This is a genomic window from Streptomyces sp. NPDC025806 (assembly GCF_055558275.1).
This window is the reverse complement of the sequence record NZ_JBVHMU010000006.1, coordinates 55596-166162: the sequence shown is the minus strand read 5'-3', so window position 1 is coordinate 166162 and position 110567 is coordinate 55596. Positions and strand designations below refer to the sequence as shown.

Annotated in this window: 112 protein-coding genes, 1 tRNA gene and 1 riboswitch (2 of these 114 cut by a window edge); of the genes, 49 read left to right on the top strand and 64 right to left on the bottom strand. The window is 71.9% G+C overall.

The annotated features are described in order from the left end of the window. A protein-coding gene (locus ACZ4E1_RS16220) for a heavy metal translocating P-type ATPase (RefSeq protein WP_467539746.1) crosses the window boundary here: on the bottom strand, positions 1-736 show its beginning. 1529 nt of this gene lie to the left of the window's left edge; only the first 736 of its 2265 coding nucleotides appear in the window; its start codon is at positions 734-736; the stop codon falls past the left edge of the window. A 194-nt stretch (positions 737-930) separates the two neighbouring features. Here ACZ4E1_RS16220 and ACZ4E1_RS16215 point away from each other — a divergent pair, with 194 nt between their 5' ends. The 3 genes from ACZ4E1_RS16215 (at position 931) to ACZ4E1_RS16205 (ending at position 5028) form a co-directional block, all read left to right on the top strand. After that, complete coding sequence (locus ACZ4E1_RS16215; protein ID WP_467539745.1) at positions 931-1854, top strand: hypothetical protein; 924 nt, start codon at positions 931-933, stop codon at positions 1852-1854. A 43-nt stretch (positions 1855-1897) separates the two neighbouring features. Beyond that, a complete protein-coding gene (locus ACZ4E1_RS16210; RefSeq protein ID WP_467539744.1) occupies positions 1898-2602 on the top strand; it encodes a copper homeostasis protein CutC in 705 nt (234 codons plus the stop codon). A gap of 455 nt (positions 2603-3057) precedes the next feature. Next, positions 3058-5028, top strand: coding sequence for a HelD family protein (locus tag ACZ4E1_RS16205; RefSeq protein ID WP_467539969.1), 1971 nt, complete (start codon positions 3058-3060; stop codon positions 5026-5028). 238 nt (positions 5029-5266) lie between these two features. Here ACZ4E1_RS16205 and ACZ4E1_RS16200 read toward each other — a convergent pair whose 3' ends face one another. After that, entirely contained in the window at positions 5267-6697 is a 1431-nt protein-coding gene (locus tag ACZ4E1_RS16200) for an MFS transporter (RefSeq protein ID WP_467539743.1), read from the bottom strand. Between the two features lie 132 nt (positions 6698-6829). Between ACZ4E1_RS16200 and ACZ4E1_RS16195 the strand changes: the two genes are divergently transcribed. Both ACZ4E1_RS16195 and ACZ4E1_RS16190 read left to right on the top strand, forming a co-directional pair. Next, entirely contained in the window at positions 6830-7486 is a 657-nt protein-coding gene (locus ACZ4E1_RS16195) for an HD domain-containing protein (protein ID WP_467539742.1), read from the top strand. A 50-nt stretch (positions 7487-7536) separates the two neighbouring features. Next, positions 7537-8040 (top strand): GNAT family N-acetyltransferase, encoded by a 504-nt coding sequence (locus tag ACZ4E1_RS16190; protein WP_467539741.1) that lies wholly within the window; start codon positions 7537-7539, stop codon positions 8038-8040. Positions 8041-8111: 71 nt separating this feature from the next. On the opposite strand, the gene ACZ4E1_RS16185 is transcribed toward ACZ4E1_RS16190, so the two are convergent. Together ACZ4E1_RS16185 and ACZ4E1_RS16180 are read right to left on the bottom strand one after the other, a co-directional pair. Beyond that, on the bottom strand, positions 8112-8378 hold the full coding sequence (locus tag ACZ4E1_RS16185; protein WP_467539740.1) for a DUF4031 domain-containing protein: 267 nt from the start codon (positions 8376-8378) through the stop codon (positions 8112-8114). Continuing rightward, entirely contained in the window at positions 8375-8758 is a 384-nt protein-coding gene (locus tag ACZ4E1_RS16180; protein ID WP_467539739.1) for a hypothetical protein, read from the bottom strand. The genes ACZ4E1_RS16185 and ACZ4E1_RS16180 overlap by 4 nt, the downstream gene beginning before the upstream one ends. A 67-nt stretch (positions 8759-8825) precedes the next feature. Here ACZ4E1_RS16180 and ACZ4E1_RS16175 point away from each other — a divergent pair, with 67 nt between their 5' ends. The 3 genes from ACZ4E1_RS16175 to ACZ4E1_RS16165 all read left to right on the top strand — a co-directional run bounded on the left by ACZ4E1_RS16175 (position 8826) and on the right by ACZ4E1_RS16165 (position 12552). After that, positions 8826-9746, top strand: a complete 921-nt coding sequence (locus ACZ4E1_RS16175) for a MurR/RpiR family transcriptional regulator (protein WP_467539738.1) — start codon at positions 8826-8828, stop codon at positions 9744-9746. Positions 9747-10012: 266 nt separating this feature from the next. Further along, positions 10013-10954, top strand: coding sequence for an N-acetylmuramic acid 6-phosphate etherase (gene murQ / locus ACZ4E1_RS16170; RefSeq protein ID WP_467539737.1), 942 nt, complete (start codon positions 10013-10015; stop codon positions 10952-10954). A gap of 47 nt (positions 10955-11001) precedes the next feature. Then, complete coding sequence (locus tag ACZ4E1_RS16165) at positions 11002-12552, top strand: PTS transporter subunit EIIC (RefSeq protein WP_467539736.1); 1551 nt, start codon at positions 11002-11004, stop codon at positions 12550-12552. A gap of 30 nt (positions 12553-12582) precedes the next feature. On the opposite strand, the gene ACZ4E1_RS16160 is transcribed toward ACZ4E1_RS16165, so the two are convergent. Continuing rightward, positions 12583-12804, bottom strand: coding sequence for a hypothetical protein (locus ACZ4E1_RS16160; protein WP_467539735.1), 222 nt, complete (start codon positions 12802-12804; stop codon positions 12583-12585). A 138-nt stretch (positions 12805-12942) separates the two neighbouring features. Between ACZ4E1_RS16160 and ACZ4E1_RS16155 the strand changes: the two genes are divergently transcribed. Continuing rightward, a complete protein-coding gene (locus tag ACZ4E1_RS16155; RefSeq protein WP_467539734.1) occupies positions 12943-16605 on the top strand; it encodes a protein kinase domain-containing protein in 3663 nt (1220 codons plus the stop codon). A 47-nt stretch (positions 16606-16652) separates the two neighbouring features. Next, positions 16653-16946, top strand: a complete 294-nt coding sequence (locus ACZ4E1_RS16150) for a hypothetical protein (RefSeq protein WP_467539733.1) — start codon at positions 16653-16655, stop codon at positions 16944-16946. A gap of 252 nt (positions 16947-17198) precedes the next feature. Here the strand turns inward: ACZ4E1_RS16150 and groL are convergent, their stop codons facing one another. The 4 genes from groL to thrC form a co-directional block, all read right to left on the bottom strand. Next, a complete protein-coding gene (groL, locus tag ACZ4E1_RS16145; protein WP_467539732.1) occupies positions 17199-18821 on the bottom strand; it encodes a chaperonin GroEL in 1623 nt (540 codons plus the stop codon). A gap of 323 nt (positions 18822-19144) precedes the next feature. Further along, a complete protein-coding gene (locus ACZ4E1_RS16140) occupies positions 19145-19351 on the bottom strand; it encodes a cold-shock protein (RefSeq protein WP_005486335.1) in 207 nt (68 codons plus the stop codon). A gap of 448 nt (positions 19352-19799) precedes the next feature. Next, on the bottom strand, positions 19800-20075 hold the full coding sequence (locus ACZ4E1_RS16135) for a MoaD/ThiS family protein (RefSeq protein ID WP_399130495.1): 276 nt from the start codon (positions 20073-20075) through the stop codon (positions 19800-19802). Positions 20076-20120: 45 nt separating this feature from the next. Then, on the bottom strand, positions 20121-21431 hold the full coding sequence (gene thrC / locus ACZ4E1_RS16130; RefSeq protein WP_467539731.1) for a threonine synthase: 1311 nt from the start codon (positions 21429-21431) through the stop codon (positions 20121-20123). 18 nt (positions 21432-21449) lie between these two features. Continuing rightward, a riboswitch (SAM riboswitch) is annotated at positions 21450-21605 on the bottom strand. 164 nt (positions 21606-21769) lie between these two features. On the opposite strand from thrC, the gene ACZ4E1_RS16125 reads away from it, so the two are divergent. Together ACZ4E1_RS16125 and ACZ4E1_RS16120 are read left to right on the top strand one after the other, a co-directional pair. Continuing rightward, positions 21770-22744 carry a glucosyl-3-phosphoglycerate synthase gene (locus tag ACZ4E1_RS16125; RefSeq protein ID WP_467539730.1) on the top strand — a complete coding sequence of 325 codons (975 nt, stop codon included), beginning with the start codon at positions 21770-21772 and terminating at the stop codon, positions 22742-22744. A 61-nt stretch (positions 22745-22805) separates the two neighbouring features. Further along, on the top strand, positions 22806-24188 hold the full coding sequence (locus ACZ4E1_RS16120; protein ID WP_467539729.1) for an alpha,alpha-trehalose-phosphate synthase (UDP-forming): 1383 nt from the start codon (positions 22806-22808) through the stop codon (positions 24186-24188). A 247-nt stretch (positions 24189-24435) separates the two neighbouring features. Here ACZ4E1_RS16120 and otsB read toward each other — a convergent pair whose 3' ends face one another. The 3 genes from otsB to ACZ4E1_RS16105 form a co-directional block, all read right to left on the bottom strand. Beyond that, positions 24436-25266 carry a trehalose-phosphatase gene (gene otsB, locus ACZ4E1_RS16115; RefSeq protein ID WP_467539728.1) on the bottom strand — a complete coding sequence of 277 codons (831 nt, stop codon included), beginning with the start codon at positions 25264-25266 and terminating at the stop codon, positions 24436-24438. A gap of 72 nt (positions 25267-25338) precedes the next feature. Further along, positions 25339-25575, bottom strand: a complete 237-nt coding sequence (locus tag ACZ4E1_RS16110) for a DUF3263 domain-containing protein (RefSeq protein ID WP_467539727.1) — start codon at positions 25573-25575, stop codon at positions 25339-25341. A 10-nt stretch (positions 25576-25585) separates the two neighbouring features. Beyond that, the gene (locus tag ACZ4E1_RS16105) at positions 25586-26854 is read right to left on the bottom strand and encodes an ABC transporter substrate-binding protein (protein WP_467539726.1); all 1269 of its coding nucleotides are present in this window, start codon (positions 26852-26854) and stop codon (positions 25586-25588) included. 296 nt (positions 26855-27150) lie between these two features. Here ACZ4E1_RS16105 and ACZ4E1_RS16100 point away from each other — a divergent pair, with 296 nt between their 5' ends. From ACZ4E1_RS16100 to ACZ4E1_RS16090, 3 genes are all read left to right on the top strand, one after another. Further along, entirely contained in the window at positions 27151-28128 is a 978-nt protein-coding gene (locus tag ACZ4E1_RS16100; protein ID WP_467539725.1) for an ROK family protein, read from the top strand. Next, the gene (nagA, locus tag ACZ4E1_RS16095; protein ID WP_467539724.1) at positions 28128-29273 is read left to right on the top strand and encodes an N-acetylglucosamine-6-phosphate deacetylase; all 1146 of its coding nucleotides are present in this window, start codon (positions 28128-28130) and stop codon (positions 29271-29273) included. Before ACZ4E1_RS16100 ends, nagA begins: the two co-directional genes overlap by 1 nt. A gap of 133 nt (positions 29274-29406) precedes the next feature. After that, positions 29407-30339, top strand: a complete 933-nt coding sequence (locus ACZ4E1_RS16090; protein WP_467539723.1) for a 1-phosphofructokinase family hexose kinase — start codon at positions 29407-29409, stop codon at positions 30337-30339. Positions 30340-30358: 19 nt separating this feature from the next. Here the strand turns inward: ACZ4E1_RS16090 and ACZ4E1_RS16085 are convergent, their stop codons facing one another. Beyond that, on the bottom strand, positions 30359-31312 hold the full coding sequence (locus ACZ4E1_RS16085) for a carbohydrate-binding protein (protein WP_467539722.1): 954 nt from the start codon (positions 31310-31312) through the stop codon (positions 30359-30361). A 109-nt stretch (positions 31313-31421) separates the two neighbouring features. Beyond that, complete coding sequence (cdgB, locus tag ACZ4E1_RS16080) at positions 31422-33107, bottom strand: diguanylate cyclase CdgB (RefSeq protein WP_467539721.1); 1686 nt, start codon at positions 33105-33107, stop codon at positions 31422-31424. Positions 33108-33434: 327 nt separating this feature from the next. On the opposite strand from cdgB, the gene ACZ4E1_RS16075 reads away from it, so the two are divergent. Continuing rightward, on the top strand, positions 33435-34019 hold the full coding sequence (locus ACZ4E1_RS16075; protein ID WP_467539968.1) for a flavin reductase family protein: 585 nt from the start codon (positions 33435-33437) through the stop codon (positions 34017-34019). Between the two features lie 249 nt (positions 34020-34268). On the opposite strand, the gene arfB is transcribed toward ACZ4E1_RS16075, so the two are convergent. Then, the gene (arfB, locus tag ACZ4E1_RS16070) at positions 34269-34694 is read right to left on the bottom strand and encodes an alternative ribosome rescue aminoacyl-tRNA hydrolase ArfB (protein WP_467539720.1); all 426 of its coding nucleotides are present in this window, start codon (positions 34692-34694) and stop codon (positions 34269-34271) included. Positions 34695-34864: 170 nt separating this feature from the next. Between arfB and ACZ4E1_RS16065 the strand changes: the two genes are divergently transcribed. Further along, the gene (locus tag ACZ4E1_RS16065; protein ID WP_399130507.1) at positions 34865-35440 is read left to right on the top strand and encodes a TerD family protein; all 576 of its coding nucleotides are present in this window, start codon (positions 34865-34867) and stop codon (positions 35438-35440) included. A 107-nt stretch (positions 35441-35547) separates the two neighbouring features. Here the strand turns inward: ACZ4E1_RS16065 and ACZ4E1_RS16060 are convergent, their stop codons facing one another. From ACZ4E1_RS16060 to ACZ4E1_RS16050, 3 genes are all read right to left on the bottom strand, one after another. Then, positions 35548-36780: an MFS transporter gene (locus tag ACZ4E1_RS16060; protein WP_467539719.1), complete on the bottom strand. Its 1233-nt coding sequence runs from the start codon at positions 36778-36780 to the stop codon at positions 35548-35550. Between the two features lie 16 nt (positions 36781-36796). Continuing rightward, the gene (locus ACZ4E1_RS16055; RefSeq protein WP_467539718.1) at positions 36797-37879 is read right to left on the bottom strand and encodes a DNA polymerase III subunit beta family protein; all 1083 of its coding nucleotides are present in this window, start codon (positions 37877-37879) and stop codon (positions 36797-36799) included. An 83-nt stretch (positions 37880-37962) separates the two neighbouring features. Next, positions 37963-38580 (bottom strand): LysE family transporter, encoded by a 618-nt coding sequence (locus ACZ4E1_RS16050; protein ID WP_467539717.1) that lies wholly within the window; start codon positions 38578-38580, stop codon positions 37963-37965. Positions 38581-39033: 453 nt separating this feature from the next. Here ACZ4E1_RS16050 and ACZ4E1_RS16045 point away from each other — a divergent pair, with 453 nt between their 5' ends. Further along, positions 39034-39768 carry a class I SAM-dependent methyltransferase gene (locus ACZ4E1_RS16045; RefSeq protein WP_467539967.1) on the top strand — a complete coding sequence of 245 codons (735 nt, stop codon included), beginning with the start codon at positions 39034-39036 and terminating at the stop codon, positions 39766-39768. Then, positions 39762-40274, top strand: coding sequence for a GNAT family N-acetyltransferase (locus ACZ4E1_RS16040; protein ID WP_467539716.1), 513 nt, complete (start codon positions 39762-39764; stop codon positions 40272-40274). The genes ACZ4E1_RS16045 and ACZ4E1_RS16040 overlap by 7 nt, the downstream gene beginning before the upstream one ends. Before the next feature lie 8 nt (positions 40275-40282). Here the strand turns inward: ACZ4E1_RS16040 and ACZ4E1_RS16035 are convergent, their stop codons facing one another. Together ACZ4E1_RS16035 and ACZ4E1_RS16030 are read right to left on the bottom strand one after the other, a co-directional pair. Further along, a complete protein-coding gene (locus tag ACZ4E1_RS16035) occupies positions 40283-40555 on the bottom strand; it encodes a DUF1876 domain-containing protein (RefSeq protein ID WP_467539715.1) in 273 nt (90 codons plus the stop codon). A gap of 90 nt (positions 40556-40645) precedes the next feature. Next, positions 40646-41431, bottom strand: coding sequence for a dienelactone hydrolase family protein (locus ACZ4E1_RS16030; RefSeq protein WP_467539714.1), 786 nt, complete (start codon positions 41429-41431; stop codon positions 40646-40648). Positions 41432-41749: 318 nt separating this feature from the next. On the opposite strand from ACZ4E1_RS16030, the gene ACZ4E1_RS16025 reads away from it, so the two are divergent. Then, on the top strand, positions 41750-43312 hold the full coding sequence (locus tag ACZ4E1_RS16025) for a M4 family metallopeptidase (RefSeq protein WP_467539966.1): 1563 nt from the start codon (positions 41750-41752) through the stop codon (positions 43310-43312). A 28-nt stretch (positions 43313-43340) separates the two neighbouring features. Here the strand turns inward: ACZ4E1_RS16025 and ACZ4E1_RS16020 are convergent, their stop codons facing one another. The 4 genes from ACZ4E1_RS16020 to ACZ4E1_RS16005 form a co-directional block, all read right to left on the bottom strand. Further along, positions 43341-44729 carry a M1 family metallopeptidase gene (locus ACZ4E1_RS16020; protein ID WP_467539713.1) on the bottom strand — a complete coding sequence of 463 codons (1389 nt, stop codon included), beginning with the start codon at positions 44727-44729 and terminating at the stop codon, positions 43341-43343. Positions 44730-44766: 37 nt separating this feature from the next. Beyond that, positions 44767-45975 carry a YncE family protein gene (locus ACZ4E1_RS16015; protein ID WP_467539712.1) on the bottom strand — a complete coding sequence of 403 codons (1209 nt, stop codon included), beginning with the start codon at positions 45973-45975 and terminating at the stop codon, positions 44767-44769. Continuing rightward, positions 45972-46568: an ankyrin repeat domain-containing protein gene (locus ACZ4E1_RS16010; protein ID WP_467539965.1), complete on the bottom strand. Its 597-nt coding sequence runs from the start codon at positions 46566-46568 to the stop codon at positions 45972-45974. The genes ACZ4E1_RS16015 and ACZ4E1_RS16010 overlap by 4 nt, the downstream gene beginning before the upstream one ends. A gap of 302 nt (positions 46569-46870) precedes the next feature. After that, a complete protein-coding gene (locus ACZ4E1_RS16005) occupies positions 46871-47440 on the bottom strand; it encodes a GlcG/HbpS family heme-binding protein (protein WP_467539711.1) in 570 nt (189 codons plus the stop codon). A 345-nt stretch (positions 47441-47785) separates the two neighbouring features. On the opposite strand from ACZ4E1_RS16005, the gene ACZ4E1_RS16000 reads away from it, so the two are divergent. The 3 genes from ACZ4E1_RS16000 to ACZ4E1_RS15990 all read left to right on the top strand — a co-directional run bounded on the left by ACZ4E1_RS16000 (position 47786) and on the right by ACZ4E1_RS15990 (position 50642). Continuing rightward, on the top strand, positions 47786-49072 hold the full coding sequence (locus ACZ4E1_RS16000; protein ID WP_467539710.1) for a sensor histidine kinase: 1287 nt from the start codon (positions 47786-47788) through the stop codon (positions 49070-49072). A 332-nt stretch (positions 49073-49404) separates the two neighbouring features. Continuing rightward, positions 49405-50037 carry a response regulator gene (locus ACZ4E1_RS15995; protein WP_467539709.1) on the top strand — a complete coding sequence of 211 codons (633 nt, stop codon included), beginning with the start codon at positions 49405-49407 and terminating at the stop codon, positions 50035-50037. 104 nt (positions 50038-50141) lie between these two features. Beyond that, entirely contained in the window at positions 50142-50642 is a 501-nt protein-coding gene (locus ACZ4E1_RS15990; RefSeq protein ID WP_467539708.1) for a hypothetical protein, read from the top strand. Positions 50643-50667: 25 nt separating this feature from the next. Here the strand turns inward: ACZ4E1_RS15990 and ACZ4E1_RS15985 are convergent, their stop codons facing one another. Beyond that, positions 50668-51369 carry a pentapeptide repeat-containing protein gene (locus ACZ4E1_RS15985; RefSeq protein ID WP_467539707.1) on the bottom strand — a complete coding sequence of 234 codons (702 nt, stop codon included), beginning with the start codon at positions 51367-51369 and terminating at the stop codon, positions 50668-50670. 166 nt (positions 51370-51535) lie between these two features. On the opposite strand from ACZ4E1_RS15985, the gene ACZ4E1_RS15980 reads away from it, so the two are divergent. Beyond that, positions 51536-52723, top strand: a complete 1188-nt coding sequence (locus tag ACZ4E1_RS15980; protein ID WP_467539706.1) for an NAD(P)-binding protein — start codon at positions 51536-51538, stop codon at positions 52721-52723. A 274-nt stretch (positions 52724-52997) separates the two neighbouring features. After that, positions 52998-54011: a zinc-binding dehydrogenase gene (locus ACZ4E1_RS15975; RefSeq protein ID WP_467539705.1), complete on the top strand. Its 1014-nt coding sequence runs from the start codon at positions 52998-53000 to the stop codon at positions 54009-54011. 9 nt (positions 54012-54020) lie between these two features. Here ACZ4E1_RS15975 and ACZ4E1_RS15970 read toward each other — a convergent pair whose 3' ends face one another. After that, complete coding sequence (locus tag ACZ4E1_RS15970; RefSeq protein ID WP_467539704.1) at positions 54021-54494, bottom strand: GNAT family N-acetyltransferase; 474 nt, start codon at positions 54492-54494, stop codon at positions 54021-54023. A 105-nt stretch (positions 54495-54599) separates the two neighbouring features. Here ACZ4E1_RS15970 and ACZ4E1_RS15965 point away from each other — a divergent pair, with 105 nt between their 5' ends. The 3 genes from ACZ4E1_RS15965 to ACZ4E1_RS15955 all read left to right on the top strand — a co-directional run bounded on the left by ACZ4E1_RS15965 (position 54600) and on the right by ACZ4E1_RS15955 (position 57190). Next, positions 54600-55265, top strand: a complete 666-nt coding sequence (locus ACZ4E1_RS15965) for a rhomboid-like protein (protein WP_467539703.1) — start codon at positions 54600-54602, stop codon at positions 55263-55265. An 11-nt stretch (positions 55266-55276) separates the two neighbouring features. Beyond that, positions 55277-56692 (top strand): NAD(P)/FAD-dependent oxidoreductase, encoded by a 1416-nt coding sequence (locus ACZ4E1_RS15960; RefSeq protein ID WP_467539702.1) that lies wholly within the window; start codon positions 55277-55279, stop codon positions 56690-56692. Between the two features lie 81 nt (positions 56693-56773). Beyond that, positions 56774-57190, top strand: a complete 417-nt coding sequence (locus ACZ4E1_RS15955; protein WP_467539701.1) for a nuclear transport factor 2 family protein — start codon at positions 56774-56776, stop codon at positions 57188-57190. A 52-nt stretch (positions 57191-57242) separates the two neighbouring features. Here ACZ4E1_RS15955 and ACZ4E1_RS15950 read toward each other — a convergent pair. Continuing rightward, positions 57243-57319 (bottom strand) — tRNA-Thr (locus ACZ4E1_RS15950). A 195-nt stretch (positions 57320-57514) separates the two neighbouring features. Here ACZ4E1_RS15950 and ACZ4E1_RS15945 point away from each other — a divergent pair. The 3 genes from ACZ4E1_RS15945 (at position 57515) to ACZ4E1_RS15935 (ending at position 60120) form a co-directional block, all read left to right on the top strand. After that, positions 57515-58654: an ABC transporter ATP-binding protein gene (locus ACZ4E1_RS15945; RefSeq protein WP_399130528.1), complete on the top strand. Its 1140-nt coding sequence runs from the start codon at positions 57515-57517 to the stop codon at positions 58652-58654. A gap of 186 nt (positions 58655-58840) precedes the next feature. After that, entirely contained in the window at positions 58841-59299 is a 459-nt protein-coding gene (locus ACZ4E1_RS15940; protein ID WP_467539700.1) for a hypothetical protein, read from the top strand. 62 nt (positions 59300-59361) lie between these two features. After that, the gene (locus ACZ4E1_RS15935; protein ID WP_467539699.1) at positions 59362-60120 is read left to right on the top strand and encodes a nucleotidyltransferase family protein; all 759 of its coding nucleotides are present in this window, start codon (positions 59362-59364) and stop codon (positions 60118-60120) included. Positions 60121-60207: 87 nt separating this feature from the next. Here ACZ4E1_RS15935 and ACZ4E1_RS15930 read toward each other — a convergent pair whose 3' ends face one another. From ACZ4E1_RS15930 to ACZ4E1_RS15905, 6 genes are all read right to left on the bottom strand, one after another. After that, positions 60208-61824, bottom strand: a complete 1617-nt coding sequence (locus ACZ4E1_RS15930) for a DoxX family protein (RefSeq protein ID WP_467539964.1) — start codon at positions 61822-61824, stop codon at positions 60208-60210. A gap of 120 nt (positions 61825-61944) precedes the next feature. After that, positions 61945-62895 carry a 23S rRNA (guanosine(2251)-2'-O)-methyltransferase RlmB gene (gene rlmB / locus ACZ4E1_RS15925; RefSeq protein WP_467539698.1) on the bottom strand — a complete coding sequence of 317 codons (951 nt, stop codon included), beginning with the start codon at positions 62893-62895 and terminating at the stop codon, positions 61945-61947. Positions 62896-62983: 88 nt separating this feature from the next. Beyond that, on the bottom strand, positions 62984-64381 hold the full coding sequence (cysS, locus tag ACZ4E1_RS15920; protein WP_467539697.1) for a cysteine--tRNA ligase: 1398 nt from the start codon (positions 64379-64381) through the stop codon (positions 62984-62986). Between the two features lie 246 nt (positions 64382-64627). Next, positions 64628-65131 (bottom strand): 2-C-methyl-D-erythritol 2,4-cyclodiphosphate synthase, encoded by a 504-nt coding sequence (gene ispF / locus ACZ4E1_RS15915; protein WP_467539696.1) that lies wholly within the window; start codon positions 65129-65131, stop codon positions 64628-64630. Next, positions 65121-65870 (bottom strand): 2-C-methyl-D-erythritol 4-phosphate cytidylyltransferase, encoded by a 750-nt coding sequence (gene ispD / locus ACZ4E1_RS15910; RefSeq protein ID WP_467539695.1) that lies wholly within the window; start codon positions 65868-65870, stop codon positions 65121-65123. The genes ispF and ispD overlap by 11 nt, the downstream gene beginning before the upstream one ends. A gap of 250 nt (positions 65871-66120) precedes the next feature. Next, positions 66121-66603: a CarD family transcriptional regulator gene (locus ACZ4E1_RS15905; RefSeq protein WP_003953493.1), complete on the bottom strand. Its 483-nt coding sequence runs from the start codon at positions 66601-66603 to the stop codon at positions 66121-66123. A gap of 657 nt (positions 66604-67260) precedes the next feature. On the opposite strand from ACZ4E1_RS15905, the gene ACZ4E1_RS15900 reads away from it, so the two are divergent. Beyond that, entirely contained in the window at positions 67261-67917 is a 657-nt protein-coding gene (locus ACZ4E1_RS15900; RefSeq protein WP_467539694.1) for a copper chaperone PCu(A)C domain-containing protein, read from the top strand. A gap of 88 nt (positions 67918-68005) precedes the next feature. On the opposite strand, the gene phoP is transcribed toward ACZ4E1_RS15900, so the two are convergent. Further along, entirely contained in the window at positions 68006-68677 is a 672-nt protein-coding gene (phoP, locus tag ACZ4E1_RS15895) for a two-component system response regulator PhoP (RefSeq protein WP_467539963.1), read from the bottom strand. Positions 68678-68682: 5 nt separating this feature from the next. Then, positions 68683-69957: a two-component system sensor histidine kinase PhoR gene (gene phoR, locus ACZ4E1_RS15890; protein WP_467539693.1), complete on the bottom strand. Its 1275-nt coding sequence runs from the start codon at positions 69955-69957 to the stop codon at positions 68683-68685. Positions 69958-70146: 189 nt separating this feature from the next. On the opposite strand from phoR, the gene phoU reads away from it, so the two are divergent. The 4 genes from phoU to ACZ4E1_RS15870 all read left to right on the top strand — a co-directional run bounded on the left by phoU (position 70147) and on the right by ACZ4E1_RS15870 (position 72820). Beyond that, on the top strand, positions 70147-70827 hold the full coding sequence (phoU, locus tag ACZ4E1_RS15885; RefSeq protein WP_467539692.1) for a phosphate signaling complex protein PhoU: 681 nt from the start codon (positions 70147-70149) through the stop codon (positions 70825-70827). Between the two features lie 124 nt (positions 70828-70951). Next, positions 70952-71107, top strand: a complete 156-nt coding sequence (locus tag ACZ4E1_RS15880; protein ID WP_467539691.1) for a hypothetical protein — start codon at positions 70952-70954, stop codon at positions 71105-71107. 271 nt (positions 71108-71378) lie between these two features. Next, positions 71379-72263, top strand: coding sequence for an ATP-grasp domain-containing protein (locus ACZ4E1_RS15875; protein ID WP_467539690.1), 885 nt, complete (start codon positions 71379-71381; stop codon positions 72261-72263). Continuing rightward, entirely contained in the window at positions 72260-72820 is a 561-nt protein-coding gene (locus ACZ4E1_RS15870; RefSeq protein ID WP_467539689.1) for a GNAT family N-acetyltransferase, read from the top strand. Before ACZ4E1_RS15875 ends, ACZ4E1_RS15870 begins: the two co-directional genes overlap by 4 nt. On the opposite strand, the gene ACZ4E1_RS15865 is transcribed toward ACZ4E1_RS15870, so the two are convergent. Beyond that, positions 72795-73268: a hypothetical protein gene (locus ACZ4E1_RS15865; RefSeq protein ID WP_467539688.1), complete on the bottom strand. Its 474-nt coding sequence runs from the start codon at positions 73266-73268 to the stop codon at positions 72795-72797. The genes ACZ4E1_RS15870 and ACZ4E1_RS15865 overlap by 26 nt on opposite strands. 108 nt (positions 73269-73376) lie before the next feature. Further along, positions 73377-74135 (bottom strand): phosphoglyceromutase, encoded by a 759-nt coding sequence (locus tag ACZ4E1_RS15860; RefSeq protein ID WP_467539687.1) that lies wholly within the window; start codon positions 74133-74135, stop codon positions 73377-73379. 135 nt (positions 74136-74270) lie between these two features. Here ACZ4E1_RS15860 and ACZ4E1_RS15855 point away from each other — a divergent pair, with 135 nt between their 5' ends. The 3 genes from ACZ4E1_RS15855 to ACZ4E1_RS15845 all read left to right on the top strand — a co-directional run bounded on the left by ACZ4E1_RS15855 (position 74271) and on the right by ACZ4E1_RS15845 (position 76138). Further along, complete coding sequence (locus ACZ4E1_RS15855; protein ID WP_467539686.1) at positions 74271-75551, top strand: MDR family MFS transporter; 1281 nt, start codon at positions 74271-74273, stop codon at positions 75549-75551. 45 nt (positions 75552-75596) lie between these two features. Continuing rightward, positions 75597-75878, top strand: a complete 282-nt coding sequence (locus tag ACZ4E1_RS15850) for a hypothetical protein (protein ID WP_467539685.1) — start codon at positions 75597-75599, stop codon at positions 75876-75878. Positions 75879-75946: 68 nt separating this feature from the next. After that, positions 75947-76138: a hypothetical protein gene (locus ACZ4E1_RS15845; RefSeq protein ID WP_467539962.1), complete on the top strand. Its 192-nt coding sequence runs from the start codon at positions 75947-75949 to the stop codon at positions 76136-76138. Positions 76139-76144: 6 nt separating this feature from the next. Here ACZ4E1_RS15845 and ACZ4E1_RS15840 read toward each other — a convergent pair whose 3' ends face one another. Together ACZ4E1_RS15840 and mshA are read right to left on the bottom strand one after the other, a co-directional pair. Further along, on the bottom strand, positions 76145-76663 hold the full coding sequence (locus ACZ4E1_RS15840) for a type III secretion system chaperone family protein (RefSeq protein ID WP_467539684.1): 519 nt from the start codon (positions 76661-76663) through the stop codon (positions 76145-76147). After that, on the bottom strand, positions 76656-77999 hold the full coding sequence (gene mshA / locus ACZ4E1_RS15835) for a D-inositol-3-phosphate glycosyltransferase (RefSeq protein ID WP_467539683.1): 1344 nt from the start codon (positions 77997-77999) through the stop codon (positions 76656-76658). Before mshA ends, ACZ4E1_RS15840 begins: the two co-directional genes overlap by 8 nt. 216 nt (positions 78000-78215) lie before the next feature. Here mshA and ACZ4E1_RS15830 point away from each other — a divergent pair, with 216 nt between their 5' ends. The 3 genes from ACZ4E1_RS15830 (at position 78216) to ACZ4E1_RS15820 (ending at position 82455) form a co-directional block, all read left to right on the top strand. Continuing rightward, entirely contained in the window at positions 78216-79022 is an 807-nt protein-coding gene (locus ACZ4E1_RS15830; protein ID WP_467539682.1) for a class I SAM-dependent methyltransferase, read from the top strand. 183 nt (positions 79023-79205) lie between these two features. Then, positions 79206-80291, top strand: a complete 1086-nt coding sequence (locus ACZ4E1_RS15825) for a C40 family peptidase (RefSeq protein WP_467539681.1) — start codon at positions 79206-79208, stop codon at positions 80289-80291. Between the two features lie 814 nt (positions 80292-81105). After that, positions 81106-82455 (top strand): PP2C family protein-serine/threonine phosphatase, encoded by a 1350-nt coding sequence (locus ACZ4E1_RS15820; protein ID WP_467539680.1) that lies wholly within the window; start codon positions 81106-81108, stop codon positions 82453-82455. Between the two features lie 77 nt (positions 82456-82532). On the opposite strand, the gene ACZ4E1_RS15815 is transcribed toward ACZ4E1_RS15820, so the two are convergent. The 3 genes from ACZ4E1_RS15815 to ACZ4E1_RS15805 form a co-directional block, all read right to left on the bottom strand. After that, positions 82533-82880 (bottom strand): DUF2516 family protein, encoded by a 348-nt coding sequence (locus tag ACZ4E1_RS15815; RefSeq protein ID WP_467539961.1) that lies wholly within the window; start codon positions 82878-82880, stop codon positions 82533-82535. 110 nt (positions 82881-82990) lie between these two features. Next, positions 82991-83602, bottom strand: a complete 612-nt coding sequence (locus tag ACZ4E1_RS15810; RefSeq protein WP_467539679.1) for a hypothetical protein — start codon at positions 83600-83602, stop codon at positions 82991-82993. 22 nt (positions 83603-83624) lie between these two features. Continuing rightward, complete coding sequence (locus ACZ4E1_RS15805) at positions 83625-84071, bottom strand: helix-turn-helix domain-containing protein (RefSeq protein WP_467539678.1); 447 nt, start codon at positions 84069-84071, stop codon at positions 83625-83627. 117 nt (positions 84072-84188) lie between these two features. Between ACZ4E1_RS15805 and ACZ4E1_RS15800 the strand changes: the two genes are divergently transcribed. Further along, positions 84189-84800, top strand: coding sequence for a hypothetical protein (locus tag ACZ4E1_RS15800; protein ID WP_467539677.1), 612 nt, complete (start codon positions 84189-84191; stop codon positions 84798-84800). On the opposite strand, the gene ACZ4E1_RS15795 is transcribed toward ACZ4E1_RS15800, so the two are convergent. Next, positions 84718-85611, bottom strand: a complete 894-nt coding sequence (locus tag ACZ4E1_RS15795; protein WP_467539676.1) for an RNA polymerase sigma-70 factor — start codon at positions 85609-85611, stop codon at positions 84718-84720. The two genes, ACZ4E1_RS15800 and ACZ4E1_RS15795, sit on opposite strands and share 83 nt — an antisense overlap. A gap of 192 nt (positions 85612-85803) precedes the next feature. Here ACZ4E1_RS15795 and ACZ4E1_RS15790 point away from each other — a divergent pair, with 192 nt between their 5' ends. Together ACZ4E1_RS15790 and ACZ4E1_RS15785 are read left to right on the top strand one after the other, a co-directional pair. Further along, complete coding sequence (locus tag ACZ4E1_RS15790) at positions 85804-86307, top strand: carboxymuconolactone decarboxylase family protein (RefSeq protein ID WP_467539675.1); 504 nt, start codon at positions 85804-85806, stop codon at positions 86305-86307. Positions 86308-86428: 121 nt separating this feature from the next. Further along, entirely contained in the window at positions 86429-88810 is a 2382-nt protein-coding gene (locus ACZ4E1_RS15785) for an ATP-binding cassette domain-containing protein (protein ID WP_467539674.1), read from the top strand. A gap of 364 nt (positions 88811-89174) precedes the next feature. Here ACZ4E1_RS15785 and ACZ4E1_RS15780 read toward each other — a convergent pair whose 3' ends face one another. The 4 genes from ACZ4E1_RS15780 to ACZ4E1_RS15765 form a co-directional block, all read right to left on the bottom strand. Further along, a complete protein-coding gene (locus tag ACZ4E1_RS15780) occupies positions 89175-91208 on the bottom strand; it encodes a HelD family protein (protein WP_467539673.1) in 2034 nt (677 codons plus the stop codon). A 97-nt stretch (positions 91209-91305) separates the two neighbouring features. Further along, positions 91306-91965: a TetR/AcrR family transcriptional regulator gene (locus ACZ4E1_RS15775; RefSeq protein ID WP_467539672.1), complete on the bottom strand. Its 660-nt coding sequence runs from the start codon at positions 91963-91965 to the stop codon at positions 91306-91308. Positions 91966-91993: 28 nt separating this feature from the next. Beyond that, positions 91994-92899 (bottom strand): hypothetical protein, encoded by a 906-nt coding sequence (locus tag ACZ4E1_RS15770; protein WP_467539671.1) that lies wholly within the window; start codon positions 92897-92899, stop codon positions 91994-91996. Between the two features lie 57 nt (positions 92900-92956). Continuing rightward, the gene (locus ACZ4E1_RS15765; protein WP_467539670.1) at positions 92957-94051 is read right to left on the bottom strand and encodes a phosphotransferase; all 1095 of its coding nucleotides are present in this window, start codon (positions 94049-94051) and stop codon (positions 92957-92959) included. Between the two features lie 212 nt (positions 94052-94263). Here ACZ4E1_RS15765 and ACZ4E1_RS15760 point away from each other — a divergent pair, with 212 nt between their 5' ends. Continuing rightward, positions 94264-94962, top strand: a complete 699-nt coding sequence (locus ACZ4E1_RS15760) for an HAD family hydrolase (RefSeq protein WP_467539669.1) — start codon at positions 94264-94266, stop codon at positions 94960-94962. A gap of 19 nt (positions 94963-94981) precedes the next feature. On the opposite strand, the gene ACZ4E1_RS15755 is transcribed toward ACZ4E1_RS15760, so the two are convergent. The 4 genes from ACZ4E1_RS15755 to ACZ4E1_RS15740 form a co-directional block, all read right to left on the bottom strand. After that, on the bottom strand, positions 94982-95809 hold the full coding sequence (locus tag ACZ4E1_RS15755) for a GntR family transcriptional regulator (protein ID WP_467539668.1): 828 nt from the start codon (positions 95807-95809) through the stop codon (positions 94982-94984). A gap of 229 nt (positions 95810-96038) precedes the next feature. Next, the gene (locus ACZ4E1_RS15750) at positions 96039-96920 is read right to left on the bottom strand and encodes a winged helix-turn-helix domain-containing protein (RefSeq protein WP_467539667.1); all 882 of its coding nucleotides are present in this window, start codon (positions 96918-96920) and stop codon (positions 96039-96041) included. A gap of 100 nt (positions 96921-97020) precedes the next feature. Next, a complete protein-coding gene (locus tag ACZ4E1_RS15745) occupies positions 97021-97866 on the bottom strand; it encodes an HAD family hydrolase (protein ID WP_467539666.1) in 846 nt (281 codons plus the stop codon). Further along, positions 97815-98735 carry a winged helix-turn-helix domain-containing protein gene (locus tag ACZ4E1_RS15740; protein ID WP_467539960.1) on the bottom strand — a complete coding sequence of 307 codons (921 nt, stop codon included), beginning with the start codon at positions 98733-98735 and terminating at the stop codon, positions 97815-97817. The genes ACZ4E1_RS15745 and ACZ4E1_RS15740 overlap by 52 nt, the downstream gene beginning before the upstream one ends. A gap of 207 nt (positions 98736-98942) precedes the next feature. Here ACZ4E1_RS15740 and ACZ4E1_RS15735 point away from each other — a divergent pair, with 207 nt between their 5' ends. Both ACZ4E1_RS15735 and ACZ4E1_RS15730 read left to right on the top strand, forming a co-directional pair. Continuing rightward, a complete protein-coding gene (locus ACZ4E1_RS15735) occupies positions 98943-99134 on the top strand; it encodes a hypothetical protein (protein WP_399130566.1) in 192 nt (63 codons plus the stop codon). 177 nt (positions 99135-99311) lie between these two features. Further along, entirely contained in the window at positions 99312-99497 is a 186-nt protein-coding gene (locus ACZ4E1_RS15730; protein WP_188337721.1) for a hypothetical protein, read from the top strand. A gap of 186 nt (positions 99498-99683) precedes the next feature. Here ACZ4E1_RS15730 and ACZ4E1_RS15725 read toward each other — a convergent pair whose 3' ends face one another. Further along, positions 99684-100949 carry a GNAT family N-acetyltransferase gene (locus ACZ4E1_RS15725; RefSeq protein WP_467539665.1) on the bottom strand — a complete coding sequence of 422 codons (1266 nt, stop codon included), beginning with the start codon at positions 100947-100949 and terminating at the stop codon, positions 99684-99686. Between the two features lie 230 nt (positions 100950-101179). Then, complete coding sequence (locus ACZ4E1_RS15720; RefSeq protein WP_467539664.1) at positions 101180-101746, bottom strand: RsiG family protein; 567 nt, start codon at positions 101744-101746, stop codon at positions 101180-101182. A gap of 193 nt (positions 101747-101939) precedes the next feature. On the opposite strand from ACZ4E1_RS15720, the gene dtd reads away from it, so the two are divergent. Further along, complete coding sequence (dtd, locus tag ACZ4E1_RS15715; RefSeq protein WP_467539663.1) at positions 101940-102365, top strand: D-aminoacyl-tRNA deacylase; 426 nt, start codon at positions 101940-101942, stop codon at positions 102363-102365. A 5-nt stretch (positions 102366-102370) separates the two neighbouring features. On the opposite strand, the gene ygfZ is transcribed toward dtd, so the two are convergent. The 11 genes from ygfZ to ACZ4E1_RS15660 all read right to left on the bottom strand — a co-directional run. Next, positions 102371-103351: a CAF17-like 4Fe-4S cluster assembly/insertion protein YgfZ gene (gene ygfZ / locus ACZ4E1_RS15710; RefSeq protein WP_467539662.1), complete on the bottom strand. Its 981-nt coding sequence runs from the start codon at positions 103349-103351 to the stop codon at positions 102371-102373. Between the two features lie 34 nt (positions 103352-103385). Beyond that, positions 103386-103838 carry a Fur family transcriptional regulator gene (locus ACZ4E1_RS15705; protein WP_467539661.1) on the bottom strand — a complete coding sequence of 151 codons (453 nt, stop codon included), beginning with the start codon at positions 103836-103838 and terminating at the stop codon, positions 103386-103388. 41 nt (positions 103839-103879) lie between these two features. Further along, positions 103880-104452: a heme-binding beta-barrel domain-containing protein gene (locus ACZ4E1_RS15700; protein WP_467539660.1), complete on the bottom strand. Its 573-nt coding sequence runs from the start codon at positions 104450-104452 to the stop codon at positions 103880-103882. Positions 104453-104689: 237 nt separating this feature from the next. Beyond that, the gene (locus tag ACZ4E1_RS15695) at positions 104690-105529 is read right to left on the bottom strand and encodes a hypothetical protein (protein WP_467539659.1); all 840 of its coding nucleotides are present in this window, start codon (positions 105527-105529) and stop codon (positions 104690-104692) included. Then, positions 105526-106308, bottom strand: coding sequence for a hypothetical protein (locus ACZ4E1_RS15690; RefSeq protein ID WP_467539658.1), 783 nt, complete (start codon positions 106306-106308; stop codon positions 105526-105528). Before ACZ4E1_RS15690 ends, ACZ4E1_RS15695 begins: the two co-directional genes overlap by 4 nt. Beyond that, positions 106305-107084, bottom strand: coding sequence for a hypothetical protein (locus ACZ4E1_RS15685; protein WP_467539657.1), 780 nt, complete (start codon positions 107082-107084; stop codon positions 106305-106307). The genes ACZ4E1_RS15690 and ACZ4E1_RS15685 overlap by 4 nt, the downstream gene beginning before the upstream one ends. 140 nt (positions 107085-107224) lie before the next feature. Then, the gene (locus ACZ4E1_RS15680; RefSeq protein ID WP_399130576.1) at positions 107225-107485 is read right to left on the bottom strand and encodes a DUF3099 domain-containing protein; all 261 of its coding nucleotides are present in this window, start codon (positions 107483-107485) and stop codon (positions 107225-107227) included. A 215-nt stretch (positions 107486-107700) separates the two neighbouring features. Further along, complete coding sequence (locus tag ACZ4E1_RS15675; RefSeq protein ID WP_030784848.1) at positions 107701-107988, bottom strand: DUF1416 domain-containing protein; 288 nt, start codon at positions 107986-107988, stop codon at positions 107701-107703. A gap of 31 nt (positions 107989-108019) precedes the next feature. Further along, on the bottom strand, positions 108020-108865 hold the full coding sequence (locus ACZ4E1_RS15670) for a sulfurtransferase (protein ID WP_467539656.1): 846 nt from the start codon (positions 108863-108865) through the stop codon (positions 108020-108022). Positions 108866-109315: 450 nt separating this feature from the next. Next, positions 109316-110044 carry an LmeA family phospholipid-binding protein gene (locus ACZ4E1_RS15665; protein WP_467539655.1) on the bottom strand — a complete coding sequence of 243 codons (729 nt, stop codon included), beginning with the start codon at positions 110042-110044 and terminating at the stop codon, positions 109316-109318. 177 nt (positions 110045-110221) lie between these two features. Next, on the bottom strand, positions 110222-110567 hold the 3' portion of the coding sequence (locus ACZ4E1_RS15660) for a hypothetical protein (RefSeq protein ID WP_467539654.1). It continues 851 nt past the right edge of the window; the window shows 346 of its 1197 coding nt (coding positions 852-1197); its start codon lies off the right edge, out of view — the gene reads right to left on this strand; the stop codon is at positions 110222-110224.

The window sequence follows — 110567 nt, the reverse complement described above, 5'->3', positions numbered from 1 at the left end:
TGGCGCCGAGTTCGAGCAGGGCCTTGAGCGCGGCGCCGGCCTTCCTCTTGGAGCGGGCCTCGAAGTAGCGCCCGGCGAGGATGAACGCGGTGACGCCGGCGGCGGCCTCCAGGTAGATGTTCCCGGCGCCGTCGCTGCGGGCGATGGTCAGCTCGAAGGGGTGGGTCATGCCGGGCTCGCCGGCGGTGCCGAAGAACAGCGCCCACAGGGACCAGACGAACGCGGCGGAGGTGCCGACCGAGATCAGCGTGTCCATCGTCGCGGCGCCGTGCCGGGCGTTGGTGAAGGCCGCCTTGTGGAAGGGCCAGGCGGCGTACGTGACGACGGGCGCGGCCAGGGTCAGCGAGAGCCACTGCCAGTACTCGAACTGGAGGGCCGGGACCATCGCCATGGCGATGACCGGCAGGGCCAGGGCGACGGCCGTGATCAGGCGCTGGCGCAGCGGGCGCAGCTCGTCGAACTCGGCCGCGGGGGTGCCTTCGCCGTCCTGGGCGGCGGCCGGCGGGGTGGGCTCGTGCGCGGTGTATCCGGTGGCCTCGACGGTGGCGATGAGGTCGGCGACCTCGATCCCGTCGGCGAAGCTGACCTTCGCCTTCTCGGTGGCGTAGTTGACGGTCGCCTCGACGCCGTCCATCCGGTTCAGCTTCTTCTCGATACGGGCGGCGCACGACGCGCAGGTCATGCCGCCGATGGCGAGTTCCACCTGGTCGGTCGGGGCGACGGTGTGCGCCGACATGGTGCCTCCTCGGTGACGGTGTCCCGGTCGTCCGGGCCGGTACCCGGGGCGGGTACCCCTCGTTGAGATCCATTTATACCCCTGGGGGGTATCGAGTGCAAGGGCCGGCCCGGCTTGACTTCATACCCCCCAGGGGTATCTTCGTAGCAGTAGGTCTCACGAGAGCCCGAGCAGCCACGGACCCAGGAGTCGTCATGCGCACCGGACTGAAGATCACGGCCTTCGCCGCCGCCGTCGCCGCCACGTTCGGCACGGCGTACGGGGTGGGCAGCGGGGTCGGCCCCGTGACCGCCGGGGAGAAGCCGGCCGCGCACGACGCGGAGCACGCGGGCGGCACGGAGAAGGGCGGGGAGGCAGGGAAGGAGGGCGCCGGTCACGGAGGCCACTCCGAAGGGGCGGCCGAACCGGCAGCCGCCGAGATCCCCGGTGGCCTCCAGGTCTCCGAGCGCGGGTACACGCTGGACCTCGCGCAGGACCGGCTGCCTGCGAAGAAGGGCGAGATCCGCTTCACCATCCGCAAGGACTCCACCGGCGAGCCCGTGACCTCGTACAAGAAGGAGCACGGCAAGGAGCTGCACCTCATCGTCGCCTCGCGGGACCTCACCGGGTACCGGCACCTTCATCCGGTACGGGCGGCGGACGGCACGTGGTCGACGCCGGTGTCACTGCCGAAGTCCGGCGACTACCGCGTCTTCGCCGACTTCACCCCGGCCGGCGAGAAGGAGGGGCTCACGCTCGGGTCGGGCCTCGGGGTCGCGGGGACGTACAAGCCGGAGAAGCTGCCGGAGCACGCGGCGACCGCGCGCGTCGCGGGCGGCTACGAGGTCCGCCTGGAGGGCGGGCTGAAGCCCGGGGCGGAGAGCGAGCTGACCCTGAACGTGTACCGGAACGGCAAGCCCGTCACGGACCTGGAGCCCTACCTCGGGGCGTACGGGCACCTGGTCGCGCTGCGCTCGGGCGACCTGGCCTATCTCCACGTTCACCCGCACGACGGCAAGCCCGGTCCCGGCGTCACGTTCACCGCGAGCGTGCCCAGCACCGGCACGTACCGGCTCTTCCTGGACTTCAAGCACGACGGGGAGGTCAGGACGGCTGCGTTCACCGTGCATGCGGCGTAGGCTGGTCCGCAATATTGGACTAGACCTGTCGGGAGCCGGCGTCATGAGCAAGCGTGCAGTCCTGGAGGTGATCGCCCTCGACGCGCAGGACGCGGTCGCGGCGCAGGCCGGGGGTGCGGACCGGCTGGAACTGGTCACCGACATGGCGGCGGACGGCCTCACGCCGTCCGTGGACACCTTCCGCTCGATCCGCGCCTCCGTGGACATCCCGCTGCGCGTGATGCTGCGCCTCGCGGACGGTTTCGCGGCGGGGGACGTCTCCGCACTCGTACGGGTGGCGGAGGCGCTGCGCTCCGCCGGGGCGGACGAGTTCGTGCTCGGCTTCCTCGACGCGCGCGGGGAGCCCGATCTCGCGGCGGTCGAGCAGGTGGTCCAGGCCCTGGACGGATGCCGCTGGACGTTCCACCGGGCGATCGACCGGGCCGCGGACCGGGGGGCGTTGCGGCGGGCCGTCGCGGGGCTGCCCGGGCTCGACACGTTCCTCACCGCGGGTGCGGCCGAGGGGGTCGACGCGGGGTACGACGTGCTCGTGGCCGAGGCGGGGCGGGCGGCTTCCGGCGAGCCCGGGTACGAGCCGCTGATCCTGGTCGGCGGGGGGCTCCGCCTGGAGCATGTTCCCGGTCTGCTCGGCGCGGGGATCTCCGGTTTCCACATCGGCGGCGCGGCGAGGCCCTCCGGGTGGACCGGGCCCGTCTCCCCCCGGTCCGTCGAGACGTGGCGCTCAGCCCTGGACGGCCAGGCGCCGTAGCTCCACCTCTCCGTTGCCGGGTGCGGGTGCGTGGGGGCTGGTCGCGCAGTTCCCCGCGCCCCTGAAATGCAGACGCTTCGCGTCGCATTTCCCCGATCCAGGTGCGGGGCGCCTTTTCATCTGGGGAAGGCGCGGCGAAGCCGCAGCCTTCCAGGGGCGCGGGGAACTGCGCGACCAGCCACGACGGCGGGAGAGCCGAAGATCAAGCCCCTCCGACGCTCGGGGCACCCATGGGTTGGCCCCGAGTAAAAACGGTTAGACCCAGCGGACGCGTTGCCGTAAGGTGCCGCGTCTGCCCGCCTCCGCACACAACCCGGAGCGCCGCCGACCGGACGGTAACCGGTCGGCTCCGTGATCACCCGTACCCGGAGCCGGAGGCCCTGCCCGTGACCCCGCACAACCCCCTGGACCGCGAGCGCAGCCACCTGCACGCGTCCCGCTCCGCCCTGCGCGCCATGCGCGAGGACGCCCAGGCACTCGACATCCGCGACGTCACCGCGAACTGGGTCAACGCGGCGGTGCTCCAGCGCCAGATCGACGACCGCATCAAGGCCCTGGCCGACCTCGCGGACACCCCCCTCTTCTTCGGCCGGCTCGACTACCTCCACGCCCCGGGCGCCGAGCAGGCGGAGGGCGCCGAGGGCGAGCAGTTCTACATCGGCCGCCGGCACGTCCACGACGCGGACGGCGACCCGATGGTCATCGACTGGCGCGCCCCCGTCTCCCAGCCGTTCTACCGGGCCTCCAAGAAGGACCCGATGGACGTGGCGCTGCGCCGCCGGTTCGGTTACACGGGCGGCGACCTCACCGCGTACGAGGACGAGCACCTGTCCGACCCCGCGGAGTCGGCGCGGACCAGCAAGCTGCTCCAGCAGGAGATCGAGCGCCCGCGCGTGGGTCCGATGCGCGACATCGTGGCGACGATCCAGCCCGAGCAGGACGAGATCGTCCGCAGCGGCCTGGCCGGTTCGGTGTGCGTGCAGGGCGGCCCCGGCACCGGAAAGACCGCCGTGGGCCTGCACCGCGTCGCGTACCTCCTCTACGCGCACCGGGACCGCCTCGCCCGCACGGGCACCCTGGTCATCGGCCCGAACCGTTCCTTCCTGCACTACATCGAGCAGGTCCTGCCCGCCCTCGGCGAGCTGGAGGTGCACCAGGCGACGGTCGACGACCTGGTCACCGCGCGCGGCGTCGAGATCCGCGGCACGGACGAGGCGCCCGCCGCGATCGTGAAGGGCGACGCCCGCATGGCCGAGGTGCTGCGCCGCGCGCTGCGCGCGCACATCACGATGCCCACGGAGGGCGCGGTCGTGGTGCGGGGCTCGCGCCGCTGGCGGGTGGCGCAGTACGAACTGGAAGAGATCGTGCGGGAGTTGACCTCCCGTGACATGCGGTACGGGGCGGCCCGCGAGGCTCTCCCGCAGCGCATCGCGCACGCCGTCCTGGTCCAGATGGAGCGGGCCGGCGAGGCCCCCGACGACCGAGTGCAGAACGCGGTCGCGCGCAACGCCGCGGTGAAGGCCGTCGTCAAGGACGTCTGGCCCGCGGTCGACCCGGCGAAGCTCGTGCTGCGGCTGCTGTCCGACGCGGAGTTCCTGGCGGAGCACGCGGCGGGGCTCCTCGACGAGGACGAGCAGAAGGCCGTGCTGTGGGTGAAGCCGGCGCGGAGCGTGAAGTCGGCGAAGTGGTCCGCGGCGGACGCGGTGCTCATCGACGAGGCCGCGGATCTGATCGAGCGCACGCACTCGCTGGGCCATGTCGTCCTCGACGAGGCGCAGGACCTCTCGCCCATGCAGTACCGGGCGGTGGGGCGGCGCGCGACGACGGGTTCGGTGACGGTGCTCGGGGACCTGGCGCAGGGCACGACGCCCTGGGCGACGGCGAGTTGGCCGGAGGCCCTGGGCCACCTGGGCAAACCGGACGCGGTGATCGAGGAGCTGACGGCCGGTTTCCGCGTCCCCACCGACGTCATCACCTACGCCTCCCGACTCCTCCCGGACATCGCGCCGGGGCTCACCCCGGTGGCGTCGGTGCGGGAGAACCCGGGTTCGTTCGCGGTGCGCGAGGCGTCCGGCGCCGACGACGTGGTCGCCGCCTGCCGCGAGGCCCTGCGACAGGAGGGCTCGATCGGCCTGATCGCGGCGGACCCGCGCTGCGCGGACCTGTCCGAGGCGCTCACCGCGGCGGGCCTGCCGTATCTCTCCCCCGGCGAGGAGACCACGGCCGACGCCCGCCTCACCCTGGTCCCCGCCTCCCTGGCGAAGGGCCTCGAGTACGACTACGTGGTCCTGGACGACCCGGCGGCGATCGTCGACGCGGAACCGGACGAACGCACCGGACTGCGCCGCCTCTACGTCGCCCTGACCCGAGCCGTCTCCGGCCTCCAGGTCCTCCACACGGCGCCCCTCCCGGAGCAACTCGTCTGACACCCTGCGGCGCACGCAGCGCGCCTTCAGGGGCACGGGGAACTGCGCCGCCTCTACGTCGCCCTGACCCGAGCCGTCTCCGCACCCTGCGGCGCACGCAGCGCGCCTTCAGGGGCACGGGGAACTGCGCGCCCAGCCACGACGCACCCGCACCCGGCAACAAGGAGGCGGAGCCACGGCGCGAGGCCCAGGGCGTGTTCCGCCCCGGGCCTCGCGCCGTGAAGGTACTCGGCCTCGGTCACACCCCGGCCTTCTCCGCAGCCGCCGGCGCCGCCGCATCCGCAGCGGTCGGCTCCCCGCGCATGACCAGCAGGGTCACCAGGCCCGCGAGCCCCGCGATCGCCCCGGCCCCGACGAACGCCGCGCTGAACCCGTCCGTCAGCGCCGGAAGGTCTCCCAGCCGGCCCGCGCCCTGCGACGTGGCGAGAGCGGTCAGCGCGGCCAGCCCCAGCGCCGAGCCCACCTGGTACGTCGTGTTGACGATGCCGGACGCGAGCCCGGCCTGCTCCTGCGGGGCGCCGGACATGGCCGCCATCATCGCGGGGATGTACGCGAGGGACATGCCGAGCGCCGCGACCAGCGAGGCCGGCAGCACGTCCACCAGGAACGACCCCGTGGGCCCGACCGCCGACAGCCAGAACAGCCCGGCGGCCAGCACGAGCAGCCCGCCCCCGATCAACGGCTTCGCCCCGAACCGGCCGAGCAGCCGCGCCGTCACCGCCGTCATGAACACCATCAGCAGCCCGGTCATGGGCAGCAGCGCCGCGCCGGACGCGAAGGCCCCGTAGCCGAGCACCTGCTGGAGGTAGAGGTTGAGGAAGTACCACATCGGGATCCAGGCCGCGCCGAGCAGCGCCATCGCCAGGTTCGAGGACCCGAGGCGCGGGATCCGCCACACGCTCAGCGGCATCAGCGGCGCCTTCACGACGCGCTGGACGACGAAGAACAGAGCCAGCAGCACGGCCGCGCCGACGAGTTGCAGCACCGTGCCGGTGGAGCCCCAGCCGGCCTCGGGCGCCCGGACGACGGCGTAGACGGCCAGCGCGAGACCCGCCGTGACGAACACGGCCCCGAGCACGTCCACCGCACCGCGGCGCGGAGCGACCGCCGGCAGCAGGCCCGTCGCGGCGAGGGTGGCGAGGCCGATGGGCACGTAGATGACGAAGACCCAGGGCCAGCTCAGCCACTCGGTGAAGACGCCGCCGAGGAAGACGCCCGCGGTGCCGCCGGCCGGTGCCGCGGCGCCGTAGAGAGCCATGGCCTTGCCGAGTTCCTTCGGGTTGTGCCCGAACAGCATCATCAGGAGCGTCATGGAGGCGGGCGCGATGAGCGCGCCGCCGACTCCCTGCACCGCGCGCCCGGCGATCTCGACCCAGGCGTTCTGCGCCGCCGCGGCGACGACGGATCCGGCGATCAGGACGCTCCAGCCGGCGACGAACACCTTGCGGGCGCCGAGCAGGTCGGACAGCCGGCCGCCGAGCAGCAGCAGTCCGCCGAAGGCGATGACGTACGCGTTGAAGACCCATTGCAGGTCGCCCTGCGAGAACCCGAGGTCCTTCTGCATCTCGGGGAGCGCGACCCCGATGATCGAGGTGTCCATGATGACCATGAACTGCGCGGTGGCGAGCACGAGCAGCGCCCACCAGCGCCGTGGATTGACGCCTTCCATGACTGTTCCCTCCCAGACCTGCCGGCCGACCGGCCGCCCATTGATACCCCCCTGGGGTATCTGACGCCGAGGAACGTAACATACCCCCTAGGGGTACACAAGAGACAGGGGCGGCAGGGCTAAGGTCGCCTCATGACGGACGACGACGTGAAGCACGACCTGATCCCGCGGTGGCGACGGGCGCTCCTGGCGGCGCTCGGCACGGACGACTGCGTCATCGACCCCGACCGGTACGGACTCGACCTGCTGAAGCGCTGGTCGGAGCCACAGCGCCGGTACCACACCACCGCCCACCTGAAGGCCGTCCTCGACCACCTCGACGCGCTGGCGGACCACGCGGCGGACCCCGAACTGGTGCGCCTGGCCGCCTGGTTCCACGACGCGGTGTACCTGCCGGACCGCTCCACCAACGAGGAGCGGTCGGCCCGCCTGGCCGAACGCGCCCTCACCGAAGTCGGCCTGACCGCCCCTCAGGTCGAGGAGGTCGCCCGCCTGGTCCGCCTCACCGTCACCCACGACCCCGCCGACGGCGACACGAACGGCGAGGCCCTGTGCGACGCCGACCTCGCGATCCTGGCCGCCCCGCCGGAGGCCTACGCGGCGTACACCCGGGCCGTGCGAGAGGAGTACGGCTTCGTGCCCGACGAGGCGTTCCGCGCGGGCCGCGCCGCCGTGCTGCGCCAGCTCCTGGACCTGCCCCGGCTGTTCCGCACCCCGCACGGCACGGCCGCCTGGGAGACACCGGCCCGCGAGAACCTCGGCACCGAACTGGCCCTGCTCACGCCCTGACCCGCCGTAATTCGATTGCCCGCGCCCACCGGCCCCCGCATGCTCACCGCATGGATCTGCACACCATCACCGCGACGCGGCTCACCCTGCACGAGATCTCCCGCGAGGCCGCGACCGACCTCAACTCCGGAGGCGGGGACGGCGGTTTCCGCTGGCTGGGCGGCACCCCGGGCGACGGCACCCGCGGCGGATCGGGCATCACCGCACGCGCCTGGGAGCGGGACGCGTACACGCCGGGCTGGGGCACGTACGTGATGGTGCGCGCCGCGGACGGGCACGCGCTCGGCGGCATCGGCTTCCACAGCGCGCCCGACCCGACCGGCCACGTGGAGATCGGCTACGACCTGGTCCCCGAGGCCCGCGGACAGGGCTACGCGACGGAGGCGGTCCGCGCGATCACCGCCTGGGCCCTGGCCCGCGACGGCGTCCACACGGTCGTCGCCCACACCGACCCGGACAACGCGGCCTCCCAACGGGTCCTGGAGCGGGCCGGGTTCAGCCGCACCGAGGCCGCGCAGGACCGCGACGAGCACCGGTTCGTCCACACCGGCTGAGTACGGCCGCGGCCAGCCGGCACGGAATCAGGCAGGCGGAATCAGACGGCACGGAATCAGGCGGGGCGGGATCAGGCGGGGCGGCCCTTGGGGCGGCGCAGCCCCGCGTCCGTGAGCCGGCGCACCAGTTCCTTCGAGCCGATCTCGACGGCTCCCGCGCGCACCGCGTCCTCGTACCGGTGCGAGGGGATGTCGTAGTGGTCGCGCTCGAAGGCCCGCGGCGGCGCCCCGATCCCCTCGGCGAACCGGTGCAGTTCGTCGAAGGACACATCGCTGACCAGGTGCGACCACATCCGGCCGTGGCCCGGCCAGTTCGGCGGATCTATGTAGACCGTCATCCGCCGGCCACCGAGCCGAGCGCCCCGAGCGGGGCCACGACGACACCGGCCTCCGCGCACACCCAGTGCGGGTCCTCGCCCAGCTCCGGCTCGATGTCGAGCGCGTGCGGCCCCTCGTGCCCCGAGCCGGGACCGCACACCATGCACAGCGGCCACCGCCCGTACCGCTCCAGCAGGCCGTCCTTCACGTCCTGAGCGACCAGACCCGTGACGTATGCGACACCCTCCGGCCACTGCTCGACCCACCAGCGGCGCGAGGTGATCGCTTCCTCGACCAGCGAGACCACGTCGGCGTCGGCGACGCCGATCGCCTTGAGGTCGGCGAGCACGAGCGCGCGGGCCGCGTGCAGGGCCTGCTCCAAGGGGCTGATGGTGTCCATTCCTCAATTGTGCGCCCGGGCCGAAGGGCCCTTGACCGCGAAGCCTTCCGAAAATATCTTTCAAAACGTGAGCAATGACGTGAAGGAAAGTTTCGCAAACGACGCGCCGCCGGCGCCCGCGGCCCTCGCGGCCAAGGTGCGCACCCTGGCGCCGTCGATGACCCGGTCCATGCAGCGGGTCGCCGAGGCCGTCGCCGGTGACCCGGCCGGCTGCGCGGCCCTCACCGTCACCGGCCTCGCCGAGCTCACCGGCACGAGCGAGGCGACGGTCGTCCGCACCGCCCGCATCCTCGGCTACCCGGGCTACCGCGACCTGCGCCTCGCCCTCGCCGGACTCGCCGCCCAGCAGCAGTCCGGCCGGGCCCCCGCCGTCACCGCCGACATCGCCGTCGACGACCCGATCGCCGACGTCGTCGCCAAGCTCGCCTACGACGAGCAGCAGACCCTCGCCGACACCGCCGCCGGGCTCGACACCGGGCAGCTCGGCGCCGCCGTGCACGCCCTGGCCGGCGCCCGCCGCGTCGACGTGTACGGGGTCGGCGCCTCCGGCCTCGTCGCCCAGGACCTCGCCCAGAAGCTGCTGCGCATCGGGCACATCGCCCACGCGCACAGCGACCCGCACCTCGCGATCACCAACGCGGTGACGCTCCGCTCGGGGGACGTGGCCGTGTCCATCACGCACTCCGGCGCGACCGGCGACGTCATCGAGCCGCTCCGGGTCGCCTTCGAGCACGGGGCCACGACCATCGCGATCACCGGGCGCCCCGACGGCCCGGTGTCCCAGTACGCCGACCACGTCCTCACCACCTCCATAGCGCGCGAGAGCGAGCTGCGGCCCGCCGCGATGTCCTCCCGGACCAGCCAGTTGCTCGTCGTGGACTGCCTGTTCGTGGGCGTCGCGCAACGCACGTACGAGACGGCTGCGCCGGCTCTGTCGGCGTCCTACGAGGCACTGGCCCATCGGCATGCGCCGCGAGGCCGGTCATGAGAGCTCGGGCCCTCTTGTCTCGTCGTTTCCCGCGGCCCGGTGGGGGCTGATCGCGCAGTTCCCCGCGCCCCTGAGATGCATGGCGCTTCGCGCCGCATCTCCCCGATGAAGGCGCCGGGCGCCTTTCATCGGGGGAAGGCGCGGCGAAGCCGCTGCCTTCCAGGGGCGCGGGGAACTGCGCGACCAGCCACGACGAGACCCGCACCCGGCGACAAGAGCCCGCCCCGCAGACGAGAATCCGCCCTCACAGAAAGCCCCGGCCCCCGATGACCACCCCGTACCAGGACCTCCGCGCCCAACTCGACACGCTCACGACGGAGGCGTTCCGCCCGGAACTCGCCGAGATCGACCAGCTCCCCACCCAGAAGATCGCCGAGCTGATGAACGCGGAGGACGCCTCCGTACCGGCCGCCGTGGCGGACCAGCTCCCTCAGATCGCCGCGGCGATCGACGGCACGGCGGCCCGGATGGCCAAGGGGGGCCGCCTGATCTACATGGGCGCCGGCACCGCGGGCCGCCTCGGCGTCCTGGACGCCTCCGAGTGCCCGCCCACCTTCAACACCTGGGACGGACAGGTCGTCGGCCTGATCGCGGGCGGCCCCGCCGCGATGGTGACGGCCGTCGAGGGCGCCGAGGACTCCAAGGAGCTGGCCGCCGCCGACCTGGACGCCCTGGACCTCACCGAGCACGACGTGGTCGTCGGCATCTCCGCCTCGGGCCGCACCCCGTACGCGATCGGCGCCGTCGAGCACGCCCGCTCCCGCTACGGCGCCCTCACCGTCGGCCTGTCCTGCAACGCGGGCAGCGCGCTGGCCGCCGCCGCGGACCACGGCATCGAGGTCGTCGTCGGCCCCGAGCTGCTCACCGGCTCGACCCGGCTGAAGTCGGGCACGGCGCAGAAGCTCGTCCTCAACATGCTGTCGACGATCACGATGATCCGGCTCGGCAAGACGTACGGGAACCTCATGGTCGACGTACGCGCCTCGAACGAGAAGCTGCGGGCCCGCTCCCGCCGCATCGTCTCCCTGGCCACCGGCGCCGAGGACGCCGTCATCGAGGCCGCGCTCGCCGCGACCGACGGCGAGGTCAAGAACGCGATCCTCGTCATCCTCGGCGAGGTCGACGGCCCCACCGCCGCCCGCCTCCTCACCGAGTCCGACGGCCACCTGCGCGGCGCCCTCGCCGCCGCCTCGGGCCTCACCCCGTAACACCCCGCACGAAGAACCACCCCCCGCACAGCAAGGCAGCACGCACCATGGCCGAGAACAAGAACCGCGACGTGGCGTCCGCGCTCCTGCCGCTCGTCGGCGGCGCCGCGAACGTCACCTCCGTGGCCCACTGCATGACCCGGCTCCGGCTGGGTCTCGCGGACCGCTCCCTGGTCCGGGACGAGGAACTGAAGGCACTGCCCGACGTGATGGGCGTGGTCGAGGACGACACGTACCAGATCGTCCTCGGCCCCGGGAAGGTCGCCCGGGTCACCCCCGAGTTCGAGGAGCTCGTCCGGGAGGGCCGGACGGCCGCTCCGGAGCCGCACCCGGTCACCGCCGACGAACTCGCCTCGCAGGGCGCCGAGTTGAAGGCGGCCCGCAAGGCGAAGAACGCGACCCCCTTCAAGCTCTTCCTGCGCCGGATCGCCAACATCTTCGTCCCCCTGATCCCGGCCCTGATCGGCTGCGGCATCATCGCCGGCCTCAACGGCCTGCTGATCAACCTGGAGTGGCTGCCGGGCATCACCCCGGCGCTCGCCGCCATCGCCTCCGGCTTCATGGCCCTCATCGCCGTGTTCGTCGGCTACAACACGGCGAAGGAGTTCGGCGGCACCCCGATCCTCGGGGGCGCCGTCGCGGCGATCATCGTCTTCCCGGGCGTCGCGAACATCGAGGCGTTCGGGCAGAAGCTGAGCCCCGGCCAGGGCGGCGTCCTCGGCGCACTCGGCGCCGCCGTCCTCGCCGTGTACGTCGAGAAGTGGTGCCGCAAGTGGGTCCCGGAGGCCGTCGACGTCCTCGTCACCCCGACCGTCACCGTCCTCGTCTCCGGCCTCGTCACGATCTTCGGCCTGATGTACGTCGCCGGTGAGATCTCCACCGGCATCGGCACCGCGGCCAACTGGCTCCTGGACAACACCGGCGCGTTCGCGGGCCTGGTCCTCGGCGGCCTGTTCCTCCCCCTGGTCATGCTCGGCCTGCACCAGGCCCTCATCCCCATCCACACCACCCTCATCGAGCAGCAGGGCTACACGGTCCTGCTCCCGATCCTCGCCATGGCGGGCGCCGGCCAGGTCGGCTGCGCCCTCGCCGTCTTCAAGCGCCTGAAGAAGAACAAGTCGATCCGTACGACCATCAAGTCGGCGCTCCCCGCAGGCTTCCTGGGCGTCGGCGAGCCCCTCATCTACGGCGTCTCGCTCCCCCTGGGCCGCCCGTTCGTCACCGCGTGCGTGGGCGGCGCGGCGGGCGGCGCCTTCGTCGGCCTGTTCTCGATGCTCGGCGACAAGGTCGGCTCGACCGCCATCGGCCCGTCCGGCTGGGCCCTCTTCCCGCTCCTCGACGGCAACAAGGGCCTCGGCACGACCGCCGCGATCTACGGCGGCGGCCTCCTGGTCGGCTACACCGTCGGCTTCCTGGCCACGTACTTCTTCGGCTTCAGCAAGCAGATGCTGCTCGACCTGAACGCGGACGTCGACGCGGGAGAGTCGGCCGCGGCCCGAGCCGAGGAGGGCCCGTCGGCGCCGGGCTCCGACCAGTCGCAGCAGCCGGCTCGGGTCCGACCCGGCCGCGCTGCACGCGACAGCCTGGTGGAGCCCTGACGCCCAGGGCGACACACGCCCCAGGGCCTCCTAGTAGTACACACCCGGCAGATACACGTCCGGCTTCGCGAACCCGGGCCCCGGCTCCATGATCCCGGCCGCCGCGGCCTGCTCGTTCGACATCAGCACGGTGTCGTCCACCGGCGGCACCGGCCCGGCGGCACTCGCGGCCCCGGCCGCCCCCAGCACCCCGGCGGCCCCCACCAGGGAGACCACCGCACCGCGCACGGCCCTGCCCACTCGCTCATTCATCGTCATGCCCCGCTCAACGAGAGGGCGGCGCGGGAGGTCACGTGGGAGAGGCCACCTGCTCTGTTCTCCGCGACGCCCGGGCCTTACGGTTCGCCTGGGGCAGACGGGCAGGGTGAACGACCCAGAGGGGGCGGGGAGTTGGCGACCGAACTCACTCCGGACGATCCGGAACGCATCGGCGGGTACTGGATCGCCGGGCGGCTCGGGGCGGGCGGGCAGGGTGTCGTGTACGAGGCGTACGACCGGGACGGCGCACGGGTCGCGGTCAAGGCGCTGCACCGGGACGCCGAACCGTTCGTCCGGGAACGGTTCGCGAAGGAGGCGCGGGCCGCGCGCGAGGTGGCGCCGTTCTGCACGGCCCGCGTGCTCGACGCGTCGGTCGCCGAGGTGGACGGCTCGGGCCCGCGCGGCGCCCTCCCGTACATCGTCAGCGAGTACATCCCGGGCCCCACCCTCGGCGCCCACGTCCACGCCGACGGGCCGCTCGCCCCGGACGCCCTGCTGCGGCTCGCCGTCGGCGCCGCGACCGCGCTCGCCGCGATCCACAGCGCGGGGGTCATCCACCGCGACCTCAAACCCGGCAACGTCCTGCTCGGCCCGGACGGCCCCCGCATCATCGACTTCGGCATCGCCCGCGCCCCCGACATGTCGCTGACCGCGACCGGCGCGCTCATGGGCACGCTCGGCTACATGGCACCCGAGGTGCTCGGCGGGCGGCGCGCCACCACCGCGTCCGACGTGTTCGCATGGGGTGCGGTGGTGCTGTTCGCGGCGAGCGGCGACGAGCCGTTCCGTGGCGCGCACATCGGCGAGGTCGCCCATCGCACGGCATGGGTCGACCCGGACCTCGGCGCGGTCCCCGTCCGGATCCGCCCGGTGGTCGCGGCAGCGCTCGCCAAGGAGCCCGAACTGCGGCCCTCCGCACACGAGTTGCTGACGGCTCTGATCGGCGGCGCCGCGGGCCGGCCGGCCGCGCTGCTCGAACAGGGTGCCCGCCGGGCCGGGCCGCCCGAGGACGCGCCCGCCCCGGACGGCGACGACGCCGAACCGCTCGGCGAGCGCGCCGAGGCCGCCTTCGCCGCCCTGCCGCCGTCCGCCCAACTCGCGGCGCAGGAAATGCTGTTACGGCTCGTCTCTCCCGGCGAGGCCGCCGACGGATCGCAGGACTCGGTGCGCACCGCGGACCACGACGAGCTGTACGCGGGCCGCCCCGACAGCGAGCGCCGCGACCTGCGCACGGCGGTCACCGCGCTCACCGCCGCCGGGATCCTCCTCACCGAGGCCGACGGCTCCGTACGCCCCGTCAGCGCGGCCCTCGTGCCCGCCTGGCGCCGGCTGCGCGACACGGTGGACGCCGACCGGGAACGGATCCTGGTCCACCGCGCGCTCGGCCGCGCGGCCCGCGCCTGGCACACCCACGGCGAACGCCCCGACGACCTGCCGCACGGCACCGCACTGGCCCGCTTCCTCGACTGGTCCACCGCCGCGACCTTCCACCTCCGCCCCAGCCCACCCGAACTCCACTTCCTGGACACGGCCCGCGAGGCGGCCACCCGCTCCCGCCGCCGCAGACGCCAACTCCTCGCCGGCACCGCCGTCCTGACCGTCCTGGCCCTCCTGACCGGCACGATCGCCTTCTACCAGTTCCGCGAGAGCGACCGGCGCGCCGCAGAGGCCACGGCCCGCTCCGTGGCCCAGGCCGCCGACAATCTGCGCGGCGACGAACCCGACACCGCGATGCTGCTCAGCCTGGCGGCCTGGCGCATCGCGCGGACCCCGGAATCCCGCTCGGCCCTGAACTCGGCCGGCACGCAGCGGGAGACGACGGTGATGCGAGTGCCGAGCCTCCGGTCCAGCCCGGAGAACCACGAGGTACTGCTGTCCGGCGGACAGCGGCTGCTGCAGTACAGCTCCGGCTCGGTGACGTTCTGGGACCTCACCAAGGGGCCGAGGGGCGCGGCCAAGCCGTACCTGACCCTGAAGCGCGACGCGTCGTCGAACCTCCTGGTCACCCCTCTGGTCAGCCAGGACGGCCGGCTCCTGCTCCTGCCGGGCAGCTCGGACAGCGCCCCGTACCGGATCGTCTCCACGCGTGACGGCAAGACGGTGGGGCGCCCGGCGCCGAACCGGTCCGACTTCACGCCGGACACACTGTCGAACCGCGGCCATGTGCTCTTCAGTCACCAGGAGACCGGCGTCGACGGCAACGACTACCTGCTCTACGCCCCGTCGGGGAAGCGGCTCGCTTCCTGGCACGAGCGCGGGTACATCGCGCTCTCCCCCGACGGCGGGCACTACGCGGCCTGCGCCGAGTCCGGCACCCCTGAGGTGTGGAAGGTCGGCCCCGACGGCGGCAGCAGGGTCTTCGACTCGGAGGTCGGCACCGGCTGCGGACGGGAGATGAGCTTCAGCGACGACGGAACCCGGGTGGCGCTGGCGGACGGCGTCGAGGCGACGTACGTCTGGGAGACCGCCACCGGCAAGCAGGTGGGCTCCGCCCGCTCCGAACGACTGACCACACCCGTACTGAGCGCCGACGGCCGCTTCGTCGTGGGCGCCACCGAGGAGAACCAGGTCCAGGTCTGGGGCCTCAACAACGCCGACACCCCGCTGTTCCGCTTCGCTCCCCGGCGCGTCGCGGACCTCGAGATCTCCTCGCTCGCCTACGACGCCGCACGCAAGACGCTGGTCTACGTGACCGACTCACCGCACCGGGTGCACCGCCTCGATGCGTCGACCGCGCTGTCCGGCCGTGCCGCCGGCGAGGACGTCGAGAGCGCCGCCGTCTCCGCGGACGGCCGCACGGCCGTGTTCCGCGACGGGATGCTGTCCGTCGACGGCAACGGCCCCGGCCGGGTCACCCAGCACCTGAAGGACCTGCGGACGGGGAAGGAGACCGGCGCCCCCGTCACCCAGCGACTGCAGATGGGCCAGGCGTCGTCGAACCGGATCAGCGCGCTGTCGGCCGACGGCCGCTACCTCGCGTTCAGCGATGCCGACGGCGAGGGTCGGAAGCTCTCCGTCGTCCTGTGGGACACGCGCTCCCGCACGAAGGTGTTCCGCGCCCCGGCGATCCCCGGCGACCACGAGATGTCCGGCATCACGGTCGCGCCCGACGGCCGCCACCTGGCCTACCTCTACGAACCCGCGGGCGTCCCCGGCCCCGAGGGTGCCACCGCCGAGATCTGGGACGTCCGGGCCCGCAAGCGCGTCCACGTCTTCGAGAAGGCCGACGCCTTCAGCCAGTTCAGCCGCGACGGCCGGCGCCTGGTCACCACGAACGGCGACGTCCTCGACCTCGCGACCGGCAGCGTCAGGCACACGGACCTGGGCCCGGACGGCGTCGCCGACCTGGTCTTCTCCCCCGACGGGGAACAGCTCGCCGTCGTGCAGAAGACCGGCTGGGTCGAACTGTGGGACAGCGCCGTCACCCGGCGTCTGGCCCGCATGCCCAGCAGCACCGTGCGCGGGGCCTCGCACGGCGGGGCCTTCATGGGTCATCCCGCCGTCTCACCGGACGGCACCCTGCTCGCCGCCTCCGTCGACGGGAATTCCATCCAGCTCTGGGACCTCTCCGCACGCCTGTCCCTCGGCGAGCCCCTCGAACTGATGGGGCGCGACATCGACGACCTGGCCTTCGACGACGGCGTCCTGCGCACCCTCGACGGCGACCGCGCCCAGTCCCTGGACCTCTCCCCCGACCGCCTCGCCCGCACCGTCTGCGCCAAGGCCGGCCGCGACATCACCCGGGAGGAATGGCGCACGTACGTCCCCGACGCCCCGTACCGCAGCCTGTGCTGACTCCCGTCCCGGCTGCGGGACGGGCCGCGCGGGCGCATCCTGGCCACATGGCTGAGAGCACGTTTTCGAAGATCGCGTGGACCGAGTTCCGCCCCGACCAGCGGCGCCTGGCCGCCGGCGCCGCACTGACCGGCCTCGGCATGCTCACCGCCGCGGCGGGGATCGGCGTACTCGTCTACGAACTCGCCCGCGCGGGCCGCACCTGGACCGGGGCCTGGGAGGTACCGCCCACCGAGATGGCCTCCCGGGCCTTCCACCACGCCCAGGCGGCAGCCCAGAGCGCCGCCCAGGCCGGCAGAACCACCTGGCAGACCTACCAGGAGACCAACAGCACACCGTAAGCCCGACACCTCCGTCGCAGGGCGCGAACAATCCGCCCCTGGGGCGCACGAAGTGCGCCTTCAGGGGCGCGGGGCTGTGTCCGTTCAGCAACTCCGTCGCGGGGCGCGAGCAACCACGACGGCGCGGCAGTCGGCAGACCTCGGGACCGGGCAGACGCCACCCCGCACCCGGTCCGGAAAACGCCCGTGGGCGGCACCCCCCGAAGGGAGTACCGCCCACAGGTCAGACCGACCTGAGCCCGGAAGAGCGGCTCAGAAGTCCATGTCACCGCCCGGCATGCCGCCCGGAGCAGCCGCAGAGGCCTTCTCCGGCTTGTCGGCGATGACGGCCTCGGTGGTGAGGAAGAGCGCGGCGATGGACGCGGCGTTCTGCAGGGCGGAACGCGTGACCTTCGCCGGGTCGAGGATGCCCTCGGCGATCATGTCGACGTACTCACCCGACGCGGCGTTCAGACCGTGACCGATGGGAAGGTTGCGCACCTTCTCCACGACGACGCCACCCTCGAGACCACCGTTGACGGCGATCTGCTTGAGCGGGGCCTCCAGGGCGAGCTTCACGGCGTTGGCGCCGGTCGCCTCGTCACCCTCGAGCTCCAGCTTCTCGAAGACCGCGGAGGCCTGGAGGAGGGCCACGCCACCGCCGGCGACGATGCCCTCTTCGACGGCCGCCTTCGCGTTGCGAACGGCGTCCTCGATGCGGTGCTTGCGCTCCTTGAGCTCGACCTCGGTGGCCGCGCCCGCCTTGATGACGGCCACGCCGCCGGCGAGCTTGGCGAGGCGCTCCTGGAGCTTCTCGCGGTCGTAGTCCGAGTCGCTGTTCTCGATCTCGGCACGGATCTGGTTGACGCGACCCTGGACCTGGTCGCTGTCACCGGCGCCGTCGACGATCGTCGTCTCGTCCTTGGTGATGACGACCTTGCGGGCGCGGCCGAGCAGGTCGAGACCGGCGTTCTCCAGCTTGAGGCCGACCTCCTCGGAGATGACGGTGCCACCGGTGAGGATGGCGATGTCGCCGAGCATGGCCTTGCGGCGGTCACCGAAGCCCGGGGCCTTGACGGCGACGGACTTGAAGGTGCCACGGATCTTGTTGACGACCAGGGTCGACAGGGCCTCGCCCTCGACGTCCTCGGCGATGATCAGCAGCGGCTTGCCGGACTGCATGACCTTCTCGAGCAGCGGAAGGAGGTCCTTCACGTTGCCGATCTTCGAGTTGACGATGAGGATGTACGGGTCGTCGAGCGACGCCTCCATGCGCTCCATGTCGGTGGCGAAGTACGCCGAGATGTAGCCCTTGTCGAAGCGCATACCCTCGGTGAGCTCCAGCTCCAGACCGAAGGTCTGGGACTCCTCGACGGTGATGACGCCTTCCTTGCCGACCTTGTCCATGGCCTCGGCGATGAGCTCGCCGATCTGGGTGTCGGCGGCGGAGATGGAGGCCGTGGAAGCGATCTGCTCCTTGGTCTCGACATCCTTGGCCTGCTCGAGCAGGGCGGCGGAGACGGCCTCGACGGCCTTCTCGATGCCACGCTTGAGGGCCATCGGGTTGGCACCGGCGGCCACGTTGCGCAGGCCCTCGCGGACCAGCGCCTGGGCGAGGACGGTCGCGGTCGTCGTGCCGTCACCGGCGACGTCGTCCGTCTTCTTCGCGACCTCCTTGACCAGCTCGGCGCCGATCTTCTCGTACGGGTCCTCGAGCTCGATCTCCTTGGCGATGGACACACCATCGTTGGTGATCGTGGGGGCGCCCCACTTCTTCTCGAGGACGACGTTGCGACCCTTGGGGCCCAGGGTCACCTTGACGGCGTCGGCGAGCTGGTTCATGCCGCGCTCGAGGCCGCGCCGTGCCTCCTCGTCGAACGCGATGATCTTGGCCATGTGAAGTGGTCCTCCCGGACGGGGTGGAAAAGCAAGCAAACGGACCGTGCCGGCGCCCGCGACGGACGGCCTGCACACCTTGTGGTTCCTTGCCCCACCCGGCGCGCGAGCCTCACTGGCCCGATCCAAGTTCTGTCACTCTCACTCGGAGAGTGCTAAGCCCAATGATTAGCACTCGCCCCATGCGAGTGCAAGCGGCTACCACAGATCTGCGCCTGCGCGCGCCACCCCGCCCCGCCCCCGGGCAGCACGAAGGGCCCGCGCCCCCGATCGGGGACACGGACCCTCGTGTCGTACGAAGCTTGCGGTCAGACGCGCGCGCTTCAGCCGGCGGCAAGCCGAACCATGTCGGCCTGCGGCCCCTTCTGGCCCTGCGAGATCTCGAACTCGACCCGCTGACCCTCTTCAAGGGTGCGGTATCCGTCCATCTGGATGGCGCTGTAGTGGACGAAAACATCCGCACCACCGTCGACCGCGATGAAGCCGTACCCCTTCTCCGCGTTGAACCACTTGACGGTGCCCTGAGCCATGCCTAACTCCCCTATTACTGGCCCTTGCGCGAGTCCACACTTCGCGGACCCGGGTCAGACCTCACGCCCCAAAGGGTTGGGGGTGTGCGCCGGAACGCGTCGACCGCGGCCGAATGTATCTGCCCAACTGCCCTCTGCAACAGGTCAATCGGACGAGAATTCTGAGCACGCACGATCGGGGAAACCGGGCCAACTCACCGGATCCCAGGGCAAGTCGGGTCGAATAAATGCCGTAAAAGGCCCGAATGGGCGGGGCACTTTGGCTGCTTCTCGTCGGGATTCGCTCAAGAACTCATATGCGTCCGTCATGCACCACGGACGGGAGCGGAGCAGCTTCCCCAACTGTACCCCGCTCAACCCTGCAGAATTGCCCCCTCCGCTTCTCTCGCGGAGGGGGCAATTCTGGTAACTCTGGGTAAGTCAGGGAAATCCCGGACGGTCGAGGCGATCAGCCGCCGGCGACCGCGGGAATGATCGAGACGCCGGCGCCGTCCGGCGTCACGGTCTCCAGCCCCTGCTCGAAACGGACGTCGTCGTCGTTCACGTACACGTTCACGAAACGGCGCAGCTTGCCCTGGTCGTCGAGCACCCGGGCGGCGATCCCCGTGTGGTTCTTCTCCAGGTCGGCGATGACGTCGGCGAGGGTCGCGCCCTCGGCCGGCACCTCGGCCTGCCCGCCCGTGTAGGTACGGAGAATGGTGGGGATCCGGACGTTGACACTCATGGGTTCACCTCGGCTGTTCTTCGGCAAAAGGAGTGGGGCGGGGAACTACTCGGCGAGACCGGCGGACCGGAACGCGTCGAGACTCGGCCGGATCGTCGCCGTGGCCTGAGAGCTCTCCGCGACGGCGTCCAGCGTCTTCAGACCGTCACCCGTGTTCAGCACGACAGTCGTCAGCGACGGGTCGATGAGGCCCGCCTCGATGAGCTTCTTGGTGACACCGAGCGTCACACCGCCGGCGGTCTCCGCGAAGATGCCCTCGGTCCGCGCGAGCAGCTTGATCGCGTCGACGACCTGCTCGTCGTTCACGTCCTCCACGGCGCCACCGGTGCGGCGCGCGATGTCGAGAACGTACGGCCCGTCGGCCGGGTTGCCGATGGCGAGCGACTTCGCGATCGTGTTCGGCTTCTGCGGGCGGACGACGTCGTGGCCGCCCTTGTAGGCAACGGAGACCGGCGAGCAGCCCTCGGCCTGGGCACCGAAGAGCTTGTACGGCTTGTCCTCGACGAGGCCGAGCTTGATGAGCTCCTGCAGACCCTTGTCGATCTTCGTGAACTGCGAACCGGACGCGATCGGGATGACCAGCTGGTCCGGGAGCTGCCAGCCGAGCTGCTCGCAGATCTCGTAGGCGAGCGTCTTGGAGCCCTCGCCGTAGTACGGGCGCAGGTTCACGTTGACGAAGCCCCAGCCCTCGCCCAGCGGGTCGCCGATGAGCTCGGAGCAGAAGCGGTTCACGTCGTCGTAGTTGCCCTCGATGGCGACGAGGTCACCGCCGTAGACACCGGCCATGACGACCTTGCCCTGCTCCAGGTCGTGCGGGATGAACACGCAGGAGCGGAAGCCGGCGCGGGCGGCGGCGGCGCCGACGGCGCCCGCCAGGTTGCCCGTGGAGGAGCAGGAGAGGGTGGTGAAGCCGAAGGCGCGGGCGGCCTCGATGGCCTGGGCGACGACGCGGTCCTTGAAGGAGTGCGTCGGGTTGCCGGAGTCGTCCTTGACGAACAGCTTTCCCTGCTCGACGCCGAGTTCACGGGCCAGGTTGTCGGCCTTGACCAGGTGGGTCCAGCCCGGGTTCAGATTGGGCTTCTCGGCGACGTCGGCCGGGACGGGCAGCAGCGGGGCGTAGCGCCAGATGTTCGCGGGGCCGGCCTCGATCTGCTTGCGGAGCGCCTCGGGGTCGCCGACGGGAAGGTCGTACGCGACTTCCAGAGGCCCGAAACACTCGACGCAGGCGAAGATCGGGCCGAGCTCGAACTTCGCACCGCACTCGCGGCAGGAGAGGCCCGAGGCGGGACCGAGGTCCACGGTCTTCCCGGCGTTCGCGGAGGGGGTGGTTCCGGTGGCGACAGTCTGTACAGCCATGAGAGGCGAGGCCCTTTCTCCTCATCTTCCTCACGACGCATCTCGCCGTGAGACGGATTTGGCACCTTCCCTAGCCGGGAGCCTCGCGATGGACAGTTGCGGTGTCCTACGAGACCGGCTGGAGGGTTGCCGGGGCTTCAACGGGCCGTATCCCTCTGCCCCTCTGGATGAGCGGTATTCGATTGTTGAGCGCGGCTCACGGTGACCCCGGCATGCGGTGGTCCCCGGCCTTGTTCAAGACTGTAACCGACGGCTCGGGCGCTTGAGATAGTCGTCCGAACCGCGAGATGGATCACAAATCGTCCCGCACCACCACGCGGAGTGAGGAGCAGCCGACCGTGCTGGAAGAGGTAGAGCGCTGGCTGGGCGAGCGCTCCTGGTCCGTGGCGGACCGGCCGCCGCACCAGCTGATCGCCGCGAAGCGCGCGTCGGGGCAGACCGTGAGTGTCGTGCTGCCCGCGCTCGACGAGGAGGCGACGGTCGGCCAGATCGTGTCCGTGATCCGGCGTGAGCTGATGACGGAGGCGGTGCCGCTGGTCGACGAGCTGGTGGTGGTGGACTCCGGGTCCACGGACCGGACCTCCGAGGTCGCGGCGGCGGCCGGCGCGCGGGTCGTGCACCGGGACGCGATCCTGCCGCGGATCCCGGCCCGGCCCGGCAAGGGCGAGGTGCTGTGGCGCTCGCTCCTCGTGACCTCCGGCGACATCGTCTGCTTCGTCGACGCGGACCTCAAGGAGTTCTCCGCGGACTTCGTGTCCGGAATCGTCGGGCCGCTGCTCACCGACCCGGACGTGCAGTTCGTGAAGGCGATGTACGACCGGCCGCTCGGTACCGAGTTCGATGAGCCCGCCTCCGGCAGGACCGCGGGACAGGGCGGCCGGGTGACCGAGCTGGTGGCGCGGCCGCTGCTCAATCTGCACTGGCCGCGGCTGGCCGGTTTCGTGCAGCCGCTCGGCGGCGAGTACGCGGCCCGCAGATCGCTGCTCGAACAGCTGCCGTTCCCGGTCGGGTACGGGGTCGAGCTGGGGCTGCTCGTGGACGCGCTGCACACGGTGGGCCTGGACGCGCTCGCGCAGGTCGACGTGGGGGTCAGGAAGCACCGGCACCAGGACGGGCAGGCGCTCGGCCGGATGGCGGCGGCGATCTACCGCACGGCGCAGCTGCGGCTCGCGCGCGGGCATCTGGTGCGGCCGGTGCTGACCCAGTTCGAGCGCGGCGACAAGGGCTTCGAGCCGCGTACGCACGACGTGGACACGGAGGAGCGGCCTCCGATGGCGGAGATCGACGAGTACCGCGAGCGCCGGGTGGCCTGAACGTCGGGTGGCGTGAGCGTCGTTACGTTTGAGGGTTTCCGGGGCGGGCTAGCGTGCCCGTATGGCTTCCACTCCTGGTGCTGCTGAGGTTCTTGTCGCGTCCAACCGGGGCCCGGTCTCGTACGTCGTCGGGGACGACGGCGCGGTCACGGCCAAGCGGGGCGGGGGCGGGCTCGTGTCCGCGCTCAGCTCCGTCGACGACAAGCTGTGGGTGTGCGCGGCGCTCGGCGACGGGGACCGGGAGGCGGTGCGGCGCGGGATCACCGAGCCGGGTGTGCGGATGCTGGACATCGATCCGGAGGTGCACGCGGCGGCGTACAACGGGATCGCGAACTCGGTGCTGTGGTTCGTGCACCACATGCTGTACCAGACCCCGCTGGAGCCGTCGTTCGGGCCGGAGTTCCGGCGGCAGTGGGCGGCGTACGAGGAGTACAACCGGGCGTTCGCCCGGGCCCTCGCGGACGGGGCGGCGCCGGGTGCGACCGTCGTGGTCCAGGACTATCACCTGGCCCTGGTGCCGGGCATGCTCCGCGAACTCCGCGGCGACCTGCGCATCGGGCACTTCTCGCACACGCCGTGGGCGCCCGTCGACTGGTTCCGGATGCTGCCGGACGACATCGCGGAGCAGCTCCTGCGCGGGATGCTCGGCGCGGACCGGCTGGGCTTTCTGACCCGGCGCTGGGCGGACGCGTTCACGGAGTGCTGTACGCGGATCGTGGGCGGGCCCGGCGGTACGGAGATCGGGGTGCACGGGCTCGGGGCCGACGCGGAGTTCCTGCGGGAGCGGGCGCACCGGGAGGACGTCGAGGAGCGGCTCGCGGCGCTGCGGGAGCAGGTGGGCGCGGGGCGCAAGGTCGTGGTGCGGGTGGACCGCACGGAGCTGTCCAAGAACATCGTGCGCGGGCTGCGGGCCTTCGAGCTGCTCCTGGAGACGCGGCCGGAGTGGCGCGAGCGGGTCGTGCATCTCGCGTTCGCGTATCCGTCGCGGCAGGACCTGGAGGTGTACCAGGAGTACACGGCGGAGGCCTCCTGGGTCGCGGCGTCGATCAACTCCCGTTTCGGTACGGAGGGTTGGACGCCGGTCGTGCTCCACGTGAAGGACGACTTCGCGCGCTCGCTGGCGGCGTACCGCATGGCCGACGTCGCCCTGGTCAACCCCATCCGCGACGGCATGAACCTCGTCGCGAAGGAGATCCCGCTCGTCGCCGAGGGCGGGTGTGCGCTGGTGCTCTCGCGGGAGGCGGGGGCGTACGAGGAGCTCGGGGACGCTGCGATCGGGGTGAACCCGTTCGATGTGAGCGGGACCGCTGCCGCGCTCGGGGCGGCGCTGGACATGCCGGACGCGGAGCGCTCGGAACGGGCCGAGCGCTTGGCGGCAGCGGGTTCTTCGTTGCCGCCCGCGCAATGGTTCCTCGACCAATTGGATGCCCTGCGCGCCGGGTGAGCGCGGCGCGGATTCCCGCCGTAGGGGCCGGCGATCGTCGCCAGGTGTCGGCCGGTGGGGCTTCTCGCGCAGTTCCCCGCGCCCCTGAAGGCACACTCCGTGCACCCCAGGGGGCAGCTGGCTGTGCCGCGACGACGCCCCGCCGTAGGGGCAGACGATTCGTCGCCAGGCGCCGGCCGGTGGGGCTTCTCGCGCAGTTCCCCGCGCCCCTGAAAGGCACACTCCGTGCACCCCAGGGGACCGCCTTCTAGGCGGCGCCCAGTTCCCTGGCCAGGGAGTTCAGGAAGGTGGCCACTCCGGCGGGGCCCGGGACGGTCAGGTCGGCTCGGGTGGCCAGGTCGGGGACCTCTTCGCTGGCGCTGCAGACCAGGAGGCCCGGGGTGCCGTTCGCGCGGAGTTTTTCCACGGCGGCGTACGCGGGGAGGTCGCCGAGGTCGTCGCCGGCGTAGAGGACCGATTCGGCGCCCGTCTCGCGAACGTACTCGGTCAGGGCCACACCCTTGTCGACACCCGGCGGGCGGAGTTCGAGGACGAGGCGGCCGGGTTCGACGACGAGGCCGTGGCGGGCGGCGAGGGCGGCGAGCGGGGCGCGGAGGGTGTCGAAGGCGGCCTGGGGGTCGGGGGCGCGGCGCGTGTGGACGGCGACGGCGCGGCCCTTCTCCTCGACGTACGTGTCGTGCCACAGGCCGGCCGATTCGAGCACCCCGGGCAGTTCGGAGCGGACTCCGGCGACTCCGGGGTGCGGCGCGGGCGCGTGCACGGTGCCGGTGACGGCGTCCCAGCGCTCGGCGCCGTAGTGGCCGAGGACGACGAGGTGTTCGAGCCCGGGCACTCCGGCGAAGCCTCCGTGGCGGACGGCGACGCCGGCGGGGCGTCCGGTGATGACGGCGACGGAGGCGACGCGGGGCGCGAGGGCGGCGAGCGCGGGGACGGCGTCGGGGTGGGCGCGGGCCTGCTCGGGGTCGGGGACGATCGGGGCGAGGGTTCCGTCGAAGTCGAGGGCGATCACGCTCCGCTCGGGGCGGGCGAGAAGCGCGGCCAGACCTTCACGGCCGGCGGCAGTCCGTGGGGCGTCCATAGGGGCGACCTTAGAGCCGTACGCCCGAGTACCGCACCCCGGCGATTTCCGGCCGCCGCGCCCGGCTCCCGGCTACCGCTCCGCGCGCCGCGATTCCCGGACCCGGCGCAGCCGGTTCACGGTCACGGGGGCGTACGCCAGCGCCCGCTCGTCGTCGGCGAGGGCGTTGAGGAGCTGGTAATAGCGCACGGGGGCGAGGTCGAGCTCCTCACGGATGGCCCGCTCCTTGGCCCCCGGCGACGGCCAGCTCCGCCCCTCGAACGCGAGCAGCGCCTTCTCGCGCTCCCCGAGTACGAGTATGTCGTCCATGCCCGCCACGCTACTCGGCGGACTCGGCCGCCGCCGCCTCGTTCTGGATCCGGCCGAGGACGGACGCGGGGCTGCCGTTCGGGCCGACGGTGGCGCCGATCTGCTTCTTGATCTCGGCGCTGATCTCGGGCCAGGACGTCTTGTTCGCCGGGTAGTACGTGGCGCCGGCGAGCTCGTCGATGAAGGGGCTGAGGGCCTTGTCCTGCGGGGCGTCGCGCATCTCGTCGGAGGCGGAGACGGTGACGGGCGCGACGGTGTACTCGCGGGAGAAGTCGAGGACGTTCTTCTCGCTGTAGACGAAGTCGAGGAACGCGCCGACCTCCTTGGCGTGGCCGCCTTCCTTGAAGGCCATCATCCAGTCGGTGACGCCCATGCGGCTCTTGGGGGTGCCGTCGGGGCCGGGGACGGCGACGTCTCCGTAGGCGACGCCCTTGGCCTTGGCCATGTTCATGAGGGTGGGGTGCCCGGAGAGCATGCCGACCTCGCCGTTGGCGAAGGCCTTGAAGGCGGGGGTGCGGTTGAGGCGCGCGGGGGCGGTGGGGCCGGTGAGTCCGGCGCCGACGAGGTCGTCCTTGAGCCAGTTCAGGGCGCGGACGTTCTGCGGGGTGTCGAGGGAGTACGAGCCGACGTTGTCGGTGTAGCCGCCGCCGTTGGAGAGCATCCAGATGAGGGTCTCGGCCTGGGCCTCCTCGCCGCCGAGCGGCAGCGCGAAGGGGTAGGTGACGCCCTTGGCCTTGAGGGCGCGGGCGTCGGCGACCAGCTGGGACCAGGTCTTCGGGGGCTCGATGTCGGCCTGCGCGAAGAGCTTCTTGTTGTAGAAGAGGCGGCGCGTGGAGGCGGCGAACGGCATGCCGTACTGGGTGCCGCCGACCTCGCCGGCCCGGCTCATCTCGCCGAGGAAGTCGGCCTGGACGGGCACGGAGAGCAGTTGGGAGACGGGGTAGAGCTGTCCGGCCGCCGCGTAGTCGGCGTAGGCGCCGACCTGGGCCATGTCGGGCGGGTCCCCGGCGTCGACCATGGCCTTGACCTTGGCGTCGACGTCTTCCCAGGAGTAGACCTCCACGTCGACGCGGACGCCGGGGTGGTCCTTCTCGTACGCGTCGGTCAGCGCGTCCCAGTACTTCTGCGAGGTGTTGTCCTCGGAGTCGCCGTAGTCGGCGGCGACGAGCTTCAGCGTCACGTCACCGGAGTCTGTGGCTCCGCACCCCGTGAGCAGCGACGACGTGGCCACTACGGCCAGTGCGGCCCCCGCGGTCAGGGCTGTCCTCCCCTTGCGCACTGCCGGTCCCCCACCCTGGTCGGTCGGCCCCGGGTCTCTCCCACGGCCCTCGGACAGAAGGTCTACACCACAGGCGGGCCGGATCGGAAACGCGCGTTCGGACGTCGGCCACACGGCCGTACGAGGGTACGCCCGAAAGCGGAGTTCATGATTCCTCAAGTTGTGGTTCTTTCATGGTTGTTGCGGGGACCGCGCCCCCTTATCGTGAGCGCGCTCCCAGACGATCTTGAACCGCCCCCGAGTGGGCGCCTTAGTGGACTAGACCTCTTATGGGTGGACGCGCGACACTGTCCCCCGTGAGACATGTCATCGCCCTGGACGTGGGCGGCACCGGAATGAAGGCCGCCCTGGTCGGGGCGGACGGCACGCTCCTGCACCAGGCGCGCCGCGCGACGCGGCGCGAGCGCGGCGCGGACGCGGTCGTCGAGACGATCCTCGGCTTCGCCGCCGAACTGCGCGCGTACGGCGAGGAGCACTTCGGCGAGAGCGCGGTCGCCGCCGGCGTCGCCGTGCCCGGCGTCGTCGACGAACAGCAGGGCATCGCGCTGTTCGCCGCGAACCTCGGCTGGCGGGACGTGCCCATGCGGACCCTGCTGAGCGAGCGGCTCGGCGGCATCCCGGTCGCCCTCGGCCACGACGTGCGCACCGGCGGACTCGGCGAGGGCCGGCTCGGCGCGGGCCGCGACGCCGACCGTTTCCTGTTCATGCCGCTCGGCACCGGCATCGCGGGCGCCATCGGCATCGACGGCCGGATCGAACCCGGCGCGCACGGCTCGGCGGGCGAGATCGGCCATGTCGTCGTGCGGCCCGGCGGGACGCCCTGCGGCTGCGGCCAGCGCGGCTGCCTGGAGCGCTACGCCTCCGCGTCGGCCGTCACCCTGGCCTGGCAGGAGGCGAGCGGCGACCCGCGGGCCACCGCCGCGGACTGCGCCCGGGCCGTCGACGCAGGAGACCCGCTCGCCGCGAAGGTCTGGCAGGACGCCGTGGACGCCCTCGCCGACGGACTGGTCCTCGCTCTCACTCTGCTGGACCCGCGCACCCTGATCATCGGTGGCGGTCTGGCCGAGGCCGGGGAAACCTTGTTCACACCCCTGCGGGCCGCGGTCGCCGAACGCGTCACCTTCCAGTCGCCCCCCACCATCGTCCCGGCCGTCCTCGGGGACACCGCCGGATGCCTGGGCGCGGGACTCCTCGCCTGGGACCTGCTCGCCACCACCGAGCACCCCGAGAGAGCCGAAGCCGACAGCACGGACAACACGGAGGTAACCGCCTGATGGCCACAGCAAAGGTGCTCGCCGGTGCCCGGGTGGTACTGCCCACCGGGACCGTCACCGACGGACGCGTCGTCGTCGACGGCACACGGATCGCCGGGGTCACCCCGGACGCCGCCGAGACGCTCGACCTGTCCGGCCACTGGGTGGTCCCCGGCTTCGTCGACCTGCACAACCACGGCGGCGGCGGCGCCTCCTTCACCTCCGGCACCGTCGACGAGGTCCTCAAGGGCGTCGCGACGCACCGCCTGCACGGCACCACGACCGTCGTCGCCTCCCTGGTGACCGGCGAGGTCGACTTCCTGACCCGGCGCGCCGGGATCCTCTCCGAGCTGGCCGAGCAGGGCGAGATCGCGGGCATCCACTTCGAGGGCCCGTTCATCTCCCCGTGCCGCAAGGGCGCCCACGACGAGACGCTGCTGCGCGACCCGGACCCGGCCGAGGTGCGCAAGCTGATCGACGCCGCGCGCGGCCAGGCCCGTATGGTCACGCTCGCCACCGAGCTGCCCGGCGGCATCGACTCGGTGCGCCTGCTCGCCGAGCACGGGGTGATCGCGGCGATCGGCCACACCGACGCCACCTACGAGCAGACGGTCGAGGCGATCGACGCGGGCGCCACCGTCGCCACCCACCTCTACAACGCGATGCCGGGCCTCGGCCACCGCGCGCCCGGGCCGATCGCCGCGCTCCTGGAGGACGAGCGGATCACCGTCGAGCTCATCAACGACGGCACGCATCTGCACCCGGCCGCTCTGGAGCTGGCGTTCCATCACAAGGGCGGCGAGAAGGTCGCGTTCATCACCGACGCGATGGACGCGGCGGGCTTCGGCGACGGGCGCTACATGCTCGGCCCGCTGGAGGTCGAGGTGAAGGACAGCGTGGCGCGCCTGGTGGAGGGCAACTCGATCGCGGGCTCGACGCTGACCCTGGACCGCGCGTTCAAGCGGGCCGCGACGATCGACCGGATCCCGGTCGAGGACGTCGTGCGCGCGATCTCCGCCAATCCGGCGCAACTGCTCGGCGTGTACGACCGGGTGGGCTCCCTGGAGCCCGGCAAGGACGCCGACCTCGTGGTCCTGGACGAGGCGTTCGACCTCAAGGGCGTGATGCGCAAGGGCGAGTGGCTGGTCGAGCCCGAACTGGCCTGACATCGTTGTTCGTTGCACCGGCCCTCGCCCCGAGGGCTGGGCCAACGGCCGCCTCTTTGGCATGATCGGCCCCCGTTACCGAAAGTACGCACGGCCGCGGCCCGTGCGCGTATCCGACGGGGGGTGAGGGCCGATGATCCTCACGGTCACGCTGAACACCGCACTCGACATCACGTACCGCGTCAAGGCGCTGCGCCCGCACGCCTCGCACCGCGTCACGGAGGTCGTCGAACGACCCGGCGGCAAGGGGCTCAACGTGGCCCGGGTGCTCGCCGCGCTCGGCCACGAGACCACCGTGACCGGCTTCGCCGGCGGCCCGACGGGCGCGCAGGTGCGCGACGGGCTGCGCGGCGCGGAGCGGGTGCGGGACGCGCTGGTGCCGGTCGCGGGGTCGACCCGCCGCACGATCGCCGTCGTCGACGCCACGACCGGCGACACGACCCAGCTCAACGAGCCGGGACCGCTGATCACCCCGGCCGAATGGGCCGCTTTCCAGGAGTCCTACGAGCGGCTGCTGCGCTCCGCGTCCGCGGTCGCCCTGTGCGGCAGCCTCCCGCCGGGCGTCCCGGTCGGCGCCTACGCCACCCTCGTGCGGGCCGCGCGCGCCGTGTCCGTGCCCGTGCTGCTCGACACCAGCGGGGAACCGCTGCGCCGCGGCATCGCGGCCCGCCCCGACCTCGTGAAGCCGAACGCGGACGAGCTGGCCGAGCTGACGGGCTCGCACGAGCCCCTCGGCGCGATGCGGGACGCCCGCAGGCGCGGCGCCCACAGCGTCGTCGCCTCACTGGGCGCGGAGGGCCTGGTCGCCCTCACCCCCGAGGGCGAGTGGCGCGCTCCGGCCCCCGACCGCCTGTCCGGCAACCCGACGGGCGCGGGCGACTCGGCCGTCGCGGGCCTGCTCAGCGCCTGGGTGGAGCAGCTGCCCTGGCCGGACCGGCTGGCCCGCGCCGTCGCCCTGTCGGCGGCCACCGTGGTGGCGCCGGTGGCCGGCGAGTTCGACCGCGCGACCTACGAGGACCTGCTCGCGAAGGTCACGGTGCGCGAGCGCGCCGAACAGGCCGGGTGACCTGCGGGAACGAACGACCCTAGCCGCGGGTCAGCCAGAGCCGGTCGAAGTTGGCGTTGCACTGGTTGCCCGTGTCGCAGGAGATCGTGATCGCGTTCGTCCCCTTGGTGAGCTGGACGATGGCCCACGTGTTCGTCCAGCCCTTCGCCCAGTCGCCTTCCTTGGCGCCCGCGAAGTTCTTCATGTTCAGCGGGCGCTGCTGCTTCGTCCCGTTGACGTCGATCGTCGCGTCGGAGTCCTCGCCCGGGACGCCGTAGTCGACGTGCAGCTTGTACTGGCCGTCCTTCGGGATGCCGCTGACCGTCCAGGTCAGGGCCGCGCCCTGCTGGCTGAAGCCCGCGACGTACTGGCCGCCCGCGGCCTTCGCGCCCGGCACCTCGGCGGAGATGGAGGTGCCACCGGCCAGCGTCAGCTTCTTGGCGTCGGTCTTGGGCAGGGGGCCCGGTTTGGCCGGCTGCTTCGACGGCTCCTGGCTGGGCTCGACCGACTGCGCCGGACCGCTCGACGGCTGACCGCCCGCCTCGCCGCCCTTGTCGTCCGTGTCCTTGCCGAGCATGGCCACGCCGATGCCGATGACGACGGCAGCCACGACGGCGACCGCGCCGATCAGCAGCGCCTTCGTGTTCGGACCGCCGGAGCCCCGGCCGCCGGAGCCGCGCCCGTGCGAGGCCGCCTGGGGCGGGCCGGGCTGCGACGGAGCACCGTGCATCGTCTCGGGCGCCTGGTAGTGCGCGTTCGGCTGGCCGTAGGCGGCAGTCTGCTGCTGCTGCGGGACCTGCTGCCCGTACTGGCGCTCGCCGACCGCGCGGACCTGGTTGTACGAGGTGCGGGGGGTGCGGGAGTTCGGGTAGCCGTAGCCACCGCCCCCGCCGTCCGGCGGGGTCGCCCCGGCCGCCTGACCGTCGGCGTACAGATAGCCGAACGGGTCGTCGCCCTCGGGCGTGGTGCTCGCGCCGTTGTTGCCGGGCGCCATCCCTGATCACTCCCTACACGTGTGCTTACCGGGGGAGCGTACCCGGTATGGGTCACCCCAAGGAGTGGCCTTGACCTCACCGAGACCGGTGGAGGCCGGGCGTCCCAGGTCAGCCCGCCCGCCTGTGCTGTTTGGCACGTGATCTTTTCTCCACGTACATCCGCTGGTCTGCGGACTGGAGCACTTCCTCGGCCGTCATCCCGCAGTGGGCCCAGCCGATGCCGAAGCTGGCGCCGACGCGCACGGCGCGGCCGTCCACCCGGATCGGGGGAATGATCGCGTTGCGCAGACGGACCGCGAGGTCCTCGGCGTCGGCGCGGCACAGCCCGTCGGCGAGCACCACGAACTCGTCGCCGCCGAGCCGGGCGACGGTGTCCCCGTCGCGGACCCCGCTGGTCAGCCGCCGGGCGACCTCGATGAGGACGGCGTCGCCCGCGTTGTGCCCGAAGCGGTCGTTGATCGACTTGAAGCCGTCGAGGTCGCAGAAGAGGACGGCGAGACCCTTGGTGCCGTCGTCGACGCCCTCACCGTCGGGGGCCACGACGTGGACGTGGTGGTCGAAGCCGTCGTACCCGTCGTACAGGCCGGAGGTGTGGGGGACGATCGCGCCGAAGTCGAAGCCGTGCCCGTTCGAGTCGACCGCCGCCTGGGCGCTCCGGTCCCCGTACGCCGCGTCGAGCGAGTCGACGGCGCTGGGCCGGCCGTCCTGCGGGCGGATGCACAGCCGGGCGCCGAGGCGGGCGCGCAGCTCCGCGGAGTTGGGCAGGCCGGTCAGGGAGTCGTGCGAGGCACGGTGGGCGAGGTGCAGCTCGCGCCGCTTGCGCTCCTCGATGTCCTCGACGTGGGTGAGCAGGAAGCGGGGGCCGTCGGCGGCGTCGGCCACGACCGAGTTGCGCAGCGAGACCCACAGGTAGGTGCCGTCGCGGCGGGCCAGGCGCAGCTCGGCGCGGCCACCCTCCGCGGAGGTGCGCAGCAGGGTGCCGATGTCCTCGGGGTGCACGAGGTCGGAGAAGGAGTAGCGGCGCATCGCGGAGGCGGGGCGGCCGAGGAGGCGGCACAGCGCGTCGTTCGTGCGCAGGATCCGGCCGTGCTGGTCGCCGCCCATCTCGGCGATGGCCATCCCGGAGGGCGCGTACTCGAAGGCCTGGCGGAAGCTTTCCTCGCTGGCGCGCAGGGCCTGCTGCTCGCGCTCCAGGCGGACCAGGGCGCGCTGCATGTTGGCCCGCAGCCGGGCGTTGCTGATCGCGATGGCGGCCTGGAAGGCGTACATCTGGAGGGCCTCGCGGCCCCAGGCGCCGGGTCGCCGCCCGTTGCGCGGGCGGTCCACGGAGATGACGCCGAGCAGTTCGCCGCCGGCGGCGCCCGTCGCGTACATGGGGGCGAAGAGGCGGTCCGCGGGGTGCCACTCGTCCTCGAAGCGGGGCGGCGGGCCGTCGGTGAACCACTGCGGGACGTCGTCCTCGTCGAGGATCCAGCCCTCGGTGTGCGAGATGAAGCGGAGCTCGCCCCAGGCCTCGCCCATCGCGAGCCTGCGGTCCCAGGAGGTGCGGGAGCCGACGCGGCCGGTGATCAGGGCCTCTGCGGTGGCGTTGCCGGAGAAGGCGGCGACGACCAGGTCTCCGTCACCGCGGACGAGGTTCACACAGGCCAGCTCGTAGCCGAGTCCGGTGACGACACCGTCGGCGACGGTCTGCAGGGTGTCGGCCAGGCTGCGGGCGGTGTTCATGTCCGCCATCACCTGGTGCAGCTGACGCAGGGTCGCAAGACGGACGTAGGGCTCCGACTCGGTCTCCATGCTCAGCTCTCCCCGAGACCTCGACAGCACTCCAGAATTCTCATCGGCTCTGTTCGCACGTGCAGCAGCACGTTCATTTCGCAGTGTCGACCGCCACTGAATCACAGCGAGCAGCTCACCCGGTACACAGGGTCAACAAAAAGGGCGCCCTGTGACTCAAGTCACAAGTGATCGACGTGGGTTGGACGATTGAACGGACGATGTGGTTCCGCCGGAAGCCCTCCGGTTCCACCAAAAGCCCTCCGGTTCCGCCGGGAGACCTAGGTCCTGGCTCGGACCGGGGTCCGATGCGGGGCGCCGTTCCGGGCGATTAGCGTCGTACGAGTGTTGAAGACTCCCCCTGCCGCACCCGTACCGCCCGCCCCCCGCGTCCCCGCCGGGCATGCTGAAGGCGTGACCCACGACGAGTTCCGCGCCGCCCTGTCCCGCCTGGCCGCGGGGGTCGTCCTGCTGACCGCGACCGAGCCCGACCTCGACCCGGACGACCCGGGCGCCCCGACCGGCGAGTACGCGGGCATGACCGCGACGGCCTTCATGTCCGTCTCGCTCGACCCGCCGCTCGTCCTCGTCTCGCTGCGCAACGACTCCCGGATGGACGACCTCCTCGACGAGCAGCCCCTGTGGGCGGTGTCCGTCCTCGCGGAGTCGCAGAGCCACATCGCGGGCCGGTTCGCCATGAAGGGGCGCCTCAGCGACCGGCTCCTCTTCGAGGACATCCCGTACGTGAAGGGGGAGCGGACGGGGGCGCCGCTCGTGGGCGGGGCGCTGGCGACGCTCGAGTGCCGTACGGAGCGGCGGGTTGTCGCCGGGGACCACACGCTGGTCATCGGCCGCGTCCTGAGTGCGGCCCTTCCCAGTGTCGAGGGGGGCCCGCTCCTGTACTTCCGGGGCCGGTACCGCCACCTGGGGTAGGGCGCGGGTTGCGCCTTCTCGTCTGCGGGGTGCCCTTGCCGGGCGGGTGCGGCTCCGGTGGGGGCTGGTCGCGCAGTTCCCCGCGCCCCTGAAATGCATGGCGCTTCGCGCCGCATTTCCCCGATGGGGCACCGCCCCCATGGAGATCGCGCACGAAGTGCGCATCTCCAGGGGCGCGGGGAACTGCGCGACCAGCCCCCACCGGGCCGCACCCGGCGACGAAACCGAAACTCGGCACACGCCGACGGGTCACCAGTCCCGAGCGGAGCGCCCCCTCTTGGTCTCGGCACGAGCCTTCTTCTCCCGCAGGCGGCGCTCGTTGATGCCGCGCGGAATCTTCGTGGGCCGGCGCGGCTTCGGCGGCGGCGCAGTGGCCTCGGAGAGCAGCGCGGCCAGCCGAACCGCGGCCGTCTCCCTGTTCCGCCACTGGGAGCGGTGCTCGGAGGCCCGCACGGAGAGCACCCCGCCCACCAGCCGGGAGGCGAGCCGCTCCAGGGCCCGCTCCTTCCAGACCGGCGGCAGCGCCTTCGTGGCGGCCAGGTCGAACTTCAGCTCCACCTGCGAGTCGCTGGTGTTCACATGCTGCCCGCCCGGCCCGGACGACCTGGAGAAACGCCAGACGAGCTCGGCCTCCGGAAGGACGACCGAACCGCGGATGGGATAAGGACCGGACATGCGTCCATGGTCGCGTGCGCGTACGGGCTCCGTCACCCGGTTTTCCCCGGTAAAGAAAGTAAAGAGACCTGGAACCCTCGGGTACCCCGGTTGCGTTCATAGGGGTACGAGTAGCTTCGGCTACGTACGCACGCGCACACGCGCAACTTAACGAGGGAAGGACTCCCACAATGGCAGTAAGCCTGTCCAAGGGTGGCAACGTCTCGCTCACCAAGGAGGCTCCGGGCCTGACCGCCGTCACCGTGGGCCTCGGCTGGGACGTCCGCACCACCACCGGCACCGACTTCGACCTCGACGCCTCGGCGATCGCCGTGAACCCGCAGGGCAAGGTCTACTCGGACGGCCACTTCGTCTTCTTCAACAACAAGCAGACGCCGGACCAGTCCATCGTCCACACCGGTGACAACCGCACGGGCGAGGGCGCCGGCGACGACGAGGCCATCGCGGTGAACCTGGCGGCGCTGCCCGCCGACGTCGACAAGATCGTGTTCCCGGTCTCCATCTACGACGCGGAGAACCGCTCGCAGAACTTCGGCCAGGTGCGCAACGCGTACATCCGCATCCTGAACCAGGCCGGTGGCGCCGAGATCGCGCGCTACGACCTCTCGGAGGACGCGGCCACCGAGACCGCCATGGTCTTCGGTGAGCTGTACCGCAACGGGGCGGAGTGGAAGTTCCGCGCCGTCGGCCAGGGCTACGCCTCGGGCCTCGTCGGCATCGCCCAGGACTTCGGCGTCAACGTCTGATCGGTCCGACCCGACGTACCTCGCTCCGCCGGGCGCGGAGCATCACCGGGCCCCCGGCACACGCGTGCCGGGGGCCCGGCGCGTGTCCAGCCCCGAAGAAGGGTCGGTCACAGCCCCGTACGGTCACACCCCGTACGGTCACGGCGCAGCGGCCCCGAGGCGAGCCCCGCCACCGCCGTGCAGGCGAGGAGCGCGGCGCATCCGGTGAGGGCGAGACCGGCGCCCGCGAGATCGGCGAAGGCGCCGAGCGCGGCGTTCATGAGGAGCAGCGCCAGGCTCTGGACGAGGACGAGCACGGCCTGCACGCGGGAGAGATGGCTCTCCGGCGCCGTCGCGAGGACCAGCGGTGCGATGTGCGCGGAGAAGATCCCGCTGCCCACGCCGACGACGAGCCCCGCACCGACGGCGGCCGGCGCCCCGGGCGCGAGCGCGAGGCCCAGCACACCGGCGGCGGCCGGCAGCAGCGCCGCCGCCGACAACAGCCCGGGCGGCCCGAGCGGCCCCCGCTTCACGACGACCAGGGCGCTCGCCACCATGCCGACGCCCTGCGCCCCGATCACCAGCCCGGCGACGGCCGCGCCCCAGCCCCGTTCCCGTACGAGGAGCGGGACGAGCAGCGCCATGACCGGCAGCAGGAAGCCCGCGGCGGCCCCGGTGAGGCACAGTCCGGGCCGCAGCACCGGGTGCGCGAACGCGATCCGTACGCCCTCCCCCGCCTGCCGGAGGATGCCGCCCGGGGCGCCCGTCCCGGTCGCCTCCGGACCCCGCGGACGGACGACGGCGAGGACGAGCAGCGCGCACGCGAAGGTGAGCGCGTTCACGAGCGCCGCGCCCACGAGGCCCGCGAGCCCGACCAGGACGCCGCCGAGCGGCCCGCCGCCCATGGCGATCAGCTGTCCGCCCGCCTGCCGCAGCGACAGGGCGCGCGGCAACTGCGCGTCGTCGGCGACGAGTCGGCGCGGCATGGATCCGGAGGCCGGCAGATAGAAGGCGTCGACGGTCCCGAGGGCGACGCCGGTCGCGACGAGCAGCCAGGGCGGCGTCCCGAGCCGGTACGCGACGGCGGCCAGGACCAGCGTGCCGACGAGCATCGCCGCGTCGCCCACGATCAGCACCCGGCGCGCGCTCACCCGGTCGCCGACCGCGCCGCCGACCAGGAGGAGCAGGACGCGGGGCAGCGTGATCGCGCTCAGCGCCAGGCCCGCGACGGCGCCGCCGTGCGCGGCGGCGGCCCAGCCGAGGGCGAAGGAGAAGACGGCGTTGCCGAGGAGCGAGACGAGGATGCCGCCGAGCCAGAGGAGGTAGGCCCGGGGCAGGGCGGCCGGGGCCTGGGGACGCACACCCCGGTCGGTGGTGTCAGTCCTCAAGGCGGACGGGCATGAGGAGAGAAAAGGTGCCCTCGTCGTCGGGGCGGCGGATCGTCACCGGCGCGGTGGGGGCGGCGAGTTCGAGGACCAGCCGGTCCCGGCCCCCGGCGGCCAGCGCGTCCAGGAGGTACGCCCGGTTGACCGCGACGCACTCCGCGTCGTTCTCCCCCTCGGCGCACAGGCTCACGGTGCCGTCGTCCGCCACGCGGAGCACGCTGAGCTCGTGCTCCCCGGCCTCGTCGAACCGTACGGGGCCGGCCTCCAGGGCCGTGCGGAAGGCGGCGACGTCGACGAGCGCGCGGCGCCCTCCGCCGGGCGGGAGCAGCCGCCGGTAGTCGGGGAAGTCGTGCTCGACGGCCCGCCCGGCCGTCTGCCGGTCCCCCGCCTCCAGCGCGACGCGGCCGTCCTCGACGGTGAGCCGCACCGGGGCGTCGCCGACGGACAGGGCGCGCATCGCGTCGGCGAGCGCGGCGGGCACGACGACCTGCGTGCGGCCCCCTTCGTGCCCGGTGACGGCCGCCCGCGCGACGGCCATCCGGTACCGGTCGGTGGCGACGGCGCGCAGCCCGTCGCCCTCGATGTCGAACAGCACGCCGCCCAGCACGGGCAGTTCACGGTCGGCGCTCACGGCGAACCGGACGGCGTCGACGGCCTCCGCCAACCCCCGCGCGGCCAGGGTCACTTGCGTGCGTGCGGTGCCGACGGTCGTCGTCGTGGTCGGGTCCATGGAGTTCTCCCTCGATGCGAGCAGTGACCGGAGTGCGGAGAACTCCTCGCGTGCCGTCGCGAGCCCCTGTTCGAGCCGGCGCAGGTGCGCGTCGAGCAGCTGCCGTACGAGATCGGAGTCGGCGCCCGACCAGCCGGCCGTCACCAGCCGGATGTCGGCCAGCGGCATCCCGGCCCGGCGCAGCCTGGCGAGCAGCCGGGCCTCGTCGAGCTGGCCGTCCGTGTACCAGCGGTACCCGCTCACCGGATCCACCCAGGCCGGGACGAGCACGCCCGCGCGGTCGTAGAACCGCAGGGCACTCACCCCGAGCCCGCTCTCCCGGCCCACCTCACCAATGCTGCGCATGTCGCTCTCCACACCGGGGACTCTGGGCCCTGCACCAGGTCGAGGGTCAACCCGGGCCCGGCACCCCCTTCTATCCCGTCGCGCTAACCCGTCAGCGCCAGCCGCACCGCGAGACCCGCGATGAGCACCGTCGACGCGCACGCGGTCACCAGCCGGCCGCGGGGGCCGGTGAGGCCGCGGCCGAGGAGGGCGCCGCCGGCCGCGAGCAGGAGTTGCCAGCTGGCGGAGGCGGTGAACGCGGCGAGCGCGAACAGGGCGCGTTGCCCGCTCCCGGTGACGGTGTCCGTGTCGCCCAGGACGAGGGCGGTGAAGTAGACGACGGTCATGGGGTTGAGGAGCGTGATGCCGAGGAGGCCGAGGTAGGCACGGGCGGGTGCGAGGCCCGCGGGCCCGTCCCGGCCGGGGTCGCCGCGCCGCCGGAGCGCCGTCACCGCCGTGTGCGCGGCGAGGGCGAGCAGGACGACGACGGAGCCCCAGCGCAGCGGGGTGCGGATGCCTTCGACGAGCGGGGTGAGGGCCGCGCCGCCGCCGACCGCCGCGACGGCGTAGAGGCCGTCGGCGGTGGCGACGCCGAGGGCCGCGCAGGCGCCCGTCCGCAGGTCGGTGCGGGCGGTCAGGGACACGAGGTAGGCCGACACGGCGCCGACCGGTACGGCGATCCCGTACCCGGCGAGCAGCCCCGCGACCAGTGCCCCGCTCACGCGACGGGCGGGATCGGCCTCCGCCCCGGGCGCGCCTGCTGCTGTCGCCGCGCGGTGGTCGCGGCGGACAGGGGGCGCGGGGTGTACGTGGAAGTGGTCACGCGGGCATGGTGGGGCTCGGCGCGGGGCCGGCGCAACGGGTTTACGGCCGTGGGTCCGACGGAGCCGGAAAACCGCGCCACCCGCCCGCTCGAACGCCCCCTCCCCGACCCTCCACGGGGGCCTGGCGGGGCTCCGGCCCCAGGGTGCGGGGGCGGTTGTGGGCGTGCGGCCATGCGCCGCCCACCGACTCCTCCACGCCTTCCGCGGACAGGCGCTGACCTGGCCTTTCGCCCTGCCCGACCGTAGTCTCGGCGCACGGTGACCGACGGCGGGGAGGGCCATGTGAACGCGGTGGAACAGGCAGGCGGGGCGGCTCGGTCGGGCCGGGACGTGCGCACGGTCGACGACGTCATGGCGCTCCTGGACGGGCTGTTCGCGGGGGCGGACGGCGGGCGGCCGACCACCGGGGACGGCGCGGGGTTCTGGGAGCACTTCTACGCCGACCGTTCGAAGCCGGTGCCGTTCTTCGTGCCGAAGCCGGACGAGAACCTGGCCGGCCATCTCGATCGCGGTCTGATCGCGCCGGGCCGCGCGCTGGATCTCGGCTGCGGTCCAGGGCGCAACGCACTCTTCCTCGCGTCCCGGGGCTTCGAGGTGGACGCGGTCGATCTGTCTCCGGTCGCGCTGGACTGGGCGCGGGAGCGGGACCGGGAGTCCGGGGCCGGGGTGCGCTTCGTGTGCGGGGACGCGTTCGGGGACGCCGGCGCGGAGCTCGTCGGACCGTACGACCTGATCGTGGACTCGGGGTGCCTGCACCATCTGCCGCCGCACCGCCGCATCAGCTATCTGGCCCTGCTCGACCGGGTGCTGGCTCCGGGCGGGCATCTCGCGCTGACCTGTTTCGCGTCCGGCGCGATGGGCTCGGAGCTGTCCGACGCGGAGCTGTACCGCGCCCGCGACCTCCAGGGCGGGCTCGCCTTCACCCCGGACGCGCTGCGCGGGATCTTCGCGGACCTGACCGAGGTCGAGCTGCGCCGGATGCGGGACGAGCCGCCCGAGTCGCCGCTGTTCGGCGAGGCGTTCCTGTGGACGGCCCTGTTCCGCCGCCCGGTCGCGCCCGCCGCGTCTACCCTCGACGCGTGCTGATCGAATCGCTCGACCCCGGTCCCGAACACGCCCTGCCCGGTGAGCTGCTCACCGAGATCACGGAACTGTACGCGTCCAACCGGGAGTTCTTCGCGCTCAGCGGGGACTTCCCGGATCCGGACGCGATCACGACGGAGCAGGTCGCGGCGGCCCTCGCGGACGATCTCTCCCAGCCCGGCGCCGAGGCGTTCCTCGCCCGTTCCGGCGGCCGGGTCGTGGCGCTGGCCCTGACGATGGCCCACCACCCCGACCCGGCCGACCCCGATCCCTGGCTGGGCCTGCTCCTGGTCGACGCGCGCGAGCACCGCTCGGGGCACGGCCGCGCCGCGGCCCGGGCGGTCGAGGACCACTTCCGCGACGCCGGCCGCGCGGCCCTGCGCCTGGCCGTCCTGGAGAACAACCCGAAGGCCCAGGCGTTCTGGACGTCCCTCGGCTACGAGGAGATCGACCGCCGCAAGGACCGCGACCTGGGCCGCGACTGCCGGGTCCTGCGCAAGGAACTCTGAGCCGGGGCTCAGACCAGGGAGCCGGTCACCGGGTTGTGGGTGTGGGACTCGATGTCCCGCGCGGCGTGTTCGGACAGCTTGCCGGTGAGATCCGACAGCGCCCGGGCCGCCGCGAGCTCGTCACCGATCACGGGGTCGTTCTGGTCCGCCGGATTGCAGCGGGCGACGCCGTGCCCCACCATCCGCTCCCCACCCTTGCCGATCAAGGTGGCGTCGGCGGTGACCTTGCTGCCCTCTTCGGTGATGTCGATCTGGGCGTTCCACGTGGTCCTGGTCGTCATGACAGACCTCCTGTGGTCGAAGCGCACACCGCGCCTCACTCTCCACGCTCCCACCACCGAAGCCCGCCCGCATCCCGGCCCCGGCCGGGATCAGAAGGCCCGCTCCAGCAACGGCAGCAGGCGGGCCCAGTGCTGTGTCAGGCCCGCCTCGCTGAAGGCGTCCGTGTCGCGCATCGTGAAGCCGTGTTCCGTGTCCGGGTAGATCTCGGACGTGTGGTCCAGGCCCGCCTCGGTGAGGGCCTCGTCGAGGTCCTTCAGGGCCTCGGGGGTGAGGTCGCTCGCGGCGTGGCCGAAGTGGACCGGGGCGGTGATCGCGGCCAGGGGGGCGGTGCCATCGGCGGCGACCGGGGCGTGGAACGCGGCCAGGGCGGCCACCCGCTCCGGGAACGCCACCGCGGCGCGGACCGCGAGCAGCCCGCCGAAGCAGTAGCCCGTGACCCCGACCGGGCCCGCGCTCACCTCGGGTCGAGCGCCGAGGAAGTGGAGATACGCCTCGGCGTCGGCCCGTACGCGCTCCGCGTCGAGCGCCTCGATCAGCGGCATCACCTGGCTCATGACCTGCGGTCGCTCCGCCGCCCCGATGTGCTCGGGGAGTTCGATCACCGGGGTGGGGCCGTGCCGGTAGAAGACGTTGGGGACCAGGACGTAGTAGCCGTGGCTCGCCAACTCACGGGCCAGTTCGCGCAGTACGGGCCGGATGCCCAGTCCGTCCGGGTACATCAGGATCCCGGGGTGCGGGCCGTCCGCGGCGGGGAACGCGGCGAACGCGTCCGCCGTGCCGTCGGCGGTGGGGATGCCCAGGGTCGCGGTCTCGACACCTTCGGTGGTTTCGGTGGTTTCGGTGGTTTCGATGGGTTCGGCGTTTTCGACGGGCATGTTTCCTGTCGTCCCGGTTGTCATGCCGCCCGAGCGTAGTGGATCAACAGACCTCCGCCCCAGCCGTTTTCGCCCCCAACTTCTGCGCCGCGCACGGCCGTTCCTGCGCGCGCGTGGCGTCGATTACCGGACATTGAGCCAGTCCAATCGGACATGAACTGGCAAAATCTTGATGGCGTCCTGTCAAACACGAGTCAACTGATGTCACTCTCTCCCCGCTACCCCCCACGCACCCTTCCCCACCGGGTACTTGAAGGAGTTCGAGTGACTCACCGCTCCACCGCTCCCCGCGTCGCCGCCCTCGTCGCCTCTGCCGCGATGGTCGTCATCGGCGTTCAGGCCGGCACCACGGCCAATGCCGCCGACCGTGCGGCCGGCGCCACCGCGCTCCCCCTCAGCGCGTCCCAGCGGGCCACCGCCCTCAAGGACGCTCAGGCCGACGCAAGCTCCACCGCACGTGACCTGAAGCTCCCGGCCGGCGAGAAGCTCGTCGCCCGTGACGTCATCAAGGACGCGAACGGCACCACGCACACCCGTTACGAGCGCACGTACGAGGGCCTGCCCGTCCTGGGCGGCGACCTCGTCGTCCACACGGCGAAGAACGGTGACCTGAAGGGCTCCACCAAGGCGCGCAAGGGCTCGATAGCCGTGGCCTCGACGGACGCCGGTCTCAGCACCGCGTCGGCCAAGAAGGCCGCCGTCGCCGCCGACAGCTCCATCAAGGGCGCCGCCGCGAACTCCACCCGCAAGGTCGTCTGGGCCGGCAACCCGGCCAAGGCCCCCGTCCTCGCCTACGAGAGCGTCGTCACGGGCAAGCAGAAGGACGGCACGCCGAGCGAGCTGCACGTCGTCACCGACGCCGCCAGCGGCAAGAAGCTCTTCTCGTACCAGGCCATCGAGACCGGCACGGGCGTCAGCGAGTACAGCGGCACCGTCACTCTCGGCACCACGGCCGCCTCCGGCGGCTACGACCTGCTCGACGGTGCGCGCGGCGGCCACAAGACGTACGACCTCAACGGCGGCACGTCCGGCACCGGCACCCTCTTCCACGACGCCGACGACACGTGGGGCGACGGCACCGCCGCCAACCGCCAGACCGCCGGCGTCGACGCCGCCTACGGCGCCGCCGAGACCTGGGACTTCTACAAAACGGCCTTCAACCGCAACGGCATCGCCGGTGACGGCAAGGCCGCCTACTCCCGCGTCCACTACGGCAGCGCGTACGTCAACGCGTTCTGGGACGACAGCTGCTTCTGCATGACCTACGGCGACGGCATCGGCAACTCGCACCCGCTGACCTCGCTCGACGTGGCCGGCCACGAGATGAGCCACGGCCTCACCGCCGCCACGGCGAAGCTCAACTACAGCCGCGAGTCGGGCGGTCTGAACGAGGCCACCTCCGACATCCTCGGCACCGGCGTGGAGTTCTACTCCAACACCGCCGCCGACCCGGGCGACTACCTCATCGGCGAGAAGATCGACATCAACGGTGACGGCTCGCCGCTGCGCTACATGGACAAGCCCAGCAAGGACGGCGCCAGCGCCGACTACTGGAACAAGCGGGTCGGCAGCCTCGACGTGCACTACTCGTCGGGCGTCGCCAACCACTTCTTCTACCTGCTGAGCGAGGGCAGCGGCGCCAAGACCGTCAACGGCGTCTCCTACAACTCGCCCACGTACAACAACTCGACGCTCACCGGCATCGGCCGGGACAAGGCCCTGCAGATCTGGTACAAGGCCCTGTCGACGTACATGACGTCCACGACCAACTACGCGGGCGCCCGCACGGCCACCCTCCAGGCGGCCTCCGACCTGTACGGGGCGAGCAGCCCCGAGCGGGCCGCGGTCGCCGCGACCTGGGCCGCCGTGAACGTCAACTAAGTGCGCAGCACCGCGAGTTGATCCGCGGTCAGGGGCTCTGCGGCTTCCCGGAGCCGTAGAGCCAGTCCTCCCAGACCCCGGCAAGGGCCTTCTCCTTGCCGGGGTTGCGCCGTTCCACGTACCGCGTGAAGTCGGCCGTGTCCGCATTGCCGTACCGGTGGTCGGCGGGCCAGGACTTGAGAAGGGCGAAGAAGGCGCGGTCGCCGATCACCCGGCGGACCTCGTGCAGGACCATCGCGCCCCGGTCGTAGACGGGCGGGTCCGATATGTGCGCGGCGTCCGGCGGGTGCGCGGGCGGGAAGGCCCAGATGGGGTCCGAGGCCGGGGTGGACCAGCGGTCGTCGAAGGTCTGCTGGACGGTGTCGCCGCCGTCGTGCTCCTCCCACAGCCACTCCCCGTACGTGGCGAAGCCCTCGTTGAGCCACATGTCGCGCCAGGTCTTCGGGGTGACGCTGTCGCCGTACCACTGGTGGGCGAGCTCGTGGACGAGGGTGCCGACGCTGGGGGTGCCGGGGAAGACCGGGCGGTTCTGGGTCTCCAGGGCGTAGCCCGAGTCCCCGTCCCGGTCGATGATCGCGCCGGTGGAGCCGAAGGGATAGGAGCCGAACGTCCTCGTCTCCCAGTCCACTATCTCCGGGAGCCGCGCGAGGACCTTCCCGCTCATGCCCGCCTGTGTCGGGTCGACGGCCGTGTAGATGGGTATCCCGTCCGGGGTGCGGCTCTCCCGCGTGGTGAAGCGGCCGACGGCGAGCGTGGTGACGTAGCTGGCCATGGGCTGGGCCACGTGCCAGGACCAGGTGGTGCGGCGGCCGTCCGCGGTGTCCTTCCGGCCGCGCAGCTCCCCGTTCGATATCGCCTGCACGCTCTTGGGGACGGTGACGGTGATGTCGTACGTCGCCTTGTCGGACGGGTGGTGGTTGCCGGGGTACCAGGCCATGGACCCGGTGGGTTCGCCGAGGCCGAGGGCGCCGTCGGCGGTGCGCAGCCAGCCCTCCTGGGAGCCGTCCGGGTCGGTGATGGTGACGGGCTCGCCGTCGTAGCGGACGGTGGTACGGAAGGTACGGCCCTCGCGCAGTTCGTCGCGCGGCCGGACCGTCAGCTCGGTGCCGGTGCGGCTGACCACGGCCCGGTCGCCGTCGACGGTGGCGCCGCGCACGGTCATTCCGTCGAGGTCGAGGTCGAAGGCGCTGAGGTCCTTGGTGGCCCGCGCGGTGATGACGGCGGTGCCGGTCAGCCGGTGCGTGGACGGGTCGTAGTCGAGGTCGAGGGCGTAGTGCCTGACGTCGTAGCCGCCGTTGCCGGCCCGGGGGAAGTAGGGGTCGCGCAGCCCGGAACCGCCGGGCGTGCCGTGCACGCCGCCGCAGCCGACCGTCGCGGCCAGCGCCAGGAGGATCACGGGGAGGCGGGGGGTGCGCACCCCGTGATCCTATGGCGCGGGCGGGCAGACCGCCCGGTCAGAGGACCGCGATGCCCAGGGGGCGGGCGCCGGCGGCCAGTCGGTGGGTGTCGCCGCTGTCGAGGTCGACGACGGTGATGCCGTTCCAGTAGCCGTCTCGGGTGAAGCCACCGGTGACGTACGCGGTCTTCCCGTCCTTCGACACCGCGACGTCCTCGTGCGGGCCCTTCAGCGGGATCACCTTCTCCTTGCCGTCCTTGTCGCGGACGGTCAGCGACGGGCCCTCGTCCTGCGACGGGTCGATCGGCCCGGTGCCGACGGCGAGGAGCGTGCCGTCGGGGGTGATCGTGACGCCGTGCTGGTGCGTGTTGGCCGTCATCCTCTCGATGACCGACTTCCCGGTCTTCGGGTCGAGCACGACGAGGCGCTCCCCCTCGAACGGGAACAGCAGCTTGCCGTCGTCCCGCACGGCCGCGTAGTGCGGCTTCAGCCAGGAGCCGAGCCCGCCCTCGGTGCCGTAGGGGGCGACCTCGATGCGGCGGGTGTCGTGGGTGCGGGCGTCGACGACGGTGACGTCGAACGAGTCGTGGTCCGTCGCGTACACCTCGCGGCCGTCGCGGGACACGTCCACGTCGAACGGGCGCCGGCCGACGTCGGTGGTGTCGGTGACCTCGCGGGTCTTCGTGTCGATCGTCTCTACGGTGCCGTTGCCGCCGGGCACGTTGACGCCGACGTAGACGTGCTCCCCGTCGGGCGCGATCGCGATGCCCATGCCGCCGCCGCGGTACTCACCACCGATGACGGGCCCGAGGTCGTCGGTCTCGTACGCGATGAGGTCCAGGCGCTCGCGCCGGTCGGTGTCGACGACGGCGACGCCCTCGGCGGTGGCGACCCAGGCGCGGCCGTCCGCACCGACGACGAGCCCGTACGGGTACGCGCCGACCTTCACGGAGTCCACCGGCCCCTTCTCGGGGTCGACGAACGTGACGGTGTCGGCGCCGAAGTCGGCGACCAGGAGCGTCCCGTCGGGCGTCTTCCCGCTCGGCTCGGGGCCGGGGCTGCGCACGGGGGACGAGGAGGCGGGGGCCGGGGCCTCGGCCGCTCCCGCCGCGCCGTCCGCTCCGTCGGCGGTCGAACAGCCGGCGAGCAGGGCGGCGGAGGCCAGGGCGAGGGCCGCCGTACGGGACAGCCGGGCGCGGCGGCTCAGGGTGCGGGGCATCAGAGTGCGGGGCGTCAGGGTGTGGCGGGTCAGGTTGTGGCGGGTCATCGCACGGCCCTCAGCAGACCCGCGATCTCCGTGAAGCCGCGGCGTTCGGCGTGCTGCAGGGCGGTGACCCCGTCGGCGTCGGCCAGCCCGGGCGCGGCGCCCGCGGTGACGAGAAGCTCGACGATCTCCTGGTGGGCGCGGCCGCCGTCGCCGAGGATCACGGCTTCGAGCAGCGCGGTCCAGCCGAGCCGGTTGACGTGGTCGACGTCGATGTCGGTCTCGCGCAGCAGGGCGCGGACGTAGTCGACATGGCCGCGCTCGGCGGCGGGGATCAGCGAGATGCCGCCGAAGCGGTTGGTGCGCTTCAGATCGGGGCGGGCCGGGAGGAGCGCGCGCATCATGGCGACGCTGCCGGTGACGCCGGTGACCAGCCACGGGCTGTCCTCGCGGTCGTCCTGCGCGTCCGGATCGGCGCCGGCGGCGACGAGTGCCCGCGCGGCCTCGACCCGGTCGTGCAGGGCGGCGAGCAGCAGCGGCGTGCGCCGGTGGGCGTCGCGGGCCTCGGTCTGGGCGCCGTCGGCGAGGGCGGCCCGCACTGCGTCGGCGTCACCGAGGGCGGCGGCGTCGAGCAGGGCACGGTTGTGGGGGTTCATGGCGGCTCTCCGGGTGGCGGTCGATCGGGTCCTGGACATCCCGGCCGCGGTCACCGTGGCGAGGTGGATCCGGGACGCGTGCAGCCGGGTGACAGCGACCTTGACGGCCAGGGGCAGGGACACAGCGGCGATCCTTTCTCGGTGGTGCGGGGCGCGTGACGTGGGGGGACCCGTTCGGGCAGCTGAACGGTCCGTCTGCGAACCGCCCGGCCCGGGACAGGCGGGGCCGGGCGGTCGGCGGACGGCTCCGGCGGCGCCAGGACGGGGGTGTGCCTGGCGCCGCCGGAGGTTCAGGGGGTGGGTCAGCCGTTCAGGGCGGCGACACCGGCCTGGGCGAACTTCTCGTCCAGGTCGCCGGACGGGGCGCCGGCCACGCCGATGCCCGCGATCGGGGCGTTCTTGGCGGTGACGGGGGCGCCGCCGGCCAGGAACAGGGTGCCCGGGATGTCCTTCAGGGTCGGGGCGTTCGTGAGGCGCTTGGCCAGCTCGGAGGTCGGGGCGTTCCAGGAGACGGCGGTGAACGCCTTCTTCTCGGCGGCCTCGTAGGACTGCGGGCCGGCGCCGTCGCCGCGCAGGGTCAGGATGGTGTTGCCGTCGCGGTCCACGACGGCCACGGAGACGCGCTGGCCCTCCTTCTCGGCGGCGTCGAGCGCGGCCTGGGCGGCCTTCGACGCGGCGTCGATGGTGAGGTGCGTGGTCGTGGTGGTGGTGCTGCCCTTGACGTTCGCGGCGGCGACGGCCGGGGCGGCGGCCTGGGCGGAGTCGGCGGCGCTCGCCGAGTAGGCGCCGAAGCCCCCGAGGGCGATCGCGGCAGCCAGGGAGGTGCCGGTGATGACGCGGGCGCGCTTCGAGACCTTCTTGACGTGCTTCATGAGGATCAATCTCCAAGGGATGTGAAGGGAGGCTGGACACCGGCTGTCCGGTGCGTGGTCGAGGAGGCTCGGCCCACCCGGTGGCTTCCGGTTCCTGCCGTCCCGCTCTGATATCCATCCTGGGCCCGGGACCCGCCCTCACCCGTCGGCGTTCCGGCTGGTCGCGGCGGCCCGAGCAGCCGACCCGGGGGTCATCCGAACGGTTGACCCCCGCAGCGCCGCAGCAGGTGAGAATGGGAATGTTTGCCCATTTCACGCACTCGATCCACAGACTCGATCGGGGTGCCGCGGATCGAGGCGGTGCGCACGCGCCGCACGCGCCGTACAAGGAGAGGAGGTGCGCCCATGACGGACGCCGACCGGCGGGACGCTGCCCGCACCGGACGCCATGCCCGTCCGGCGGACGAGCCGGCCCCCGGCCCGCTGACCGAGCACGACCCGGACGGACGCTGGCTCGAGATCCTCATGAGCGTCGCGTTCTTCGTCCTGCTCGGCTCGTCCATGATCCGGTTCGTGCAGCGGCACGGCGAAGAGGTCAAGGCCCCCTACGTCATCACGCTGGCCACGATCCTCTCCGTCCTCTACATCGTGGGCCCGCGCCGCGGCAGTGTGCCGAACCTGCCGCCCGGCACCCCCGTCCCCTGGCCCCGGCCACGCCGCCTCGCCTGGCTCGTCGTCGTGATCGTCGTCTGGGCCGTCCTCGTCGACGTCGCCCCCAGCTTCGCGTGGGTGGCCGTCCCGCTCTTCTACGCGATCCTGCGGACGCTGCCGACGGTCGCCGCGTACGTCCTGGTCGGGCTGCTCACCGTCGTCGTGATCTTCTCCCAGTTGCAGCTGGCCGGGCGGTTCGACCAGGACCTGGTGATCGGGCCCGCCGCCGTCGCCGCGTTCGCCACGGCGATCTTCACGCAGATGCAGCGGCAGGCCGCCCGCCAGCGGGCCCTCATCGACGACCTGATCCGCACCCGGCGCGAACTGGCCGCCTCCGAGCGGCGCGAGGGCACCCTCGCCGAGCGCCAGCGGCTGTCCATGGAGATCCACGACACCCTCGCGCAGGGCCTGTCCAGCCAGCAGATGCTGCTCCAGGCCGCCGAACGCGTCTGGGACACCGACAGCGCCAAGGCCCGCGTCCACGTCCACACCGCGACGTCGATCGCCGAGCACAACCTCACCGAGGCGCGCCGCTTCGTGCACGACCTCGCCCCGGCGGACCTGGCCGACGGACTGGAGGCAGGGCTGCACGCCGTCGCCGCGCGCGCCTCCGGCGAGCGGCTCTCCGTCCGGGTCCACATCGACGACGGGGGGCGTACGCCCCGGCTGCCGGACCGGGTCCAGTCCGCGCTGCTCCGCATCGCACAGGGCGCGCTCGCCAATGTCCGCGAGCACTCCGGGGCCACGGAGGCGGCGGTGACCCTCACCCTCCTCGACGACCAGGTCGTCCTGGACGTCGTCGACAACGGCGCCGGGTTCGACCCCGCGGCCCTCCCCGACGCCTCCACGGGTGTCCGCGGGCATGGGGTCCCCGCGATCCGGGCCCGTGTCCGTCAGCTCGGTGGCACGCTGACTCTGGACTCCGCGCCGGGCGAGGGTACGGTCCTGACCGCCGCGATCCCTCTGTCCCCCCGAGCCTGACCCCTCCCAGGGGCTCCGCCCCGGCCCCCGCTCCTCAATCGCCGGAGGGGCTCGATCTTCGACTCTCCCGCCGTCGTGGCTGGTCGCGCAGTTCCCCGCGCCCCTGAAATGCCTGGCGCTTCGCGCCGCATTTCCCCGACCTAGGTGCGGGGCGCCTTTCATCTGGGGAAGGCGCGGCGAAGCCGCAGCCTTCCAGGGGCGCGGGGAACTGCGCGACCAGCCACGACGCACCCGCACCCGACGACGAAACCGCCACCCCGACGGCGATGGCCCCGCACCCGATCCACCCGCACAATGAACACCGCAGCCCACCCGAGGAGACCCGCGCCATCATGACGACGCCCGTGAAGATCCTGCTCTGCGACGACCACGTAGTGGTCCGCGCCGGCCTCCTCGCCCTCCTGGACAGCGCCCCCGACATCGAGGTCGTCGGAGAGGCCGGCACCGGCGAGGAGGCCGTCGCCCTGGCCGCCAAACTCGCCCCGGACGTCGTCCTGATGGACCTCCAGCTCGGCGAGGGCATCGACGGCGTAGAGACGACCCGCCGCCTCACCGCGCCCCCGGGCGGCGGCCCGAACGTCCTGGTCCTCACCACGTACGACACGGACGCCGACATCACCCGCGCCATCGAGGCCGGCGCCACCGGCTACCTGCTCAAGGCGGAACGCCCCGAGGAACTGTTCGCCGCGATCCACGCCGCCGCCCAGGGCCGCACCACCCTCTCCGCCCCGGTCGCCTCCCGGGTCATGGCCAACATGCGCAAGCCCCGCCCCACCCTCACCGACCGCGAGCGCGACATCCTCGCCCAGCTCGCGCACGGCCTGAGCAACCGGGAGATCGCCAAGGCCCTCTTCATCAGCGAGGCCACGGTCAAGACCCACCTGGGCCGGATCTACGACAAGCTCGGCGTCGACACCCGCGCAGGCGCCGTGGCCGTGGCGAAGGAGCAGCGCCTCCTCCCCTGAACCGCACGCCGATGCGGAGCCCCGCCCGGGCACCCGCACCACCGCGGCCACAGCCGCCCCGCACGCGGAGCGGCACCGCACACGTACGTGACACCATCACGTACGTGCTCGACATCGGATACGCCCTCTCCCGCCGCTTCCCGGACCCCCCGCAGACGGACTACCGCCGTGCGGACGTCCACGCGCTGCGCCACGACCTGTTCAGCGGCGACGTGTACCTGGCCGACACCAAGGCCGACCGGGAGCTGTCCACAGCCTGGGGATGGGTGCCGGTGCTCGACTTCGCGTGGGCCCTGTGCGACATCACCGAGCAGTTGGACCGCGACCCGCGCGGCAGCCGCAGCGCCACCCCCCAGTACGCGGAGCTGGACTTCACCGAGTCCACCGACCGCATGCTGTTCGAGCGCCGCTTCGGCTGGGTCGACATCGAGGCCGACTGGATGCCCGGCGACGAACCGCCGCTGACCTTCTCCCACTCCGAACTGCGCCGCGAGGCCCGCGACTTCCTCCACGACCTGATCGCCGACCTGACCGACCTGCACGAGGACCTCGCGGACAACCCGGCGATCTGGGACCTCCAGGCCCGCTTCCCCCGCATGAAGTGACCCGGCGCCGGGGCCCCGGGACCGCTCACCCCTCCACCCGCACCCCCAGCGCCGCCGCGAACACCGGCGCCAGATCCAGCAGCTGCGCCGTCGAGATCACGGCCCCGCCCAGCCGGTCCACCCCGCGCGCGATCTCCAGCCGCGCCGCGTCCCGCAGGTCCACGTCCACCAGCGTCGCCGCCGACAGATCCGCCCCCGTCACCACGCACCCGGGAAACTCCACCCGCTCCAGACGCGCCGCCCCGAAGTCCGGCTCCACCAGCACACAGCCCTCGAACACGACGTCCTTGAGCCGCGCCTTCCGCAGGTTCAGATAGTCGATCTTCCCGCCGCGGATCAGCACCCGCTCCAGGACCGCCCCGTGCAACTGCGTCCCGCCGAGCCGCGCGTCCACCACCTCGACGTCCCGCAGCGTCGCCCCCGCCAGATCCGTGCCCACGCCTCTGATCCCGCTCAGCGACGAGTCCAGGACCCGCGCCCGGCCCAGGTCCGTACCGTCCAGCGCGCACTCCTCGATCGCGCAGTCCATGAACCGCGCCCCGATCCCCTCCTGCCCCGACAGGTCCACGCCCCGGAGCTCCACCCCGTCGTAGTCCCCGTCCGGCTCCAGGAACTCCCCCTCCGGCCACGGCTCCAACGGAGGCAGCCGCACCTCGGGCCGCCGCGCCCGCCGCCCCTTCGCCGCCCCGGCCCTGCCCCTGCTCCCGCCACCGCTCCTGTCGACCATGCCCCCATGCTGCCCGGCCCCACTGACAACGCCGAGCAACCCCTTGTGACCAGCGCCGATCCGCGCCCGCCCCGGCCGATGTCACATCCTGGGGCGCCCCCGCCGTCGTATCCGTGCAAGCCACCCCCGCGCCCCCGGAACGCGCGCACGAAGGCAGGAGCACCGCATGGCCCGCAGGACGACCCCCGATCTCACCGTCGTCGGCGGCGGCTTCGCCGGTCTGACCGCCGCGATCACCGCCGCCGAGGCCGGCGCCCGCGTCACCCTCCACGAGGCCCACCACACCCTCGGCGGCCGGGCCCGCACCGCCGACGCCGCCTACCGCACCCACGACGGCCCCCACGCCCTCTACAACGGCGGCCCCCACTGGACCTGGCTGAAGCACCGCGACCTCCTCGGCGCCATCGCCGCCGTACCACCCCTCGAAGGCGCCCGGCTGCGGTTCCACCGCGGCGGCGTCCTGCGCCGCACCCCGCCCGCCGCCCTCCTCCGCCTGCTCCGGCACCGGGCCGAACGGGTCCCCGTGGACGAGGACTTCACCACCTGGGCGAGCCGCCACGTCGGCCCCGACGGCGCCCGCGCCGCCGCCCACTACACCGCTGTCGCCCTCTTCCACCACGCCCCCGGCTCTCTCTCCGCCCGCTTCGTCCAGGAACGCCTGCGCCGCACCGCCACACTCCCGCCCGAGGCGCACTACCCGGTCGGCGGCTGGTCCGCCGTCATCGACCGCATGGCCGCCCGCGCCTGGAACCTCGGCGTCCGCGTCGAGACCCTCAGCCGCCTCGACACCCTCCCCACCGACTCCCCCGTCGTCGTCGCCACCTCCCTGGACGCCGCCCGCCGCCTCCTGCGCGACGACACCCTCGTCTGGGACAGCGGCCGCACCACCCTCATCGACCTCGCCCTGCGACGGCGCCGCGGCGACGCCTTCGCGGTGTCCGGCATCGACTTCCCGGCCTGGCTCGAACGGTTCACCGCACAGGACCCCTCCCTCGCCCCGCACGGCGAGAGCCTCCTCCAGGGACAGGTCCCGATCGCGCCCGACGAATCCAAGGCCGACGGCTCCGCCCGCGCCGAGCACCTCCTCGACCTCGCCTTCCCCGACTGGCGCGACCGCACCGTGTGGCGCCGCGACGCCGTCGCCAAGAACCGCACCGGCGCCCTCGACCGCCCCGGCACCACCTGGCGCGACCGCCCCGCCATCGACCGCGGCGACGGCGTCTACCTCGCCGGCGACATGGTCGCCGCCCCCGGCGTCCTGTCCGAGGTCTCCTTCACCAGCGCCATCGAAGCCACCACCCTCGCCCTGCGCTCCGCCCTCCGCGTCCCCGGCCTCGACCTCAAGTCCGCCTGATCCCAAGCCCCGCCGGCCCATCGGGGAAATGCGACGCGAAGCGTCTGCATTTCAGGGGGCGCGGGGCTGTGTCGATCTGCGGCTCCGCCGCGTGGGCGCGACCAGCCCCCACCGGCCCGCACCCGGCAACGCTCAGGAAGAGACCACCGTTCCCCCGCCCTTGACCTCAAGTCCGCTTGAGGTCGAAGACTTGCGGCGTCGGCAACCCGGCCGACCACCGGCACCCGCCGACCACCGGCACCCGCCGGCGACCACCACCCGCTGGGGAGCCCCCATGCACGCCGTCCGCCTGCACGCCTTCGGCCCCGCCGAGAACCTCACCTACGAGGAGACGCCCGACCCCACGCCCGGCCCCGGCCAGGTCCGCATCGCCGTCGAAGCCGCCGGGGTCCACCTCCTCGACACCGCCCTGCGCGCCGGCCACCAAGGCCCCCTGCCCGCACTCCCCGACCTGCCCACCATCCCCGGCCGCGAAGTCGCCGGCACCGTCGACGCCCTCGGCCCCGACACCGACCCCAGCTGGCTCGGCCGCCGCGTCGTCACCCACCTCGGCATGGTCCCCGGCGGATACGCCGAACTCGCCGTCACCGGCACCGACCGCCTCCACGCCCTCCCCGACACCCTCGACGCCGCCCAGGCCGTCGCCCTCATCGGCACCGGCCGCACCACCGCCGGCATCCTCAACTTCACCCGGATCACCCCGGACACCGTCGCCCTGATCCCCGCCGCCGCCGGCGGCATCGGCACCCTCCTCGTCCAGTACGTGAAGCACGCCGGCGGCACCGTCATCGCCCTCGCCGGCGGCCCCGCCAAAACCGCGCGGGCCACCGCCAACGGCGCCCACCTCGCCCTCGACTACACCGCCCCCGACTGGGCCGACACCGCCCGCGCCTTCCTCACCGCCCGCGGACTGTACGCCACCCTCCTCCTCGACGGCGTCGGCGGCACCACCACCGACACCGCCCTCGACCTCCTCGGCCCCGGCGGCCACCACCTCGTCTTCGGCTGGTCCGCCCAGGGCATCGGCGCCGACACCGGCCCCCACCTCCTCGACCCCGCCGAACAGACCCGCCGCGGCATCACTCAGGAACAGGTCCTCGGCCCCCCGCTCCTCGCCCGCGCCGGCGGCCCCGACCCCCTGCGCACCCTCGAACTCCGCGCCCTCGACCTCGCCGCCCGCGGCATCTTCCGCCCCGCACTCCACCGCTTCCCCCTCGCGGAAGCAGCCGCCGCCCACCACGCCCTCGAAACCCGCGCCACCACCGGCAAGGTCGTCCTCGAACCCTGACCCGGCGCCTCAGCCCCCGAGTGCGCCCAACGCCTCGTCCGTCAACCGGAACACCGTCCACTCGTCCTGCGGCCGCGCCCCCAGCGCCCGATAGAAGTCGACCGCCGGAGTGTTCCAGTCCAGCACCGACCACTCCAGCCGCTCGTACCCCCGCTCGACACAGATCCGCGCCAACTCCCGCAACAACGCCTTCCCGTACCCACCACCCCGCGCCCCGGGCCGCACGTACAGATCCTCCAGATAGATCCCGTGCACCCCGCGCCACGTCGAGAAGTTCAGGAACCACAACGCGAACCCGACCACCTCACCGGTCACGTCGTCCTCCGCCACATGCGCGAACGCCGCCGGCCGCTCCCCGAACAACGCCTCCCGCAACTGCCCCTCGGAGGCCCGCGCCTCCTCCAACGCCTTCTCGTACTCCGCCAGTTCACGCACCATGGCGTGCATGGCGGACACGTCCTCGACCCTCGCCTCACGAATCATGGACGCAGGCTAACCGCCGGGAGGAAACGCGGCGCGCGGCGCGCATTCCACGGACCCGGAGCCGTCAATCCCGCCCCCGCCCCCACCCGCATGCCTGAATCAGACATGCCCGCACGCCCCATCCACCTCTGGCCCCGCGCCAAGACCTACGTACGACAAGCCCCCGGCACCTACCTCTGGCTCGCCGCCCTCTTCGTCACCACCGTCGCCCTCCACCACATGACCCCCGCCTTCGAAACCACCTTCCTGCGCCAGCGCTCGACCAACCTCCACGAGCTCTCCCAGAACCCCGTCCGCGTCCTCGTGGCCTCCGCCTTCTGGATCGACGGCAGCAGCTGGTGGCCCTACGCCGCCCTCTACACCCTCCTCCACGCCCCCACCGAACACCGCCTCGGCACCCCCCGCTGGCTCGCCGTCGTCGCCGCCTCGCACGTCCTCGCCACCCTCATCAGCGAAGGCGCCCTCCTCTGGGCCATCCGCCACGGCCACGCCCCCACCTCCGCCGTCAACACCCTCGACGTAGGCGTCAGTTACGCCCTCGCCGGAGTCGCCGCCGTCCTCACCTACCTCATCCCCTCCCCCTGGCGCTACGCCTACCTCGCCGCCGTCCTCACCCTCTACGGCCTCCCCCTCCTCACCGGCACCGGCCGCACCTTCACCGACCTCGGCCACGCCACCGCCGTCCTCATCGGCCTGTCCTGCCGCCCCCTCACCCGCGCCCCCACACCCGCCCCGCTCACCCCCTGCCGCAAACCCCCACCCCCGCAGTAACGTCCACCGCCATGAGCAGCACGCACCGCAGCACCACCACCACCGTCAACGGCGGCATCTCCTACTGGTACGCCGACGACGGCCTCCCCGACACCCGCGAACCCCTCCCCGGCGACGCGACCGCCGACGTCGTCATCGTCGGCGGCGGCTACACCGGCCTGTGGACCGCCTACTACCTCAAAAAGGCCGCCCCCTTCCTCCGCATCACCGTCCTCGAACAGAAGTTCTGCGGCTACGGCGCCTCCGGCCGCAACGGCGGCTGGCTCTACAACGGCGTCGCCGGCCGCGACCGCTACGCCAAACTCCACGGCCACGACGCCGCCGTCCGCCTCCAGCAGGCCATGAACGACACCGTCACCGAGGTCATCGACGTCGCCAAGGCCGAGGACATCGACGCCGACATCCACCACGGCGGCGTCCTCGAAGTCGCCTACACCCCCGCCCAACTCGCCCGCCTCAAGGCCTTCCACGCGACCGAGGTCTCCTACGGCGAGAAGGAACGCACCCTGCACGGCGCCCGCGAGACGGCCGAACGCATCCGCGTCGCCGGCGCCGTCGGCTCCACCTGGACCCCCCACGGCGCCCGCCTGCACCCCGTCAAGCTCGTCAAGGGCCTCGCCCGCGCCGCCGAAGCCCTCGGCGTCACCATCCACGAATCCACCCCCGTCACCGAGATCAAGCCCAAGCACGCCATCACCCCCTACGGCACCGTGCGCGCCCCCTACGTCCTGCGCTGCACCGAAGGCTTCACCGCCTCCCTCAGGGGCAGCCGCCGCACCTGGCTCCCCATGAACTCCTCCATGATCGCCACCGAGCCCCTCACCCCGGCCCAGTGGGAATCCATCGGCTGGGAAGGCCGCGAAACCCTCGGCGACATGGCCCACGCCTACATGTACGCCCAGCGCACCGCCGACGACCGCATCGCCCTCGGCGGACGCGGCGTCCCCTACCGCTTCGGCTCCCGCACCGACAACGACGGCCGCACCCAGCCCCACACCGTCGAGGCCCTGTACGACATCCTCACCCGCTTCTTCCCCCAGCTCACCGGCCTCGGCATCGCCCACGCCTGGTCCGGCGTCCTCGGCGTCCCCCGCGACTGGTGCGCCTCCGTCAGCCTGGACCGTTCGACCGGCCTCGGCTGGGCCGGCGGCTACGTGGGCTCCGGCGTGGCCACGGCGAACCTGGCCGCCCGCACCCTGCGCGACCTCGTCCAGCAGGACTCCGGCCAGTCCGGCCCCACCGACCTCACGGCCCTCCCCTGGGCCAACCACAAGGTCCGCAAGTGGGAGCCCGAACCCTTCCGCTGGCTCGGCGTCCACGGCATGTACGCCACGTACCACGCCGCCGACCGCCGCGAACTGACCGGCCACAGCGCGGACTCCTCCCGCCTCGCCAAGGCCGCCGACAAGATCGCCGGCCGCGGCTGACCGGCCGCGACAACGGGCTGTTGTCGCGCCCCCGCCCGAGTTGTTGGCCCCACCATGGCCCCGAGGACTTCACTCGGGGCCATGACCACAGAAGCCACGCCCCGCACCGTCGTCACCCGCTACATCGAGGCGGTGGCCACCGGCGACCTCCCCACGATCAGGTCCTCCTTCGCGGAGGACGCGACCTGGACCTACCCGGGCACCGACCTCCCCCTCTCCGGCACCTGGCGCGGTCGCGACACGATCCTCGACGACTTCCTCGGCAAGGCCACGGCGTCCCTCTTCGCCCCCGGCACCACCCCCACCATCACCCTGACGAACGTCCTGGCGGACGGCCCGACCGTGATAGCCGAATGGCGAGCCCAGGCCGAAGCCGCCACCGGCGCCCGCTACGACAACCACTGCCTGGGCATCTTCACCGTCCACGCCGGCAAGATCACCGAAGTCCGCGAGTACACGGACACCCGCCACGCGGCCCAGGCCCTGTTCGGCCTCTGAACAGCGAAAACCCCAGGTCACACCTGCGGTGACCCGGGGTTTCGGCTGATCGTGGAGCCCCCTGTCGGATTCGAACCGACGACCTACGCATTACAAGTGCGTTGCTCTGGCCAGCTGAGCTAAGGAGGCAGCCCGTGCAGTGTAACCAACGCCGTCCGCGGACCTCTCGAAGATTCCGGCGAATCCCACAGCCCCCGACCTGCTGACATACCCGCCCCCCGCCGGGTACGGTCCCAGCAGTTCACTCGCGTGGACTACACCACTCACCACCTTCCACTACGGATCGTCCGGCACGTTCCTGCCGGTGAAGGGGGCTTCACAGCCATGGCTTCTGTCACGTTCGACAAGGCGACCCGCGTCTACCCGGGTTCCACCAAGCCCGCCGTCGACGGCCTGGACATCGAGATCGAGGACGGCGAGTTCCTCGTCCTCGTCGGTCCGTCCGGCTGCGGCAAGTCGACCTCCCTGCGCATGCTCGCGGGTCTCGAGGACGTCAACGGCGGTGCGATCCGCATCGGCGACCGCGACGTCACGCACCTGCCGCCCAAGGACCGGGACATCGCCATGGTGTTCCAGAACTACGCGCTGTACCCGCACATGAGCGTCGCCGACAACATGGGCTTCGCCCTGAAGATCGCCGGCGTGAACAAGGCGGAGATCCGGCAGAAGGTCGAGGAGGCCGCCAAGATCCTCGACCTGACCGAGTACCTGGACCGCAAGCCGAAGGCGCTGTCCGGTGGTCAGCGTCAGCGTGTGGCGATGGGCCGCGCCATCGTGCGTGAGCCGCAGGTGTTCCTCATGGACGAGCCGCTGTCGAACCTCGACGCCAAGCTCCGTGTCAGCACCCGTACGCAGATCGCCTCGCTCCAGCGCCGCCTCGGCATCACGACCGTGTACGTCACGCACGACCAGGTCGAGGCCATGACCATGGGCGACCGCGTGGCCGTGCTCAAGGACGGTCTGCTCCAGCAGGTCGACTCGCCGCGCAACATGTACGACAAGCCGGCGAACCTGTTCGTCGCCGGCTTCATCGGCTCCCCGGCGATGAACCTGGTCGAGGTGCCGATCACCGACGGCGGCGTGAAGTTCGGCAACTCGGTCGTGCCGGTGAACCGCGACGCGCTGAAGGCCGCGTCCGACAAGGGCGACCGCACGGTCACGGTCGGCGTGCGCCCCGAGCACTTCGACGTCGTGGAGCACGGCGGCGGCGAGGCCTCGAAGTCCCTGACGAAGGACTCCAGCGACGCCCCGGCCGGTCTCGCGGTGTCCGTGAACGTGGTCGAGGAGCTCGGCGCCGACGGTTACGTCTACGGCACCGCTCGCGTCGGCGGCGAGGACAAGGACCTGGTCGTCCGCGTCAACGGCCGCCGGGTGCCGGAGAAGGGCGCCGAACTGCACGTGGTTCCGCGTCCGGGCGAGACCCACGTGTTCTCGACGTCCACGGGTGAGCGTCTCTCCGACTGACCCGGAGCGACCGTCTTCGAAGGCCCTCGCACCTCGGTGCGGGGGCCTTCGTTGTCGACAAATACCCCGGCAAATAGGACTTTTGGGCCAGCCGCGTCAACGCCCAAGCAAAGAAACCCCGTTGCCTGTCCCTCGGTCGAGTGACTAAATGTCGCCAAATCATCACCGACCGCTACGCTCACTCGCGTGACGCACTCCGCTAACTACACCCAGAGGTCGCGCCGAGCCCGGGGCCAGGGCCCCGCCCGCCGCGCCGCCCGCACGCTCGCCTTCGTCCTGCCGGTGATGCTGGTGCTCTCCGGGACCCTCGCGGTCACCCGGGTCAACTGGTCGGGAGGTTCGCAGGATTCCATCCTGACAGCTTCCTCGCAGGACGTCTCGGCGCGCGCCAAGTCCCGCGCGCCCCAGGACATCCTGCGCGACCGCCTGCTCGAGGAGCTCCAGGAGGAGAACCCGGGCGTCGCGCTCACGCATCTCCAGCAGGAGATCGACCGGCGGCCCTCGTTGGCGAAGCACTGCATGACGATCGCCAAGGCCCTCGGCCGCGCCGCCGTGCACGCGTACGGCCCGGCCCGCGCGCAGTCCTACGCCCGCCCGGTCTGCGACACGTCCTTCGCCTCCGGGGTCGCCGGCTTCCGAGGCTGACCTCCGAGGGGCCCTGGGGCTCCTCCCTGCCCGACGGGCCGTGCGCGGCTAGGGTTCCGGTCATGACGACCGTCGAACCGGCCGCGCACGGCCCGCACGCGTTCCCGCAGCACCGCCCGACGCAGGCCGTCGTCCTGGCGGGCGGCCAGGGCTCACGCCTGCGCCCCTACACGGACGACCGGCCCAAGCCGATGGTGGAGATCCCGGGCACGGGCATGCCGATCATCGGGCACCAGCTGGCCTGGCTGGCCGCCGAGGGCGTCACCGATGCCGTGGTCTCGTGCGGCCATCTCGCGGAGGTCCTCCAGGACTGGCTGCGCGAGACCGAGCTGCCACTGCGGGTCACGACGGCCGTCGAGAAGGAGCCGCTGGGGCGCGGCGGCGGCCTCAAGTACGCGGCGGGTCATCTGCCGCACCCGGACCGCCCCTGGTACGCGACGAACGGCGACATCTGGACGCGGTTCTCGCTGCGCGAGATGGCCGACTTCCACGCCGAGCGCGAGGCGACGGCGACGCTGGCGCTGGCCCGGCCGCGCATCCCGTGGGGCGCGGTGGAGACCGACGCGTTCGGCCACATCACGGACTTCATCGAGGCGCCACCGTCGCCGTATCTGATCAACGCGGGCGTGTACGTGTTCTCCGCCGAGTTCGCGTCGCTGCTGCCGGACCTCGGCGACCACGAGCGGACCACGTTCCCGCGGCTGGCCCGCGCCAAGCGCCTCGCCGGGTTCCCGCTCCCGCAGGGCGCGTACTGGCGGGCCATCGACACCGCGAAGGACCTCACGGAGGCCGCCAAGGAGCTTGCCGCACAGGCTCGTTGAGCCGTCCCGCACTGCGCTTTTGTACGACGACGGGGCCCCGCACACCACGTGTGCGGGGCCCCGTCGTCATGGGGGTCGTGGCGGCGGTCAGCCGCCGAGGAGGCCGCCCACCAGACCCGGCTTCTCGGCGCCGCCGTCGGAGCCGCCCGAGGTGGTGCCGCCGTCGGAGGTGCCGCCGGTCGTGCCGCCGGAGGTCGGACCGCTGGTGGTGCCGGCGCTGGTGGCCGGCTGCTGCGGTGTCGTCTGCTGCGGCGGGGCCTGTCCGGCCGTCGCGCCCTGTGTCTGGGCGGGCGTCGTGGTGCCGCTGGTCGCGCCGGCGGTCTCCCGGGCGCTCGGCGCGCCGGTCGGGCTCGACGTGGTGCCCTGGGTGGGCGAGTTGACCGCCGAGGGGCTCTGCGAGCGGCGCTTCTCCTTGCGGTGTCCGGGTTCGGACGGGAGCGGGGAGCCGGGCAGTTCGTTGCGCGGGGTGTCGCCGGGGCCGGGGGCGGTGACGCGGTCGGAGTCGCGGACGGCGGCGCCGAGCAGCGAGCCGATGAGGAGCGTGCCGCCGATGACGAGGGTGGCGACGACGGTGCCGCGGCGCAGGACGTAGCGGCGCAGTTCACCGAGTGCGGCGCGCGGGCCGAGGCGTCGCCAGGCGCCGCTGGCGAGTCGTCCGTCAACGGAGTAGACGGGGGCGCCCGCGATGATGAGCGGGGACCAGGCGGCCAGGTAGATGATGTCCGGCGTGTCGTAGGCCGGGACGGTCTTCCAGCTGACGGTGACGAGGAGTGCGGCGGAGAGCAGGGCGCCGAAGACTGCGGCGAGCCGCTGCCAGAGTCCGAGCACGGTCAGAACGCCGACGATGACCTGGAGGAAGGCGATGGCGAGTCCGGCGCCGACGGGGTGCTGGAGGGCCCAGTCGCGCAGGGGTTCGGCGAGGGCCCACGGGTGCAGCGAGTTGAGCCACTTGACCATGGAGCCGCGTTCGCCGCCGTCGAAGTAGACGGGGTCGCAGAGCTTGCCCATGCCGGCGTAGATGGAGATGAAGCCGAGGAAGACGCGCAGCGGGAGCAGCACGACGCCGAGGTTCATACGGCGGCCCGGGTAGTAGGCGTGCCGGACGGGGCCGTAGCGGCGGGCGGCGCGCTCGTGCTCGGGGTCGCCGTCGGAGCCCTCGAACTCGTCGTCCGCGTAGGCGACGGGGGCGAGTTCGCCGGTGTCCTCGAAGGCGCTGCCGGCCTGGCGCATCTGGGGCAGGATCCGGGTGCCGGGGGCGCCGGCCTGCTGCCCGATGACGGGCGTCTCCTGCGTCGGCTCGTCCCGGTACAGGTCGAGGTCGTCGGCGAGGTCGCGGGCGATGTCGACCCGTGGGATGACCTGGGTGGATCCGCCGTCGTCGACGGGGTCGCCGACACGGCGGGCGCCCTGCAGGAGTCCGCCGGTGTCGAGGCCTCCGCCGCCGCTCATGACGACACGGCGGCGCCGGGCACCGGGGGTGCCCGCGGCCGTGATGACGGGGACGCGCGGGCCCAGGGCGCTCACGTGCCGTGCGATGCGCGGGAGTTGCGTCTGTTGCCCCCGGGGGAGCTGCACGCGGAAGCTCGCGTGATTGACGATGACCTGCGCCGGGTCGCACGGAACCTTCACCATGCTCAGCGCGGGGCCGTCGTCGAATCCCGACGAGCGATCCCCCGAGGGAGTGCGGGGCGTTCTGGTGTCCACACTCATCTAACCGAGTGATGTGTGTTTAGGACACTGCCTCATGCCCACCGAAATGTCCGGACCCCGTCAAGCCCGGACAGGCCCTGGTCAGCCCGGGTCGAACCCGGGCTGACCTCGCGCTCAGCCGCGTCGGCGGGCCGCCTCGTAGAGGACGACACCTGCGGCCACACCGGCGTTCAGCGACTCGGCGCCGCCCGGCATCGGGATCCGCACGCGGTAGTCGCAGGTCTCGCCGACGAGGCGGGACAGGCCCTTGCCCTCGCTGCCGACGACGATGACGACGGGGCCCTCGAGGGCCGCCAGGTCACCGACGGTGCTTTCGCCGTCGGCCGCGAGGCCCACGACGACGATCCCGGCCTTCTTGTACTGCTCCAGGGCGCGGGTCAGGTTCGTGGCGCGGGCCACCGGCGTGCGCGCGGCGGTACCGGCGGACGTCTTCCACGCGCCGGCGGTCATGCCGGCGGCGCGGCGCTCGGGCACGAGGACGCCGTGGCCGCCGAACGCGGAGACGGAGCGGACGACGGCGCCGAGGTTGCGCGGGTCGGTCACGCCGTCGAGGGCGACGATCAGCGGGTCCTGGCCCTCGTCGTAGGCGGCGGCGACGAGGTCCTCGGGGTGCGCGTACTCGTAGGGCGGGACCTGGAGGACGAGGCCCTGGTGGTTGAGCCCGTTGGTCATGCGGTCGAGCTCGGGGCGGGGGGCCTCCATGAGGTGGATGCCGCCGCGGTCGCCGGCGAGCTGCAGGGCCTCGCGGACACGCTCGTCGTTGTCGATGAACTGCTGCACGTACAGCGTCACCGCGGGCACGCCCTCGCGGAGCGCCTCGACGACGGGGTTGCGGCCGACGACCATCTCGGAGGTCGCCTTGCCGCGGGGGCCGCCGGTGCGGCTGGTGGGGCGGCCCTGGGCGCGCTTGGCCTGGGCGTTCGCGATGCGGTTCTTCTTGTGCTTCTTGCGCATCTCGGCGGGCGGGGTCGGGCCCCGGCCTTCGAGGCCCTTGCGCCGCTGGCCGCCACTGCCGACCTGCGCGCCCTTCTTGCCGGACATGCGGCGGTTGTTGTTGGCGGCCATGACCTACCTGTCTCTTACGTCTGTCTGTGGATGTGTACGTCTATGCAGTGTGCCGCCCGATCGCCCGGGCGGCACATTCGCCTGGTCCTCAGCGGGTGCCGAGGGTCCAGCGGGGTCCGCTCGGGCTGTCCTCGATGACAAGGCCGGACTGGCCGAGCTGGTCGCGGATGGCGTCGGCGGTCGCCCAGTCCTTACGGGCCCGCGCCGACTCCCGCTGGTCCAGCACGAGCCGTACGAGCGTGTCGACGACCCCGTGCAGGTCCTCGCTGCGGTCGCCCTCGCCGGCCCAGTGCGCGTCCAGCGGGTCCAGGCCGAGGACGCCGAGCATGGCGCGGACCTCGGCCAGGCGGGCGACCGCGGCTTCCTTGTCGTCGGCGGCCAGCGCGCTGTTGCCCTGGCGGACCGCGGTGTGCACGACGGCGAGCGCGCCGGGCACGCCCAGGTCGTCGTCCATCGCCTCGGCGAACGCCGGGGGCACCTCGTCGGCGGGGGCGACGGTGCCCCCGGCCAGCTCGGTGACCCGCTGGACGAAGCCCTCGATCCGCGCGAACGCGGACTCGGCCTCGCGCAGGGCCTCCTCGCTGTACTCGATCGTCGAGCGGTAGTGCGGGGTGCCCAGGTAGTAGCGCAGCACGATCGGCCGCCAGTGCTTGACCATCTCGCCGACGAGCACGCTGTTGCCCAGCGACTTGGACATCTTCTCGCCGGACATGGTGACCCACGAGTTGTGGACCCAGTACTTGGCGAACTCGTCGCCGAAGGCCTTGGCCTGCGCGATCTCGTTCTCGTGGTGCGGGAAGATCAGGTCGATGCCGCCGCCGTGGATGTCGAACGCGGAGCCCAGGTACTTGTGGGCCATCGCCGAGCACTCCAGGTGCCAGCCGGGACGGCCGCGCCCCCAGGGGGTCTCCCAGTCGGGCTCGCCCGGCTTGGTCGCCTTCCACATCGCGAAGTCGCGCGGGTCGCGCTTGCCGGAGACGCCCTCGTCGGGCTGGCGCAGGTCGTCCAGGTCCTGGTTGGACAGCTCCAGGTAGCCGGGGAAGGACCGCACGTCGAAGTAGACGCTGCCGTCAGCCTCGTAGGCGTGACCGCGCTCGATGAGACCGCGCATCATCTCGATCATCTCGGGCACGTGCCCGGTGGCGCGGGGCTCGTAGGTGGGCGGCAGGCAGCCGAGTGCGTCGTAGGCGTCGTTGAACGCCCGCTCGTTCTCGTAGCCGATCGACCACCACGGCCGGTTCTGCTCCGCGGCCTTGCGGATGATCTTGTCGTCGATGTCCGTCACGTTCCGCACGAACGTCACGTCGTAGCCGCGGTACGTGAACCAGCGGCGCATGATGTCGAAGTTGAGGCCGGAACGGATGTGCCCGATATGGGGTGCGGCCTGCACCGTGGCGCCACACAGGTAGATCGAGACACAGCCCGGCGTGAGCGGGGTGAAATCGCGGATCTGCCGGGCGCTGGTGTCGTACAGGCGAATCGTCACCCCTCCAGGGTAGTGGCCCGGCACCCGTGCCCGTTCCCTCCGGGGGTTGGGCGGGGGGCGCCCCCGCCTGCCGGGTGCGGCCGTCGCGCGACCGCGGGCCGGTGGCTCCGTCCCGCGCAGTTCCCCGCGCCCCTGATGAGGCTGCGCCTCATCGGGGAAATGCGACCCGAAGGGTCTGCATTTCAGGGGCGCGGGGAACTGCGCGATCAGCCCCCACCGGGCCCGCACCCGGCGACGAAGCGGATGTCACCCCTTCGGGGACCGGACCACCAGTGCCGTTGCCACGGCCATCAGGCCTTCGCCACGCCCCGGGAAACCGAGACCGTCCGTCGTCGCGCCGGAGACGGAGACAGGGGCCCCCGCCGCACCGGAGAGGATCGACTCCGCCTCGGCCCGCCGCTTGCCGATCTTGGGCCGGGGCCCGACGGCCTGCACCGCGACGTTGCCGATGACGAAGCCCGCGTCACGGACGATCCGCGCGGCCTCCGTGAGGAGGGTGAGCCCGGAGGCCCCGGCCCACTCGGGACGGGACGTGCCGAAGTGCTGCCCCAGGTCGCCGAGCCCCGCGGCGGAGAACAGCGCGTTGCACGCCGCGTGCGCGACGACGTCCGCGTCGGAGTGCCCGGCGAGTCCGGGCCCCTCCCCCTCCCACTTCAGGCCGGCGCACCACAGCTCGCGGCCCTCTTCGAAGGCGTGGATGTCGGTGCCGATGCCGACCTGCGGCAGGGCCACGGGGAACTCAGAACCCATCGTTGGCCCTCCTGCGGGCGAGTACGGCCTCGGCGAGGACGAGGTCCAGCGGCCGGGTCACCTTGAACGCCTCCTCGTGTCCGGGCACGAGGACGACCTGTTCGCCGAGCTTCTCGACCATGCTCGCGTCGTCGGTGACGTCGTCGGTGACGGTCTCGTGGGCGCGGACGAGGGTGGCGTGGTCGAAGCCCTGCGGCGTCTGCACGGCGCGCAGCCGGGCCCGGACGGGCGTGGCGACGACGGGCTCGGGCGAGCCGTCGGTCGAGGGCACGACCTCCTTGACCGTGTCGGCGAGGGGCAGCGCCGGTACGACGGCCGGGGCGCCGTCGCGTACGGCCTCGATGACCGCGTCGACGGTGTCGACGGGGACGAGCGGGCGGGCGGCGTCGTGCACGAGCACGATGTCGATGCCGTCCGGCAGCGCGTCGAGGCCGAGTTTCACGGACTCCTGGCGGGTGTCGCCGCCGGGCACGACGAGGAAGTCGGTGCGCTCGGGGAGGGCGTGGTCGGCAAGGAGGCTCTTCACCTCGGCCGCGCCCTCGGGGGGTGCGACGACCACGACGAGGGTGACGGCGCGGGAGGCGGCCATGGCGCGGACGGCGTGGATGAGCATCGGGGTGCCGTTGAGCGCGCGGAGCGCCTTGGGGGCGCCCGGGCCGAGGCGGACGCCCCGGCCGGCGGCCGGGATCACGGCCGCGGTACGTGCGCCACCGGTGACGGGACGCGTTTCGTCAGACATCGCTTCCGTTCAGGTTTGTACGCTCGGGGGTGGTGGGTATGGCCACATCGTGCCGGGCGCGACGCCTTGACCGGACCCTTCCGTGACACTGGTCGAGCCAGCTGCCCGGGCCCGGCACGCCAGTACGCCGAGGTCGGCGGTGTGGGGATGCGGGGGGTGTTTCGGGTACGAAACATGCCGCAGCGCCCGGCGACACCATCAGGGTCATCGGGCACCACGGCATGTTTTCGCTACGCGGCTACGGCGCGCGTCAGGACGCCAGGACCTCGTCGAGCAGGGCCTCGGCCTTGTCCTCGTTCGTGTTCTCCGCGAGCGCGAGCTCGCTCACCAGGATCTGGCGAGCCTTGGCGAGCATGCGCTTCTCGCCCGCGGACAGACCGCGCTCACGCTCCCGACGCCACAGGTCACGCACAACCTCCGCGACCTTGATGACATCGCCGGAGGCGAGCTTCTCCAGGTTTGCCTTGTAACGGCGCGACCAGTTCGTGGGCTCCTCGGCGTACGGCGCGCGCAGCACCTCGAAGACCCGGTCGAGACCGTCCTGACCGACCACATCACGCACGCCGACGAACTCCGCATTGTCCGCTGGCACACGTACCGTCAGGTCGCCCTGGGCGACCTTCAGCACCAAGTAGGTCTTGTCCACGCCTTTGATCTGACGAGTTTCGATAGCCTCGATCAGCGCGGCCCCGTGATGGGGATAGACCACGGTGTCGCCAACCTTGAACGTCATGTGACAGGTACCCCTTCCGTGGCTATCCAGGGTAACACGGAAACTGCGGGTTCTGAATGGCGTTTTCGCAGGTCAGGGCATATCTCGGGGCTTGACAACCACAACCGGAACGTGCTGCGGAGGGGTCCGGGAGGGCGGTATTCGCAGGTGGGAGCCACTGTCCGGCGGAGCCGAAACACGCCCGTCACAGGCCTCCGAACAGGCCGTCCATGTGTCGTACGTCCCATTTTGCGCGCTTCGAAGCACTACACTTCCGCTACTCCGTTCGCGGGCCATGAGTCCGTTCGAGTCGAATCCGGAATTGATCACCTGGATTCACCGGGCCGGGTGATCGTTTTTCCTGACCGGCGCGCATTCCTTACCGGAAATCCGCGCGGGCCCCTGGACTGCGGATATGCGAATGGTGAACGAGGGATGTCCTGAGGCCGGCTGATGCCATTGGTGACGGTGCGACGCGTGGGGAACACGGGGTGTTCCACCGGCGCCGGGAGGGGTCCGGGGTGGTCTAGGGGCGGGTCGGGTGCGGCGGGCGTGGGGCGGCTCGGTAACCTAAGGCCGCTGACAGACCCTTAGGGCGGCTTTACCTCCTTGTCTCACCCGAGGCACGGAGCCGCCCGCATCACCCCGTCCGCCCCCGTTCAAGGAGTTGCCGCCGCCGTGAGCAGCAGCCTTCGACGCGGCGCCCTCGCCGCCGCCGCCATCGCGTTCTCGATCGCCTCGCTCGCCGCGTGCGGTGCCGGCAACAACGCTCAGACGCTTCAGGTCAAGCCCGACAACGCAGCGGTCACGGTCGGTGACATCAAGGTCCAGAACGCGACCGTCATCACGCAGCCGGACCTGAAGTCGCAGGGCCCGGCCGTGGTCACCGCCACGCTGTTCAACAACGGCACCAAGGCGCAGACCCTCGACGCGATCACCGTCGACGGTGTCGGCAAGACCGCGAAGCTGACCGGCGCCAAGGGCGGCTCGAAGATCACCGTCCCGGCCGGCGGTTCCGTCGTCCTCGGCGGCGAGGGCAACGCCACCGCCGAGCTGCCCAACAGCCGCACCGCGGTCCTGGACGGCAACGCGCAGGCGATCACCTTCCGCTTCAGCGACGCCGGTGACGTGAAGCTCAAGGCGTTCGTGGTGCCGGCCGAGTCCTACTTCCAGAAGTGGGGCCCGAAGGAGATGCCGGCGACGCCGTCCGCGCCCGCCTCCTCCCCGGCCGGCAAGCAGTCGCAGTCGCCCTCCGGCGAGGCCACCGCGCCGTCCCAGTCGGCGTCCGGCTCCCCCGCCGGCTCGGCGAGCGAGAGCCCGGCCGCCGGTCACTGAGCCGCGTCCGGCACGTACAACGCCCGGAGGGCGGCTTTCCCACGACAGGGAAAGCCGCCCTCCGGGCGTTGGTGCGACGGGGTCCGGCTTAGGGCTCGAACTTGTAGCCCAGGCCGCGCACCGTGACCAGGTACCGGGGCGCGCCGGGGTCGGGCTCGATCTTGGCGCGCAGGCGCTTCACGTGGACGTCCAGGGTCTTGGTGTCGCCGACGTAGTCCGCGCCCCAGACCCGGTCGATGAGCTGCATACGGGTCAGCACGCGGCCCGCGTTGCGCAGCAGCATCTCCAGGAGGTCGAACTCCTTGAGCGGGAGGTCGACCTTGGAGCCGGAGACGGTGACGACGTGCCGGTCCACGTCCATGCGGACGGGTCCGGCCTCCAGGGCCTGCGGCGCGACCTCCTCCGGCTCCCCGCGGCGGCGCAGGACGGCCCGGATGCGGGCCACCAGTTCGCGCGAGGAGAAGGGCTTGGTCACGTAGTCGTCGGCTCCTATCTCCAGGCCGACGACCTTGTCGATCTCGCTGTCCTTGGCGGTCACCATGATGACCGGCACGTTCGAGCGGCCGCGCAGCTGGCGGCAGACCTCGGTGCCGGGCAGGCCCGGCAGCATCAGGTCGAGCAGCACGAGGTCGGCGCCGTTGCGCTCGAACTCGTCCAGGCCGTCGGGCCCGGTGGCCGCGATGGCGACCTCGAAGCCCTCCTTGCGGAGCATGTAGGACAGGGCGTCGGAGAAGGACTCCTCGTCCTCTACGACGAGCACTCGGGTCACGGAAGGACCTCCGGGGCAGGGGTGGATGCGTAGGCGGTGGTGCTGTCGGGCCCGTGTGCGTCGTCTTCGTCGCGTACGTTTCCGGGGCCTGAGGCGGTGGTCTTACGGGGACCGGGGGAGCCCGCGGCGGCCTCGGGCAGCCGCAGGGTGAAGGTGGAGCCCTGTCCCTCGGAGCTCCACACGGTGACTTCCCCGCCGTGCGAGGCGGCCACGTGCTTGACGATGGCGAGGCCGAGGCCGGTGCCGCCGGTGGCGCGGGAGCGGGCGGGGTCGACGCGGTAGAAGCGCTCGAAGATGCGCTCCTTGTCCTTGTCGGAGATGCCGATGCCCTGGTCGGTGACGGCGAGCTCGATGAGGTCTCCGCCGGGTGCGGTCACCCGGCGGGCGGCTATGCCGACGCGGGTGCGGGCGGGCGAGTAGTTGACCGCATTCTCGACGAGGTTGCCGAGGGCGGCGGCGAGCTGGCCGCGGTTGCCCCACACGTTGAGGTCGGCGGTGCCGCCGGAGGCCATGGTGATCTGTTTGCTGGCGGCGGGCTGGCGGCAGCGGTCCATGGCCTCGGCGACGAGTTCGTCGACGCGGACCGGCTCGGCGTCCTCCAGCGGGTCGTCGTTCTGCACCCGGGAGAGGTCGATGAGCTCCTGGACGAGGCTGGTGAGGCGGGTGGCCTCGATCTGCATGCGGCCGGCGAAGCGCTCGACGGCCTCGGGGTCGTCGGAGGCGTCCATGACGGCCTCCGACAGGAGGGAGAGGGCGCCGACGGGTGTCTTCAGCTCGTGGCTCACGTTGGCGACGAAGTCGCGTCGTACGGCCTCGATGCGCCGGGCCTCGGTGAGGTCCTCGACGAGGAGGAGCACGAGGCGGGAGCCGAGCGGGGCCACGCGGGCGGACACGGCGAGGGCGTCGCCCCGGCCGGTGCCGCGGCGCGGGAGGTCCAGCTCGACCTGGCGTATCTCTCCGTCGCGCCGGGTGTCGCGGGCCATCTGCAGCATCGGTTCGACGGCGAGCTTGCCGCCGCGTACGAGGCCGAGGGCGTAGGCGGCGGAGCTGGCCTTGACCACGCTGTCCGCCTCGTCGAGGACGACGGCGGAGGAGCGGAGCACGGACAGGACCGTGTCGACGCCGGGCGGAAGGACCGGGTCCGTGTGCAGGGAGGTGCGGGTGGGGCGTTTCTGGTCGCGTTCGCTCCAGCGGAACGCCAGCATGGCGATGACACCGGTGCACACCCCGGCGATCGCTGCCGCTGCGGCGACCGCCGCGTTCACGTCCATGTCTTCAGGTTATGCGCGGTCAGCGGGTGTCCCACAGCCGTCCGGGTGGCAGCTCGAACACTCGTCGCCCAGAGTTCACCTTGGGTACGGGGCTGATTCACTTGTGGTGCCGGATCCCGACGCGTACTGGGCCGAACGTGGGAGCGTGGGGCTGCCCCGGCCCCACGGACAGATGAGAGGGACGTTCGTATGCGTGACGCGTACCACGAGGAACTTGACTCGATCGGCGAGGGCCTGGTCGAGATGGCCCGCCTTGTCGGGTCGGCGATCGGGCGCGCCACCACGGCCATGCTCGACGCCGACCTCAAGCTCGCCGAGACCGTGATCGCCGCCGACCAGAAGGTGGACGACCTGCAGCACGAGCTGGAGGCGCGGGCCATAGCGCTGCTCGCCCGCCAGCAGCCGGTGGCGACGGATCTGCGGATCGTCGTGACGTCGCTGCGGATGAGCGCGGACCTGGAGCGCAGCGGTGACCTGGCCCAGCACGTGGCGAAGCTGACCCGGCTGCGGTTCCCGGACCGTGCCGTTCCGCACGACCTGCACGCGACCATCCTGGAGATGGGTCAGCTGGCGCAGCGCCTGATGGCGAAGGCGGCCGAGGTCATCATCACCAAGGACGTCGATCTGGCGATGCAGCTGGAGCAGGACGACGACGAGATGGACCTGCTGCACCGCACGCTCTTCCAGCACCTGATGGACGAGAAGTGGAAGCACGGCATCGAGACGGCCGTGGACGTGACGCTGCTCGGCCGCTACTACGAGCGGTTCGCGGACCACGCGGTGTCGGTGGCCAAGCGGGTCGTGTACCTGGTGACGGGCGAGCACGCGGACGAGCTGCAGCAGGCGGAGTCGTCGGTGGAGGGCGCGTAGCGGAGTGCGGGGCGCGCGGGGTGGGGCGGGGCGCGTCGCGTAACCCCGTGCGCCGTTGATGCGCCGTACCGGGGTGGGCATGCAATGGGGAGGAAGGCGACCCACGCCTTGGAGGAGGGACCCCATGACCGATTCCCCCGTCACGACGACCGACTCCCCGCAGGAGGCGCCGCGCGACGTGGTGTTCCTGCCCGTCCTCGGCGCCTGCGGCTGCGGCTCAGGCTGCGGGTGCGGCTGCCAGTCGGGTGCGCCGTGCCAGTGCGGCGGCTGCTGCGGGTAGCCACGACGCGGTGAGGGGCGGCCCCGGCGCGGGGCCGCCCCTCACGTGTGCGCCGGGCCGTTCGCGCGGATGGGTACCGTACGGGCCGGGCTGCTGGCCGCCCGGCTGGTGGCCGGCCGCGCCCGGCGGCTGGAACAGGTAACCGCACCCACCCACCACAGGCCCCCACCCGCCGCGTCCGAGCGAACCGGCGAGCCGGGGGCTGTTCCGTGCGGTCGGTTCGCTGAGAACCCACCGGCGCGGGCGGCCTCCCACGGTCTAAGGTGAGCCGGTGTCCGCCTCCCCCTCACTACTGCTGTGCGCCGACCCGCTGCGTCCGGCCGCCTGCGACCCGCACTTCGCGGCGCAGGCCGCGGCCGCCCGTCAGGCCGGGGCGGCGGTCGCGTACCTCGATCACGACGCCCTGCTCGCGGGCCGCGCCGACGAGGCCGTGCGGCGTGTCCCGCGCGAGCTGGGTGCGGCCTGGTACCGGGGCTGGATGATCCCCGCGGGCGCCTACGCGTCCCTCGCGACGGCCCTGGCCGCCCGCGGCACCCGGCTCCTCACGACGCCGGCGATGTACCGCACGGCCCACGAGCTCCCCGGCTGGTACGCCTCGTTCGCCGCGCTGACCCCGTCCAGCGCGTACGCCCCCTGCGCCCCGCACGAGCCCCCGGCGCCTTCCGCGCTCGCCTCGCTCGCCGCGGCGCTCCCCGCCGGCGCGGGGCTGGTCAAGGACTACGTGAAGTCCCGCAAGCACGACTGGGACGAGGCCTGCCACCTGCCCGACCTCACCGACACCGAAGCCGTGCACCGGGTGGTGAGCCGCTTCGTCGAGCTCCAGGGCGACGATCTGACGGGCGGCATCGTGCTCCGCGCCTTCGAACCGTTCGACCGCGCGGTCGGCGAGGCCCGCGTCTGGTGGCTGGACGGCGCGCCCCTCCTCACCACCCCGCACCCCGACACCCCGGCCCTCCACCCCTCTCCCCCACTGGACGCCCTGCGCCCCCTGGTCGCCGCCCTGCCCTGCCGCTTCGTCACGACCGACCTGGCGCGTCGCGCGGACGACGGCACCTGGCGTCTGGTGGAACTGGGCGACGCCCAGGTCTCCGACCTGCCGTCCGGCACGGACCCGGCCCGCCTCCTGGCCCCGCTCCTCCGCGTGGGCCCCGCATGACGGAGCGAGCGCCCGTCACCGTGGCCCTGCTGCCCGGCCCGAGCGCGGCCCGTTCGGCGTCCGCGATCCTCTCCGTCTACGCCGAGGTCTTCACACAGCCCCCGTACGACGAGCCCGCCGCCGCCCTCGCCACCGCCGCCACTCGCTTCCCCGGCCAGACCGCCCGCCCCGGCTTCCTGGCCGCCCTGGCCACGACATCCACCGGCGAACCGGCCGGCATGGCCTACGGGCACGCGGTCCCCCGGGACACCACCTGGTGGGACGAACTCACCGAACCCGTCCCCGCGTCACTGCGCCGCGAGGACGGCCGCCGTACCTTCGGCCTGATGGAACTCGCGGTACGGGCCCCGTGGCGCGGCCGGGGCATCGCCCGCCACCTCCACGACACCCTCCTGACCGGCATCACGGCCGACCGGCTCCTCCTGAACGTCCACCGCTCCGCCACCGCGGCATCCTCGGCCTACCGCTCCTGGGGCTACCGCAAGGTCGGCGAGTCCGGCCCCTTCGGTCCGCGCGCGGACCGGTACGACGTCATGCTCCTGGAGCGGCCCGCGTGACGACGGCTTCGGGCCGCAGGCGGAGTTCCTGCACCTGATAGCAGTCCGAGTAGAGGGTGGCGACGACGGCGCCGCACCCGCACACCAGGTTCGGACCCCACTCCCCGTCCATGCCGCAGCAGTAGCCGCGACGCATCGCCAGGTCGGGGTGAGGCTCCAGGCCGAGGCCGTCGCCGGGGTGGAGCACGACGGAGCCCTTCGGCCCCGACTCCACCAGCAGGCCGGAGGGTTCGTCCAGGACGTACGGGGGCCCCGCGGGCTCCGGGTCGATCGCGAACGCCCCCGGGGCCATCCGCACGATCGGGCTGTCGCAGTGCCCCTGCTCGTCCGTGTCCGAAGCCTCCGGCCGGTACCACTCCTCGTCCCGGTCGGGGTCCGGCAGCGGCCGCTCCGTCGCCGCCGGCGTGATCGCGCGGCCACAGCCACGGCAGTGGAAGACCGTCGTCACAGTGTCCCCTTCGTGAGAAAGCCCCAAGCCCCCTGAACACACGGCGGGCCCCCGCCGGTGATCCGGCGGGGGCCCGGCTGCTCGTGGGCTGCCTGCTACTTGCCCTGGTTACTTCTTGCCCTGGTTCTTGACCGCCTCGATCGCCGCCGCTGCCGCGTCGGGGTCGAGGTAGGTGCCGCCCGGGTTCAGGGGCTTGAAGTCGGCGTCCAGCTCGTAGGAGAGGGGGATGCCGGTGGGGATGTTCAGGCCCGCGATGTCCGCGTCGGAGATGCCGTCGAGGTGCTTGACCAGGGCGCGCAGCGAGTTGCCGTGGGCCGCGACCAGCACCGTGTGGCCGTCCAGGAGGTCCGGGACGATGGCGTCGAACCAGTACGGGAGCATGCGGACGACGACGTCCTTGAGGCACTCCGTCTGCGGGCGCAGCTCCGGCGGGAGGGACGCGTAGCGCGGGTCCTCGAACTGGGAGTACTTGTCGTCGCGGTCCAGGGCCGGCGGCGGGGTGTCGTACGAGCGGCGCCAGAGCATGAACTGCTCCTCGCCGAACTCGGCCAGGGTCTGCGCCTTGTCCTTGCCCTGGAGGGCGCCGTAGTGGCGCTCGTTCAGGCGCCACGAGCGGTGGACGGGGATCCAGTGGCGGTCCGCGGACTCCAGGGCCAGCTGGGCCGTGCGGATCGCGCGCTTCTGGAGGGAGGTGTGCAGCACGTCGGGGAGCAGGCCGGCGTCCTTGAGCAGCTCACCGCCGCGGACCGCCTCCTTCTCGCCCTTCTCGGTGAGGTTGACGTCCACCCAACCGGTGAACAGGTTCTTCGCGTTCCATTCGCTCTCGCCGTGGCGGAGGAGGATCAGCTTGTACGGTGCGTCGGCCATGGGCCCGAGCCTAATCGACCGCCATACGGGCCGCCGATTGACGGTAGCCGTCAATTCGGTGGCCGCCTCCGGGGCCCCGGTCGTAAGTTACGGAGACCGATCTCGCCACTTACCCACACCCCGGGGGATGCACCCATGTCCGTCGCCGCGCTCAGACGTGCCGCAAGGGAGTCCGTGTCCGGGCTGCCGAGGGAGTTCTGGTGGCTGTGGGCCAGCACCCTGGTCAACCGCCTCGGCGCCTTCGTCCTCACCTTCCTCGCCCTGTACCTGACGGCGCAGCGCGGCTTCTCGGCCGCGTACGCGGGTCTGGTCGCGTCGCTGATCGGGCTCGGCGGGGTCATCGCCTCGGTGCTCGGCGGGGTGCTCGCGGACCGGCTCGGACGCCGGCCGACCCTGCTCACGGCCCAGCTCGCGACGGCCGCGACGGTCGCCGTCCTCGCCTTCGTGCGCGACCCGGCCGGGATCGCCGTCACAGGATTCGCGCTGGGCCTCGCCTCGAACGCTTCGCGGCCCGCGATCCAGGCGATGATGGCCGACATCGTGCCCCCGCACGACCGGGTGCGGGCCTTCTCCCTCAACTACTGGGCGATCAACCTCGGGTTCGCGGTCTCCTCCGTGTACGCCGGCTTCCTCGTCGCGCAGAGCTACACGCTCGGTTTCCTCGTCGAGGCCGGCATGACGCTGGCCTGCGCGCTGGTCGTGTTCGTGAAGGTGAAGGAGTCGCGTCCCGAGCAGACTGTCCGCGAGGCCGGTGAGGCTGCGCCCGCGCCCGTCACGATGGGCACCGTGCTGCGCGACGGCCGCTTCATGCTGATGGTCGGCCTGTCCTTCCTCGTCGCCGTGATCTTCACGCAGAGCTCGGTGGGCCTGCCGATCGTGATGGGGGAGAACGGGTTCACCAGCTCGGACGTGGGTCTGGTCGCGGCCGTGAACGGGGTGGTGATCGTCGCCCTCCAGATCCCGCTGACCCGGTTCATCGAGCGCCGCGACCCGGGCCGCCTGCTCACCGTCTCCTCGCTTCTCATCGGCTACGGCTTCGCGCTGACCGCGTTCGCCGGCTCGCTGGCCGCGTACGCGCTGACCGTCGTCGTGTGGACGCTCGGCGAGATGGTGAACGCGCCGACCCAGTCGGGGCTCGTGGCCCGGCTCGCGCCCGCCGAGGGCCGCGGCCGTTACCAGGGCGTCTACTCGATGTCGTGGTCGGCCGCCGCGCTCGTCGCCCCGCTCGCGGGCGGCTGGGTGCTCGACTCGGCCGGGGCCGGCTGGCTGTGGGGCGGCTGCGCGATGCTCGGCACGGTCACCGCGTTCGGCTACTGGGCCCTGATGCGCGGCCTGCCCGACCAGCCCACGGCCGAGCCCGCCTCGGGCCCGGTGAAGGCGGTGCCCGCACCGACCACGGAGAACGCCACGGCGTGACGCGCGGGCGGGTACGGGGCCGTGCCGAGGGGTACGGGACCGTACATGCCCGAAGCACCGCGGACCGAAGCGACGAGAACGGACGAACCGCCCAGAACGCTCGTGGGCGGTATCGAGGTGGACGTCCCGAACAGCATTCCGGCGATCCGTGCGGCTCTCGCCCCCGAGCGCCGCGCGGAGTTCGACCGGGCGATCAACGCGGCAGGGGTCGACGAGATCCACGCCGTGATGCGGCACTGGATGCTGGAGGCCGTGCCGGACCCGGAGGCGGACGCGATCCTGGCCCGGCTCGCCCGCGACGAGGCGGAGAGGCGGGGGCCGGCTTGAGCCGTCGCCGCAGGCGCAGCCCCTGCCGCATCGCGTACGCCCCGCCCGCCGACGACACCCTCGCCAAGATGGCCGACGCGGACGCCTTCCGCGCGGAGATGTCCCGCACCCTCGCCCACGACCCGTACGGCCACGGCTCCTGCTCGGTCGCGGGGGAACGGGACCGGCGCGAGGCCACGATCGGCGGCGCGATAGTCCTCTACTACGTCTCCGGCTCCGTGCTCACGGTGACGGTGGTGCGGATGGTGGCGCTGGGGTGAGCGCGGTTACTCGGAAGCGGCGGGCCGCTGGGTGAGGTGCGTGAACGCGTCCAGGTTGCGCGTGGACTCGCCGCGCGCGACGCGCCACTCGTACTCGCGGCGGATCGCGCTCGCGAAGCCGAGTTCGAGCAGGGTGTTGAAGGGGCCGTCGGCGGCTTCCAGGACCGAGCCGAGGAGGCGGTCGAGCTCGTCCGGGGTGACGGCGGAGAGCGGGAGCTTGCCGGTGAGGTAGATGTCGCCGAGCGGGTCGACGGCGTAACTCACGCCGTACAGGCGGAGGTTGCGCTCCAGGAGCCAGCGGTGGACGCCCGCCTCGTTCTCGTCCGGGTGGCGGATCACGAACGCGTTGAGGGACAGGCTGTGGCGGCCCACGCGCAGCGAGAGCGTCGTGGAGAGCTTGCGGGTGCCGGGCAGTTTCACGACGTAGGAGCCCGGTTCGGGGCGCTCCCACTCCAGTTCGGCGTCCTTGAGCGTGGACTCGATGATCTGTGCCGCGTCCGGCGCCGTCTCGGGGTGCTCAGCCATGGAGCGAGAGTACGTGACGGCGGTGATCGTGCAGGGCCGCGGTGTAGACGTCGGCCGTGGCGGACGCCGAGGTGTCCCAGCCGAAGGAACGGGCGTGCCGGGCCGCGGCGTCACCCATGCGGTCCACCAGGTGGGGGTGGTCGGCGAACTCGCCGAGCACGCGCGCGTAGCGGGCCGGTTCGTGGCCGTCGATCAGGAAGCCGGTGGTCTCGTCGCGGACGGCGACGGGCAGTCCGCCGACGGAGGCGGCGAGGACGGGGGTGCCCGCCGCCTGCGCCTCGATGGCGACGAGCCCGAAGGACTCGCTGTAGGACGGCATGACGAGCAGGGAGGCGGCGCGGAACCAGTCGGCGAGCTGGTCCTGGCCGACCGGCGGGTGGAAGCGCACGACGTCGGCGATGCCGAGGCGGGCGGCGAGCTTCTGGAGGGCGGCGGGCTTGGCGAGGCCGCTGCCGCTGGGGCCGCCGACCACGGGCACGAGGATCCGCGAGCGCAGTTCGGGCCGCTCGTCGAGCAGGACGGCGACGGCCTTGAGGAGGATGTCGGGCGCCTTGAGCGGCTGGATGCGGCCGGCGAACAGGGGTATGAGCGCGTCCTGCGGCAGGCCGAGGCGGGCGCGGGCGGCGGCGCGGCCGTCACCGGGGGTGAAGCGCTCCAGGTTCACGCCGGGGTGCACGACGGCGACCTTGCCGGGGTCGGCCTCGTAGTGCCGGACCAGCTCGTCGGCCTCCTCCGCGGTGTTCGCGATGAGGCGGTCGGCGGCGCGCACGATCTGGGTCTCGCCGATGACGCGGGCGGCCGGCTCGGGGGTGTCGCCGTCGGCGAGCGCCGCGTTCTTGACCTTCGCCATGGTGTGCATGGTGTGGACGAGCGGGACGCCCCAGCGCTCGGCGGCCAGCCAGCCGACGTGGCCGGAGAGCCAGTAGTGGGAGTGGACGAGGTCGTAGTGGCCGTGCCGGTGGCCGGCCCAGGCCTGCATCACGCCGTGCGTGAAGGCGCACAGCTGCGCGGGCAGCTCTTCCTTGGCGAGGCCCTCGTAGGGGCCCGCGTCGACGTGCCGCACCAGGACGCCCGGGGCGAGCTCGACCTCGGGCGGCAGTGCGCCCGTGGTGGCGCGGGTGAAGATCTCGACCTCGATGTTGATCGCGGCGAGCCGCTTGGCCAGCTCCACGATGTAGACGTTCATGCCGCCCGCGTCGCCCGTGCCGGGCTGGTGGAGCGGGGAGGTGTGCACGCTGAGCATGGCGACGCGCCGCGGCTTGCGCGGGGATCCGGGGAAGCGCAGGCGGCCCTGCGCCGCGCCGGAACGGCGGAACCTGGTCACGTACTGGCTCACGTGGCGGGCCCTCCTAGATCGGGCGTACTGCGGGCACGGCGCAAAGAGGGCGCGCGCCCTCTCTCATGGGCGGCAACGCCGGGGCCCCCGCCTCCCTTCCCACTTTGCCCAATCATTACCGTACGAGGCTCAACCCGAGGCCCCACACCGCTCCCACCTGCACGAACCCGGGGCGCGGCGGCCGGGCCGCCCCGGGCAGCGCATACCCTCGTAGCCATGAGCCCGCGCACCCCTTCCCGCCCCGTGGGAACGGTGACGCGGGGCACGACGAACCCGAACCGGTTGCGCCGCATGGATCGCTGGATCGCGGCGACGCACGGCGCCGCGCTGCGCCGCGCCGCCGATCCCGTGGCGGTCGACCTCGGGTACGGGGCGGCGCCCTGGACGGCCGTCGAGCTGCTCGGCCGGCTGCGCGCCGCGGCTCCGCGCACGCGCGTGGTGGGCATCGAGATCGAACCGGCGCGGGTCGCCGCCGCGAAGCCGTACGAGCGCGAGGGGCTCAGCTTCCGGCACGGCGGCTTCGAGCTGCCGCTCCCGTCGCCGCCGGCCCTGATCCGGGCCGCGAACGTGCTGCGCCAGTACGACGAGGCGCAGGTCGCGGAGGTCTGGGCGCGGCTGTGCGGGCGGCTCGCGCCGGGCGGGCTGCTCGTGGAGGGGACCTGTGACGAGATCGGGCGGCGGCACGTGTGGGTGGCGCTCGGGCCCGAGGGACCGCGCACGGTGACGTTCGCGACCCGGCTCGGGTCCCTGCACACCCCGTCCGACCTGGCCGAGCGGCTGCCCAAGGCGCTGATCCACCGCAATGTGCCGGGTGAGCCGGTGCACGCGTTCCTGCGGGACTTCGACCGGGCCTGGGCGGCGGCGGCGCCCTACGCCTCGTACGGGGCGCGCCAGCGGTGGATCCGGACGGTGCGGGATCTCGCGGCGGACTGGCCGGTGACGGACCGTCCGGGGCGCTGGCGGCAGGGGGAAGTCACCGTGACCTGGGAGGCGTTGGCGCCGCGGGAGCGCCCGTCGGGCTGAACGCGCCGGGTGGGGAACGATCTCGGCGGCCCGTTCGTCACAGCGTGCGGGGTCTGCCGGAGCGTGTGGGTCTGTCAGGGCGTGTGGGGTCTGTCGGATTTGGCGCGCACGTGGCACCATCCCCGAAGCACGCGCATGTTACTGACGGTAAATCAGGTTTCGGCTACTGCGGGGGCGGGGCGGATGAGCAAGCGGAGCACGACCACGATGGCGGCGGTGGCGGTGGTGTGCGCCCTGACCGTGCTGACGGCGCCAGGCGCGGCCTACGCGGCGCCCGCTCCCCCGGCCTCCCCTTCCCCCTCGGCATCGGCCCCGGCCTCCGCGGCCGGTGGGGGTACGGACCTGGAGGCGGTCCGCAAGAAGCTCGACAAGCTGTACCACGACGCCGCGCTGGCCACCGACGAGTACAACGCGGCGGAGGAGAAGGCCGACGACCAGTCCGTCGCCATCGTGAAGCTGGCCCAGAAGATCGCGGCGGGGCAGCGCAAGCTCGACCGCCTCAAGGGCCACGCGGGGGCGGCGGCCCGGGAGCAGTACCGCACGGGGGGCGTCCCGCGCGAGGCCCAGTTCCTGCTCTCCGGCGACCCGCAGCAGTTCCTCGACAACGCGGGGCGGGTCTACCAGGGCCAGCAGGCCACGAAGAACCTGATGTCCCAGCTCACCAAGACGCAGGACGATCTCGCGGGGTACGCGAAGGACGCCTCCGCTAAGTGGAAGCAGCTGGAGGAGGGCCGCAAGAAGAAGGCCTCCGCGAAGAAGCGCATCGAGAAGCAGATCAAGGCCGCGCAGAAGATCGAGAGCACGCTCGAGAAGAAGGAGCGCGAGCGGCTGCGCAAGCTGGAGGAGGAGGCCGAGCAGAAGGCCCAGACGGCCTGGCTGTCCTCCGGCGTCCTCAAGGAGATCAACGGCCGTGCGACCAAGGCCGGCAAGGCGGCGGTGGAGTTCGCCACGGCCCAGATCGGCAAGCCGTACGTGTGGGGCGCGGAGGGCCCGAAGTCCTACGACTGCTCGGGGCTGACCTCCCAGGCGTGGGCCGCGGCGGGGCGGCCCATTCCCCGCACCTCCCAGGAGCAGTGGAAGCAGCTCAAGCACATCGACGTGAAGGACATGCGGCCCGGGGACCTGATCATCTACCACGACGACGCGAGCCATGTCGGCATGTACATCGGCGACGGGGCGATCGTGCATGCGCCGCGGCCGGGGCGAACGGTGACGGTCGCCGGGGCGGGGTCGATGGCCATACTCGGGGTGGTCCGCCCCGACGCGTAGCGGCTACCGCCCGGACCGGGCCCACTCGGGCCCACCCCCACGCTGCGGGCCTGCCCGCCTCGGCCTCCGGCCCGGCGCCTCTCGATTGGCCCGCCCCCCGCTCCCACCGACCCGCCCCCTCCGGGGGCGTCGGCCCGGCGCCCGGCCTCGGGCAGTGCCTTGGCGCCGGGGGCACCTCTTGGTTGCCGGTAGCGGTGCCGCCGTAGAGGACGAGGATCGTCGCCGGGTGCTGCGGCGTCGTGGCTGAGCGCGCAGTTCCCCGCGCCCCTTACGGGGCGCGTCTTCCCCGGTACCTCTCGCCTCCGGCCCTACCCCGCCGTAGCTCCGGGTGTTCGTCGTCGGTGACGCGCCGGTGGGGGTTCTCGCGCAGTTCCCCGCGCCCCTTACGGGGCGCTTTTCGTCGCGGCCCTGGAGGCGCACGGAGTGTGCCTTTCAGGGGCGCGGGGAACTGCGCGCTCAGCCACGACGGTGGTGCACGCGGCGACCGCCGTCAGCCCCTACGGCGGTCGCGTTGCAGCCGGAGGGTGAGGGGGCGTCACCCTCCGGCTACCGGACGGTAGGCGTGATGGAGGGCACGTGATGCAGGGCACTCGGGGAGGGGCGGTTGCGGTGGGGTGGCGTGATGTTCGTCATCCCCCGCGGGGGCCCGGAGGGGCGGAACGTGCCCAATTCCGGTACCCCTTGCGGCATATGACACTGGCCGTTTGCTGCTCACCATTCCGCTGAACCGCCGGGTACCGCTAAGGTCCCCGTCTGGTGGGCCGAGGACCTTCGTCCCACCGCGCCCTCGGGGGGAGGGAAGGAAACCGAAGCGATGCCCGTACCCGTACCGCGGCAGAGAGCGATCCCGGCCGCGGAAGGTGGTCAGGCTCAAGCTGCGCCTACGACACCGTCCGCGGACCCGACCGCGCCGACGACCGCCCACGACAGCACCACCGGCAGCAACAGCAACAGCACGACCGTTCACGCCTCGGCCGCGAACGGGCCCGCCACGGGCCTGACGCTGCTGGTCATCGAGGACGACCCGGCCGGCTCCCTGAGCATCCCCGAGATGCCGGACGCCGCCGGCAAGCCGGTCCGCGTCCGCACCGCCCGCAACCTCACCGAGGCCGAGCGGCTGCTCACCGACGACGTGAACTGCATCGTGCTCGACCTGGCGCTGCCCGACACCCGTACGGCCCGCCAGGACGAGGACGCCGACGAGCTGGAGACCCTCCGGCACGTGCTGCGCCTCGCCCCGCGCCAGGCCGTACTGGCCCTGACCGACTCCGGCGACGCCGAGCGCGGCGCCGAGGCCGTGCGCGTCGGCGCCCAGGACTACCTGTTCCGCGACGAGCTGGACGCCCGCATCCTGGGCCGCGCCGTGCGCTACGCCGTCGAGCGCAAGCGCGCCGACGTGGCCCAGCGCAAGCTCACCGAGTCCCGTCTGCGCGCCCAGGAGAACGCCCGCCTGGAGCGCGGCCTGCTGCCGACCCCGCTGCTCGACGGCTCCCCGCTGCGGTTCGCCGCGCGCTACCGCCCCGGCCGCTCCCGGGCCCTGCTCGGCGGCGACTTCTACGACGTCGTCCGCACCCCCGACGGCACGGTCCACGCCATGATCGGCGACGTCTGCGGCCACGGCCCCGACGAGGCCGCGCTCGGCGTGGAGCTGCGGATCGCCTGGCGCGCGCTGACCTTCGCCGGACTGTGCGGCGACGAGCTCCTCTCCACGCTCCAGCAGGTCCTGGAGCACGAGCGGGAGAACGACGAGATCTTCGCGACCCTGTGCACGGTGGACATCGCGCCGGACGGGCGCCGAGCGGGCCTGTGCCTGGCCGGCCACCCCTCGCCGCTGATCTCCAGCCCCGGCCGCCAGGCGACGCTGCTCCCGTACGAGAACAGCGGACCGGCCCTGGGCCTGCTGCCGCGCGCCCGCTGGCCGCGCATGCAGGTCGAGCTGGGCCCGTCGTGGAGCCTGATGCTCTACACGGACGGCCTGATCGAGGGCCGGATCGGTGACGGCAACCGCCGTCTCGGCCAGGAGGGCATGGTCGACCTGATCCGCCGCAGCCGCGCCGCGGGTCTCCAGGGCGAGGAGCTCCTGGACTCCGCCGTGAACGAGGTCCGCGACCTCAACGGCGGCGAACTGACCGACGACATGGCGGTACTTCTGCTGGACCGATGACGGTCCGCTGACACCCCGATGACGGAGAAGGGCGCGCCGATCCGGCGCGTCCGTCGTCGTCAGCCGTACGCGTCAGGTCATCGCCGCCCGTTGTACGGCCCGTAGGGGCCGTCGCTGCTGGAGCCGCCACCGCGCCGCCAGCCGCCACCACCGCCGCCACCGACCTGCTTCAGGGCCGGGCGCACGTCCACGAAGAAGACGATCGACGCCACGAGGCCCGCGAGCTGCAGGAACAGCATCGGCACCAGCAGGTTCACCGCCACCGCGATGCCCAGGACGATCAGCCAGAACGGCTTCGTCTGCTTGCTCGCGGCGCGGTACGCGTCCTCCCGGGCCACCGCGGCCAGCACGAAGGCGACGACCGCGAGCACGAGCATGGCGGTATAGAGCAGCCACACCACGTTGCCGAAAGCCGACATCAGCACAACGCTCACCCACCCAGTTCTCCGAGACGACCCGTACGCGGGTCACCGTACCCGTAACAACGGGCCGGGCACCCCGAAGGTGCCCGGCCCGTCGACGTGCCCGTCACCGCTCACTCGGCGGGCGGCGTCGCCTTCTTCGCGGCCGGCTTCCGCGCGGGAGCCTTCTTCGCGGCGGGCGCCTTCTTGGCGGCCGGAGCCTTCTTGGCGGCCGGCGCCTCCTTCTCGGCGGCCGGCGCGGCGGCCTGACCGGGAACGGTCTCGGGCTCGGCGTCCGGCTCGACGGCCACGGCGATCTCGTTGATCTCCTCGGCGGCCTCGCCGCGCCACGCCTTCACGGTCTCCTCGCCGTGCTCGGCGACCTTCTCGTACGTCTCGCGCGCCTTGACGGCGGCCTCGGCGGCGTAGCCGACACCGCGCAGCGCGTACTCCTGGGCCGTCTCGCCGAGCTTCTTCAGGTCCGTGTCGAGCACGGCCACGAACTCGCCGACCTTGGCGGTCAGCACGGCCTGCGCCTCCTTGGCGCGCGCCGTGGCCTTCTCCTGCACGTCCTTGGGGTCGGTGCCGCGCACGGCCTCGAAGCGGGCGGGCGCCTCGGCGCGCAGCTGCTCGACGAGGCCCGGCACCTTCTTGGCCTGCTGGAACGCCAGCTCGGCGGTGCCGGCGGCGAAGTACAGAGGGGTCGGGTCGCTGAAGGTCTTGCGGAGGTCGTCCTTGATGGCCATGGGGTGGTCCTCCCGGATCACATCAACTGCTGCTTGAGGGCTCGGCATCGCCGTCGGCGCCGTCGTCACGCGTCCCGCCGTCCGATCCGTCCCCGTCCCGCGGTGAACGCTCCGCTCGCGCGGCCGCGTTCTCCTTCCGGAACGACTCGTAGATCTGCAGCAGGACCTGCTTCTGACGCTCGTCGAGCGAGGGGTCGGCGAGGATCACCGCACGCGTCTCCACCTCGTCCCGCTCCCGCTCCGCGTCGAGGATGCCCGCGCGCACGTACAGCGTCTCGGCGGAGATCCGCAGCGCCTTGGCGACCTGCTGGAGCACCTCCGCGCTCGGCTTGCGCAGCCCGCGCTCGATCTGGCTCAGATACGGATTGGACACCCCGGCGGCATCGGCGAGCTGCCGCAGGGACAGCTGCGCGGTGCGCCGCTGTTCACGCAGGTACTCGCCGAGGCTTCCGACGTTGAGCGATGCCATGCTTCGATACTGCCCACCCGCGCTAACAATTGCAAGCAGCCGCTTGCAAAAGTGTTCCATGTCATCGTCGGCCCCTGCCCCGGGTTCCGGCTCCGGCCTCCGTCCTACACTCCCGCCATGCCGATCCAGCACCGACCCGCGGACCCCGTCGAGGATCAGTTGTCGGTCGTCGACGCCCTGCTCGCCCTCCCCTACCCGGAAGGCGAGCGCGCGTCCGAGGCGCCGCCGGGATGGGGCGGGCCCGGCTTTCACATCGCCGTGCTCCATCGGAGCCGGGACTTCTGGGACCCGCCCGGCCCGGAGGCGTTCACGGAGGCCGAGGAGGAACTGGAGGCCGCGCTCACCGCACTCGTCACAGCACTGACCGGACGCCTGGGCGAGCCCGGCACGGTCGACCTGTTCCCTTACCTCGGTATCCACGACGACATCGACGACGCCGACGACCCCGCGGAGCCCCTGGACCTCGACGACGTGCCCGAGCCCCTGGCCTCCCTGCGCAATCTGGCGGGCAGCCTGTACGTGTGGTCCGCCCCGTCCGCCGGCCGCTGGCTCGGCGTCACCGTCGGTCAGGCCGACCGGGAGGAGCCCTACGAACTCCTCGCCGCCGTGGGCGAGGCGGCCACGCTCCCGCAGGGCGCCGCCCGTGTCACGCACCCTCCCGGCTCACGGCCGTCTCCCGCTCCAGCCGCCCCAGCTTCTCCGGGTTCCGCACCGCGTACAGACCGGTGATCACCCCGTCGTCGAGGCGGAGGGCGACGACCGAGTCGAGCACGCCGTCGCGGTGGACCGCCAGGGCCGGGTGGCCGTTGACGCGGACCGGTTCGAGGCGGGCCGTCGCGATCCTGAGCAGCACCGGAAGGACCGCCTCCGTACCGACGACGGGCCGCAGCGCCGCGCGGACGACCCCGCCGCCGTCGGTCAGCAGGACGACGTCCGGCGCGATCAGATCGATCAGTTCCCGCAGGTCACCGGTCTCGACGGCCCGCTGGAAGGCCCGTAGCGCGGCCCGCGACTCGGCCGGCGAGACCGTGCCGCGCGGGCGCCGGGCCGCGACATGGGCGCGGGCCCGGTGGGCGATCTGGCGCACGGCCGCCGGGGTCTTCTCGACGGCCTCGGCGATCTCCCCGTAGTCCAGGCCGAACACCTCGCGCAGCACGAACACGGCCCGTTCCGTCGGCCCGAGCGTCTCCAGGACCAGCAGCATCGCCATCGAGACGCTGTCCGCGAGCTCCACGTCCTCGGCGACGTCGGGCGCGGTGAGCAGCGGCTCGGGAAGCCACGGTCCCACGTAGGACTCCTTGCGGCGGCGCAGGGTGCGCAGCCGGGTCAGGGCCTGGCGCGTGGTGACGCGGACCAGGAAGGCCCGCCGGTCGCGCACGGTGTCGAGGTCGACGCCGGACCAGCGCAGCCAGACCTCCTGGAGGACGTCCTCCGCGTCGGCGGCCGAGCCGAGCATCTCGTAGGCGACGGTGAACAGCAGGTTCCGGTGGGCGACGAACGTCGCCGTGCCCGGGTCGGTGGTCTCGGCGTCGTCGTCCATGGCGTCTCCCTCGTCGGTCCGCTCGCTCCCGGGGTGTCACGCACAGGACGCCGCCCGCGGCCCGTACGTGACACCCGTCCACGGTGACCCATGCCACATCCACCCCCTGTCACAGGCCCGCCGCGCCCGGCATCTCCATGGCGACCGCACGCCGACGGAACGACGAACGACGGAACGAGAGGACACACCACCATGGAGACCGAGACCCCGGCTCAGCACCAGGCCCGCATCAATCTGATGGCCACCCGCACGGGCGCCGAGTTCGGCAAGCGCTTCTACCGGGCCGGCGCCGCGCTCACGGGCCTGCCGCCCGCCCTGTCGCAGCTGGTCGAGCTGCGCGCCAGCCAGATCAACGGCTGCGGCTGGTGCGTCGACGTGCACAGCAAGGAGGCCGCGGCGGCCGGCGAGAGCGCGGTGCGGCTCGCGCTGGTCGCGGCCTGGCGGGAGTCGGCCGTGTTCACCGAGGCCGAGCGGGCGGCGCTCGCCCTCGCCGAGGAGGGCACCCGGCTGGCCGACGCCGCGCAGGGTGTCAGCGACGCGACCTGGGCCGCCGTGCGCGCGCACTACGACGAGGAACAGACGGCCGCCCTCGTCTGCCTGGTCTCGATGATCAACGCCGCGAACCGGATGGGCGTGATCACCAGGATGCGCGGCGGCTCGTACGCGCCGGGCGTCTTCGCCGCACTGGAGGACTGAGGCCACGTAGCGGACGTAGAGACCTCAGGTCAGGAATCGAGAAGCCTCCGTGCCCGTCGGCGACTAGCGTCGGCGGGGACGGGGCCGCGGTGCCGGGGCCCCACCGACGGATGGAGCCACGATGAGCAGCCGAGCCGGCCGGCCGGACGTGCCGCACGCCGCCGACACCCACGATCTGATCCGGGTGCACGGCGCGCGCGAGAACAACCTCAAGAACGTCAGCATCGAGCTCCCCAAGCGGCGGCTCACGGTCTTCACCGGCGTCTCCGGCTCGGGCAAGAGCTCGCTGGTGTTCGACACGATCGCGGCGGAGTCGCAGCGGCTGATCAACGAGACGTACAGCGCGTTCGTGCAGGGCTTCATGCCGAACCTGGGCCGCCCGGACGTCGATGTGCTCGACGGTCTGACCACGGCGATCAGCGTCGACCAGCAGCGGATGGGCGGCGACGTGCGCTCCACCGTGGGCACGGCCACCGACACGGGCGCGATGCTGCGGATCCTGTTCAGCCGGCTCGGCACCCCGCACATCGGCTCGCCGCAGGCCTTCTCCTTCAACGTCGCCTCGATCAGCGGCGCGGGCGCCGTCACCGTCGAGAAGGGCGGCCACAAGGTCAAGGAGCGCCGCGAGTTCAGCATCACGGGCGGCATGTGTCCGCGCTGCGAGGGCCGCGGCAGCGTCTCCGACATCGACCTGACCCAGCTCTACGACGACTCCAAGTCGCTCAACGAGGGCGCGCTGACCATCCCCGGCTACAGCATGGACGGCTGGTACGGGCGCATCTTCACCGGCTGCGGCTTCTTCGACCCGGACAAGCCGATCCGCAAGTACACCAAGCGCGAGCTGAGCGACCTGCTGTACAAGGCCCCTACGAAGATCAAGGTCGAGGGCGTCAACCTCACCTACGAGGGCCTGATCCCGAAGATCCAGAAGTCGATGCTCTCCAAGGACATCGACTCGCTCCAGCCGCACATCCGCGCCTTCGTCGAGCGCGCCACGACGTTCGCCGTGTGCCCGGAGTGCGAGGGGACGCGGCTGAGCGAGGCGGCCCGCTCCTCCAAGATCGCGGGGATCAGCATCGCGGACGCGTGCGCGATGCAGATCAGCGACCTCGCCAAGTGGATCGGCGAACAGTCCGAGCCCTCCGTGGCCCCGCTCCTCACCTCCCTGCGCCAGACCCTCGACTCCTTCGTCGAGATCGGCCTCGGCTATCTGTCCCTGGACCGCCCCTCCGGCACGCTGTCCGGCGGCGAGGCGCAGCGCGTGAAGATGATCCGCCACCTCGGCTCGTCCCTCACGGACGTCACGTACGTCTTCGACGAACCGACCGTCGGACTGCACCCGCACGACATCCAGCGCATGAACGACCTGCTGCTGCGCCTGCGCGACAAGGGCAACACCGTGCTGGTCGTCGAGCACAAGCCGGAGGTCATCGCGATCGCCGACCACGTCGTCGACCTGGGCCCCGGGGCCGGTTCCGGCGGCGGCACGATCTGCTACGAGGGAAGCGTCGAAGGCCTGCGCGCGAGCGACACGGTGACGGGCCGTCATCTGGACGACCGGGCCCGCCTGAAGGAGACGGTGCGCGAGCCGAACGGGAAGCTGGAGATCCGCGGCGCCTCGGCGCACAACCTCCAGGACGTGGACGTCGACATTCCGCTGGGCGTGCTCACCGTCGTGACGGGTGTGGCGGGGTCGGGCAAGAGCTCGCTGGTGCACGGTTCGATCCCGGCCGGCGAGGGCGTGATCTCCGTCGACCAGACCCCGATCCGCGGTTCGCGGCGCAGCAATCCGGCCACGTACACGGGTCTGCTCGACCCGATCCGCAAGGCGTTCGCCAAGGCCAACGGGGTCAAGCCGGCCCTGTTCAGCGCGAACTCGGAGGGCGCGTGCCCGGCGTGCAAGGGGGCCGGGGTCATCTACACCGAGCTGGCGATGATGGCGGACACGGCGACGGTGTGCGAGGAGTGCGAGGGGCGGCGGTTCCGGTCCGACGTGCTGGAGTACACGTTCGGCGGGCGGGACATCAGCGAGGTCCTGGCGATGCCGGTCGCCGAGGCCGAGGAGTTCTTCGCGGAGGGTGCGGCCCGTACGCCGGCCGCCCACAAGATCCTGACCCGGCTCGCGGACGTGGGCCTGGGCTACCTCACGCTCGGCCAGCCCCTCACCACGCTCTCCGGCGGCGAGCGGCAGCGGCTGAAGCTGGCCACGCACATGGCGGACAAGGGCGGTACGTACGTCCTGGACGAGCCGACCGCCGGGCTGCACCTGGCGGACGTGGAACAGCTCCTCGCCCTCCTGGACCGCCTCGTCGACTCGGGCAAGTCGGTGATCGTCGTGGAACACCACCAGGCGGTCATGGCCCACGCGGACTGGATCATCGACCTGGGTCCGGGCGCGGGCCACGACGGCGGTCGCGTGGTCTTCGAGGGAACGCCGTCCGAACTGGTCGCGTCCCGGGCGACGCTGACGGGGGATCATCTGGCGGCTTACGTGGGCGGGTGAGGCTCCGGGGCTCCGGGGCTCCGGGGCTCCGGGGCTCCGGGCAGTCGGCGGGTGGGAGCGGGGCTCCGGCCGATCCGCCGCGCGCCGTGGGTGGATGGTGTCGTTGCGCGATCATCCGCCGGTGGGGGCTGATCGCGCAGTTCCCCGCGCCCCTGAGATGCGCACTTCGTGCGCCATCTCATCCGCCGCACCCGGGCCGGCCGGCCCGGAAGGACCGCCGCGCCCAGACCGCCCACTCTGGAAGACCCGCCACCCGCAGAAGCCGCCCACCCCTGAAGACCCGCAGTACCCCAGGCCAGCCACCCCGGAAGGCGCGCCGCGCCCAGAGGCACCGCCCACCCCGAAAGGCACGCGCGGCGCCCCCTCAGAACGGCAGTTCCCGGCGGTGGACGACGTCCAGGCGGGAAACGGCCCGGGTCAGCACCACGTACAGCCGCTCCAGCCCCCGTACCTCCGCCTCCACGATCGCCGCCGGCTCGACCACCACGACATGGTCGTACTCCAAGCCCTTGGCCACCCCGGCCCCGAGCACCGTCACCCGCTCCCCCAGATCCTCGGCCCCACCCGCCCGGACCCCGGCCCCGTCCAGCGCCTCCCGCACCACCCCCACCTCGGACTCCGCGGCGATCACCCCCACCGACCCCTCCCGCTCCAACGCCCTCCGCACCGCCTCCACGACCCCCGCCCCGAGATCCTCGGCCCGCTCCACCCGCACCGCCCCGTCCGCCCGCAACGACCGCGCCCCCGGCACCGCCACATCGATCCGCTCCCGCACCCGCTCCGCCAGTTCGAGCACGGCGCCCGGCACCCGGAACCCCACGGTCAACGGCACCACCAGCGCCTCCGGCTTCCCCAGGTGCCGCAGCAGTTGCCCCCACTCCCGCGCGGCCCAGGGAGTGGTCCCCTGCGCGAGATCCCCCAGCACGGTCAGCGAACCGAACGCGGCCCGCCGGGCGATCACCCGCGCCTGCATGGGGGAGAGATCCTGCGCCTCGTCCACCACGATGTGCCCGAACCCCTCGGGCCGTTCGATCAACCCGGCGATCTCGTCCAGCAGCACCAGATCGGCCGCCGACCACCGCACGGACCGCCACGAGCGCGCCGGCCGGCCCCACACCAGCCTCTGCCGCTCCGGCTCCGACAGGAGGCCGTCCCCCGCCGCCCGCTCCAACTCCCCCGCATCGCTCAGCAACCCGTGGAGCACCTCCTCCGCCCGCACCCGGGGCCACACCGCGTCCACGAACGCGCTCACGCACCGCGCCCGCTCCACCCGCCGCACCCACGCCGCCGACACGGCCCCGGCCCGCCGCTCGGCACGCTCCCGCACGTACCGCACGACCCGGCTCCGCACCCGCTCGCGCCCCACCTCGTACGGCGGTTCCTCGGCCAGCACCCCTTCGACGACGGACACCAGCACCTCGACGGGCACCCGCCACCGGTACGACCCGTCCGGCACGGCGAGCGCCTCGCGCACCCCGTCCGCCGACACCCGCGCGTACAGCCCCCGCCGCAGCACCTCGGCCATCCGCACATCGTGCTTGAGCGCCTCGACGTCCGCCGCGTCCCGCCCCCGCGCCTCCCCCCGCCCCACCAGCTCCTCGACGGTGGACTGCCGCACGCCCGCCTCGCCCAGCGCCGGCAGCACGGCGGAGATGTACGAGAGGAAGGCCCGGTTGGGCCCGATGACGAGCAGCCCGGACCGCTGCACCCGCTGCGGAAACGTGTAGAGCAGATACGCGGCACGGTGCAGCCCCACCGCGGTCTTCCCCGTGCCGGGCGCCCCCTGCACACACAAGGAGACCGTCGCGTCCTCCCGTACGAGATCGTCCTGCTCGGGCTGGATGGTCGCGGCGATGTCCCGCATGGGTCCGACCCGGGGCCGCTCGATCTCCCCGGCCAGGATCCGACTGCCGCTCACCTGCTGACCGGCACCCAGCAACTCGTCCTCGAACCCGCTCAAGTCACCGGATTCCCCCACGCTCCCCGGCGCCCACCCGAACCGCCGCCGGGTATCCACACCCTGTGGATCCTTGCCGCTCGCCTGGTAGAAGGCGCGGGAGACGGGCGCCCGCCAGTCCACGACGAGCGGCGGCGCCGCCGCGTCCTCGCTGATCCGCAAGCGCCCGACGTGGTAGCTCTGGCCGGCATGCTCACCGCCCGCGCGCCCAAAATCGAGCCGCCCGAAGAACAGCGGCGCCCGCGGCAACTCCTTGAGCCCCTTGGCCTGACTCCGCAACTCGTACCCGAGCACCTCGGCGTCGGCTCCGGAGGCCGAGGCGTTCTCCCCGATGACGACCTGCCGGTCGGCGCCCTCGATCATGGCGCCCAGAGCGGCCCGGCACCGCTCGTGGTACCGCCGCTCGACGAACAAGGGCTCGGAGGGATCGAGAAAGTCCATCCGCCCACGCTAACGCAACCAAGTCAAAAACTTAACTCGGTTACATTACCGACGGCTGATGACTCCTGTACCCCTGCGCCTCCCTGCGCATCCCTGCCTAGGCGTCCGGGACCCCGCCCCCGATACCGGCCTCCACCTGCCGAAACCCCACCTCGGCGGCGCGCACCGCACCCCCCGCCACCTCATCGGCCGACTCCCCGCCGACCACCCGCCGCACGTTCTCCTGCGCCAGGATCCGCTGCACGGTCACCACCTGCCCCGCCGCGAGTCGCGCCTCGACCCCGCCCCAGCCCTCCCCGACCAGCACCTCGGCAAGCGCCAGCTCGGACCGCTCCTGATACCCGGCGAGCCGCGCCACCAGCGCCGGCGTCCCGTACAGCAGCCGCAGATAGGCGAGCACCGCCGGATGATCACAGACCCCGGTCACCGGATCCCGCCGCGCGACCCCCTCCAGAAAGTGCCGCCGCAACGCCCCCACGACGGACTCCCCGTCCTCCCGCCCGGCCACCACCCGCGCGGCCTCGTCCTCGTGGTCCGCGAACCGGTGGAGAACGAGATCCTCCTTGGACGCGAAGTACCGGAACACGGTCGGCTTGGACACCCCGGCCGCCTCGGCCACCTCGGCGACAGAAACCTTCTCGTACCCCTTCTCGAGAAAAAGCCGCACCGCACTCTCGGACAACACCTCCCGAGTCCGCTGCTTCTTCCGCTCACGGAGGCCGGGGGTGGGGGCGGGTTCTGGGGTATCGCTGCTCATGGCTGGAGCGTATGCAACTCCGCCGCACTCACACGGACGCGGGCGGTACCACGCTGGTCGAGTTGGGCCAGACCGGCACGCGCGCAGTGCTCCACCTGGCTTCGAAGAAGACCTTCCAACCGTGGATGGCCCGCCTGGCGTCGGCTCCGCCTTCTGCGACCGTCACCCTGGTGAGCTGCGTCCCCGCACCTGACGGATCACGGTAGGAGTTCCCTTCCCAGGTCCTGGTGTTCTCCGGGTCGTAGAAGCCATACAGCGCGCACTCGTCGTTGAGGATCACCAACTTCACATCGGGTACACCGTCATACACGAGGTACTCGAACGACACGCGCCGGCTGACGCGAATGTCCTCACTCACGTCCCTCACCGCACCCGCGAGTTCAGCAGATACCGACCTGCACTTGGGGAGGATCTCCTGCACCCGGAAGGCGGGGTCGTCCACTGAGGACCCTTCCTCTTGCCTGAGTCCCGGAATGAGCCTCGGCTGCGTGAAGTCAGGCACGAGCACACGGATCGTGACCTTCCCCTGCCCCCTCCTCAGACCCGCGAGCCCTTCCTTGATCTCCTGCAGCAGCGTCTCTCCCGTGTACCCCAGCACACAGATCTCGGCCCTTCCCGCCCCGAAGGCCGCCACGACATCCGCGCCGAAGTGGCGCATGGCCGCCGCTCCGGTCCTGCTCTCTCGCACCGCAACCGCTTCCGTAAGGGCTTTGACGGAGTCATAGAGCAGAAAGGCCACCAAGCTGAGCAAGGCACCACCGAAGTAGGTCTTGCCCTGGATGGCGTCCCCAACCGGCTTCACAAAACCTGCGACCAGCCCGAGCACCGAGACCGCCAAGAGGAGCACCCGGACGCTTCTGGGCTCCCACTTCCGCCACAACTCCCTTATGCCATACGGGCTTTGCGTCCGCCCACCACCCCCGTTACGCGTCATCGCTCCATGGTCACGAACGGGCCCGTAACTGACAAGAGCCGCGGCACCAAGCGGGCTTCAGTGGTCGCTGACACCCCAGGAGAGCCACCTCTGGAGGGCAATCCCGACCGAACGCACAGACGGCACGTGATCCAACCCCATCGGTGCCGCTCCTCGATCGAGCACCCAGTGCAACTTGCGTGCGGACACCTGGAGCAGAGCAGCACGCTTCACCACGTCCGTGACCTCCTGGAGTGTCAGCGCAGTCCGGATGACATCCGTGAACACGGACTGCGCACGCTTGAAGTCCAGGAGCAGAGGCAGGTCACGAGTCAATCCGACGGCCCCGGCCATCCGCACCGTGCGCATCGCATCACGCCAGAGGGAGACCACCCGTCTCTCCTGATCCTTCGGATAACGCATGAGATGCAGATGAGTCGCCAGGTCGTACAGCGGGTCTCCGAACATTGCCAACTCCCAGTCGATCGACCAGAGCTTCCCGTACCGATCGACGATCAAGTTCTCCCGGTGCAGGTCGGCATGGAGCAGGTGAAACGGGCGCGACCACAACCCCTCGACCCGGTCGCGAAGGAACTTGAAGGCGACGTCATGGACGCCGAGAGCCTGGAAGAGACTGCCGAACTCACCAAGATGCCCCTGGTAGACGTTCACTTCCATGAAATGCATGAGCCGCTCGAGGAAGCCCGCTGAATCACCGTCGTCCGGCCGGTCCTCCGGCGCGCAACACCGTTCGACGGACACCATCTCCGGACGGACGGCGGCCAAGTCTGTGAACACCTGCATGATCTGCCGCTCGAAGCGTTCCGGGACCCGGGTGGCGGACCGGTACCTGGCACCCAACGTGACTCCCTCGACAAAACGCTGCAGAAGAACGCCTTCTACTTCGATGAGCTCGGGGACCCGGGTGACATAGTCCTTCAAGGCACCGACAAGCGGTTCTTCTCGTACGAAGCATCGGCGGTCGAACCAAAAGAGCCCAGGCCGAGGCTCCTTGCACTTCCAGCGAACCCCATCGGGATACGTGGTCCGACCGGCGAGCGAGACTACGTAAGTCTCGTGGTGGTACCCCCGAAGAGGCCCCTCGATCTGCGGCACGCCCCCGTTCAGGGCAGCGGCCTTGCGCCAGGCCTCCGAAGGAACTTCCAATGCCATCGCCGCTTCTTTCGCGCCAGTCCCGGCTCACGTGTCACGCCATTGCTGGCGCACGCTACTCCGCGCCAACCGCCCCAGAGTGCCGAACCCCCCTCAGTTCGAGGGGCAAGACTCTGAACGAGGTACATACCTGCGCAGACGTGCGACGCCTTCACAAAGAACGCGACGCGGCAAGGTCTCCGTTACCGACGCGAATACCTCAGACTGGCGACATGAGCGACGGGACACCGACGTACGACCGTGATCCAGCCCGACTCCTCCAGGAGGCCGACGGCGTGATCTTCGATTTCGATGGCCCGATCTGCGCGCTTTTCCCGGACGGCACCGCGCTGCATGCCGAGAAGATCAAGCATGCGGTCCGGGAGGGACTGGGCCGGCTACCGCTCTCGATCACAGACCTTCGCGACTCGCACGCCATACTCCAGGATCTCCGCCAGGACACCTCTGCAGCGGGCGGCATCGTGGCGCAACTGGTGACCGATGCGGAGTACGAGGCGGTTCGCACCGTCCACCCCACAGAGCACGTTCAGGAACTGGTGAGCCAGCTGGTTGCCCTGGGCAAAGCGCTGGCCGTAGCCAGCAACAACGCCCCCGGGCCGATCCTTGAGTTCCTCAATCGTGAAGGCATGGGCACCCCGTTCGCAGATCGGGTCTATGGCCGTGACGCACAGGCTCTTCAGCGGATGAAGCCTCATCCGGACAGTGTTCTCCGCGCCGTGGATGGACTAAGGCTGACACCGGACCGCTGCCTGATGGTCGGAGACAAAGTCTCTGACCTGGAGGCCGCCTTGGCTGCAGGAACCCTGTTCATCGGTTGCACGGATGACGAAGGCGAACGTGAACAGATGCTCAAGCTGGGGGCAGATGCAACAGTGGCGTGTCTGGCCCAACTGCTTGGCTCCCTCCCGTGATCACAGCTGTTTCCCAGCCTCAACGGCTCAGGCGCGTCCAGACAGATTCGAACCACGCCTGCCAGGACGCGGTGAAGACTGACCCACGCGACTCTGGGTTGTCATCCCTCACGTAGTGAGTGAGCTTCGCCCCCAGACCCAGGACGTCCAAGGCTCGGACCGTCTCGTGCTCGCTCAACACGATCGGCCGCTCGATGACCTCGTAGGGGCCGTGCAACGCCTGGGTCCCGTTGATCAGGTACAGCTTGAAGGTCGGCGTCAGATCCACATGCCGGATCTCCATCGCCGCCGACTCGACCAGCTTCTCCACTTCCAGCTGGCGCAGCTCCCGACGCAGTGCGGAGCTGTGCTCGTGCGTGATGTCCAGCAGCCGCTGCTTCAGCCGCGGGGTCAGCCTGCCGTTTCGATCGTCCAGTGCCACGGGGTACGGCAGGACGAGCGATTCGGTCGGCAACAGCATTCGGATGGCGATCCGCCTGGGCGCAACCTCCCCTGATCGGATCCGCTCTGTCTGCGCCCTGATCTGCGTGGCGAGAGACTCCGACGTGAGCGTGCTGACGTCCAGCACCACCTCGGGACCGGAGAACGCCTCGTCGAAGAACTCCCGCAGCGTCACGCTTCCCTCGACCGACGCCCTGGCGGTGTACGACTGCACCTGCTGCTCCCGGATGACACGCGTACCGCTGCCCTGCCGCGCCTCGATCCATCCCTCTTCCTTCAGCGCGCCGAGTGCCCGCTGCACCGTGTCACGGGACACGGAGAACTCGTCAGCCAGCTTGCGCTGCGAAGGCAGACGTGAGGTGCGCGGATAGACTCCGCCGGCCAAGCGCGCACGCAGTTCCTCCACGACACGGAAGACCTCCCTGCCGCCCCCTGCGCCGCCCCTCTCCTTCGTCACAGCGGGAACGTACATCCGCAAGCCCAACGGCACACCAAGTTCAGTCAACATCCCTACTGCACACGCCTGGTGCTTAACGATCTGCGGGATAGGGGAGACCCATGCAAGTCCACTCAGCCCAATTGGACTGAATGGCTCTATCGCACTGCTCGGCCGTGCCTTCAGGCAGGCCTACGCATCAAGCCCGGAGCTTCGGTACGTGCTCCCAGAGACCGTCGAACATTTTCTGCTCGCCCTGTACGAAGGCGGCCTCGACCGCTCCGTTCGCCCGGTCGAAGACGAACATCGGGGTGTCGAAGCCCTCGACGTCGCACAGTACGACGGACCGCCCGCCCTCGTACTCGTCTACCTCACGCTCCATCAGAGCGGGGATGTAGTGCCCGATGAGCACTTCCCGGCGGTTCAGGAGATACGCCTTCCGACTGGGTGTGCCGACGGTGTAGCGAATGTCGATCCGGGCGTCCACACCGAAGCGGCGCAGGCCCGCCATCGAGTTCCGCAGGACCGTGTTCTGGGCGTTTCGCTGCCTCCGGTTTCTGTCGCGGACCGCCTCGTCCAGCTTCGCGTCCTGCCCCCAGCCGTCCGCCGGCGAGGGATAGTCGAGGTCCTGCTCCAGGCTGGGCAGCAGGAGGCGCAGGCGGATCGACGTGGGGTGGCTCGTGCCGTCGTACACGACTCGCAGCGCTTCGCCCAGGGCCAGCATCAGGGTCTCGGCCGTCAGGCAGGCGACGTCGACCTGGACGTGCTCCTCCTCGAACGCGGCCTGGAGGCGCGGTACGAGGATGCTGCGGGCGGAGCGGGCGCCCGGGGCCGGGGTCTCGGAGCCGGGGGCGACCTGGGGCGGGCTGCCCCGGCTCACATTCGTGAGCAGTCCATCGGACTGGAGGCGGTGGAGGGCCTGACGGACCGCCCCGCGCTCCACGCCGAACTCCTTGGCCAGTGCGGCCTGCGTGGGCAGGCGGACCCCCGCCTTCAGGGCACCGGTCCTGATCCGTTCACGCAGCTCGTCGGCTATCTCTTCGGAGGTGGCCCGGGGGCCGGTGCCGCTCTTGTCGTTCATGCGTCACACTCCCGTCCTACCAGTGCCAAGTTCCGTCAACTCTACGCCAGTTGGCTGCCAACTCCACCCGGCTTGTCGACAGATACGGGAGAAACGCAGGTCAGGGGCGCGTGCGGAGAATCGCGAGAACGGGTTCCAGGGAGCCGATCACATGGGTGGCGCCGGCCTCCCGCAAGCGGCCCGCCTTGCGCTCGTTGCGCGCGTAGCCGAGGAAGGGCACACCGGCCGCCTCGGCGGCCTGAAGGTCGGTCGGGGTGTCGCCGATCATGAGCGCGGCGGCCGGGTCGGCCCCCATGGCGTTCAGGGCGCGGTGCAGGCAGTGCGGGTGCGGCTTGAGGAGTTCGAGGTTCTGGGTGCGGCCGTAGACGTGGCGCTGGAAGCATCCGGCGAGCCCGCGGCCCTCCACATAACGGCTCGCCGCCTCGGGCGAGTTGTTGGTCGTGATCGCCAGCCGGACGCCGCGCGCCGCCCACGTGCGGATCACCGGGTCCGCGTACTGCGTGGGCCACGCCGACTCGACAGCGTGCAGTTCCTCCGTGGTGAGACGATTCTCCATCTCGACGACCAGGTCACTGTTCGGCCGGTGCAGGCCCAGCGTGCGCAGGGCGCTGTGGGGGTCCTCGTCCTTGCGCTCGACCGGGGTCAGGGCATCGCCGAGCCCCTGCCGATCCAGCCATTCCACCTGCTCACGGGCGATGTCGGCCGCCTTGCGGACCGCGAACAGCCGGCAGATCGGCCCGTCGAAGTCGAAGAGCACATAGCGCGCCCCCCGCACCAGTTCGGCCAGTCCCGTCAGTTCGGCCAAGCGGATCACCTCGGTCGACTCGGTCGTTCCCCGCTGCGATTGCGTCTCTTCAGCCACTGGAACAGTCTGCTGCGTCGTTTCTGAAGTCACTAGGTGAGTGTCAGGTCCGACGTGATGGTTTCCCAGAGGGCGTCGAACCACTTCTGGGACTCCGCCACGAAGGCGCGGTCGCGGTGGCCGGCGCGGCGTTCGAAGGAGAAGAGGAGGGCCTGGGTGCCGGTGGCGGCGTACATCTCCAGGGTCGTGCCGCTGTCGATCTCCTCCTCGCGGCGCGTGACCATGTAGTACGAGAGGAGGGCCTCCTCCTCGTTGAGCAGGTAGAGCTTGACCGGCGGGGTGAACGGCAGGGCGCGGAAGGTGACGTTCACGTCGATGCCGTGGGAGGAGCGCAGGGAGCGGAGGTTGTGGCGCAGGACTTGGCCCTGCGCGTTGCGGGTGGCGAGCCAGCGCCGGTGGACGGGGTCCTCGCCGTCGCCCTGGCCGGTGTCGGAGACCGGGACGGGGAAGGCCAGGTCGATGTCGCGGCTGGGCAGCAGGATGCGCACGTCGATGGACTCGGGCTGCATCCGGCCCTCGTGGATCAGCCGGAGCGGCTCGCCGAGGGCCAGCATCAGGGTCTCGGAGGTCATGCAGACGGCGTCGATGCGGACCCGGGGCGCCTTGAAGGCCTCCACCAGGCGCGGGGAGAGCGCGACCATCGTGGGCTGCGGCTCGTCACCGGCCGGGGTGGAAGGGGCGATGCGGGGCGGGCTGCCCTTGCTGCGGTTGGCCAGGAGTCCGTCGGCCTCCAGGAGTTGGAGCGCCTGACGGACCGTGCCGCGCTCCACGTCGAACTGCCCGGCGAGCGTGGCCTGCGTCGGCAGCCGGTCGCCCGCCTTCAGGACGCCGGCCCTGATCCGCTCGCGCAGCTCGTCGGCGATCTCCTGCGCTCCGGGCCGTCTGTCGCCCCCGTTCAGGGCCGCCCCGGCGCCCGTACCCGCCGCGGCCTGCGTGCCTGCACTTCCCGCCATGTCCGCCACGCTCTCCTGAGTCACAGCCAAACGCTACAACTTCCACGGATTTGGTGGGAGTTGTTGGAACCTTGTTTATCCCCAGCGACCAAGCGGGGACAACTACGGTGTAGTTGGTTGCCAACTTGGCACAAGGTGGCCGTGGATGGCAGTTACCTGGACCAACCCTCCCGCACCACGTTCGTCGTACCCAAGGAGGTAAGAGCCATGCCTTTCCTGAGCCTCCTCTCCGCGGTGTTCGTGATCACCTTCGAACAGCTCGTCCAGTGGCACTACGGCCCGGCCGGCATCGCGGGTCTGCTGCTCCTGACGATCGGCCTCAAGGCCCGGAACGCCACGTGCAGCTCCATCGGGGCGGTCCTGCTCGCGATCATGGTCGCAGGTCCCGCTCTGCACTGAGCCTCAACTTCCCGCCATCTTTGGGGAGTTGATGTGAAGGTGGTTATGACTCGGAACACAGCGGAGATAAGTACCAATGAGTTGGTGACCAACTTGGCCGACATGGTCGGCCCGCCTCGCAGGTTGGCGTCCGTCACAGAGGTTGGTCCGCGTCACCGCCCGAAGGAGGTCAAGACCATGCCGCTCTTCGCCATCGTCGTCGCCGCGCTCGCCATCGGCTTCGAGCAGCTCATCCAGTGGAAGTACGGGCCGATGGGCATCATCGCCTTCATCGCGCTCTCCGTCGGCCTCAAGGCCAAGAACACCGTGATCAGCGGCATCGGGGCGGTCGTCCTCGTCATGCTGCTGGCCCAGAGCGGCTGACCGGGCTCCCTTCCGGAGGGGAGCCGGGAGCCCGGTCGGTCTTCGACAGCTCACCAGTTCGGCAGTTCGGCGGTTCAGCGGTTCAGCGGTTCAGCGGTTCAGCGGTTCAGCGGTTCAGCGGTTCGGCAGTTCGCCGTCCAGCAGCCGGTCCAGTAACAGGTGCAGCAGCAGGTACAGCGCAGCAGATCAGAACATGTCGGGGCACCACGGGCGCCGCGACGTACGCAGCAGGGCGTCGGCGACGGCGGCGGCGCCCGACTTCTCCTCGACCACCCGGCCCAGGGCCGCGAGCCGCACCGCGGACGCCTCGCCCAGCCACAGCGCCCCCAACTCCGCGACACCGAGCGTGAGCTGGGGTGCCGCGGCGCTCGGCGCGCACACCGCGCCGTCGGGCGCCGCCTCCAACGCGAACCGTCCCCCGGCGAGCCCCGCCTCGTCCCGCACCTCCAGGACCAGCTCCCCGCTCGTCCCGTACGACCGCGCCTCCAGGGCCGCCGCGACGTCCAGGATCCGCACCCACATCGAGTCCGACTGCCGCACGATCCTGGCCGCCCGGGGGTCCGGCAGCAGGTCGGGCAGCAGATCGTCGGGGGCGCGCAGGCCGCTCCGTACGACCGTCACCCAGTCGATCGCGCAGACGTAGTGCCACAGCGCGCGCTCGGCGGCCGGCGTCGCCCCGAACAGGTCGAGGACCGTCGCCGTGCACACCGGCTGCACCGCGTCGCTGAACTTCCCCTCGATCCGGTACCGGAGCAGGCCCTCGACCTCGCCGCGCGCCGAGCGGTACAGGGCGAAGAACGGCTCCGTCCACGGCTCCTCCGGGGCCACCGCGAGGCCCGTGTCGCGGCCCCACCAGGACGGCTCACGGGAGACCATGCCGGCGACCCGGGTGCGCAGCCGGTCGTGCAGCCCCGGGCCCTCCTTGCGGTACTCCTCCGCGTCGACCAGTTCGATCGTGGCGCCGTCCTCGGGAGCCGACCAGCGCGGGTCGAGGCCCGTGCGGGGTACGTCGATCTCCCAGGTCGTCGCGGTGGTGGCGGGGCCGAAGCCGTAGCGGCCGTAGATGCGGTACTCGGCGGCGATCAGGGTCGCCGCGACGTCGCCGCGCGCCTTCGCCTCCGCGAGGTCGTCGGTCATCATGCGGGTGAGCAGGCCGCGGCGGCGGTGTGTGGGGGTGACCGTGACGTTCGTGATCGCGTCCGTGGGGACGGTGGCTCCGCCGGGGACGGTCAGTTCCTGGGCGTAGGAGCGGAACGTGGCGACGGCTCGGCCCGTGTCCGTGAACGCGGCGCGGACGCGGGAGAGGTCGAACTGGGCTCGGCGGCGGTCGACCGTTTCGTCGGAGACGGTGGGAGAGCGGACGAAGCCCGTGTTGAGCGCGCGGCTCCAGGTCCGGATTTCTTCCGGGGTGATCGGGCGAACGGTTTCGGCGGGGCCGGGGCGGGTCGTCATGGGGTCACGCTAGGTCGGCCCCGCGCCTCTGTCGCCCCGATTTCGGCCCCCCGCCGTAACTCCGTCTCTTCGTCGCCGGGTGCCGCCCGGTGGGGGCTGGTCGCGCAGTTCCCCGCGCCCCTGGAATGCAGACGCTTCGCGTCGCATTTCCCCGATGAGGCGCAGCCTCATCAGGGGCGCGGGGAACTGCGCGAGAAGCCCCACCGGCCCGCAGCCCGCGACGAGGCCGCTCAGCCCCCGAGGAGATCGGAGACCCGCGCCTCACCCTCCCGGTAGCGGCGCGCAATCTCACCGCTGCAGTCGTCGGCGACCCGCTGCAGGACCTGCCGGCGCCGCGACACCTGCTGCTCGAACCGGACGAGCCGCCCCATCCCCGCATCCAGCTCCGCATCCGTCCGCGCCCCGAGATCCGACAGCTCGACCTCCGCGAGCATCCCCTCGGCCAGGGACCGGAACTCCTCGCTGTGCGGCGTGCCCAGCGTGACGTGCCGGGCCGAGGAGCGCTGCCCCGTCGGCTGGTCCCGCAGGATCTCGGAGAGCCGGTCCACGACCGGGGACTCCGGGTCGCGGCGCCGGGCCAGCTCGGCCCGCAGAATGTCGATCCGGCCCTGGAGCAGCCGCCGTACGTACGACAGATCGGCCTCGTCCCGCTGGGAGTCGCGCCGCACCGCCCGCAGCTCGGGGAGGCTCAGCGCGGGCAGGTCGGGTGCGGGGGCGGCGGGCAGCGCGGGGCTGTCGACGCGCTGCACCGGCGTGCGGGGCAGGCCGGGCAGCCCCGTGCTCGGCGTGTGGTTCATGGGATGCGCGTGCGTATCCATGGGCTGTGTACCGTCCCCTCGACCGGACCGACGCCGTGCGCCCCTGGCGCACCACGTGGAAGCATCGTGCCACTCCGGGTGGCCGCTTCGCGCGCGTTGCCCCATATCCGCCCCGGATGGGGGGTTCGGGAGGGCGTCCGAACGGGTAGACGCGGCACGGCATGATGACCGTATGCGTGCAGTGGTGCAGAGGGTGGACGGCGCGAGCGTCGTCGTGGAAGGCGAGACGGTCGGCGAGATCAAGGGCGAGGGCCTGTGCGTCCTCGTCGGGGTCACGCACGAGGACACGAAGGAGAAGGCGGCCCAACTGGCCCACAAACTCTGGTCGATCCGGATGCTCGGCGACGAGAAGTCGTGCAGCGACATCGACGCGCCGCTGCTGGTGATCAGCCAGTTCACGCTCTACGGGGACGCCCGCAAGGGCCGCCGGCCCACCTGGAACGCGGCGGCGCCCGGCCCGGTCGCCGAGCCGCTGGTCGACGAGGTCGTGGCGCAGCTGCGGGCGCTGGGCGCGACGGTGGCGACGGGCCGGTTCGGGGCACAGATGCGGGTGTCGCTGACGAACGACGGCCCGTTCACCGTCCTGCTGGAGATGTAGCGCGGCTACGGCTCGACGACGACTTCCTGGGCGGCGGCCGTCGTCTCGGCGAGGAGCGGCGCGTCCACCGGCACGTTCCGCTTCACCAGGGCGAGGGCGATCGGGCCCAGCTCGTGGTGGCGGGCCGAGGTGGTGACGAAGCCGATCTTGCGGCCCTCGGGGCCGTCCGCCGCGAGCCGCACCTCGGCGCCGTGCGGCGGCAGGTGCACGTCGCTGCCGTCGAGGTGCAGGAAGACGAGACGCCGCGGCGGCTTGCCCAGGTTCTGGACGCGGGCGACGGTCTCCTGGCCCCGGTAGCAGCCCTTCTGGAGGTGGACGGCCGAACCGATCCAGCCCAGCTCGTGCGGGATGGTGCGGTGGTCGGTCTCCAGGCCGACGCGCGGCCGGTGCTGCTCGACGCGCAGCGCCTCGTAGGCGAGCAGGCCCACCGCCGGACCGTTGTCCGACGCGTACGACTCCAGGTCGGCGCGCGGCAGGAACAGGTCGCGGCCGTACGCCGTCTCGCGCACGGCCACGCCGTCCGGCACCGGGGCGATGGAGCCGGCGGGCAGGTGGACGACGGCGAACTCGTCGGTGCGGTCGGCGACCTCGACCCGGTAGAAGAACTTCATCGACTCCAGGTACGCGAGGAGCTCCTCCCGCGTGCCGGGCTCGATGTGCGCCCAGGTCGTCGTGCCGTCGTCGACGAGGTAGAGGGCGTGCTCGATGTGCCCGTTCGCGGACAGGATCAGGGCCTCGGTGGCCTGGCCCGGGGGCAGGTCGCTGACGTGCTGGGTGATCAGCAGGTGCAGCCAGCTCAGCCGGTCCTCGCCGGTCACCGTGAGGACCCCGCGGTGGGAGAGGTCGACGACGCCCCGGCCGTCGGCGAGGGCCCGCTGCTCGCGGAACAGGTCGCCGTAGTGCGCGGCGACGCCTTCGTCCCGGCCCTCGCCGGGAACGGCGCCGGGCAGGGTCAGCAGGGGGCTGCTCGTGGAATGTCGCTGCATGGTCACACAGACTACGACGACGGCCCGGACCCGCTTATTCCTGCGGGTCCCCCGGATCCTGGGCGACGGCGCGGGCCGCGCAGTCGCGGCAGCGGCCGAAGATCGCGAAGTGCTTCAGGTCGGTGTCGAAGCCGTGCTCGGCGCGCAGCTTCGCGGTGAAGTCCTGGGCCGCGTCGACGTCGACCTCGATCACGTTCGTACAGTCGCGGCACACGAGGTGGATGTGGTGGTGGCGGTCGGCCAGGTGATAGGTCGGGGCGCCGTGCCCGAGGTGGGCGTGGCTGACCAGGCCGAGCTCCTCCAGGAGCTCCAGGGTCCGGTAGACCGTCGAGATGTTGATCCCCGACGCCGTCCTGCGCACTTCGCACAGGATGTCGTCGGGGGTCGCGTGCTCCAGGGTGTCGACGGCTTCGAGGACAAGCTGACGCTGCGGCGTCAGCCGGTAGCCGCGCTGCCTCAGGTCGCTCTTCCAGTCGGTGCTCACCACACCGCCGAGTGTAAGACCTGACCGTGCGGGACCTGGAGGTCCTACTTGAAGAAGGCGATGCCGTCGTCGGGCATGTCCGGGAGGTTGCGCGCCATCTCGGCGACCTCCTCCGGCGAGACGACCTTCTTGAGCTGGGCCGACATGTAGGGGCGCAGCGGGACCTCGGGGGTCGCCTTCTCGCCGACCCACATCAGGTCGCTCTTCACGTAGCCGTACAGACGCTTGCCGCCGCTGTACGGGCCGGAGGCCGCCGTGCGGGCCACCGCGTCCGTGACCAGGTCGATCTGCGGCTTCTTGTCGGCCAGCTCGCCGTACCAGACCTCGACGACGCCGTCGTCGCGGACCATCACGACCTCGACCTTGCGGTCCTTGTCGATCCGCCAGAAGCCGGACTCGGTCTCGAGCGGCTTCACCTTGTTGCCGTCCTGGTCGAGGATCCAGGTGCGCGAGTGGTACTCGAGGAAGTCTCGCCCGTCGTGGGTGAAACTGACCTCCTGGCCGAAATTGGCCTTCTCGGCGCCGGGGAAGTCGGTCACACCGGCTCCCGCCCAGTTGCCCAGGAGGAAGGCGAGCGGAACGAGCTCGGGGTTCAGGTCGGACGGGATCTCGATCATGATCTGGGGCTTTCCTCGAAGGGGGTCAGCGCTGGCCCTGGTACAGCTTCTTCACGGTCAGACCGGCGAAGGCGAGGACGCCCACGCAGACCAGGACGAGCAGAGCGGAGAAGAAGGCCTCAAGCACGGGTGCTCCTCGGTGAGCGGCACTAGCGGACTAGCGAACGTAAGCGGACAGAGCCGGACCCCACTCTATCCGTGCGGGGTCCGACTCTCTCGGCGAGGTCGGCTGCGCCGTCAGCCGAGCAGTTGGTTCTGCAGCGCGACCGTCTGGTGGAAGGGCACGGCCGGGGTGTGCCCGTCGTCCGACTGCACGACCAGGGCCATCACGTCACCGGCGTCGATGTAGGCGAAGCGGACGCGCTCCTTTCCGTAGGGGCGCTGCTCGCCGAAGACCCGCAGATAGGTGAAACGGACGGCGGTGGTGCTGTTCCTGAGCTCGTGGTCCGGGGCGAGGCGCTCCACGCCGGCCGGGAGCGCCCCGCTGCTCGTGAGGTTCCTGCGGTAGTCGCGGGCGAAGGCGCCCGTGTTGAAACGCAGCAGGTAGACCCGGGTGCGGGTGCCGTCGGGCATGGTCCAGCCGCGGGCGGCGACATGGCGCAGGCCGCCGTCCTTCAGGTTCTCGGCGAGCTCGCGGCGGTGTTCCTTGTCGTACTCCGCGAGGTATCCGTCGGTGCCGAGCCAGCCGTCATGGCCGGTGAGCTTCCGGTCGGCGGTGGCGCCCTTCGGGGCGGGCAGGACGAGGGCGCGCAGGTCGGCGAAGTGCTCCTCGCGGAGGTTCTCCTCGGCGAACGGTGCGGGGTCGCCCTTCGGGAGCGGGGGCCGCTCGATCCGCGGGTACTCCCAGCGGCCGTCGCTCTCGGTGGCGAGTCCGGGCAGGTCACCCCGGTCGCTCGCGATGACCCCGTACGCGCCGGCGGCTCCGGCGGCGGCGAGGACGAGCGCGGCGGCGATCCAGCGCAGGACGGCGCGCAGGACCCGGCGGTCCTTCTTCGGGGCGGGCGCCTCGGAGTGCTCGGGGGCGGGCGCCTCGGAGTTCTCGGCGGGCACCGAAGGGGTCTCGGTGAGGTGGGTCATACGAGTTCCCCCCGGGAGGAGATGTGGTCGAGCTGCCGGGCGAGGAGGTCGGCCACGGCCTTGGTGTCGAGGGACTTGGGGCCGTACGCGGTGACGGAGACCAGCAGGTCGTCCTCGTACGCGCTGCAGGTCAGCAGGTCGAGGCCGTCCTTGCCGTCGCGGGGTGCGAGGAAGCAGTCCGCGTTGCGGTGGCCCTTGATCTTCGGGCCCTTCTTGAAGACGCCGAGGGCGCGCAGGAACTCGGACTGGAAGTCCTTCAGGCCCCGGCCGACCTGCCGGTTCCCGATCTCGGCGAGCCGGGTCTCGATGACGAGGTCGTCGTCCTCGGAGGCGTAGCTGCGCAGCGCGAGGCCCTTGAGCCGCAGCTTGTCGACGGCCTTTCGGCGCTCTTCGCGCTGGCGGGCCGGGAGGTCGTCGGAGCCGGCCTTGAAGCGGTCGACCGCGTCCTGGCCGGTGATCACGTGGTCGTTGCCGAACTCGTCGATGTCCGGCCCCGGTACGTATCCGTCGGGGACGGGCAGAAGGCGTTCGCGCAGGTCACTGCTGGGGTGGCGGCCGGCCCGCTGCTTCGGTTCCGTCGCGTCGCCCCACACGGTGGTGCGGGCGGTGCGGTCGGCGTCCCGCACGGTGACCACGGTGAAGCCGACACCGCCCGCGACGGCGAGCAGCACGACACCGGCGACCAGGACCGTGATCCACCGGCGGCGGCGCGGCGCGGGCCGGTCCTGGGTCTCCGGTCCCTGCGGCATCTCGGGCTCCTGCGGCATCTCGTCACTCACAGGCGCTCCAACTGCCGCTCGGCCAGGTCCATGATCGTCTTCATGCGGAGGGGCCTGGTGTCGTAGATCTGGATGTCCATGGCGATGTCGCCGCGGACGGCGAGCGCCCGGGCCGAGTACATCGGCAGGTAGCCGGGCTCGCTCTTCGGGTGGTCGGAGACGAAGGCGCGCCCGTTGGAGCTGTGCGGGATCGGCTCGCCCGTGTTGCCCGCCCATTGGCCGCCCGGCATGTAGGCGAGCTGGCCGCCCAGGAAGGAGAGGGAGCCGCGCTTCTCGGCGTCGCGGAACTGGACGAGCTGGACCGAGGTCGAGGCGTTGCCCTTCTCCCAGACGGTGACGGCGGCCCGGCGGAAGCCCTCGTCGGACAGCTCGCCGAACATCGGCCCCGGCTTCTTGAAGAAGTACTCGGCGAAGTCGTGCTGGTCGACCCAGCCCTGCTGTGCGTCCGACTTCCGGGTCCCGGCGGGGCGGGGCACGAGCAGCCGCCGCAGGTCGCCGTCGGTACGGACCCGGTGGTCGGCGGACACGGACAGCGGCTCGGGCGCCTTGCCGCCCTCGGCCTGGGTGATCCGCGGCTGGGCGAGCGGCGGCAGCGGGTCGGGGTCGCGCTCCGCCTGGACGGCGTAGCCGGTGCAGACGCCGGCGACGACGCCCAGTACGGCTGCGCAGGCGATCAGGGCGACGGTGCGGCGGGCACGGCGGCCCGGCTTCTTCTCGGCGGCCGGCTCACCGGGTGGCGCCCCGGGCTCGGCCGATGGTGCGAGTACGTCTTCCAACGGGTCCCCCCACGGAACTCGAGGCGCGGATTCCGTATCCGCGCGCACAGGAGACCCGCGACGACTCCTCGGGGTTGCCCGTCAGTCGATCACGAAACAGCCACGTTCCAGCAGCTCAGCGGGGAGGTTCGGGGGGCGGTTCAGGGGCGGCGCTTCTTGCCGTCCAGTTCGTCCCACCACTCGTCGGACTTCTGGTCGCCGGACGGGTCGTCCCACCAGCGGTCGTCGGGGCCGCGCCGGTTGGCGACCATGGCGGCGAAGGGCGGGATGACCATGGCGACCACGCACATGGCGACGGCGGCCGGCACCGACCAGAGCCGCACGACACTCCAGGCCAGGACGAAGAGCGCGATGCAGACGCCCATCATGGCGAAGTAGATGTGCTTACGCCGCGCGAGCATGTCTCCAGCGTAGATCGTGCGGGGGCCCGGGCCCAGCCCACAAGGACGCCACCTCACCCCAGGCCGGCGGACGGGAGTCCGACGCAGCGGCCCGAAGCCTGCGAAGCAGTGCGAGAGCCGCAGAAAGAGTGGGCGCGGGCACGCCGGAGGGCCGCACCCCGTACCAGTGGCGTCCAACCCCCTGGGGTGCGGCCCTCCGGCCGTCAGGTGATCGCTCAGACGGCGATCGCGACCTCCGCGAGACCGCCGGTCTGCGCGACGACCGTGCGGTCGGCCGTGCCACCGGGGATCAGGGCACGGACGGTCCAGGTGCCCTCGGCCGCGTAGAAGCGGAACTGGCCCGTGGCGGAGGTGGGGACCTCCGCGGTGAACTCGCCGGTCGAGTCGAGGAGACGGACGTAGCCCGTCACCGGCTCGCCGTCGCGGGTCACCTGGCCCTGGATGGTGGTCTCACCGGGCTTGATCGTCGAGGCGTCGGGGCCGCCGGCCTTCGCTCCACACATACTGAACTCCTTGAGAGGTAAAGGCCGTTGGTTACTTGTTGGCGCCGAGCTCGATCGGCACGCCGACGAGGGAGCCGTACTCGGTCCACGAACCGTCGTAGTTCTTGACGTTCTCGACGCCGAGCAGCTCGTGCAGCACGAACCAGGTCAGGGCCGAGCGCTCACCGATGCGGCAGTAGGCGATGGAGTCCTTCGCCAGGTCGACCTGCTCGGCGGCGTAGAGCTCCTTGAGCTCGTCGTCCGACTTGAACGTGCCGTCGTCGTTGGCGTTCTTCGACCACGGGATGTTGCGGGCGGACGGGACGTGGCCCGGACGCTGCGACTGCTCCTGCGGGAGGTGGGCCGGGGCGAGCAGCTTGCCGGAGAACTCGTCGGGCGAGCGGACGTCGACCAGGTTCTGGTTGCCGATCGCGTTCACGACGTCGTCGCGGAAGGCGCGGATCGAGGTGTCCTGGGCCTTGGCCTTGTACTGGGTGGCCGGGCGGTTGGGGACCTCGGAGCCGTCGACCAGGTCGCGGGAGTCGAGCTCCCACTTCTTGCGGCCGCCGTCGAGGAGCTTCACGTCCTGGTGACCGTAGAGCTTGAAGTACCAGTAGGCGTAGGAGGCGAACCAGTTGTTGTTGCCGCCGTAGAGGACGACGGTCGTGTCGTTGGCGATGCCCTTCTTCGACAGCAGCGCCTCGAAGCCGGCCTGGTCGATGAAGTCGCGGCGGACCGGGTCCTGGAGGTCGTCGGTCCAGTCGATGCGGATCGCGTTCTTGATGTGGTTCTTGTCGTACGCCGACGTGTCCTCGTCGACCTCGACGATCGCCACGTTCGCGTTGTCGAGGTTCGCCTCGACCCAGTCGGCGTCTACCAGGACGTCGCTGCGGCTCATGCTGAATTCCTCCGGGGCAGTTGCGGGGGCAGGTGAAACCAGGGTGTGCGGGGGTGCACGGGTGACCCCGAGTCGTCTCGAGGGGTCAGGGGGGAAAGCGGGGAATCGGCGGCGTCGCCGCACGGCCCGCTCAGACGGTGCGACAGAGCATGGCGGCGACGCGGCAGAGGTCCACTGCCCGCCGCTTCGTGAATTCCGCCTGTTGCATCATGCGTCCGATCGTAAGGACGCTCAGGGCCGCCTGTCACCGGTGTGTCGGATTATGAGACGGGATCATCCACTATCTGGGATACAGAACGCCCCGGAGCCGCTCGCGCGGACCTCCGGGGCGGAGAGTCTTCCCTGCTCTTCTACTGTGCGGACGGCGCCGTCTCGCATCGCGGACGGGCGCCCATTTCCTCCCCGTTCGAACGGCTATCCGATGCACTGTCCGACGCACCATCCGACGCGCTATCCGATGAGCTTCAGGTCCGAGCCCTTCACGGTGATCTCGACGCCGTCCTTGACCGCCTCGACCTTGTCGAGCTTGACGCCCGCCGGCAGGTCGTCGATCGCCTGCTGGAAGTCGGTCACGGCCCGCACCCGCCCCTCGGCCATGTCGAACGCGCCGACCTTCGGCAGACTGTCCGCGCGGGCCGAGACCTTGCCGCCCTTGACCTGCACGGCGCTCATGACGGTCGGGTGCAGCGTGCCGAGCGGGGTCTTCACCGCGAGCAGGACCTTGATCTGGTCGCCGCCCCCGTAGGACAGGCCGTCGATCTTCGCCGTGATGCCGGGCGCGACGGGCGCCGGGTCCTGCTTGCTCACGGCCTTGAGCAGCTCGTCGTAGGAGACGCGGGCGGTGCCCGTGGCGGAGTCGGCGGTCGCCGAGCTGTAGCCGCTGTCGAAGGTCACGCCGTGCATCTCGGCGTTCAGGTCCGCGATGCGGATGGTGCCGCTGCCGCTCTTGGCCTCGTAGTCCTTGATGCCGATCTCGACGTCGTCGAGGGAGCTGCCGGCGATCTGGGTGAGGAACGGGAAGCCCTTGATGGACACGGTCGGCGTGCTCGCCAGGCCCTCGCTCGTGCGCACCTTGTCGGCCGCCTCGTCCTCGGCCAGGTTCACCGCCACCCGGTCGGCGATCACGAAGAGGCCGCCGAGGATGACGACGATGATCAGCAGTATTCGCAGTGCGCGCATGGCCCGGAAGCTCCCCCATGGTCTGGCGTCCCCCGGCTGCCTTCGGTGTCCCCCGCGCCGGAAGTGGTTCCTGCCGCGAGCGTACGTGCCGGTAATGAGAAGACGGCGGGCTCCGGCCGACTTGTTCCCAACTTGTCGATCAGAGCCCGCCGCCGTGGTGCGCGGGAGTCGGCGCGATCAGCCCAGGGCGCGGCCCAGCAGGTAGACGGCCGGGGCGGCCGCGGCCAGCGGGAGCGCGACGCCCGCCGTCATGTGCACGAACTTCGACGGGTAGTCGTACGAGGCGACCCGGTGGCCGATCAGGGCGCAGACCCCGGCGCCGAGGCCGAGCAGCGCGCCGCCCGTGCCGAAGCCGGTGAGGGCACCCGCCGCGAGACCGCCCGCGGCCGCGGCCACCAGGGCGACGACGACGGAGGCGGGCGTGGGCAGCGGCAGGGCGCGGGCCACGACGGTCGCCGCGACGGCGATCCCGCCGACCGTCACCGCGTCCGGGAGGGCCGCGAGGTGGCCGGCGGCGACGATC

Coding starts and splice junctions, on each gene's coding strand:
- ACZ4E1_RS16010 (WP_467539965.1), bottom strand. CDS start 46,568: ATGAACCCCCACAACCGTGCCCTGCTCGACGCCGCCGCCCTCGGTGAC.
- ACZ4E1_RS16055 (WP_467539718.1), bottom strand. CDS start 37,879: ATGCGCAGCATTGGTGAGGTGGGCCGGGAGAGCGGGCTCGGGGTGAGT.
- ACZ4E1_RS15770 (WP_467539671.1), bottom strand. CDS start 92,899: ATGACGCGTAACGGGGGTGGTGGGCGGACGCAAAGCCCGTATGGCATA.
- ygfZ (WP_467539662.1), bottom strand. CDS start 103,351: ATGCAGCGACATTCCACGAGCAGCCCCCTGCTGACCCTGCCCGGCGCC.
- ACZ4E1_RS15750 (WP_467539667.1), bottom strand. CDS start 96,920: ATGAACGACAAGAGCGGCACCGGCCCCCGGGCCACCTCCGAAGAGATA.
- ACZ4E1_RS15955 (WP_467539701.1), top strand. CDS start 56,774: ATGACCACAGAAGCCACGCCCCGCACCGTCGTCACCCGCTACATCGAG.
- ACZ4E1_RS16035 (WP_467539715.1), bottom strand. CDS start 40,555: ATGACGACCAGGACCACGTGGAACGCCCAGATCGACATCACCGAAGAG.
- rlmB (WP_467539698.1), bottom strand. CDS start 62,895: ATGGCCGCCAACAACAACCGCCGCATGTCCGGCAAGAAGGGCGCGCAG.
- ACZ4E1_RS16180 (WP_467539739.1), bottom strand. CDS start 8,758: ATGGACACCATCAGCCCCTTGGAGCAGGCCCTGCACGCGGCCCGCGCG.
- ACZ4E1_RS15880 (WP_467539691.1), top strand. CDS start 70,952: ATGACCGATTCCCCCGTCACGACGACCGACTCCCCGCAGGAGGCGCCG.
- ACZ4E1_RS15700 (WP_467539660.1), bottom strand. CDS start 104,452: ATGATCGAGATCCCGTCCGACCTGAACCCCGAGCTCGTTCCGCTCGCC.
- ACZ4E1_RS15765 (WP_467539670.1), bottom strand. CDS start 94,051: ATGGCATTGGAAGTTCCTTCGGAGGCCTGGCGCAAGGCCGCTGCCCTG.
- ACZ4E1_RS16085 (WP_467539722.1), bottom strand. CDS start 31,312: ATGGCGCCCGGCAACAACGGCGCGAGCACCACGCCCGAGGGCGACGAC.
- ACZ4E1_RS15935 (WP_467539699.1), top strand. CDS start 59,362: ATGACGACCGTCGAACCGGCCGCGCACGGCCCGCACGCGTTCCCGCAG.
- ACZ4E1_RS16120 (WP_467539729.1), top strand. CDS start 22,806: ATGGCTTCCACTCCTGGTGCTGCTGAGGTTCTTGTCGCGTCCAACCGG.
- ispF (WP_467539696.1), bottom strand. CDS start 65,131: ATGGGTTCTGAGTTCCCCGTGGCCCTGCCGCAGGTCGGCATCGGCACC.
- ACZ4E1_RS15850 (WP_467539685.1), top strand. CDS start 75,597: ATGCCCGAAGCACCGCGGACCGAAGCGACGAGAACGGACGAACCGCCC.
- ACZ4E1_RS15785 (WP_467539674.1), top strand. CDS start 86,429: ATGAGCAGCCGAGCCGGCCGGCCGGACGTGCCGCACGCCGCCGACACC.
- ACZ4E1_RS15790 (WP_467539675.1), top strand. CDS start 85,804: ATGGAGACCGAGACCCCGGCTCAGCACCAGGCCCGCATCAATCTGATG.
- ACZ4E1_RS15830 (WP_467539682.1), top strand. CDS start 78,216: ATGAGCCCGCGCACCCCTTCCCGCCCCGTGGGAACGGTGACGCGGGGC.
- ACZ4E1_RS15775 (WP_467539672.1), bottom strand. CDS start 91,965: ATGAGCAGCGATACCCCAGAACCCGCCCCCACCCCCGGCCTCCGTGAG.
- ACZ4E1_RS15695 (WP_467539659.1), bottom strand. CDS start 105,529: ATGACCCACCTCACCGAGACCCCTTCGGTGCCCGCCGAGAACTCCGAG.
- ACZ4E1_RS15980 (WP_467539706.1), top strand. CDS start 51,536: ATGGCCCGCAGGACGACCCCCGATCTCACCGTCGTCGGCGGCGGCTTC.
- ACZ4E1_RS15975 (WP_467539705.1), top strand. CDS start 52,998: ATGCACGCCGTCCGCCTGCACGCCTTCGGCCCCGCCGAGAACCTCACC.
- arfB (WP_467539720.1), bottom strand. CDS start 34,694: ATGTCCGGTCCTTATCCCATCCGCGGTTCGGTCGTCCTTCCGGAGGCC.
- ACZ4E1_RS15855 (WP_467539686.1), top strand. CDS start 74,271: ATGTCCGTCGCCGCGCTCAGACGTGCCGCAAGGGAGTCCGTGTCCGGG.
- ACZ4E1_RS15905 (WP_003953493.1), bottom strand. CDS start 66,603: ATGACGTTCAAGGTTGGCGACACCGTGGTCTATCCCCATCACGGGGCC.
- ACZ4E1_RS15680 (WP_399130576.1), bottom strand. CDS start 107,485: ATGCTCGCGCGGCGTAAGCACATCTACTTCGCCATGATGGGCGTCTGC.
- phoU (WP_467539692.1), top strand. CDS start 70,147: ATGCGTGACGCGTACCACGAGGAACTTGACTCGATCGGCGAGGGCCTG.
- ACZ4E1_RS16165 (WP_467539736.1), top strand. CDS start 11,002: ATGGCCGAGAACAAGAACCGCGACGTGGCGTCCGCGCTCCTGCCGCTC.
- ACZ4E1_RS15860 (WP_467539687.1), bottom strand. CDS start 74,135: ATGGCCGACGCACCGTACAAGCTGATCCTCCTCCGCCACGGCGAGAGC.
- ACZ4E1_RS15760 (WP_467539669.1), top strand. CDS start 94,264: ATGAGCGACGGGACACCGACGTACGACCGTGATCCAGCCCGACTCCTC.
- ACZ4E1_RS16045 (WP_467539967.1), top strand. CDS start 39,034: ATGGCGCTCCTGGACGGGCTGTTCGCGGGGGCGGACGGCGGGCGGCCG.
- ACZ4E1_RS15735 (WP_399130566.1), top strand. CDS start 98,943: ATGCCTTTCCTGAGCCTCCTCTCCGCGGTGTTCGTGATCACCTTCGAA.
- ACZ4E1_RS15995 (WP_467539709.1), top strand. CDS start 49,405: ATGACGACGCCCGTGAAGATCCTGCTCTGCGACGACCACGTAGTGGTC.
- thrC (WP_467539731.1), bottom strand. CDS start 21,431: ATGGCTGTACAGACTGTCGCCACCGGAACCACCCCCTCCGCGAACGCC.
- ACZ4E1_RS16015 (WP_467539712.1), bottom strand. CDS start 45,975: ATGACCCGCCACAACCTGACCCGCCACACCCTGACGCCCCGCACTCTG.
- ACZ4E1_RS15945 (WP_399130528.1), top strand. CDS start 57,515: ATGGCTTCTGTCACGTTCGACAAGGCGACCCGCGTCTACCCGGGTTCC.
- ACZ4E1_RS15840 (WP_467539684.1), bottom strand. CDS start 76,663: ATGGCTGAGCACCCCGAGACGGCGCCGGACGCGGCACAGATCATCGAG.
- cdgB (WP_467539721.1), bottom strand. CDS start 33,107: ATGGAGACCGAGTCGGAGCCCTACGTCCGTCTTGCGACCCTGCGTCAG.
- ACZ4E1_RS15740 (WP_467539960.1), bottom strand. CDS start 98,735: ATGGCGGGAAGTGCAGGCACGCAGGCCGCGGCGGGTACGGGCGCCGGG.
- ACZ4E1_RS15725 (WP_467539665.1), bottom strand. CDS start 100,949: ATGACGACCCGCCCCGGCCCCGCCGAAACCGTTCGCCCGATCACCCCG.
- ACZ4E1_RS15985 (WP_467539707.1), bottom strand. CDS start 51,369: ATGGTCGACAGGAGCGGTGGCGGGAGCAGGGGCAGGGCCGGGGCGGCG.
- ACZ4E1_RS15780 (WP_467539673.1), bottom strand. CDS start 91,208: ATGGACTTTCTCGATCCCTCCGAGCCCTTGTTCGTCGAGCGGCGGTAC.
- ACZ4E1_RS15820 (WP_467539680.1), top strand. CDS start 81,106: ATGCCCGTACCCGTACCGCGGCAGAGAGCGATCCCGGCCGCGGAAGGT.
- ACZ4E1_RS16200 (WP_467539743.1), bottom strand. CDS start 6,697: ATGGAAGGCGTCAATCCACGGCGCTGGTGGGCGCTGCTCGTGCTCGCC.
- ACZ4E1_RS15810 (WP_467539679.1), bottom strand. CDS start 83,602: ATGGCCATCAAGGACGACCTCCGCAAGACCTTCAGCGACCCGACCCCT.
- ACZ4E1_RS16150 (WP_467539733.1), top strand. CDS start 16,653: ATGGCTGAGAGCACGTTTTCGAAGATCGCGTGGACCGAGTTCCGCCCC.
- ACZ4E1_RS16210 (WP_467539744.1), top strand. CDS start 1,898: ATGAGCAAGCGTGCAGTCCTGGAGGTGATCGCCCTCGACGCGCAGGAC.
- ACZ4E1_RS16065 (WP_399130507.1), top strand. CDS start 34,865: ATGGCAGTAAGCCTGTCCAAGGGTGGCAACGTCTCGCTCACCAAGGAG.
- dtd (WP_467539663.1), top strand. CDS start 101,940: ATGCGTGCAGTGGTGCAGAGGGTGGACGGCGCGAGCGTCGTCGTGGAA.
- ACZ4E1_RS16205 (WP_467539969.1), top strand. CDS start 3,058: ATGCGCGAGGACGCCCAGGCACTCGACATCCGCGACGTCACCGCGAAC.
- ACZ4E1_RS15720 (WP_467539664.1), bottom strand. CDS start 101,746: ATGAACCACACGCCGAGCACGGGGCTGCCCGGCCTGCCCCGCACGCCG.
- ACZ4E1_RS16000 (WP_467539710.1), top strand. CDS start 47,786: ATGACGGACGCCGACCGGCGGGACGCTGCCCGCACCGGACGCCATGCC.
- ACZ4E1_RS15730 (WP_188337721.1), top strand. CDS start 99,312: ATGCCGCTCTTCGCCATCGTCGTCGCCGCGCTCGCCATCGGCTTCGAG.
- ACZ4E1_RS16190 (WP_467539741.1), top strand. CDS start 7,537: ATGGATCTGCACACCATCACCGCGACGCGGCTCACCCTGCACGAGATC.
- ACZ4E1_RS16195 (WP_467539742.1), top strand. CDS start 6,830: ATGACGGACGACGACGTGAAGCACGACCTGATCCCGCGGTGGCGACGG.
- ACZ4E1_RS16215 (WP_467539745.1), top strand. CDS start 931: ATGCGCACCGGACTGAAGATCACGGCCTTCGCCGCCGCCGTCGCCGCC.
- ACZ4E1_RS16140 (WP_005486335.1), bottom strand. CDS start 19,351: ATGGCTCAGGGCACCGTCAAGTGGTTCAACGCGGAGAAGGGGTACGGC.
- ACZ4E1_RS16185 (WP_467539740.1), bottom strand. CDS start 8,378: ATGACGGTCTACATAGATCCGCCGAACTGGCCGGGCCACGGCCGGATG.
- ACZ4E1_RS15870 (WP_467539689.1), top strand. CDS start 72,260: ATGACGGAGCGAGCGCCCGTCACCGTGGCCCTGCTGCCCGGCCCGAGC.
- ACZ4E1_RS15805 (WP_467539678.1), bottom strand. CDS start 84,071: ATGGCATCGCTCAACGTCGGAAGCCTCGGCGAGTACCTGCGTGAACAG.
- murQ (WP_467539737.1), top strand. CDS start 10,013: ATGACCACCCCGTACCAGGACCTCCGCGCCCAACTCGACACGCTCACG.
- ACZ4E1_RS15795 (WP_467539676.1), bottom strand. CDS start 85,611: ATGGACGACGACGCCGAGACCACCGACCCGGGCACGGCGACGTTCGTC.
- nagA (WP_467539724.1), top strand. CDS start 28,128: ATGGCCACAGCAAAGGTGCTCGCCGGTGCCCGGGTGGTACTGCCCACC.
- otsB (WP_467539728.1), bottom strand. CDS start 25,266: ATGGACGCCCCACGGACTGCCGCCGGCCGTGAAGGTCTGGCCGCGCTT.
- ACZ4E1_RS16135 (WP_399130495.1), bottom strand. CDS start 20,075: ATGAGTGTCAACGTCCGGATCCCCACCATTCTCCGTACCTACACGGGC.
- ACZ4E1_RS15675 (WP_030784848.1), bottom strand. CDS start 107,988: ATGTGTGGAGCGAAGGCCGGCGGCCCCGACGCCTCGACGATCAAGCCC.
- ACZ4E1_RS16025 (WP_467539966.1), top strand. CDS start 41,750: ATGGTCGTCATCGGCGTTCAGGCCGGCACCACGGCCAATGCCGCCGAC.
- ACZ4E1_RS15800 (WP_467539677.1), top strand. CDS start 84,189: ATGCCGATCCAGCACCGACCCGCGGACCCCGTCGAGGATCAGTTGTCG.
- ispD (WP_467539695.1), bottom strand. CDS start 65,870: ATGTCTGACGAAACGCGTCCCGTCACCGGTGGCGCACGTACCGCGGCC.
- ACZ4E1_RS16160 (WP_467539735.1), bottom strand. CDS start 12,804: ATGAATGAGCGAGTGGGCAGGGCCGTGCGCGGTGCGGTGGTCTCCCTG.
- ACZ4E1_RS15970 (WP_467539704.1), bottom strand. CDS start 54,494: ATGATTCGTGAGGCGAGGGTCGAGGACGTGTCCGCCATGCACGCCATG.
- ACZ4E1_RS16090 (WP_467539723.1), top strand. CDS start 29,407: ATGATCCTCACGGTCACGCTGAACACCGCACTCGACATCACGTACCGC.
- ACZ4E1_RS15960 (WP_467539702.1), top strand. CDS start 55,277: ATGAGCAGCACGCACCGCAGCACCACCACCACCGTCAACGGCGGCATC.
- groL (WP_467539732.1), bottom strand. CDS start 18,821: ATGGCCAAGATCATCGCGTTCGACGAGGAGGCACGGCGCGGCCTCGAG.
- ACZ4E1_RS16030 (WP_467539714.1), bottom strand. CDS start 41,431: ATGCCCGTCGAAAACGCCGAACCCATCGAAACCACCGAAACCACCGAA.
- ACZ4E1_RS15670 (WP_467539656.1), bottom strand. CDS start 108,865: ATGAGCCGCAGCGACGTCCTGGTAGACGCCGACTGGGTCGAGGCGAAC.
- ACZ4E1_RS15825 (WP_467539681.1), top strand. CDS start 79,206: ATGAGCAAGCGGAGCACGACCACGATGGCGGCGGTGGCGGTGGTGTGC.
- ACZ4E1_RS15665 (WP_467539655.1), bottom strand. CDS start 110,044: ATGCGCGCACTGCGAATACTGCTGATCATCGTCGTCATCCTCGGCGGC.
- ACZ4E1_RS16110 (WP_467539727.1), bottom strand. CDS start 25,575: ATGGACGACATACTCGTACTCGGGGAGCGCGAGAAGGCGCTGCTCGCG.
- phoR (WP_467539693.1), bottom strand. CDS start 69,957: ATGGACGTGAACGCGGCGGTCGCCGCAGCGGCAGCGATCGCCGGGGTG.
- ACZ4E1_RS15965 (WP_467539703.1), top strand. CDS start 54,600: ATGCCCGCACGCCCCATCCACCTCTGGCCCCGCGCCAAGACCTACGTA.
- ACZ4E1_RS16005 (WP_467539711.1), bottom strand. CDS start 47,440: ATGAAGCACGTCAAGAAGGTCTCGAAGCGCGCCCGCGTCATCACCGGC.
- ACZ4E1_RS15845 (WP_467539962.1), top strand. CDS start 75,947: ATGGCCGACGCGGACGCCTTCCGCGCGGAGATGTCCCGCACCCTCGCC.